Origin of the sequence: Micromonospora sp. DH14 (genome assembly GCF_029809455.1) — a bacterium.
GTDB lineage: Bacteria > Actinomycetota > Actinomycetes > Mycobacteriales > Micromonosporaceae > Micromonospora > Micromonospora parva.
The window spans coordinates 1-111699 of the sequence record NZ_JARVKT010000003.1 but is presented as its reverse complement, the minus strand read 5'-3'; the positions used below and the strand labels follow the sequence as shown (position 1 = coordinate 111699).

Genomic DNA, 111699 nt, shown 5'->3' with positions numbered 1-111699 from the left:
GCCGGGCAACTCACCGCGGCCGGTCATCCACAGCAGCACCTCGGGTGCCGCACCGGCCGGGGCGTCCGGGAAGAGTCGCCGCAGCACCAGCGCGCTCAGTCGCTGCGGTGGCTGCCACGGCACACCGAGGCCGAGGGTGATGTCGTGGGTGTGCAGCACGGTCTCGGCCACGCCCATGGCGGCGAAACCCGCCGGATCGCACGGGCCCCAATGCCAGGCCCGCGTGTCCGGGTCGGCGGCGTCGACGGCGGTGGCGAGCAGACCGGCGCAGGCTCGCACCACGGTGAGCACCTGCGTCGGGCTCGCGTCGGGGGAGACCCGCAGGTCGTACGGCAGATAGCCGTCATCCGGGCGGCCGGCGACCTGGCCCGCGTACCCGATGAGGTCGTGCGCGACGTGCGCCGCGGTGGTCCAGCAGCTCCAGCTCAACGAGCCGGCCGGCACCGACCAGTCGCGGTCGCGGTGTGGTGCCAGCACCCGGGTCATCTCCTCGGCCGCCTCCAGCAGGTCGGCACCGGTCACCACTGCCACTCACCAACCCCCTGGGACGCGCCGCGTGTGGGAATCCCGTCATGGGTGCGACGGATCGAAGCGTGCGAGAATCCATCCTCGCATGCGGGGGAGGCGAGCATCCGCGCCAAACGCCTGGCGCAGTGCCGGCGTGATCTCGCCAACCCGCTGGTGCGGCAGCCGATCCACGCCATCGCCGCCCGATGGGGATTCCGGGACAAGGCCCACTTCAGTCGCCTCTTCCGGGCCCGCTACGGACGTTCACCGCAGGCCTACCGGACGACCGTCGCGCACCAGGACCGGTGACCGGTCACTGTCGCCGGTGGTCGGTCGGATCGTCCTCGACGAAGTCACGGACGGCGACGCGGATGCTCTCGCCGTACGGGTCGTCCGGTAGGACTACCAGGTGTTCCCGGGCCCGGGCGAGGTGCTCCCGCGCCGCAACGACGTTACCCAGCCGCCGGTGACAGTCGGCCAGGTTGAGGTGCAGCGACGGCAGGAACGCCTGAACCTGCAGTGAGGACAGGTATCGCTGGGCGCGTTCGTCGGTCAGCTCGGACACCGCGGCAAGGGCACGCTCGTCCCAGCTCAGCTCCGCCTCGGTGCTGTCCTGCAGGTCGGCGAGGTGGTGCGCCAGGGTGCAGCGGTGCAGGGCGTCCCCGGTCGGGCCGATGTCGTCCCACAGCGCGGTGAGCAGCGCACGGGCCTCGGCGGGCGCGCCGCCGTGGCCGAGGTGCACGGCCTCGATGATGCGGGTCATGGTCGGGTCGGCGGTTGGTTGCTCGGTCATGTCGCCGATGGTCGAGCCTCAACCCGGTCGAGAGTCAACCTCCGCCGACCCGGCCCGTCAACGCTGGGCGACGATGGCCTCCAGTGCTGCGCGAGCGGATGCCGGACGGCGACCGATGAGGGTCTCCAGCGTCGGATCGGTGACGGCGAACTCGCCGCGCCGCGCCGCGCGGTACATGCCGAGGGTGAAGTCGGCGGCCGCCGGGGGCATGCCACCTGCGATGGCGGCCGAGCGCCACTGGTCGTCGGTGACAACCACCCGGGTGACGGTGCGGCCCGTGATGTCGCTCAGGATGGCGGCCACCGCCTCGAGGTCGAGTGCCTGCGCTGCGGTCAGCGCCGGCGTGATGCCGTCGAGCAGGCCCTCCTCGGCCAGGGCGATGGCCGCGGCTTCGGCCAGGTCGGCGTGCGCGGTCCAGGACACCGGACCGTCCGCCGGCGCCACGAGTTGACCGGTCTCCAACGCCGCACCGATGCAGAGGTTGAGCGTGCTCGCGTAGAACCCGTTGCGCAGCGCGGTGAAGGGAACCCCCAGCCCGGCCAGGTGCTCCTCGGCCGCGGCGTGGGTGGGCTGGGGGGCGAACAGCGAGTCCCGGGAGGCGGCCTGGTGGCTGGTGTAGAGGATTCGTTTGGCTCCCGCGGCGCGGGCGGCGCCGATGGCGGCGCGGTTCGCGGCGACCGCGGCGGCCCCACGGATGGCGGCGGACACGACGAGGACCTTGTCGGCGCCCTCGAAGGCGTGCTCCAGCGTGGCCGGGTCGGTGAAGTCGCCGGCACGCACCCGCACACCCCGCTCGGCGAGGCCCACGGCCCGGTCGACGTCGCGCACGCTCACGCCCACCGCCTCGGCTGGTAACCGGTCGAGCAGCCGGTCGACGATCTGGGACCCGAGCTGACCAGTGGCACCGGTGACGACGAACATGTTGCACACTCCCTTGATATCGGCGTTACGCCGCAGACGTTAGCAGCGATAATCCGTGGTTAACAAGTCGCTGTTAGCATTGATTCATGGTGACGACGCAGGACATGGCATCCCGCGACGACGTCCGCGTGGGCATCGTCGCGGCAGCAACCGAACTGCTGCGCGAGAAGGGCGCGAACGCGGTGACGACGCGCGCCGTCGCCCAGGCCGCAGGTGTGCAGGCGCCGACCATCTACCGCCTGTTCGGTGACAAGGACGGCCTCATCGACGCCGTCGCCGAGCACGTCATGGCCAGCTACGTCAGCGGCAAATCGGTCGCCGCGCACGTCGCGACGGGTGATCCGGTCGCGGAGCTGCGCACCGGATGGCGCACGCACGTGGAGTTCGGCCTGACAAACCCCGAGTTGTACGCCCTGATGGCCGCGCGGGGGAGCGGCGCACCCTCACCGGCGACCGTCGCGGGCCTCGACGTGCTCCGTCGTCGCGTCCGGCGACTCGCCGCAGCCGGCCTGCTGCGGGTCGACGAACAACGCGCACTCATGATGATCCACTCAGCGGGTCACGGCACCATCCTCGCGCTGCTCGGAACGCCCCCGGAGCAGCGCGACCCCGGCCTGAGCGAGGCCATGCTCGACGCCGTGCTCACCAGCATCCTGTCGACAGCCCCGGCGACCCCCGACACGACCACGAACACGGTCGCGGTGACCTTCGCGACGGTGCTGCCCCACCTGCCGGGCCTCACCGACGCCGAACGCGCGCTGATGGCCGAGTGGCTCCACCGGTCGCTGACCCACCCGACCGCGTGATCACCCCGGCGGGAAAAGAGCTCGACGCGACCGCGCCGGGGAGATAGCGTGCCGCTGACCGCGACACCACCCGAGGAGGTGAGACCCATGAACGTTGAAGCGATGTGGGTGCTCCCCCTTGCCGTCACGGTCGGGCGACTGACATAGGTGTCGCCGGGAGCGCCCTGCCCACACGGCACTCCCGAGAGGCAACACCTGTGCACCCTGCCCATGTCACCGCCGAAACCCCGTCGACCGCCCCCGTCGAGCCCGACTCCGTCGTCAGCGGCCGCCCCTCATCGCCGACCCGCAGCACCGACAACGCCCCCCGCACGTACGACGTGATCATCGCGGGGTGCGGGCCGACCGGTGCGATGCTCGCCGCCGAACTGCGGCTGCACGACGTCCGGGTACTCGTGGTGGAGAAGGAGACCGAGCCGCCGTCGGCCGTCCGCATCGTCGGCCTGCACATCCGCAGCCTGGAGCTGATGGCGATGCGCGGCCTGCTGGAACGCATCCTCCCGCACGGGAGGCAGCGTCCGGCCAGCGCCTACTTCGCCGCCATCCCCAAGCCCGCGCCCACGGGCCTCGATCCCCGGTACGCCTACCTGCTGGGCATTCCGCAGCCGGTCATCGAACGTCTACTCGAAGAGCACGCCGTCGAACTGGGCGCGCAGGTCCGGCGCGGTCGGGCGGTCGCCGCCGTCGAGCAGGACGACGACTGGGTGACCGTTGAGCTGGCCGACGGGGAACGGCTGCGCTCGCGCTTCCTCGTCGGCTGCGACGGCGGGCGGAGCACCGTTCGCAAACTGCTCGGCGTCGGCTTTCCCGGCGAACCGGCACGGACCGAGAGCCTGATGGGCGAGATGGCAGTAGGCGTCCCACCGGAGGAGATCGCCCGCAGGGTGGCCGAGATCCGCGAGACCCAGCAACGGTTCTGGCTGCGGCCAGCAGGCGTCGGCGTCTACAGCGTCCTGGTCCCCGCCGCCGGCGTCAGTGACCGCGCCGAACCGCCCACCCTCGACGATTTCAAGCGCCAGTTGCGCGCCATAGCCGGAACCGACTTCGGCGTGCACTCCCCGCGCTGGCTGTCCCGCTTCGGGGACGCCATGCGGTTGGCCGACAGTTACCGGGTCGGACGGGTGCTGCTGGCCGGCGACGCGGCGCACATCCATCCCCCCATCGGCGGACAGGGCCTCAACCTCGGCGTTCAGGACGCCGTCAACCTCGGCTGGAAACTGGCCGCGCAGGTCCGCGGCTGGGCGCCGTCGGCCCTGCTCGACACCTACCAGGCCGAACGGCGTCCGGTCGCCGCGGACGTGCTGGACAACACCCGGGCCCAGACGCAGTTGCTGTCCACCGAACCCGGCGCACAGGCCGTGCGCCGGCTGCTCATCGAGCTGATGGACTTCGACGAGGTGAACCTGCACCTGCTCAAAAAGATCACCGCCATCGGCATCCGCTACGACTTCGGCGACGGCCCCGACCTGCTCGGTCGCCGGCTGCCCGACATCGACGTGAAGCACGGGCACCTCTACGGTCTGCTGCACCGCGGTCGTGGCCTGCTGCTGGACCGCACCGAGCGCCTGACCATCGGCGGCTGGTCCGACCGGGTCGACCACCTCGCGGACTCCACCGCGGCCCTGGATGTTCCCGGCGTCCTGCTCCGCCCCGACGGCCACGTCGCCTGGATCGGCGACGACCAGCGGGATCTGGACGACCACCTCGCCCGCTGGTTCGGCCGGCCCGTCCACTGATCCCGCCGCACCAACGGGTGCCGAGCCGTGGCGACGTCCCGGTACGCCGGGACGTCCCCACGACAGCCCACCGGAATCGGCGTCACACCGGCCGGTGGTTCAGCCGGATTCCTGGCACAGCTCGTCGGCGTGCCTGGTGATCCACTCCGCGTCGCGGCGGTAGAGCTCGACGTGACCGCGAACCGTCTCCTGACCCTGGTCGGCGCGGGCCTCGGTGAAGGCGGCGATATCGTGCAGTCGCGCCACGGCGACGGGGAGAATGCTCGCCGGTGCCAGCTGCGAGCCGTAGGCGGCGGCGAGCAACCGCAGGCGTCGGGCCCGCTCGCCCAGGTCACTGTCAATCGCGTCGCCGTTGCTCGGGTCCGCCAACGGCACCAGCCGGTAGGCGAGGTACGCCAAGTCCCACAACCGGGGGCCGGGTGAGGCCGTGTCCCAGTCGATGACACCACTCAGTCGCCGATCGGTGAAGACCATGTTGTACGGCGCGAAGTCGTTGTGACAGATGACCTCGGCCGGCTGCCGTACCGCGGACTGCCAGACGGCACCGGAGACATCGAAGCCCAGGCTGGCCTGGTGAAGGTGCGCGAGGTGGGTGCCGGCGTCGATGAGGATCTCCCGACGCCAGACCCAGGCCGGCAGCGGGTACTGAGGCACGACGCCCGGCAGGTACGAGACGGTGTCACGCCCGTACTCGTCGGTGCCCAGCGGGTGCGGCACCCAGGTGAGGCCGCGGTCATGAAGGTGCCCCAGCAGGCGCTGCACGGTCGGGTTCCATTCGGCGGCAGCACGCCGAACGGTGGTGCCGACGCGTATCGCACCGCCCATGTTGCCGCCGGGCATCGTCTCCTCCACGAGACGATGCTCCTGCTACGCGCCGATCACCGCAATCGCGTTGATCGTCATGGGCTGGCGGCGAGTTCGCCGAGAATCGGGCGCAGTCGGTCGGCCAGGGCCGCGTCCGTGCGAGTGAGTTCTGTGCTCAGGACGGCTACGGCGGCCGACAGCGCGCGACGTAACTCGGCCTCGTCCAGGGAACGGACCAGGGTCGTTTCGAGAGGCCCGGTGATGGTGGTGGGTAGGAGGTGGGCGCCTTTGGCGTAGCTGGTGGCATGGCCCAGGCGCTGGCAGGCGAGTGAGATCGTCTGGGTGCGCATCGCGCTGATCCAGTGCTCCGCCTGCCAGCATCTGCCTCGCTCGATGCTGATCCGCGCGTGCAGGGCGTGGTGCCACGCCAGGCCGGCGATCGTGTCGTAACCGCTCGCCATGACCGGCTGGGGCGGTGCGGCTTGCCCGAAGATGAGACACCAACTCGGGCCTCGCGGCCCGAAGTCGGCTTCCGGGCCGAAGGCCAGGTCGACTTCCAGGCAGTGGGGAAGCAGGAACACCCGGTAGATCACCGACCCGGAAGGGAGGTCCCAGTGATGGACAGCGGCGAAGTCCCGGTACATGCGTTGCGTCCACCGACGCACGACGACGTCGAGCGGGTCGCTGACCGCGAAGGCCAGATCGACATCTGACCAGCGATCCTCGTCGCCGCTGGCATGCGAGCCGGTGATCGCCGCGCCGACCACCGCGGGATCTTGCGCGGCGAGGCGCAACAACCGCTGCCGGATCAGGTCGCGTTCCTCCACTGAGAACATGTGGTCACGCCGCTCTGCCATCGAATTGGCGCGGCCGTCGGAGACGAGCTGGCGGCCCGACGCTGTATCGGTACCAGGCCACCGGCTTCCTCCTCGCACCCGTCACCAGCGGGACGTGAGAATGCTATCCAGGTGCCTCGACGTCGCCGTGGAAGAGTCCGGCCCGAACGTGTCAGCGGCGCACCGGTTCGTAGTGCCACGCCGGTGCTGGCAGACTGATCGAATGACAGGGCTTACCGCCGACCTCGTCGTCGATGGTCGTGAGCCGCAGACCCCGGCACTCGCCCCGAACGGGCGACTGCTCTGCTACGTCCTCGCCCCCATCAGCCGGGCCGGTGACCACCTCGACACCGCGCTCTGGCTCGTCGACACCGATGGCGTCGCGCCGCGCCGGGCGACCGCCGACACCGCAACCGAATCCCGACCACGCTGGTCGGCGGACTCCCAGACGCTGTTCTTCCTGTCCGACCGCGCCGAGCGTGGGACACCGCAACTGCACCGCCTCACCCTCGCCAGGGGCACGGTGACCACGTGCACCAGCTGGAGCGGCGGTGTCATCGACCACCTGCCGCTCAGCGATCCCGACCTGGTCGCGCTGCTCACCGAGGACGAACCCACCGAGCGGGACGTGCGCCGGGCCCGGGACCGTGACGACGCCATCGTGGTCGGCGAGGGCGAACCGCGCGCCCGGTTGCGCCTGCTCGACCTGCGTACCGGCCGGGTGGCCACCCCGCAGGTGTTCGGTGACCGGCACGTCGTGGAGGTGCGGCAACGTCCCGACGGCGGCCCACTCGCCGTGCTGACCTGGGCCAGCGCCGACAACGACCACGGCCCACGCACCGGCCAGCTGCACCTGTTCGACCCCACCACCGAAAAGGCGGAGAACCTCGGACCGGTGGCGGTCGACGCACGATCGCTGGCATGGTGGCCGGGTGAGGACGGTTGGCACCTCGGTTACCTCGCGCTCACCCCACCGCTCCTGCAAGCCGGCACCGCCGTGTTCGACCTTGCAGTCGCGAACCGCGTCCTCCGCAACCGCACCGCCGGCCTCTCGATGTGCCCCACCGAACTCTGCCAGACCGACACCGCCCCGCTGGTGGTGTTCGCCGACGGCCTGAACACCACAGTGGCCCGGCTCGACCACAAAGACCTCACCACCCTGTCGCATCACACCGGACGTCTCGACCACCTCACCACGACCCCCACCGGCGACACCATCGCGGTACGCACCGGCGCCCGCTACGAACCGCCGAATGTGCACATCGGAGCGCCAACGGGGCCGCTGCGACGAGCCACCCACACCCGTCCGGAACTCGACGGGATCACATTCGGCACCCAACAGCCGCTGGCCTACCGTGCCGCCGACGGCCTCGACCTGGACGGCCTGCTCGTTCTCCCGGTCGGAAGAAGCGCGTCCGAAGGCCCGTTCCCGCTGGTCACCATCGTGCATGGCGGCCCGTACGATCGCTACGCCGATCGTTGCCAGTTGTTCTGGTTCCCCAGCGCGCAGTGGCTGGCAGGCGCCGGCTACGCGGTGTTCCTGCCCAACCCGCGCGGCGGCCAGGGCCACGGTCACGAGTTCGCCGCCAGCGTCGCCGGCCGGGTCGGTCAGCAGGAGTGGACCGACATCCTGACCGGCATCGACCTACTCATCGTCGAGGGCATCGCCGACCCCGACCGGCTGGGCATCGCCGGCTGGAGTCACGGCGGCTTCATGTCCGCCTGGGCCATCGGCCAGACCGACCGTTTCCGCGCCGCGCTGGTCGGCGCCGGCATCGTCGACTGGGGCATGCTCGCCGCGACCGGCGACAACGGCCAGTTCGAGGCGGCGCTGGGTGGCAGCACCGGCTGGTCCGGCATCGGACCACACCCGCACGACGCGGTCAGCCCGATCTCCTTCGCCGGTCACATCCGCACTCCGGTGCTCATCGCGCACGGCGCCGAGGACACCAACGTTCCTCTCGGGCAGGCCGTGTATCTGCACCGGGCGTTGCGCCACTTCGACGTCGAGCACGAGTTCGTGACGTACCCGAGAGAGGGCCACTCGATCCGGGAACGCAACCACCAACTCGACCTCCTGCGCCGCACCCGCGCCTGGTTTGACCGCTGGCTCCAGCCGCCGGCATAGGGATCCTGGACGAACCCCTTACGGAACAGCATGCAGGCCCACCGCCGTGTCGAGTAGCGGCTGAAGGGCGTCCAGGAGCGGACCGGGGTGGACTGCGAGGCCATCGGCGCCTTCCCCGGCCTCGAACTCGCCGATCTCCAAGCCGACGAGGTCGGACTCGCCGATGGCGAGCGCGGCGGATCTGAGTTCGCTGAGTGTGAGGCCGCCGGGAACGAGGTAGTCGGTGGGCACGATGCCGGGTTCAAGGACGTCACAGTCGAGGTGCACATAGACCGGACGGCCGGCGATCGCGGCCCGCAACCTTTCCGCCAGGTCCGGTCCTGGCCCGACCAGCGTGATCACGCCATCATCGATCAGAGGCTGCTCGGCCGGGTCGATGTCACGTGCCCCGCAGAGGATCGCGTTCTCTGGCTTCAGCCCCTGTCCCAGACCGGAGTCCCACATACCGAGCGGGCCGCTGAGGGCGAGGCCGCCGAGGTAGCCGGTCGTGCTGCTCTGGGGAGTGTTGAGGTCCGCGTGTGCGTCAAACCAGACGACCACCGCGTCCGGGCGATACCTGGCGACGACCGGAAGCGTCGCCAGAGCGACCGCGCAGCGGCTCAGCGCCGTGACCGGAAAGGCGCCGTCGCGCAACAACGTGTCGAAGTGCTCTGCCATGGCGCGCAGTGCCGGCCGAGCCGCGGCCAACTCTTCTTCCCAGTTGGTACACAGCGCGGGTTCGGGTGACCCGATGACAACCGGTGCTGAACCCAGCCGAGCGGCGAGTTCGGCCGCGATCATTCCCGACGCCTGCATGGCCCGGTCGTTGTGGTCGCCGGCGCGGGCCGCGAAATGCGTGATCACCGGCGATGGGGGGTTGGACGCTGACACGGGTTCTCGCTTTCCCAGGAGTTGACAGGGACGACCTGACCGTAAGCGCTGGAGCGGACGCTTCTCGGCGAAGACGCTCCGGCAGCCGGCGGCGACGAGCACGCACTACAGGCTCAGCGCCGGATCCGGCGCCACTGGTCCGCGCGGGCCATCTATGTTGTTGGCGTCTTCGTCGTTCGCCGAAGGAGATGCCGCGTGGCACTGGCGGTCGCCAGCGCTGTCCGGGTCGAGGAGGTCCTCGTACACCCCGACCTTGAACCTGATCAGGTCCAGGCACTCGGCGAGTCTGCCGATCTGGGTGGTGACGTGGGCTTGGTGCTCGCGCATGAGCGTGAGTCGTTCTTCCTCGTTGCCGGCTCCCTGCCGGACGAGGTCGGCGTATCGGCGTAGCGCGGGTAGGGGCATGCCGGAGGCGCGCAAGATGATGCAGACGGTGAGCCAGTCCACGTCATCCTGGCTGTAGACGCGGCGCCCGCCAGGTCCACGTTGCACAGGGTTGACGAAGAGGCCCTCGTGCTCGTAGAAGCGCAGCGCGTGGACGCTCAAGCCGGTGCGTTCGGCGACCTGCCCGATGCTCAGATTTGTGGTGACCTCAGCCATGCCGCTCAGGGTAACGGCTTGACCTAGAGTCAACTCTAGATCCTAGGGTTCCCGTGCGGTCGACACTTCTGTCGCTCCGCGATCACGGTTGAATCAAGGGAGCATCACCATGCGCTATCGCACCCTCGGTGGAACTGGCATTCACGTCAGTGCCTACTGCCTCGGGACCATGATGTTCCAGGATGGCTGCAACTCCGACCACGACGATTGTGTTCGTATGATCCATACCGCAGTGGATCAGGGGATCAACTTTGTCGATACCGCTGACATGTACGGGCAGGGAGAGTCCGAGGAGATCGTCGGCAAGGCGCTGCGGGGGCGCCGCGATGACGTTGTCCTGGCCACCAAGGTGCACTTCCAGATGGGCGAGGGCCGCAACCGCAGTGGCAACTCGCGGCGTTGGATCCTCAAGGCGGTTGAGGACAGCCTCAGGCGCCTGAACACCGACTGGATCGACCTCTACCAGGTCCACCGCCCCGACGACTCGACCGACGTCGAGGAGACGCTCTCGGTGCTCAGCGACCTCGTGCGTCAGGGGAAGATCCGTGCTTTCGGCTGCTCGACGTTCCCATCTGCGGAGATCGTCGAGGCGCATCACGTCTCCGAGCGTCGTGGCCTCGGACGCTTCCGCACCGAGCAGCCGCCGTATTCGATCCTGGCCCGCGGGATCGAGGCCTCCGTCCTGCCCGTCTGCCAGCGCTACGGGATGGGCGTGCTTGTCTGGAGCCCACTGGCCTTCGGGTTCCTCACCGGCAAGTACCGCAAGAACCAGCCCATCGACCTGTCAACCGGGCGTCCCACAATCCGGCCGGAACGATTCGATCCCACGCTCGCGGAGAACGCCGCGAAGCTCGACGTCGTCGAGCAGCTCGTCGAACTCGCGGAGAACATCGGCTGCACCCTCCCGCAGCTCGCCATTGCGTTCACAGTGGCCCACCCGGCCGTCACCTCGGCGATCATCGGACCGCGGACCATGCCGCAGCTGGAGGACCTCCTCAAGGGCGCCGCGCTGACCCTGGATGATGCGACCCTGGACCGAATCGACGAGATCGTGGCGCCCGGGACCAACCTGTACAACCCCAACGCTCCCATGCCCCCGCGTTCACTGACCGACACCGCACTGCGTCGCCGCCCACTCACCGACCGCGCCGCAGCCTGATCGAGCAGATAGGGCTGGGCCAGAACGTCGAATCGAGGGAGACGGGCATCCCCCCGTCTCCCTCGCGCTTCCGAGGCCCGCCCGCACGCGACGTCGTCCACCCCGCTGTGGCAATTAATGGTTTACCGGTAACAGTAATTCAATAAGTCACCGCTACAAAACGGGCAAACCGTACGTGCATCATAATGACAGTTCTTGTGCGTAATGCGTCAGGATGGTGTCCTTGGGGCAGCGCTTGGCCCGCGAACTGCGGGATCCTGTCGCTGTGATCGCACAACGGCTCAGGGTCGCCGCGTACGCGGTGTGTTTGCGAGACGATCGTCTGCTGCTCGCCCGCTGGGTCTCACCAGACCGGGCGCGGCGGCACTGGACGCTACCTGGCGGAGGGGTCGAGCACGCCGAGGATCCGTTCGACGCCGTCGTGCGGGAGGTGGCCGAGGAGACGGGGTACGAGGCGCAGGTCGAGCTGCTGCTCGGTGTGAACTCGCGGACCCGGACCGTCGAGAGCTACGACGGCGGGGTTGTCGATCTCCACTCGCTGGCTGTCTTCTACCGGGCTCGGATCGCGGGCGGTGAGCTGCGATCCGAGACGGGCGGCACGACCGACCTGGCGCAATGGGTGCCGTTGGATCAGGTCGCCACCCTGGAGCGTTCCGTGGTCGTCGACATCGGGCTTGACCTGCATCGCAACACACCGCCAACGGGGCATGGGGAGCCCATTCGCAGAACGGGGCTGATGCGGCACTGATCAGCTGCCGAAGCCGGCAATGGTGTACGCGGCGAAGCCGAGCAGCGCGAGTGCCGTTGCCGCGGCGAGCGCCTGCAGACGTACCCGGTTGGTCCGAGCGACCACCAGGATCAGAGCGGCGCCGAGCACCGCTTCGATCACCGCGGTCTGCAGGCTGTCGGTGCGGTAGTGCGAGTCGTGGCCGGGTTGTGCGCTGCGGTGGAACAGCATGGCCGCCTCGGCGAGCAGGACCGCACCGGGCATGGCCACGGCGATCGCTCGAACCCACGGTCGCCCGTGGCGGCTCAGCCCACCCGCCACCCCGAAGAGTGCGCCGGCGAGGACCCCGAAGAACAGCCACATCAACGTCGTCGGCGACCACAGGTTCTGCGCGCTGTCGTCCAACAGGACGACAGCAGCGAGGTAGTACGCCTCCACGGCGACGACCAGCAGCACGATCCCGGCGAACGCGGACCGCCACCAGTCGGCGCGGAGCCACCATCCGATGGCGAACGCGCCGACCGCCCAGACGGCGCTGGAATTGGCCAGGTTCGCCCAGGGGTACGGCAGACCGAGCTGTAGCAACAGGTCCACCACGCCGAGAAGAACCCCACCGGCCACCACCGTCAGGACCCGGTGGCGGCGCTGTACTTCACGATCAACTGTCGTCACGGGGCAAAACTGTCACACCGAGCCGCCCGGGACATCTGCCTGAGGATGGGTTCTGCGGCCGGGTCGCATCCGCCGTACGGCCGGCTTCGCTCAGCTCTGCGCGTCGGGTGCGCTACGTGCGGCCGTACGAGGCGCGCGCCTGCGCCACCTCGGCGGCCTCGCGTTCACGCCACCGACGCTGCGCCTCCCGGTTGCAGGCCCGACAGACCCGCCGGTAGCGACCCGTCGCGTCATCGAGCTCACGGTCGTGGCCGTTGCGGCACCGCGCTGACTGTGACCGGGTTCGGCAGGTTTCCGAGCGGCTGACCTGACGTAGGTGGGTTGGTTCGATGCAGTCGGCGGCCCCGCAGGCCTGGTCGACGTCGAGGGCGGGGTCGTAGTCACCGACGAGCACCGCGTACGCGGCGATGTGCGCCCACGCGCGGCCGGCGACCTTCTGGTGCACCCCGCGTCGCGGCCCGTAGCCGTGGACGATGAGGCAGCCGCTCTCGGTGCGCTGCGAGCGCTGCAGCAGGTACGCGCGCAGCGACTCCTCGGTGTGGTAGCGGGACAAACCCTTGACGGCCGAGAGCACGGGGCCACCGTACCCAGTTGTCCCGGCGTCGTCTCAACCCCAGGGAGGCAGCCAGACCTCGGCGTCGAGGGCCGGCGCCCGGCGGGAGTCGAGGTGCTCGCGCAGTGCGCGCAGCGCGGGGTGCGGGTTGTCGTCGCGCCAGATGAGTGACATGGGGTAGATCGGCGCCGGGTCGCGTACCGGTATCCGGCGCAGGTCGTAGCTGTCCGGCCACAGGTACCGGGTGCGTTCCCCGGCGAGCGTCGCCAGTTGCGCGGAGTCGGCGATCTCGGCCAGCAGCGCCTCGTTGCCGAAGACCGGGCCGACCAGGTCGATGGTGAGGCCGAACGCGGCGGCGAGCTCGTCGTAGTAGGTGGCCCATTCGGTGCCGGGGGACATGCCGGGCATCCAGATGCGGTGCTCGGCGAGTTGCGCGGGCGTGACGGAACGGGCGTTGGCGAGCGCGTGGCGTGGCCCCACGAGCAGGTCGTGGTGCTCGTCGATCACGCGGGCGGCCCTGATCGCGGCGGGCAGGTGACGCGCGGCGACGGTGACGGCGTGGAAGGTGGCGTCGACGGTCCCCGCCTCGACGGCGGCCATCGCGGCGTGCACGTCGGCGTCGAGGGTGACCACGTCCAGCTCGATCCGCGGATGCGCGCGGTGGAAATCCTGCAGCAGCACCGCCGGGGCGGTCCGCCGGCTGTGCACGTCGACGCGCAGTGCCCGCCGGCCGGGGCGTACGGAGGCGTCGGCGCGTGCCTCGGCCCGCAGCAGTTCACGGGCGTGCGGCAGGAAGGTCTGACCGTCGACGGTGAGGGCGATGCCGCGAGGCGTGCGGGTGAACAGCCGTACGCCGAGGTCCTTCTCCAGTGCGGCGATGCGCTTGGAGACGGCCTGCTGGGTGATCGACAGCGCGGCGGCGGCGTCCTGGAACTGGCCGGCGTCGACGGCGGCGACGAAGGTGCGGACGGCGTCGAGGTTCACCCGACGAACCCTACCGACACAACGTCTGGTTGTGCTGCTCCGCTCGTCCGGTTGTTTGATCCCCGGTCAGTGGCCTTGCTTTGATCGCGGCGGTCAACGACGAGTTGTCGGGAGCGGGAGGTGCGGGCTTGTCCGCGAGGCGATCCCTGGGTCGGCGGTTCGGGTGGTTGTGGGCGTCGTACGCGGTCAGCGCCTACGGGTCGGGGCTGGGGTTCGGGGCGTTGCCGTTGATCGCCGTGCTGGTGTTGGGGGCCAGCCCGGCTCAGGTGTCGGTGCTGGCCGCGCTGGGGCCGGCGGTGGGCGCGCTGATCGCGTTGCCGCTGGGGCCGTGGGTGGAGTTCCACCGCAAGCGGCCGGTAATGATCGCGATGGACCTGGCCCGGTTCGCGGTCCTGCTGACCATCCCCGTCGCGTACGCGTTGGGCCGGCTCAGCTTCGGGCAGCTGCTGGTCGTCTCGGCCGTGGTCGCCACCGCCAAGATCGCCTTCAACGCGGCCAGCGGCGCCTTCCTCAAGGCCCTCGTCCGGCCGGACGACCTGCTGGTGGCGAACGCGCGGTTCGAGTCGACGACGTGGAGCGCGATCGCGCTCGGGCCACCGCTGGGCGGCGCGGCGGTCGGCCTGTTCGGGCCGGTGGTCGCCATCGTGGCCGACGCGCTCAGCTACCTGCTCTCGGCGCTGGGCATCGCGGCCATTCGCGGCCACGAGGATCACCCTCGGCGCACCGCGGCGGCCCGGGTCCGGGCCGGCGAGCTGCTCGACGGCTGGCGGCACCTGCTCACCCACCCCGGGCTGCGGGCGCTCTACCTCAACCAGTTGCTCGTCAGTGGACTGATCATGGCCACGGAGCCGTTGCTGGCCGTGCTGCTGCTCGGCGAGTTGGGTTTTCCGCCCTGGCAGTACGGTCTCGCGTTCGCCGTGCCCTGTGTCGGCGGACTCATCGGGTCACGCCTGGCTCGTCGGGTGGTGGCGCGCTACGGCCAACACCGGATCATCCGCATCGTGGGCGCGCTGCGCGCGATCTGGCTGATCGGCCTCGCCGTCGTCCAGCCCGGCGTGGTCGGTCTCGCCACGGTGATCGCCGTCGAGTTCGCGATCATCATCTGCATGAGCCTGTACAACCCGGTGCTCGCCACCTACCGCCTGGAACAGACGCCGAAGGATCGCGTCGTCCGTACCCTGTCGGCCTGGTCGATCGGCAGCGGTGCGGCCATCGCCATCCTCAGCGCGCTCGGCGGGCTGCTCGCCGAGGCCACCAGCGCTCGCACGGCGATCACGGTCGCCGGGCTGGCGATCCTCGCCAGCCCGCTGCTGCTGCCCCGACGCCCGGACACCGATCGACCGGCACCCGAGCGCGCCGAGCGGATCTCTACGATCGCGTGATGTTCCAGCCGACCTACCCGATCCGCACCGCCCGCCTCGCCCTGCGCCCGGTCACGATCGACGACCTCGACGACGTGTACGCGTATCAGCGCCGGCCCGACGTCGTGCGGTGGATGCTCGGCGCGGAGCCGCGTACCCGTGAAGAGTCCCGGGCGTCGGTGCTGGCCATGGCGGGCGAGGACGCGTGGCGCGCGGAGGGTGACTGCCTGACGGTCGCCGCGGTCACCGACGCCGGGGTGGTGGTCGGGATCGTGGAGCTGGTGTGGCGCAGCCAGGTGGACCGTACCGCCGAGATCGGGTTCGTCTTCCACCCCGACCACGGCGGTCGCGGATTGGCGACGGAGGCCGCCACCGCGATGCTGGCCTGGGGGTTCGACGAGTTCGGGCTGCACCGGGTCTACGGCAGGTGCCACGGCCGCAACGCCGCGTCGGCCCGGATGATGACGCGACTCGGCATGCGCCAGGAGGCCCGCCATGTCGAGAGTTACCTGTTCAAGGGGGAGTGGGCCGACCAGCTCGTCTTCGCGATCCTGGCGCACGAGTGGCGGGCCGGGACCCGCACGCCGCCGTCGTGATCGGCTGCCACGGCGACGTGCGGATCAGGCCGACACCTCAGGCCCGGCGCGCGAGCCACTCCCGGTAGGCGGTGGGCGCGATGACGGCGTCGCCCTTGGCGATCAGGACGTCGCCGGGCGCGGCGGCGAACATGCCGGCGCTGTCGTCGGTGGTCACGCTGCGCTGGTCGTCGCGGGCGGCGAGGGTGATCCGCCCCAGCTCGTCGAGGGCGAAGACGTCGGGCCCGGCGACGTTGCGGATGCCCTGCAACGGCGCGCCCATGCTGACCTCGGCGACGGCCTGGGCCACGTCGGCGGCGGCCATCGGCTGCACCGGGGTGCTGGGCAGGCGGACGGTGGTGTCGTCGGCCGTCCAGGACAGGATCGCGTCGACGAACTCGAAGAACTGGGTGGCGCGGACGATGGAGTACGGGATCGGACCGGCCGTGAGGATGTCCTCCTGGAGGGTCTTGGCGCGGTAGTAGTCCAGGTCGGGCACCTGGTCGACGCCGACGATGGAGAGGATCACCGCGTGGCCGACGCCCGCGCGGGCGGCGGCGGCCAGCAGGTTGTCCATGGTCGTGCGGAAGAAGGCGGGTGAGGCCTCGTCGAAGGTCGGTGAGTTCGTCAGGTTGACGACGACCTCGGCGCCGGCGAGCCCGTCGGACAGGCCCTGCCCGGTGAGCAGGTCCACCCCGGTGGACGGCGACAGCGGCACCGCCTCGTGCCCTGCGGCCTGCAGGATCTTGACGACCTGTGACCCGATGAGACCGGTCCCACCCAGTACGGCGATCTTCATGCCCATGCACCTTCCAGTGACGTGTGTGGTCCGGTGTCCGGCTGCGGAAACACCGCGGCCGATACTCGGACTCCTTCTGTCCGGGAACTATACTCGGACATACGAGGTCCGAGTAACGGGGTGACTAGGGTGACGTCATGAAGATGTCCGGCGGGGTCGAGTGGGCGCTGCACTGCTGCGTGGTGCTCACGGCCAGCCACACGCCCGTTCCGGCAGCCAAGCTGGCGGAACTGCACGACGTCTCCAGCAGCTACCTCGCCAAGCAGCTCCAGGCGCTGGCCCGCGCCGGTCTGATCCACTCCGTGCAGGGCAAGGCGGGCGGCTACGTGCTGACCCGCGCACCGGAGAGCGTCACTCTGCTCGACGTGGTCCGGGCCGTCGACGGTCCCGGCCCGAGCTTCGTCTGCACCGAGATCCGCCAGCGCGGCCCCTTCGCGACCCCCGCCGACGCCTGCACCACGCCGTGCCCCGTCGCCCGGGCGATGTGGGCGGCCGAGGACGCGTGGCGGCAGGCGCTCGCCGCGGTCACCATCGCCGACCTCGCCCGCGACGTCGACGCCACCTCCGGCCCGGAGGCCCTGGTCGGCATCCAGGCCTGGCTGACCAGCGGCACCGGCTGAACCCGGCTGACCGCGCTCAGCCGGTGTGACGTACCTCGGTGTCCCAGATCTGCGCCCACGGACGCCGCAGCCCTCGGCACACGTGGATCGGGCCGCCGTTCTCGTCGTTGTCCACCTCGACCCGCTGATCCACCCGCCCGGCGAGGGTGCACTGCTCGAACCAGGTGCTCAGCTGGTCGGGGCGCTCCCAGCCGACGGCGATGACCACGTCCGCGTCGGCGGGCGGCCGACCGAAGTCGACCATGCTGTTGTGCCCGGAGTAGGCGCGGGGGAGGGCACGGTCCGGACCGTACCGGGCCACCGCACCGGCCTCGCCGTAGTTGGCGGTGAGGACGACCGCCCGCGACCGCTCCTCGGGCGGCAGTCCGTTGTGGACGGCGGCCAGGGAGTCCGCGAACGCGGGCCAGCCGATCGTCTCACCGGCGTCGTAGTTGACGTCGACGACGAAACCGGGCAACCGGTCGGCCGGCAGCACCGGCAGCAGCAGCACGACGTTGGGCAGCAGGAACGGCACCACACCCAGCGCGAGGAGCCCTCGACGCCACCAGAGCGACCCGCGCGACGCCCAGGCCACGGTGAGCACCGCACCGGCGGCGGTCAGGACCAGCAACAGCGGCGCGTCGTAGTAGCCCTTGCCACCGGCGGCCAGCACGATGCCCACCACCACCAACCACGCCCAGCCCACCGCCCGGTAGGCCCGCCAGACCGGCCGGCGCAGCAACGCGACCAGGCCGGCGATCCAGATCGGTACGGCGTACGGGCTGATGATGACGAACTGGAGGGTGAACGCGTCGAGCCGACCACTGTAGGAGCTGTCCCCGTCGGAGATGGACGCTGCCACGCCGAGCTGCGGAAAGCCGTGCGACGCCTGCCAGATCAGGTTCGGCGCGGCCAACAGCACGGTGACCCCGGCGGCGGCGAGCACCCACCTGTCGCGCAGCAGCCGACGCGGCCCGGCGATGAGCACCCCGACGATCAGGCCCACCGCCAGCAGCGCCGGCAGCAGCTTGCTGAGCATGCCCACACCGAGCGCCAGCCCGATGCCCAGCGCCCAACGGCTGTCACCGGTACGCAGCAACCGCACCGCACACCACGCCGCGAGCAACCAGACCAGCAGGTCGACGGTGGTGGTGCTGAGCAGGTGGCCACTGGCGAGCACGATGCCGGACAGCGCGGCGAGCACCGCCGCGACGAACTGCGCGCCCCGACCGGCGCCCAACTCCCGGGCGATCGCGGCGACCAGCAGCACCGCGCCGCCGGCCAGCAGCGCGGACGGGGTCCGCAGCACCACCAGGTTGCCCGGCGCGATCGTGTCGAGCAGCCGGGCCAGCGCCGGGATCAGCGGACCCTGGTCGACGTAGCCCCAGTCGAGGTGTCGACCGGCGAGCAGGAAGTACAGCTCGTCACGGTGATAGCCGTAGCGCCCGGCGAGCAGCAGCAGTGTCGCGCTGGTGGCGGCGGCCACCAGCCACGGGCCGCGGGTGCGCGCGCCGGGCTCCGGCTGACGCCCCGGCGGTGGTGACTGGGCCGGCCGGTGAGGCCGGTCGATGTCAGTCGCGGGCTCACTCACCCGCTCATGATGACCGGCGAGGTGCCCGCGTGGGTGCCCGTGCCGGGGCCCCGGCGGCCTCCATGTGCAGGTGGCCCAACCGGGTGCGAAGATCGGCTTTGTCACTCGGACCGAAAGGACGATATGCGCTACCGCAATCTGGGCGCCACCGGCACTGTGGTGTCGACCCTCTGTCTGGGCACGATGACCTTCGGCGCGGAGACCGACGAGGCCGGCAGCTTCGCCCAACTGGACCGGTTCGTCGAGGCCGGCGGCACCCTCATCGACACCGCCGACGTCTACTCCACGGGTGTCTCGGAGGACATCATCGGGCGCTGGCTGCGCAGCCGACCCGACATGCGCGACCGCCTGGTGATCGCCACCAAGGGGCGGTTCCCGATGGGACCGGGGACGAACGACGCCGGCCTGTCCCGGGTGCACCTCACCCGCGCCCTGGACGCCAGCCTGCGGCGCCTCGGCGTCGAGGCCGTCGACCTGTACCAGGCGCACGCCTGGGACCCGCTGACCCCGCTGCCGGAGACGCTGCGGTTCTTCGACGACGCGGTACGCGCAGGCAAGATCCGCTATGCGGGCGTCAGCAACTTCACCGGCTGGCAACTGCAGAAGGCCGCCCTGCTCACCCAGCACCTCAACCTGACCCCGATCGTGACCCTGCAACCGCAGTACAACCTGCTGGCCAGGGAGATCGAGTTCGAGGTGGTGCCGGTCTGCGAGAACGAGGGCATCGGCATCCTGCCGTGGTCACCGCTGGGCGGCGGTTGGCTGACCGGCAAGTACCAGCGCGACAGCACGCCCACCGGCGCGACGCGGCTCGGCGAGAACCCGCAGCGCGGCGTCGAGGCGTACGCGGGTCGCAACGCCGAGGAGCGCACCTGGCGGGTGCTCGACGCGGTCCGTCAGATCGCCGGAGACCTGGGGGTGTCCATGTCGGCGGTGTCGCTGGCCTGGCTGGCGGCCCGACCGGCGGTCACCTCGGTGATCCTCGGCGCGCGTACCACCGAGCAGCTCGACGACAACCTGACCGCCGCCGACCTGGTCCTCGACGCCGAACAGATGCGGCTGCTGGACGAGGTGAGCGCCCCGCCGGTGGGCGACTACCCGTACGGCGCCGCAGGTGTGCGCCAGCGCGCCCGCGACCTGCCGGCCGGGTCATGACGTCGTTTCCCGAGCCCACCGCCCCGGCCGACAGCCGCGCCGAGGTTTTCCTGCGCTACCTGGACTACTTCCGGGAGTCGCTGGTGGCCAAGGTGTCGGCGTTGGACGAGTCGGAGCTGCGGCGCAGCCGGCTGCCGTCCGGGTGGACCCCGCTGGAGTTGCTCACGCACCTGCGCCACGTGGAGCTGCGCTGGATCGAGTGGGGCTTCCAGGGTCGGGCTGTCGCCGAGCCGTGGGGCGACCGCCGCGACGACCGTTGGTACGTCGCCCCCGACGAGACCCGCGCGGATCTGGTGGCGGCGCTGCGGGCGCAGGGCGCGCACACCACTGCCGTGGTGACGGCACACGACCTGGCCGAGATCGGTGCGCCGGGCCCGCGGTGGGACGGCGCGGACCCGGCGTCGCTCGAGCGGGTGCTGTTCCACCTGGTGCAGGAGTACGCCCGCCACCTCGGCCACCTCGATGTGGTCGCCGAACTCGCCGGCGGCCCGACCGGGAAATGAGCGGCTGTCGCTGCGGAGTGTGGAGGCCGTTGACGCTGGACGGCCGCCGGTGGATGATCCAGCGATGTCGCTCGGGTTGGCGAGGCGGCACGCTGGTCCTCACTGACACCACGATCGCCGTCATGCGGTGGCTTCAGGAGAGCGGATCCCATGAAGTTCCTCCTCACCTCGTCGGGCATCTGCAACCCGAGCATCTCCGACGCGCTCGTCGACCTGTTGGGCAAGTCGATCGCCGAGTCCACGGCCCTGTTCGTGCCCACCGCTGTCTACCCCTTCCCTGGCGGGGCTGAGAGGGCATGGAAGGCGATTCACGGTCGGGCCGACATCCCGCTGTGCCAGCTCGGTTGGAGATCCCTGGGGTTGCTGGAACTCACCGCGCTGCCGACCATTCGTGAGGAGAACTGGGTCCCGGCGGTCCGGGAGGCCGACGCCCTCCTCGTCTGGGGCGGCGACGTGCTGTACCTGACCTACTGGCTGCGCCGGTCGGGCCTGGCCGACCTGCTGCCGTCGCTGACTGACACGGTGTATGTGGGGGTCAGTGCCGGGAGCATCGCGGTCACCCCGTACAACTGCGACGCCGAGTTCGACCTCGCGTTCGTCCCCGACGGCAGCGACATGGCCAAGGACGCCGACCGGGCGCTGGGGCTGGTGGACTTCACGCTGTACCCCCACCTCAACCATCCGGAGATGGAGGACACCACGCTGTCCGACATCCAGAAGTGGGCGTCCGGAATCCCGGTCCCGACCTACGCCATCGACGACAACACCGCCATCGCAGTGGTCGATGGCAAGGTCGACGTCATCTCCGAAGGCGACTGGAAACTGGTCAACCCCTGACCGGGTCGTCCCTTCAGCCGAGCCAGCCCCTCGACGTGGTCGCCGCGCTCGTCGGTGGCCCGGCCGGAGCGTGCGGCCGCCGGCTCGATAATGGACGGATGCCGCTGCTCGTCGAACCCGCCCTGCCCGCCGGCAGCCTCGCCGCCCGGGAGCAACCCCACCTTCCGGTACGCCCCGGGCTGGCGTTGCGGCCGTGGCGTGACGACGACGCCCCGGCCGTGCGGGCTGCCTTCGACTGTCCGGTGATCCAGCGGTGGCACGTGCGTCGCCTCGACAGCGACGACGAGGCCCGGTCGTGGACAGCGCAGTGGGCCGGCCGTTGGCGCGACGAGAGCGCCGCCAGTTGGGCGCTCGTCGACGCCGACGACCGGCCCGTCGGTCAGGTGGGGTTGCGCGACGTGCTGCTGACCGAGGCGTCGGCGCAGGTGTCGTACTGGCTGGTGCCCGCCGCGCGCGGTCGAGGGCTCGCCACCGAGGCGCTGGTGACACTCACCCGGTGGAGCTTCACCCGAGCCGGACTACACCGGCTCGGGTTGGAGCATTCCACCGCCAACGCGGCTTCGTGCCGGGTAGCCACACGGGCCGGGTTCACCGTCGAGGGCGTGGCCCGAGGATCGGTGCGCCACGCCGACGGATGGCACGACATGCACCTGCACGCACGACTGGCCTAACGGGCCTTCGCCCAGCCGACGAAACGCGGGGTCAGGTCGGGCAGCGCGACGCCCGGGTGGAGCATACGGAGATCGGCCGTCGCCTCCTCCTGGACCTTGGTCAGGTGAGTCAGCAAACCCGGCCGATCCTCGCGGTACTCGGCGAGTAGGCGCAGCTTCGCCGCCGAGCACGGCCACAGGATGCCGCAGACCGGGCAGCGCCACGACGGCCGCGCCGGCAGGTGCTTGCGGCGCGCGGGCATCAGACGGCCCGCGCCGTGGTCCGGCGCCGCGCGGGTGCGGGCCGCCGCGCCTCGCTGGGCGCCTGCCGCCGTACGCCCGTGCGCAGCACGAACAGTTCCCGCCGGGCCACCGCCTCGCCCTTCGGGTCCAGTTGGTACGCGTCGAGCCAGAGCCAACCGTCGTACGTGTGCCGGTCGGGTATCTCGCGGATGACGCGGACGACGATCGGTTCGCGGAACTGCACGCTCGCGGCGACGGTCAGGAGGACGACGTCCCCGGCCCTGAACTCTTTCCTCTCCGGCACCGGTCTTTCCTCTGCTCGGCGTCTGGGAAGGGGCCGCTTCCGGGAGTGCTCGCCCACCGGAAGCGGCCCCGCTACGAACGCGTCCGCCGGTTTCGGGGTCCTGCCGGTCGCGCCGTCTACACCGCACTTTGCCGGTAGTCGCTGGACAAGCACACAGCGTTACGTTATGTCTTCATCGCAGCCGCTTTGCACCAGGAGAGGACGGCATGAACCACGCCTTTGTCGCAACGCTCGCCGCCGCGGGTCACACCGCGGAAAGCCTCGCCGATCGGATCGGCGTGCACCCGAAGACCGTCGCCCGGTGGGCGAACCCGGGGCACATTCCACAGAGCAGGCACCGGGCAACCGTCGCCGGGCTGTTGGCCAAGGAGATCGACACGCTGTGGCCGGACGCCGGCCGGCGTCGTGAGCCGGTGTGGTTCCGGCCGTGGGTCGACCTGGAACGCGAGGCGGTGACACTGCGGTCGTTCCAGTTGGCGTGGGTGCCCGGGCTGTTGCAGACCGAGGCGTACGCGCGGGCGACCCTGGCCGGCGGGATGCTGGCGGCGGAGGAGGTCGACGAGTTCACCGAGGCGCGCATCGCCCGGCAGGCGATCCTCGCCCCGGGAGAGGGCGGCCCTCTGCTGGTGGCCGTGCTGGACGAGGGGGTGCTGCGACGGCGTGTCGGCGACGACCGCGCCCTGATGGCCGCGCAACTCGTGTGCCTGCTCGGGCACGCCGAGGCGGGCGCCGTGCAGTTGCACATCGTCCCGGCGGATGCGCCCAGCTATCCCGGGCTCGACGGGCCGTTCACCATCGCGGACATGCCGGACGGCTCCCGGGTCGCCCACGTCGACAGCGCGGCCCAGGCGCAGATCCTGGACCAGCCATCGGACCTTGTTAATCTGGAGCGACGGTGGGAGCGGATCCGCGGCGAGGCACTGCCGCGCGGGCGTTCCCTGGCACTCCTCAGGGAAGCGGCAGCAGCATGGACATGACCGGCGCGCGGTGGCGGAAGAGCACGAGGAGCGGCGGCAACGGCGGCGACTGCGTCGAGGTGGCCGACAACCTGCCGGGTGTGGTGCTCGTTCGGGACACGAAGGATCGCGACGGCGCGACGCTGGCGTTCCGCCCCGAGTCGTGGCGGCTCTTCGTCGCGCTGGCCCGCCACGCCGGCTGACCTCGCTAGCGCAGGCCGGCGGGTTCGGCCGGTTGCGGCTGCGGGGTCGTCGGCCAGGTGAGCCGGCGTACGCCGGGGACGAGCGCGGTGCCCGCGCAGGAGGCGAGGACCAGCAGGCCGGCGACGGCCAGCGGGACGGGTGCGCCGAACGCGTCGGCGGCCAACGGTGCCAGCGCGTAGCCCAGCGGCATGGCGCCCAGCGACACCAGCCAGTCGTACGAGGTGACCCGGGCCAGCACGTCCGGCGGGAAGTGGTGCTGCACGACGGTCTCCCACACCGGGTTGAGGTAACCGAGGGCGGTCAGCGCCACCGCGTAGGCGGCGATCACCGCGGGGGCGGGCGCGGCGACGGCGAGCAGGAACAGCGGCGCGGCGTAGCAGGCCAGGCCGAGGTTGGCCAGCAGCACCGGCCGGTGCAGCCGTACCCGCCCGGCCAGCAGCGACCCGGTGAGCATGCCGATCGCGCCGGCCTGCAACAGCAGCACCCAGGTCGCCTCGCCGCCGAGTCGGTCGATGGCGACGGCCGGGCCGAGGGTCATCAGCACGGCGGCGGCGCCGTTCCACACGCCGTGCCCGAGCAGGCTGGTCCAGAACCAGTCGCGGGCGCGTACCTCGCCGAAGCCGTGCCGCAGGTCGGCGAGGACGGAACGGCGGGGCACCGGCACGTGGCGGACCCGCACCAGCGCGAGCAGCGCGGCGCTGAGCGCGAACGACGCACCGTCGAGGATGAATGCCCAGCCGGGCCCGGCGGCCCAGATCAGCGCGCCGGCCAGCGCCGGCCCGGCGAGGCGACTGGTGTTGGCGGTGATCCCCATCAGGGCGTTGGCCCGCTGCCGGTCGGCCGGTTCGACGGTGCCGGCGACCAGCGGAGAGGCGGTCGGAATGGCGAAGGCCGAGGCGACGCCGCCCAGCGCCGACGCCACCACGACGGTGCTCAGTGACGGGTCGCCGCCGAGCAGTTCGACGCCGACCGCGATCTGGACCGCGCAGCGGACCAGGTCGGCCAGCAGGGCGACCCGGCGGGCGTCGAACCGGTCGGCCACCACACCACCGAACGGCAGCAGGAGCAGCCGGGGGACAACGGCGGCGGCGAGGACGACTGCCAGCGCGCCGGTGGAGCCGGTGGCGCGCAGCACGGCCAGCGCCAGCGCGGCGGGCACCACCGCGTCGCCGATGGCAGAGACGGTGCGGCCCAGGAACAGCAGCCGGAAGGAGTGGTTGCGCAGCGGGTGAGCCATGACCACGAACATACTTCGACGTCGAACATTTCGCCATTGAATATTTCGGTACTGAGGTAAGCTGGCGCGGTGACCACCACTCCGGACGCCGTGGACCAGCACATCGAGCGCTGGCTGCCCGTGGTGCCCGACCTCGACGCCGACGTCGAGGGGGCGGTGACCAGGATGATCCGGCTGACCCGGCACCTGCGGGCGGTCAAGGAGCGGGTCCTGGTCGACCTCGACCTGCCGGCCCACGAGTACGACACCCTGCACGCCCTGGCCGGTCGTGGTGGCCGGGCGGCTCCCTCGGATCTCGCCGCGGACCTCGCGATGGCCCCGGCCTCGATCACCGCGCGGGTGGACACCCTGCTGCGGCGGGGCTTCGTGCGCCGAATGCCGTCCACCGTGGACCGGCGACGGGTCGACGTGGAGCTCACCGAGGCGGGCCGGGCGGCGTGGCAGGGGGCGATGGAGGTCCAGGGCGCGGAGGAGCACCGCCTGTTCGGCGCGCTCACCGCGACCGAGCGCCGAGACCTCTCCGACCTGCTGCGTCGGGTGCTGCTCGTCGCCGAACAACCGCCGGACGCCGACTGAGCCGGCCAGGCACTGACTGGCCCTGCCGGGCACCGAGCTGCGCCGGTATCTGATCGACGAGCGGTTGCTGACCCGCGAGCACGCCATCTACCAGCGGCTCTGATCACCCGCCGCGCGAACGTCCGGTTGCGGTGGATCTTGCTAGCCTCGGCGCATGACCTCCTGCACGCCCACTGACGGCTCACCGGACCTGTTGTTCCTGCTCTCCTGGGCGAGTCACGCGTTGCAGACCGAGCACGCCGCGGGGCTGGCCGAGCTGGGCATCTCGCCCCGAGCCCACTACGTGCTCGCGCAGGCCCGCACCGGTGACCTGACCCAGCGGGAGATCGGCGAGCGGTGCGGGGTGGACAAGACCACGATGGTCGTGACGCTCGACCAGTTGGAACGAGCCGGGCTGGCCGAGCGCCGCCCGGTGCCCACGGACCGGCGTGCCCGAATGGTCGCGGTGACTCCGGCGGGGGAGCAGGTGCTGCGGCAGGCGCAACAGGTGGTCCGGCGCATCCAGGACGACCTGCTCGCGACCCTGCCGGAGCAGGACCGGGAGGCGTTCCTGCGGGCTCTCCTGGCGTTGGTGAGCGGACCACTGGCCAACACCTCCCCGTACGCGCCGGGGGCCCGCTCCGGCTGTTAGTTCCGATGGAGATAGTTCTGAACAAGACTATCTGCTACGGTCGTACTCGTTCGTTTCCCTGAACGAGGAGCCGTCATGAGTGCTGCCACCGTCACGACCCCCGCCCCCTCGCCACTGCGCCGTCGCGCCCTCGGCATCGTCGCCGCCGTGGTGGCACCCCTGGTCGTCTGGTCGATCGGCGCGCTCGCCGGAGTCGACTACACCGTCGAGAGCCCGGGTCGGCCCGCCACCGTCATCGGGGCGGGCGCGATCGTCATGATCGCCCTGGCGGCCGCCCTGCTCGGCTGGGCGGCGCTGGCGCTGCTGGAGCGGTTCGCCGCACGGATCGCCCGACCGCTCTGGATCGCGCTGGCCATCGTCGTGACGGTGCTGTCCTTCGTTCCCGTGTTCAGCGTCGAGGCCACCGGCGGTGCCAAGCTCGCCCTCGGCGCGACGCACGTGGCCGTGGCGGTCGCGCTGATCGCCCTGCTGCCGGCCCGTCGCCGCTGACCCGGCAAAAGCCGTTGACCGGACGGTGATGATCGACAGGTGACCAGCATCGTCCGACCAGCCTGGATGACCAGCACCGCTCGACCCGACCAGCCCGACGCCGCACTGCTGCTGCGCGAGTACATGACCGAGATGGTCGAGCGCTATCGCCGCCGCCCGGCCCTGCCCGGCGAGGTCGACGCGGCGCTGGCCGAGATGCCCAGCGACGACCTGACCGAGCCGACCGGGCTGCTCCTGCTCGTCCACCACGGCGGCGACCTGGCCGGCTGCGCGGGGCTGCGCTGGGAGCCCGGCTGGGCCGAGCTGACCCGGGTGTTTCTCCGTCGCGAGCATCGCGGCGCCGGAGGGGGCGCCGCGATGCTCGCCGCCGTCGAGGAGCACGCCCGCGCCGTCGGGGCCGACCGGATCCGCCTCGACACCCGCGCCGACCTGGTCGAGGCCCGCACCCTGTACGCGCGACACGGCTACCGGGAGATCCCGGCGTACTCGCGGGGCCCGTACGCCGACCACTGGTTCGAGAAGCGGCTGTCCTGAGCGGTTGACGCGGGTACGCGGACGCGCTAAATAAGAAGAGGAAGTTGAGTCATCCCGGCTCAACTCATCACCTTCGGCCAGGAGAACCGAGGAGGCATGACCATGTTGATGCGTACCGACCCGTTCCGCGAGATCGACCGGCTCGCCGAGCAGTTCTTCGGTACGGCGGCCCGCCCCGCGATGATGCACCTGGACGCCTACCGCGACGGCGACCACTTCTACGCGGCGTTCGACCTGCCCGGCGTCGACCCGGACAGCATCGACTGCACCGTCGAACGTAACGTGCTCACCGTCCGCGCCGAGCGTCGCCGACCCGCCGGTGACGGCGTCGAGCTGGTCGCCGCCGAACGCCCGATGGGCACCTTCACCCGGCAACTGTTCCTCGGCGACACGCTGGACACCGACAAGCTGGAGGCCGGCTACGAGAACGGGGTGCTGACACTGCGCATCCCGGTCGCCGAGCGCGCCAAGCCCCGCCGGGTGACCATCCAGGCCAACGGCAACGCCCGCCGGGAGATCAACGCCTGATCCGCCCCGGTGACGGGTGGGACCGGCGCGCCTGCGCGCCGATCCCACCCGAGGCTGAGAGTCTTTTTCACATGGTGTTCTCCGACGCTCCGTTGCTCGCCCGTCCGTCCGCACCACCGGCGCTGCCGAGCGGACCGGTCGAGGTCACCGAGGCGTGGCTGCGCAACCGGCGGCTGTCCGAACACACCCGCGACGCCTACCGACGTGACGTCACCGGCTGGCTGCGCTGGTGCGCCGAGCGCGACCTCGACCCGCTGCGGGCCACGTTCCTGCACGTCAACGAGTACGCCCGCGCCCTGGAGAACAGCCTCGGCGCCCGCAGCGGCCGCCCACTGACCCCGGCGACCGTCGCACGTCGACTCTCGGCGCTGTCCAGTTGGTACGACTTCCTCGTCAAACTGGGCGGTGTGCCGGCCAACCCGGTCTCCGGCGCCGACCGCCCCCGCGTCGACCGGGACCACTCCGCCACCGTCGGGCTCACCCCCGAGGAGGTGGACGCCCTGCTCAGTGCCGCCGACGCGGACACCGGCGCGACAGCCGTCCGCAACCGGGCAGCGCTCGCGCTCCTGGCCGATCTGGGTCTGCGGGTCGGGGAGCTGATCTCACTGGACCTGACCGACCTCGGCACCGAACGCGGCCACCGCAGCGTGCGCTTCGTCGGCAAGGGCGGCAAACAACGCCGCCGCGCCCTCACCCCCGGCACCGGGCACGCCCTGGACGCCTACCTGGCCCAGCGGGCCGCCGCCACCGGCGTGCCGGTGGCGCAGCTGACCGGCCCACTGCTGGTCACCGCCAGCGGTGCCCGGCTGGACCGGCACTCGGTGTTCCGGATGGTCCGTCGGCTCGCCCGCGCCGCCGGCATCCCGGCCTGGGCGAAGCTGTCCCCACACTCGCTGCGACACGCGTTCGCCACCACCGCCCGCTCCGAGGGCGTGCCGTTGGAGGACGTGCAGGACGCCATGGGGCACGCCGACCCGCGCACCACCCGCCGCTACGACCGGGACCGGCACAACCTCGACCGCGACCCGGCCTACGCGGTGTGGGCCGCCCGGTCGCGCCGCCGCGGCTGAGCAGCGCCCGCCGCGTCGGGCCTAGGACCGGCAGACCTAGGGTGAAACCGGCCGCTTTTCGGCAGCATCGCACGTTGCTGTACTTGTGACATGACCTTCGGATTTCAGTTCGACCACGTCGGCATCACCACCTCTGCAGCGCACCTCGACCAGACCATCGCGTGGTATCGCGACCACCTCGACTTCCGGGTGATCCAGCAATTCGAAGTCGGCGAATCGGTGTTCACCTTCATCGGCACCGACAACACCAAGATCGAGATCATCTCGGCTGGCGCCGCCGCGAACCCGGCCCCGGCCGCCGAAAGCCTACCGGCCAGCCACGACGTCGAGCGTCTGCACCACATCTGCCTCCGGGTTCCCGACCTGGACGCGGCCATCGCCGAACTCGACCGGCGCGGTGTGGCCCTGTTCGCCGGCCCCATGACGGTCGAGAAGAGCGGTCAGCGTTTCGCCTTCATCCGGGACAACATCGGCACCATCATCGAGATCACCGAAGCGGTGCCGATGGCCGGCTGAGCGCATCGGCGACCACGTCTCGCAGCCGCTGCAGGGCCGCCTCGGCGTCGGTACCCGGATCGGCCCAGTAAAGGTAAAGCCAGACGTCGTCGGCCAGTTGCGCGGCCACCTGCCGCAGCGCCAGCAAACCGATCAGCGGATGACGGTACACCTTGACACCGGGCGCCGGGGTCGCGACGTCGTGCTCGTCCCATAGCTCGCGGAACTCGGGACTCCCCGCGTTCAGATTCTCGACCAGGCGGTGGAGACGGCGGTCCTCCGGGAACCGGGTGACGGCGGCCCGGAGGACACCGACGGTCTCGCGGGCGGAATGCTCCCACGTCACCATCACCTCACGAGCACCCGCATCGGCGAACAGCCAGTACGCGTAGTAGCGGCGCTCAAGGGGGAACGTGTCGAAGTCCGTCGTCAGTTCTCGATGCAGTGCGTTCGCGCCGATCACCTCGCTACCGCGCCCCACCACAATCGCCGGAACAGCGACGGCGCGTAGAAGCCCGGTGATATTCGGATGATCGTCCGGAACACGGTCTGCCTCGTGTTTCGAACGGCCCCGAACCAGCAGATACAGCTGTGCCTGTTGCGCCGGCGAAAGGCGCAACGCCGTGGCCAGAGAATCGAGAACTGAATCGGACGGCGACACGTTACGGCCCTGTTCCAGGCGCATGTAGTAGTCGACGCTCACGCCGGCCAGGGCCGCCACCTCTTCGCGCCGCAGCCCGGGCACCCGGCGTCCCGAGCCGTCGATCAAACCGGCTTGCGCCGGGCTTACCTGCGCCCGTCGTGAGCGAAGGAAGTCACGCAGAGCGGTGTTTCGTTCCACCAGACGATCTTGTCAGACACGCATGAGTCAGGAGACGTTGGCGCGGCTGAGCAGGCTGTGCGGCGTCAGCCCTGCGGGCGGGGGCAGATGCAGAACGGCTGACCGATCGGGTCGAGGAGCACGACCCACTTGTCGCCGCCGGGCTGGAAATCCGGCTTGGACGCGCCCGCCGCCACGAACTTCTCCTCCGCCGCCGCCAGGTCGTCGACGTAGAGATCCAGGTGGTAGCGCTTGTCGCCGGTCGGATCCGGCCAGGAGGGCGGTCGGTAACCCTCGACCAGACCAAAGCCGATGGAGACGCCACCGGAGCTGATCATCGCGTACTCCGGTTGGCTGTGGGTGACCTCCCAGCCCAGCGCCTGGTGGTAGAACGCGGCATGGCCGGCAGGATCGGAACTGTCGAGGTTGACCATCGCGAGGTCGGCAGAAACTGTCACGCCGGCAGTATGCCGACGGGGTCCGACAAACTCCGGGGCTGCGACACCCACCGCCCATCAGGGAGCGTCGAGCGGCCAGAACGTCACCCGGGCGGTGCTGTCACGGCAGGTCAGCCCGGCGCCCACCCGTCGGCAGTCGGTCAGACCCTCCGGAAGCACCACCGACACCCGATGACCGTCGCGGCCCACGGTCGCCACCAGCGCACGCCTGCCGTCCGCCGCCAACCCCAGCACCACCAGCGGCTCCGCCGGCACCCGGGGGCCCGCCACCGTGCGCCAGCGCGCGCCGTCCGGCCACGACCACACCCGCGCCCCGGTGCCCGCGTCGATCGCCCAGCGGCCCTGCTCGTCCTGCCCGCAGAGCAGGCCCTGGCAGGGCCGCAGGGTCAACTCGCCCGCCGGCACCGATGCCCGCCAGCGCGGTGCCAGCCCCGGTAGGTCGTACCCGGTCAGCGCCACCGCGCCCGCGATCGGGTGGCGCAGCACCAGGTGCGCGCCGACGACCTGGGGGTTGTCCGGGCCGTAGTCGGCCGGCGGCAGCTGCCCCCGCCCGCGCTCGACGCCGTCGCGGGCGTCGAGAAGCCGGACCAACCCGTTGTCCTGCACCAGCAGCACCCGCCCGGGCAGCGCCCGCAGCACCGCCGTGGAGGGCAGCGGAACCGACCACCGGGTCGCACCGGTGGCCGGGTCGACGCCGTGCACGGTGCCCTCGACCCGCCGCCCCGGATCGGAGGCGCTGCGTACCTCGCTCACCGCGACCGCCGCGTCCCCGGCCGCGTACACCCGCTCGGGTCGCCGCCACACCGGCTGCCCGGTACGCATCGACCGCGCGGTGGTCACCCGCGCCCCGCGCGTCTGATCCCGTTCCACCAGCAGCAGCAGGTCACCGACGACCTCGGCGGACCACCCGGCGGCGGGTGGCACGGTGACCCGCCACCGCGGCGGGCCGCCGGGCGCGGCCGAGTCGTAGGCGCTCAGCATCGGCGGGTTCTGGTCGGGACCGACGACCAGCAGCAGCGGCCCCGCGCCCAGCACCGTCGCCCCGGCGGGCACCACCGGCCCGACCTGCGGCGACAGGCGCCCGGCCGGGGCGGCACCACCGAGCAGGGCACAGATCACCACCAGCGCCGCCACCCGCCACCGCCGCGACACCTGCGGCGGCGGCCGGCGCTCGTCCAGCGGCGCGCCCCGGTCGTCGCCCAGCTCGATCAGCACCGACATGCGGGACCACCCGTCCGCTCGCGCCGGCCGATCAGCAGAGCAGGTCCAGGTGTTGGTGGGCGTCCTCGGCGATCTCCTCGTGGCGCAGCCAGCGGCGCGCCCACAACCGGGCCGCCAGCTCCGCCTGCTCGTCCCCCCACGCGGCGTGCTCGACGAGCAACGCGGTGGTCAGCGCGTACGCCAGGCGCAACGCCAGACCACGGGCCCCCGCGAGCACCGCCGACGCACCCGGGTCGACGGTCACCGCGTTGATGGTCTCCGTCAGCTGCGCGGCCGCGGTGGCCAGCGTGTCGGCCAGCACCGGCGACAACGGCCGCGCCAGGTCGACGGCGGCGGCGAGCCGGCTCAGCAGCGGCGCCCCGGCGTCCTCCCGGGTCAGCGCGCGCAGCACGTCCAGGGCCAGCACATTGGTGGTGCCCTCCCAGATCGGCAGCACCTGGGCGTCGCGCAGCAGCCGGGGCACCCCGGTGTCCTCCACGTAGCCGGCCCCGCCGAAGCTCTCCACGTACTCGCTGGCAGAGCTGACGGCGAGCCGTCCGGTGGCCAGCTTCGCCAGCGGCGCCACGATGCGCAGCTCCGCCGCGGCCTCCGGGTCGGCGCCGACCTCCACCCGCCCCAGCAGGGCGAAGGCATGCCCGGCCAGGGCGAACGCGCCCGCGGCGTCGACCGCGAGGGTGCCCAGCGTGGCCCGGTGCAGCGGCGAGGACACCAGCGGGCCGCCGGCGACGTGCCGCACCTCGGCGTACGCGCGGGCGTAGTCGAGACCACGTCGCATCCCGCCGGCCGCCGCCGCCGCGTTGTGCACCCGGGTCACCACGACCAGGGTCATCGCCCGGACCAGACCGGGCACCGCCGGGTCACCCAGCGGGAGGGCGTACGCGTCGCGCAGACCGATCTCGGCGGTGGGCAGCGCCCGGGTGCCGAGCTTGTCCTTGAGCCGGTGCACCGTGACCCCCGGTGCGGGTGCGCCCGGCGCCGCGCCGTCGGCCAACGGGGAGTCGACCGCGTACCGGGGAACGAGGAACGGGGCGAGCACCCGGCTGCCCCGCCCGGCGCCCTCCGGTCGGGCCAGCGCCACCGCCATCGCCGCGTCGGCCGCGGAGCAGAACCACTTCTCCCCGGTCAGCCGCCACGAACCGTCCGCCGCCGGTCGACCGAGCGTGCTGGAGCGGCCCAGGTCGGAGCCGCCCTGCGACTCGGTCATCCACTGCCCGCTGGTGATGGCCGTGGCCGGGTCCGTCGAGATCAGCCGGGGCAGCCACGCGGCACGGACCGTGGCGTCGACGTCGGGCATGCTGAGCAGCGCCGCCGCCCCGTCGGCCATCGCCACCGGGCACGAGAACGTCGCCGACTCCGGCCCGTACAGGTGCAGCAGGGCGTGTTGCACGACCCGCGCGGCGGCACCCCAGGTGCCCCGGGCGTCCGGCAGGTACGGCAGCGCGACCACGGCGTGGCGGGCGGCGGCGGCGCGCTGCTCCTGCCAGCCGGCGGAGGTGTCGATGCGGTCGACGCGGGCACCCCACGGGTCGTAGCGGACCAGCGTCGGCGGGTGCGCCTCGGCGTCGGCGTGCGCCGCGCGCAGCGGCCCGGTGACGTCGGCGGCCAGGTCCGCGAGGCGGCCCTTCGCGGCGGCGTGCCCACCCGGGCCGAGGTGACGCTCCAGCCAGGAGCGCAGCAGGCCATCGCCGGCGTACGGGTCGACGGGGGGTGGTACCGGCTGCACGAAGCGGCTCATCGATCGGCTCCTGGCACTGCTCGGGGATGTGCGCCGACGGTAGACGATGCGGGGCCGCCGCGAACAGGGTGAGCCCCGGACCCGATTTTTCGGCTTGTCGTACCCCGGTGCGACCGTGTTCTCTACGGTCGGTAGTCGTGGGTGCCGGCCAACAGTGGAGTCGACCAGCCCGGCGCAGCCGCCCGATGCGCACCGGGTTGGCGTTCGCCGGGTTCGGCGTGGCGCTGTGCTGTGTGGGGGTGGCCGGGCTGGGCGCCTGGAACCTGCAGACCGTCCGGCAGGCCGCCGGCCCGATCCGGGAGACCGCCGACGGCTTCCTCACCGAGGTGACCCTGGGCGACAGCGACCGGGCGTACGAGCGGCTCTGCGCGGACGCCCGCAGCCGGTGGAGCGCGATCGGTTTCACCAGTTGGGTGCGGACTCCACCGATGGTCACCGACTACGAGATCACCGATGTGTCCGTCGCCACCCGCAGCGGGCGACCGCAGGGCACGGTGACCGTGAAGGTGACCCGCGACGGCGGGCTCAGCGAGGAACGTCGCCTCCCGGTGGTCCGCGAGGACGGCGGCTGGCGGGTGTGCGGTGACCCGTTCTGAGCCCCCGGTCGCCGCCCCGGTACGCCCGCAACTGCTGCGACCACGTGAGGGGGTGCAGCCGACCACCTCCACGGAACTCTTCTTCGACCTCGTCTTCATCTTCACCATCACCCAGCTGTCGCACTACCTGCTCGCGCACCTGGACTGGCGGGGCGCCGCCCGTACCGGCCTGTTGCTGGCGCTGGTGTGGTTCGTCTGGGTCTACACCACCTGGCTGACCAACTGGTTGCAACCGGACCAGGGGCCGGTGCGGACGATGCTGATCGGGGTGGCGCTGGGCAGCCTGCTGTTGTCGGCGGCGATCCCGGACGCGTTCGGCTCGACCGGTCTGCTATTCGCGCTGGTCTACGTGATCGTGCAGGTGGGCCGCACGCTGTTCGCGTTGTGGGCGGTGCAGGGCAGTCCGTGGCTGGTGGCCGGATTTCAGCAGTCGCTGCCGTGGATCACCGGGACGTCGGTGCTCGTGGTCCTCGGTGGCCTGGTCGGCGGGGCCGCCCGGGACGCGGTGTGGGCGGCGGTGATCGTGATCGAGGTGGTCGGCCTCTCGCTCGGCTATCCGCTGCCGAGGCGGGGACGCAGCCGACCTGAGCGGTGGATGGTGGAGGGTGGGCACCTGGCCGAGCGGTGCGCGGCGTTCGTCCTGATCGCGCTGGGGGAGTCGATCCTGGTCACCGGCAGCACCCTCACGTCACACGTGAACCTGGTGACGTCCGGGGCGTTCCTGTTGGCGTTCGGCGGTTCGGTGGCGCTGTGGTGGGTGTACTTCGCCCGCTCCGCGCCGGCCGCCACGGAGGTCATCGCCCACGCCGGGGAGCGCACCGGCGCGTTGAGCCGGGTCGCGTTCAACTTTCTGCACCCGGTGATCGTCGCCGGTGTCGTCGTGGCGTCGGCGGCCGACGAGCGGTTGCTGCGGGAGCCCGGCGCACCGGCCGCCACGGTCGACGTGCTGCTCACCCTCGGCGGACCGGCCCTGTTCCTGGCCGGGCACGCCGCCTACAAGGCGCTGCTGTGGCGGGCCCTGCCGATCAGCCGGGTCACGGCGGTGGTGGTGCTGTTGGCGCTGATGCCGGTGGGTGTGGCGCTGGGTGCGCCGGTCGCGGGGTGCGCCGCGGCGGCGTTGGTGGTGACGGTGGCGGTGATCCTGACCGACCGGCGCCGTTCCCTGGCGCTCGGGCGGTGACCGCGTTGCGAGCCGGCCGTGGTTCAGTCGCGGGGGCCGAGGTCGCCGCTGCGGTAGTGGCGGCGGCAGAGCACCTGGTAGCGCACCTCGGCGGTGTCGACGGTGTCGCCGATGACGACCTGGGCGCCCTCGCGGACGACCTGCCCGTCGACGACCCGGGCGTTGAGCAGCCCTTCGCGGCCGCACCAGCAGAGCACCTCGACCTGGATGCGGGCCACCTCGTCGGCCAGCTCGAACAGGCGTTGCGCGGCGGGGAACAGGCACGACCGGAAGTCGGTGGCCAGGCCGAACGCGAAGACGTCGACGTCGTAGCTGTCCACCAGTTCGGCCATCTGCTCGACGTGCTCGACGGTGTAGAAGCACGCCTCGTCGCAGATCAGGTAGTCGACGCGTACCCCGTCGGCCCACCGGCCGCGCACCAGGGCCCGCAGGTCCAGGTCGTCGGTGACCTCGATGGCCTCGTGGGCCAGGCCGATACGGGTGGTGACCTGCGGTCCCAGCGACCGGTCGATGCGGGTGGTGACCAGCCCGCGCCGGCCCTGCCGGGCGTGGTTGTAGTTCATCTGCAACGCCATCGTGGACTTGCCGCAATCCATCGGCCCCCAGAAGAACTTCAACGCCGCCGCGTGCACCGGACGCCCGTCGAGTCCGCGCGCGGCCGCGCACCCGGCCGGGGCGTGTGGCTGCCCGGGGAACGGGTGGGCCAGGCAGGTCGGGACGGTGGCGGCGTCGTCAGTCACGGTCGGGCAGCCTAGCCGATCGACCGCCCCTGATCTGCCTGGTCCGGGACGCGTGCTCAGAGCACCCGGGGTGGGGTGTTGCCCACGGCCACGATGGCACGGCGGATCGGCACGGCGGCCAGGAGCAGGAAACCGACCACGAAGAAGATCAGCAGTGAGACCAGGCCCACCCGGTACGAGGCGGTGAGTTGGAACACCAGCCCGAAGGCCAGCGGGCCGAGCCAACTGGTGCCCTTGTCGCTGATCTCGTAGAAGCCGTAGTACTCGCCTTCCTTACCGGCCGGGATGAGCTGGCTGAACAGTGACCGGCTCAGCGCCTGGCTGCCGCCGAGGACCAGGCCGATGGCCGCGCCGAGGATCATGAACGGCACCGGCGCCTCGGCCGGCAGCCGGAACGCGCCGATGATCACACCGATCCAGAGGATCAGGCTGAGCAGCACCGTCTTCCAGGCGCCGACGCGCCGGGCCAACGCGCCGAGGCTCAACGCGCCGCCGAAGGCGAGGAACTGCACCAGCAGGATGGTGATGATCAGGGTGCTCTGCTCCAGGCGCAGCTCCTCGGTGCCGTACTGGCTGGCCAGGGTGATGACGGTCTGGATGCCGTCGTTGTAGACCAGGAACGCCAGCAGGAAGAACAGCGTCAACGGGTACGCCTTGATTTCCCGCAGGGTGCGGCCCAGCTGCCGGAACCCGTCGGTGAGCACGTTGCCCTGCCGGGCCAGCGCCGCCGCGCTGGGGCGTTCCCGCAGCCAGCGCAGCGGCACGAGGGTGAACACCGCCCACCACACCCCGGCGGAGACGATCGACCAGCGGGCCAGGTCCAGGGTGCGCTGCGGGTTGTCGTCCTCGCTGAACAGGGTGACCGCCACCAGGTTGAACGCCAGCAGCAGACCGCCGCCCAGGTAACCCAGCGCCCAACCGCGGCTGGAGATGCCGTCGCGTTCGTCCGGGCCGCCGAGCTGCGGCAGGAACGAGTTGTAGACCACCAGGGCCGCGCCGAAGGAGATGTTCGCGACCAGGAAGAGCGCCCCGCCGAGCAGGTAACGGTCGCCGGTCACGAAGATCATCGCGACGGTGGCGCCGGCGCCGGTGAACGCGGCGCCACCGAGCAGCCGCTTCTTGTGCGCCGACCGGTCGGCGATCGCCCCGATCACCGGCAGCACGAACACGGTGAGAAAGACCGACAGCGAGATCAGGTACGGGTAGTAGGACCCGGCCGCCACCCGGATGCCCAGTGGGTACACGTACCCGTCGCAGGTGTCCGCGCCCAACTCGCAACCGGCGGCCAGCTCGGCGACGGTGGTGATGAACGGGCCCAGGAACACCGTGATGACGGTGGTCTGGAACGCGGAGTTGGCCCAGTCGTAGATGTACCAGCCGCGCCGCTCCCGGCGAGTGCTCGCCGGGGGCGGGGTGTCGTCCACCGTGGGGGTCACGGTCTCGGCCATCGGTGGTCCTTCGACGCTCAGGCGGCCCAGTGGCCGCGGCTGCGGTAGACGTCGCGCAGCACGCCGACGTGATCGGTCATGATGCCATCCACGCCACGATCCAGTAACTCGTGCATCTGGGCTGGTTCGTCGATCGTCCAGACGTGCACCTGCAGGCCGATGCGGTGGCAGTAGTCGAGGAACCGGCGGTCCACCACCGGCACCCGCCCGTAGCGCGGCGGCACCTGCGCGGCGACCACCGACGGGGGCAGCCGCAACGGCCGCCCGTGCAGGGAGGCCAGCCGCAGCCGGGCGACGCCGCGCATGCCCAGGCTGGTGGCGACCCGCCCCTGGGTGAGCGCCCGCAGCCGGATCAACCGGGCGTCGCTGAACGAGGCGAGCAGCACCCGGTCGCCGGCGCCGGCCCGGGACACCGTCGCCACCGTCGGCTCGACGCCGCCGTCGGCCTTCACGTCGATGTTGAAGCGGACCTGCGGCCAGGCGGCCAACACCTCGTCGAGCCGGGGTACGACGGCGGCGCCGCCGACGCGTACCGAGGCGAGGTCCGCCCAGCTCATCTCGGCGATGCGCCCCGGCTCGCCGGTGACCCGTCGCAGCGTCGGGTCGTGGAAGATCACCGCCACCCCGTCGGCGGTGGCGTGCACGTCGGTCTCCACGTACCGGTAACCCAGCCCGATGGCCCGGGCGAACGCCTCGGTGGTGTTCTCGTCGCCCTCGGCGGCCCCGCCACGGTGGGCGAACGCCAGCGGCGCGGGCGCGTCGAGGTAGCCGAATCGGGTCAGCACGCGACGCAGTATGCCCGCCGCCGGTGGCGCGCGGGTGGCCTGCCGGCGAAGATCACGCCCGTTGTCGAGGCCGACCGGGTCAGCGGCGGCGGTGGGCGCGACTGGGGTCGACGGGGCGGCCCGGGTCCACGTGGCGGGGCAGGTCCGGCTCGTCGGGGCGCAGCGGGGCGAGGGTGTCGGTGAGCGCGTCGATGATCCGGTCGGTGGCCCGGCGGGCCGCGCCGGGGCTGGCTGCCGTTGCCTCGCCCAGGTCGACGGGGGTGCCGAAGTGCACCCTGATCACCGGTCGACGGCGCAGGGAGCGGGCGATGCCGCGCAGCATTCCCCGGGGCGCCTGGTAGGGCAGCACCTCGTGCGAGCCCCACTGGGCGACCGGGACGACGGCGGCGCCGCAGGCCAGGGCGAGTCGGGCGGCGCCGGTCTTGCCGCGTTCGGGCCACAGGCCCGGGTCCAGGCCGATGCGCCCCTCGGGGTAGATGAGGATCACCGAGCCGCGGGCCACGGCCGTGGCGGCGTCGTCGAGGGCCTGGTGCACGGCGCTGGTGCCCCGGTCGACCCGGATGTGCCCGGCGTGGCGCATGGCGGCGCCGAACAGCGGGACGCGGAACAGTCCGGCGGTCGCCATGATCCGCGGGGCGATGCCGCGGGTCTGGCAGGCGGCGGCCATGACCAACGGGTCGAACGGGCTGATGTGGTTGGCGGCCAGCACCAGCGGGCCGCGACGCAGGTGCGCCGGGACGTCGCCGGTGACCTCGAGGCGGGCGAGCAGGCCGACCAGGCCCCGGGCCAGCAGCAGGGCGGCGCGCCAGGTCAGCGGCGGCTGCCAGGTGGAGGTGTTCATCAGCGCGACATCGTCGCACGCGGTGGCGGGGCCGCGAGGGCGGGTCGGCGGGTTGCCCGCGTGATCAGGGTCATTGGTCCCGGGCCGTTTCGGGCCGCCTGGCCCTGCTCTTTTCTCTACGACGAGCAGTAGTATTTACTACGTCTCGTAGTACGCATGGCTGGGGGTTTTCAGGTGGACGCGTTGGACGTTGCCCGCTGGCAGTTCGGTGTCACCACCGTCTACCACTTTCTCTTCGTGCCACTGACCATCGGCCTGTCCGTGCTGGTGGCCATCCTGCAGACGATGTGGCACCGCACCGGCAACGAGCGCTACCTGAAGCTCACCAAGTTCTACGGCAAGCTGTTCCTGATCAACTTTGCCATGGGCGTGGTCACCGGCATCGTGCAGGAGTTCCAGTTCGGCATGAACTGGAGTGACTACTCCCGCTTCGTCGGCGACATCTTCGGCGCACCGCTGGCCATCGAGGCGCTCGTCGCGTTCTTCCTCGAATCCACCTTCATCGGCCTCTGGATCTTCGGCTGGGACCGGCTGCCCAAGCGGGCCCACCTGGCCAGCATCTGGGCCGCCGCGATCGGCACCAACCTGTCCGCGTACTTCATCCTCGCGGCGAACTCGTTCATGCAGAACCCGGTGGGCTACCGGATCAACCCCGACAGCGGGCGCGCCGAGCTGACCGACTTCGTGGCGGTGCTGACCAACAAGGTCGCCCTGATCACCTTCCCGCACACCCTGGCCGGCTCGTTTCTGGTCGCCGGGTCGCTGGTCGTCGCGGTCGGCCTCTACCACGTGATCCGCAACCGCGACTCGGCCGACACCGGCGCGTACCGCTTCGCGACCAAGTTCGGCTCCTGGGTGGTCCTGGTCGCCTCCGCCGCGGTGCTGTTCACCGGCGACATCCAGGGCAAGATCATGACGGATGTGCAGCCGATGAAGATGGCCGCCGCCGAGGGCCTCTACACCACCGAGAGCCCCGCCTCGTTCTCCGTGCTCACCATCGGCAGCCTCGACGGCAGCCGCGAGGTGTTCGCCCTCAAGATCCCGTACCTGCTGTCGTACCTGGGCACCGGCGACCCCAACGGCACCGTGCACGGCATCAACGACCTGCAGGCCCAGTACGCCACCCAGTACGGCGCGGGCAGCTACACCCCGATCATCCCGGTCACCTACTGGAGCTTCCGCTTCATGATCGCCTTCGGGATGGCGGCCGGCGCGATCGCCCTGCTGGTCCTCTGGAGCCAGCGCAAGGGCCGCACCCCGAGCAGCAAGTGGCTGCTGCGCGCCGGGCTGGCCATGCCGGTGCTGCCCTTGCTGGCCAACTCCTTCGGCTGGATCTTCACCGAGATGGGCCGCCAGCCGTGGATCGTCTTCGGCGAGATGCTCACCCGCAACGGCGTCTCCCGCAGCGTCTCGCTGACCGAGGTGCTCACCTCGTTCACCGCGTTCACGCTGATCTACGCCACCCTCGCGGTGATCGAGGTCAAGCTGCTGCTGCGCTACGCCAGGGCGGGCGTGCCGGACGTCAGCGAGCAACCACCCACCGACGACACCGACGACGCCGAGCGCCCGCTCGCCTTCGCCTACTGATCACCGGAGCCCGCCGTGGACCTCACCACCATCTGGTTTCTCCTCATCGCCGTGCTCTTCACCGGGTACTTCATCCTGGAGGGCTTCGACTTCGGCGTCGGCATGCTGCTGCCCGTGCTCGGCCGCGACGACCGGGAACGCCGAGTCCTGATCAACACCATCGGCCCGGTCTGGGACGGCAACGAGGTCTGGCTGATCACCGCCGGTGGCGCCATGTTCGCCGCGTTCCCCGAGTGGTACGCGACCCTCTTCTCCGGCTTCTACCTGCCGCTACTGCTGATCCTGCTGGCCCTGATCGCCCGGGGCGTCGCCTTCGAATACCGGCACAAGCGCCCCGAGGCGTCCTGGAAGCGCCGCTGGGACACCGCGATCGTCGTCGGCTCGCTGCTGCCGGCGATCCTGTGGGGCGTCGCCTTCGCCAACATCCTGCGCGGTGTGCCACTGGACGCCGACCACGAGTACGTCGGCGGCCTGCTGGACCTGCTCAACCCGTACGCCCTGCTGGGCGGCGCGACCACCCTCGCGTTGTTCCTCACCCACGGCGCGGTGTTCCTCGCCCTGAAGACCACCGGCGACATCCGCGAGCGCGCCGGCGCGCTCGCCGTGCGCCTGGGCGTCGGCGCCGCCGTGCTCGCGGTCGGCTTCCTCACCTGGACGTTGACAATCCGCTCCAGCGCGGCCGCCGTCGTGCTCGCCGTCGGCGCGGCCCTTGCCCTGCTCGGTGGCCTGGCCGCCGCCAAGGTACGCCGTGAGGGTTGGGCGTTCACCGGTACCGCCGTGGCGATCGGCCTGGCCGTGGCGACCCTGTTCGCGGCGTTGTTCCCGAACGTGCTGCCCTCCACCCTGGACGTGGCCGGCACGCTGACGGCCACCAACGCCGCGTCCACCCCGTACACCCTGAAGATCATGACCTGGGTGGCGGTGATCTTCACCCCGGTGGTGCTGGCCTACCAGGCCTGGACGTACTGGGTGTTCCGCAAGCGCATCGGCGTGGCCAACATCCCGCAGCACTGACCGCCTTCCGGGGCGGGCGTGCCGGCACCGGAGGAACGGCGTTCACACCTCACTCAGCGTCACCGCTCGGTACGATTCGGGGGCCCGGTTCGGACTCGGCATTGGACCCGACGGTCGCACGGGGGGCGTCATGTGCGGCGGGAAACGCGAGCCGGAGACCAACTGCCAGCAGCTCACCGGGCAGACCGTGCCAGCCGATGTCGTGCTGAGCGGGTGCCCCGTGGGCGAGGCCGAAACCGATCGGGTGACGCTGACGCGGGTCACCGTCCGGGGACGGTTGAACCTGTCCCAGCAGTACCTGAAGCACGGGCTGCTGTTCCACGACTGCCACATCGACGACGGCGTGGACCTCAGTTGGGCGGTGTGCGAGGAGCTGATCGAGTTCGTCGGCTGCGAGCTGGGCGACCTGCACGGCGACAACATCATCGCCCGCAAGGGCCTCAGCGTCGTCGACTGCACGCTGCGGAGGGTGACCCTCGCCAAGGCCCAGATCACGGAGGACCTGCGGCTGAGTGGGAGCACCCTCACTCACGAGACCGGCGCTCTGGCGTTGCACGGGTCGGACATGGTGATCGAGAAGTCGCTGCGCCTGGACGACACGAGGCCCAGGGGGAGATCCGGCTCTGCTGGGGGCAGGTGTCCACGGTCTCCTTCCGGGCGGCGCGACTGGAAAACCCGCGGGGAGTGGCGCTGCGCGCCGACTCGATCCATGTGAGCCTCGGTTGCTACCTGGACCAGGGTCTCACCGCCTCCGGCACCGTGCGGCTGGTGGGCGCACAGATCGACGGTGAGCTACCTGCACCGCCAGCACCTTCGCCAGCCACTCCGGCGCGGCCATCGAGGCCGAGCGGTTGGCCGCCAAGGACGTTTACCTGGATCGGGGCTTCCACGCCCACGGCGGCGTCCGGCTGGTCGGCGCACAACTGGCACGCCAGCTCACCTGCACCGGGGGCCACTTCGAGAACCCGGCCGGTGACGCGCTGGACCTGACCGGCATCACCTGCACGGGCAGCGTCTACCTCGACCAGGACCCGCAGCGCGAGCAGTGTTTCCACGCCCACGGTCGGGTGCGGATGTGCGGCGCCAGCATCGGTGAGTCGCTCGTGTGCAGCAGTGGTCTGTTCGAGTTCCCGGGCGGCGTCGCGCTCGACGCCGACGGGCTGAACGCCGTCGGCGACGTCCGCCTCGACCAGGGGTTCCGCGCCGTCGGTCGGGTACGGCTGAGCCGGGCCACGGTCGGACGTCAACTGGACTGCGGCGCGAGTTCGTTCGTCTCGACCGAGAACCCGGCCCTGGACCTGACCGGCCTGGTCGGACACGGCGACGTCCTGCTGACGTCGGGTTTCCGGGCGGCCGCCGAGGTGTCTCTGCGCGACGCCACCGTCGAGCGGGACGTCGAGCTGTCCAACGCGTACCTAAAGGGCACCGGCCCGACCGCGTTCGACGCGTTCGGCCTGCGCGTCGGCGGCACGTTCACGTTCCAGTTGGCGGAGCCGCCGAAGGCGATCGTCGATGTACGGTTCGCAGGCCATCCGTCGCAGGTGACGCCCTGACGCGACCGCTTCACGAGGTCTTACGAACGCGTCAGTCCGGCCGCCCGATAATTCGCGGGCCGCCGCGAACGCTCGTCGCTACGGTGTGCCGATGCACGTACGTGAACTCACCGCCGATGACCTCGACGCCGCCTGGGACCTGGGCCGGTTGGCGTTCGGCAACACCTCGGAACGAGCAGCGAGCACGAGGATCGTGGTACCGGGGATGACGCGCTGGGGCGCGTTCGACGACGCCGGTCGGCTCGTCGGTAAGGCCGTCGACCTGCACCACGACCAGTGGTGGTCGGGCCGGGCGGTGCCGGCCGCCGACGTGGCCGGAGTGGCCGTCGCACCCGAGGCCCGGGGCCGTGGCGTGGCCCGGGCCATGCTCACCGCGTTGCTGCGCGGCGCCCGCGAGCGGGGGGCGGCGGTCAGCGCCCTGTACCCGACCGTGGCCGCCCCGTACCGGGCCTGCGGATGGGAGGCCGCCGGGGTGCTGCGCACGCTCAACCTGGCCACCGCCGCGCTGTCCCGGCACCGGCCCGCCACGCATCTGAGCGTGCGGGCCGGCACACCCGCCGATCTGGCCGCCGTCGCCGACCTCTACGAGCAGGTCGCCCGGCACCGCAACGGCATGCTGACGCGCCGGGGGACGCTGTACGACTTCTTCGCCGCCGACGGGGGCCTGCCCGGCGACGGGCTGACCCTCGTCGAGGCCGACGGCGAGCTGGTCGGCTACGCCACCTGGCAGCGGGGCCGGGGCTACGGGGCCGACTCGGTGCTCACCGTCGACGAGGCGCTGGCCACCACCGCCGAGGCGGCCCGGGAACTCGTCGGGGTGCTCGGCAGTTGGGCCAGCGTCGCGCCGACGGTGCGGCTGTGCCCGCTCGACGGGGACGCGGTCAGCGTTCAGCTGCCGCTGGAGTCGGCCCGCGAGCACGAGCGGGACCTGTGGATGCACCGACCGGTGGAGGTGGCCCGCGCGGTGAGCGTGCGGGGGTGGCCGGTCCACGCCCGAGGCGTTGTCGACTTCCACCTCAGCGACCCCCTCGCCGAGTGGAACACCGGCACCTGGCGGTTGGCTGTCGCCGACGGCACCGCCGAGCTGACCCGCGTCGACACCGAGGCCGACCTGTGGCTTCACGTGCGCGGTTTCGCGCTGTTGTACGCCGGGGCGGCGCACGCCCGGTCGGTGGCGCAGGTCGGGCTGCTGCGTAGCGCCGGTGACGCCGACCCGGCCGCCCTGGACCTGCTGGGGGTGGGCGGCCCGGCGCAGCTGCTCGACTACTTCTGACCGGTTCCGCCCCGGCGCTTTCCGACCGGTGCCGCCGACCGGTCAGCCCACCGTCCCACGCGGCGAGACCGGCGCCTGCCCCCGCCAGCACCACCGTCGCCGCGGGGGCGCGGTCAGGCTGGGGTGCTCGCGTTCCCGGCGCCGGTGTGCTCGGTGGCCGCCAGCTCGGCGTTCGCGCGCTGGGTGACCACTGTGAGCACCTGGGCGGCGGCGCTGGCCTCGGCGGGTGGGATGTCCGCGTACAGGCGGGCGCTGATGCCCGCGACGGCGTCGGCGATGCGGGCCTGCACGGCGCGACCGGCGTCGGTGAGCCGTAGCCGGGTCGCGGTGTCCGGGTCGCTCTGGGCGAGGTCCGCGTCGACGAGGGTGGTGAGCACCCGCCGCACCTCCCGCTCGTCGACCTTGAGGGTGCTGGTGATCCGTTGGGTGAGCTGGGCCTGTTCGACGGGGCCGTTGGCGAGGACGTTGAGGGCGAGCAGCTGGTTGAACTCGACGCCGAGGGGAGCGATGGTCTGTTCGAGCAGGGCCCGGGTGGCGTAGTGGGCCTGGCCGATGACCTGGCCGTTGAGGGTGGGAACGGTGGACATGACGCCTCCTTCAATACGTTGGCAGCGCCAACGTTGGTGCAGCCAACGTAACACTCGATCGTGGGTCGCGCCAACGATTCCTGGTAGGCTGCGGCCCATGGATCACGCGGCCCCGCAGTCACCCGCCGGGCTCCACACCACCCCGAGCTGGCTGCTCAATCAGACCGCCAGCCACGCCGGCCGGCTGCTCAGCGAGGGCTTCGCCGCGCACGACCTGCGCGGCTACCACTACCGGCTGCTCGCCACCCTGACCGAGGAGGGGCCCGCGAGCCAGGCCGACCTCGGCCGGCGCTGCGGCATCGACCGCAGCGACGTGGTCGCCACCATCAACGACCTGGCCGGCCGAGGGCTCGTGGTCCGCGCCCCCGACCCGGCCGATCGCCGCCGCAACGTCATCAGCGTCACCGACGCCGGCGCCGACGAGGCGCGCCGGATGGGCGCGACCATCGAGCGTGTGCAGGCCGACCTGCTCGCCCCACTGTCCACCGACGAGCGTGAACAGCTGACCCGACTGCTCACCCGGCTGCTGCGGCACCACAGCCGGCACTGACCCGCCTCAGCGGGCCTCGCGCAGCTCCGCCAGCCGGGCCTCGATCTCGGCCAGCTCGGCGCGCAGCTTCTCGGCCTGCTGCTCCGCCTCGGCCCGCTCGGTGCCGAGGATCTGCTCCACCGCCTCCTGCACCCCCGGCACGTCGACCAGGGCCACCATCTTCAACGCCTCGGCCGGCTTCACCACGTACGGCTTCGCGAGGGCCTTGCTGCCCTGCTGCGCCGCGACGGTCCACTCACCGTCGGCGTACGCCAGGGTCACGGTGAGACCCGCGGGGCCCTTCGGCTTGACGGCCTTGACCGCCCGCCGCGCCGGCGGCTTCTCCGTCTGCTCCACCTTCGGCTCCTCCTGTCGCTGCGCGGGCACCCGCGGCGTGTCCAACACGAACTCCGGCGCGGCCACCGCGGGCGGCGCCTCCGGCTCGGGCTCCGGCTTCGGCTCCACCACCCGACGGCCGGCCCCCTTGGGAGCCACGGCCAGGTCGGCGGGGGAGAACGGCAACTCGTCGCGGCCGAAGCGCACCACCACGAACTCGTCGGACACCTCCGGGTCGGTCAGCTCGATCACCTGGCCGACCTGACCGGCGATCTGCCCCGCCGCCGCGGTGAACACCACCCGTGGCTTACGCCCGGCCGCCAACGCCTCCCGGATGCTCTGCACCTCGCTAGTGGACAAACCCTGGCCGGCATCCATCACAACCCTCTTCCGTACACCTGTTTGATTGCTGTCTTGATATCAGCCGGCTGCGACACCCGCCGCACGGGGCTCACGCCCGCTCAGCCGCCCAGCGCCCGCAGCGCCCGGTCCGCGTGGTCGTTCATGCTCACCTCACTGTGGATCACCTCGATGACCCGCCGGTCGGTGCCGATCACGAACGTCATCCGCTTCGTGCTCAACGCCCCCAACGGCAGCCGCCGCTTCACCCCAAACTGCTGCGCCACCGTGCCGTCCGCATCCGAGAGCAGCGGATAGTCGAACCCGCGCAGCTTCGAGAACTCGGCCTGCTTCGCCACCGGGTCCCGGCTGATGCCCACCCGCGACGCGCCCACCGCCGTGAACTCCGCCGCGAGGTCGCGGAAGTGGCAGCTTTCCTCAGTACACCCGCGGGTCATCGCGCCCGGGTAGAAGAACAGCACCACCGGTCCGTTCGCCAGGAACTCCGACAGTCGTCGCGGCGTGCCCGTCTCATCCGGCAGCTCGAAATCCCGCACCACGTCGCCGACACCCACAGCCGCCACCGCGCACCTCCATCGTCGGATCGACCGCTGCCCGATCGACCGCGCGGTGAGCGTAAGCGATCACCCCCGGAGCGCCGCCACCTCGTCGGCCTGGGCCCGCCCGGCCCGCGCCACCGACGTCGGCGTGCGGACCGGCGCCCGCTGCGTGTGACCCTCCTCTCGACGACCGATCCGCGCCGGTCACGGTAGCGTCGGCCCGTCCCACCCCGACAGCTCTGGAGGCACCGTGGCACCCGTCACCGTCATCACCGGCGGTGGCCGGGGCATCGGCGCGGCCACCGCCCGCCGTCTCGCCCACGCCGGTCACCACATCGCCCTGTGCTACCGCCGCGACCACAGCGCCGCTGACGCCGTCCTGGCCGACCTGCGGGCCGCCGGCGCGCAGGCCATCGCGGTACCGGCCGACACCACCGACCCCGAGCAGGTACACGCCCTGTTCGACGCAGCCGCCGAGCTGGGCCCGCTCACCGGCCTGGTCAACAACGCCGGCGTCACCAGCCTCATCGGGCCCTTCACCGAGCTGCGCGTCGAGGACCTGCGCCGGGTCGTCGACGTCAACCTCGTCGGCTACGTCCTCTGCGCCCAGCAGGCCGCCCGGCGGCTCACCGACGGTGGGACGATCGTCAACGTCTCCTCGGCGGCGGCGACCCTCGGCAGCCCGGGGGAGTACGTGCACTACGCCGCCGTGAAGGCCGCCACCGACACCCTCACCGTCGGCCTGGCCAAGGAGCTCGCGCCCAGGGGCATCCGCGTCAACGCCGTCGCCCCCGGCATCGTGCGTACCGACATCCACGCCGACTCCGGGGTGCCCGACCGGGCCGACTCGGCAGTCGGTCGTATCCCGCTGGGCCGCGCCGGCGAACCCGACGAGATCGCCGCCGCCATCGCCTGGCTGCTCGGCCCGGACGCCTCGTACACCACCGGGACCGTGCTGCGCGTCTCCGGCGGCCTCTGACCGTGCTGCGGGGTGCCGTCGCACGGCACCCCGCACACATCTCAGTGGGTGAACAGCTTCGCCGCGGTGATGACGGTCTGCGCGACCCCGTAGCCGAGCAGCGCCGCCACCACCAACCAGGAAATCCACAACCGGGCCTGCTGCCCGGGACGGCTGTCCTCACTCATCGCGTACCACTCCTCTGCGTCGTCGCGTCCTCGTCCCGGTGCGCCGTCACGTCGGCGCGCTGATCCGCCGGTGGTTCGTGGTAGCGCTGCGGCACCGGCCGGACCAGCAGGTTCGCCACGAAGCCCACCGCCAGCACCCCGACCATCGTGAACAGCGCCGGGCGGTACGCCGCGGCCGTCAGCGAGCCCGGCTCGCCCTGCGCGTCGAGGAACCCGTTGACGATCAGCGGACCCGCGATTCCCGCTGCCGACCAGGCGGTCAGCAGCCGCCCGTGGATCGCGCCGACCTGGAACGTGCCGAACAGGTCACGCAGGTACGCCGGCACCGTCGCGAACCCACCGCCGTAGAACGACAGGATCACGCACGCCAACAGCACGAACAGCGCCGTCGAGGTCTGCCCGACGAGCGCCAGCAGCGCGTACAGCACCATGCCGACACCCAGGTACACCAGGTAGATCGGCTTGCGGCCGATGACGTCCGAGGTCGACGACCACACGAACCGGCCGGCCATGTTGAACAGCGACAGCAGACCCACGAACCCGCCGGCCGCCGCGACGGTCACCGCCGAGGTGCCGTTGTCGCGGAAGAAGTCCTGGATCATCGGGCTGGCCTGTTCCAGGATGCCGATGCCGGCTGTCACGTTGCAGAACAGCACCACCCACAGCAGCCAGAACGAGCGGGTCTTCACCGCGTTCGCCGCCGACACGTTCGCCGTGGTGACCAGCGGCTTCGCCGCCACGCTCGCCGGATCGAAGCCGGCCGGACGCCAGTCCTGCGCCGGCACCCGCACGTTCGCCACCCCGAACATCATGATCACGAAGTAGCCCAGGCCGAGCGTCACGAACAGCCACACCAGGGCGCTGCCCGAGGCCGTCGACCCGGCGTTGGCCGGGTCGTAGCCGGCGTCGTAGAACGACAACAGTTGCCGCGACAGGGGAGAGGCGACCATCGCCCCACCACCGAACCCCATGATCGCCAGCCCGGTGGCCAGGCCCGGCCGGTCCGGGAACCACTTGATCAGGGTGGAGACGGGGGAGATGTAGCCGATGCCCAGGCCGATGCCGCCGAGCAACCCGTAGCCCAGATACAGCAGCCACAGCTGCTTCGTGGCGATGCCCAGCGAACCCACCAGGAAGCCCGCCGCCCAGAAACAGGCCGAGACGAACATGGCCTTGCGCGGCCCGTTCGCCTCCACCCAGGTCCCGGCGACGGCCGCGGACAACCCGAGCATCACGATCGCGATGCTGAAGATCACCCCGATCGCCGTCTGGCTGGTGTCGAAGTGGGCGATCAGGGAGTTCTTGTAGACGCTGGTGGCGTAGACCTGACCGATGCAGAGGTGGATGGCCAACGCCGCCGGGGGGATGAGCCAGCGGCTGTAGCCGGGCGGCGCGACGGTGTGCCGACGATCGAGTGCGGAAAGCATGCGCTGCTTCCTCTCCGATGAGGACGAGAAACGTCGCCCCCAACGTGCCCAGCGCACTCGTGACCGGCAAACCTCACCGTCGCCGGACGGTCGCTCCGCTGAGCTGAGCGGTCAGTCAGCCCCCGGCCGCCGCGGCGTCGACAGCTAACGCAGGTCCGGGACATGCCAGCCGCCGGCCAGCGCGTCCGCGTCCGCCGGACCCCAACTGCCCTTCTCGTACGACTGCACGGGCGACGGCAGATCCAGGATCGGCTCGACGATGCGCCACTCCTGCTCGATCGTCTCGGCCCGCGCGAAGCGCAGGTGCTGCCCGTCCATCGCGTCGTCGAGCAGCCGCTCGTACGCCTCCTGGCGGCGACCGAAGGCCGCACCGAAGTCGACGGACAGGTCCACCGGTCGGCTCGCCACCTCGGCGCCCGGGCTCTTGGCCTGGATCGACATGGTGATGCCGTCACCGCGCCCCAGACGGAAGCGCAGCAGGTTCGCCGCGGTCGCCGTGCCCCGCTCGGCCGGAATCAGCGAACGCTGCGGCTGCTTGAACTCGACCACGACCTCCGTCGCCGTCCCCGGCAGGGACTTGCCGGTACGCAGGTAGAACGGCACACCCGCCCAGCGGGAGGAGTCGACGGTCAACCGGGTCGCCACGAACGTCTCGGTGTTCGAATCCGCCGCCACGCCCGGCTCGTCGCGGTAGCCGGCGTACTGCCCCCGGATGGTGGACCGCGGCGACAGCGGCGCGATCTGCCGCAGCACCGCGGCCTCCGCCTTCCGGAACGCCACGGTGTCCTCGCTGGCCGGCGCCTCCATCGCGATGAGCGCGACGACCTGCAGGATGTGGTTCTGCAGCACGTCCCGGGTCGCGCCCACCGTGTCATAGAAGCCGGCCCGGCCCTGCGTGCCGAAGCCCTCGGCGAGGGTGACCTGGATGTTGTCGATGTGCTCGTTGTTCCACAACGGCTCGAACAGCCGGTTGGCGAACCGGAAGGCGTAGAGCCCCTCGACGGCTTCCTTGCCGAGGTAGTGGTCGATGCGGAACACCCGCTCCGGCGCGAAGGCCGCGCCCAGCGTGCGATCCAGCTCGCGGGAGGACTCCAGGTCACGCCCGAACGGCTTCTCCACGATCACCCGACCCCGGTCGGCCAGACCCACGGCCGCCAGGCCCTCGACGACGGAGCCGAACACCGCCGGAGGGATCGCCAGGTAGAAGACCGGCCGCTCGGCGTCGCGCAGCCGCTCAGCCAGCCGCTGGTACGTTGCCGGGTCCGCGTAGTTGCCGGAGAGCATCGAGAGGTTGTCCGCGAGCCGGTCGAAGGTCTCGTCGTCGATCTCGTCGTTGGCCTCGGTGACCGACTTGCGCGCCATGGTGACCAGTTGCTGATCATCCCAGGGGGAGCGGGCCACGCCGATCACCGGGACGTCGAGGCGGTCGCGCCGGGTCAACTCGTACAGCGCCGGGAACAGCTTCTTCGAGACGAGATCTCCCGTGACGCCGAACAGCACTACCGCGTCTGAGCGCATGTGCATGGCACTTCCATTCGATCATGTGCTTCTGATCTTCCGAACGGACAACGGCACGACCCGCCGCGGGAATTCCCCCGCGAGCGGCACACGTGAGGTGGGCGACAACGCTGTCTCGACACGCCCTTATGTTAAGGAAGGTTTACAGTACAGGCAGGGCGCCGGTAGCCTGCGACTCTAATCGACCAAGGTCGATCATGACGAGGCCTGGAGGTACCGTGCGCCGCCGACACACCACACGGCTGCTGGCCATAGCCGCACTCGCGCTACCACTCACCCTGCCCGCCACACCCGCCCCCGCCGCCGCACCCACCACACCAACCCGGCAGCTCACCGACGTCATCCCCGCACCCGTCGAAACCCGACCCGACGCACACAACACCTTCCGGATCACCCCGCTGACCGTCATCCGCACCACCCCCGGCTCCACCGCCGCCCGGCAGATCGGCCACCAACTCGCCACCACCCTGCGCCCCGCCACCGGCCACCCCCTGCCCGTCCTGCCCGTACGCTCCACCCCGCTACCCGAGATCGCCCTGCTCATCGAGGGCACCGACGACCGCATCGGCCAGCAGGGCTACCAACTCGACGTCACCCGCCGCGGCATCACCATCCGCGCCACCACCCCCGCCGGCCTGTTCGCCGGCACCCAGACACTGCGCCAACTGCTCCCCGCCCAGATCGAGGCACCCGACCGGCAGCGCATCACCTGGACCGTCCCCGGCGGACGAATCATCGACTACCCACGCTTCGCCTACCGGGGCGCGATGCTCGACCTCGCCCGGCACTTCCACACAGTGGACGACATCACCGCCTACGTGGACCTGCTCAGCCAGTACAAAATCAACTACCTGCACCTGCACCTGACCGACGACCAGGGCTGGCGCATCCAGATCGACTCCTGGCCCCGCCTCACCACCGTCGGCGGCGGACCCGGCACCGGAGTCGACGGCGCCGGCCCCGGATACCTCACCAAGGCCGACTACCAGGCCGTCGTCGCCTACGCCGCCGCGCGACACATCACGATCATCCCCGAGATCGACATGCCCGGGCACACCAACGCCGCCCAGTCGACATACCCCGAACTCAACTGCGACGGCGTCGCACCGCCCCCGCGCACCGACATGGCGGTCGGCTACAGCTCCCTGTGCATCAACGACGAACTCACCTACCGGTTCGTCGAGGACGTCATCCGCGAAGTCGCCGCCATCACCCCCGGACCGTTCCTGCACATCGGCGGCGACGAAGCCCACGCGACCACCGACGAGGACTACCGCACCTTCATGAACCGGGTCCTGCCCCTGGTCGCCAAGTACGGCAAACGCGCCTCCGGATGGAACGAGATCACCCAGGCCGACCCGCCCACCGACGCGGTCGCCCAGTTCTGGGGCACCGGCACCACCAACGCCAGCCTCGCCGCGGCCGCCGCCCGTGGCAACAAAATCATCATGTCCCCGGCCAACAAGGCCTACCTGGACATGAAGTACGACGCCAACACCCGCCTCGGCCTCCGCTGGGCCGGCCTGATCGAGGTGTCCGACGCGTACGGCTGGGACCCCGTCACCCGGGTCACCGGCGTCGGCGAGAACGCCATCCTCGGCGTCGAGGCCCCCCTGTGGTCCGAGACCCTGCGCACCCTCGACGACATCGAATACATGGCCTTCCCCCGCCTGCCCGCCATCGCCGAACTCGGCTGGTCCACCTCCGCCAGCCACGACTGGGAATCGTTCCGCACCCGGCTGGGGGAGCAGGCACCCCGCTGGCGACTGCAACAGGTCGACTTCTACCCGTCCCCACAGGTGCCCTGGCTCTGAGCCGTACCGTCGCACGATGTTCGTGGGCACCGGCCAACCCGGCCGGTGCCCATGCACGATCGCGGGCCGGTAACCGCCCATGAGACGGTGGAGCACACAGCCGTCTCCAGCAAGGACCCACCATGCACCTGGCGTACGACCAGTCAGCGGACACCGGAGCAGCGGTGGTGTGCCTACCCATGTTCAGCACCAGCCGCGCCGCCACCGCCACCGCGTTGCGCCCCGCCCTCGCCGGCACGGGCCTCCGCGAGATCTACCTGGACCTGCCCGGCCACGGAGACACCCCCGCGCACTGCCCACCCACCTCCCAGGCGGTCCTGACACCGTCTGCGCCTGGCTCGACCACCACGTCGACACGCCGGTCCTGCTCGACGCCGCCCCCACCGCCCTGCACGCACACCTCGACGCCGCCCTGGGCCACCGCACCCCGGCCGTCGTCGCGACGGTGCTCGCCGCACTGGACCCCGGCGGCCCCGGCGATCCGACCTTCCAACAGGAACTCCAGACCGGGCCCGACTACGCGCTACCCGACGAGGACGCCGACGTCGTCTTCGACGGCCCGGTCAGCGTGATCACCGGCCGACAGGACCGAATCGTCGGCTACGCCGACCAGGTCCGCGCCATGCGCCGCTACCCGCGCGGCACCTACACGGTGATCGGCGCGGCCGGGCACTACCTGCCGTACGAACAACCCGCCCTGCTGCGATCGCTCACCCAGGACTGGCTACACCGCACCCGAGACTGAGACGCGTCAGTGGGGGAGCGGACCCCGCCCACGAGGTCACAGGGTTCGCTCAGCCTCCAGTCACTCACCCGAAGCGTTTGATGCGCACCCCTTCCGGGCGCGGAGTGTCGGCCAGCTCAACGCCTTGCGAGAGATGCACAGTCATTCGTTTTCCGTGTAGCGGTGTCAGGTCGAGTCCCGGCACCGACTCCCAGATCCAGAGATGTTTCAGCTCCGTCAGGCCGGCGAGCGGAGTGAGATCAAACAAGTGGTAGCTGTCGCGGAGAGTCAGCCAGTTAAGCCGGGACAGCCCGGCCAACGGACTCAAGTCGGTGACAAGCGCATCTTCGATCACAAGGCTGGTCAGAGTGTCGATCGAGGCCAGCGCGGACAGGTCCGTAAGCCATGCGCAGGAGCTGATCAACAGGTACGTAACCTTGTTCAGGCTACGGAGTTGATCAGCCAGTCCGCGGATACCTCCGGACGGCTCATCGTCGGCGTACAGCGCGAGCTGTGTCAGGTTGCGCAGAGGATCGAGCATCGCCGGATCCCACCCCGGGGCAGGTCTGATATTGAGTGATGTCAGCTCGGTGAGGTTGGCCAGGAGATTTCCGCTGACCGTCACACCACTCAGGATGAGCACCTCCAGTTGCGTCATCCGGGTGAGGGCGGTGAGGTCCTGGTCGGGGGCAATGCCCCACAAGACCACGTCAGTAAGGTCGGGCAGCGCTTGCAGCGCGGCTAGGTCCACCCGTTGCCCGTCGACGTCCAGATCGAGGGCGCGCAGACCGAGGTGCCTGGCCAGATGCTCCAAGCCCCCATCGAACCCGCTTCTGAGACGCACCTCGGTCAGGTGCGGCACGTCCGACAGTTGGCCTAGTTCAACCTTCTCGTCGCTGCGGATGACCGTCCTGGCGAGGTGGCGCAGCCGGGGCAGCGCGGGGAGCAGGGCTGCGCTGCGGATCGTCACCTCGCCACCCTCAAGAGGGGCGTCGGCGAGGACCCGGTCGGCGTAGTCGGTGGGGTCGAAGTACTCCCACGCCGTGATGAGCTGCTGCTGCACGCGAGGTCGCGGGTCGGTGCCGTAGCGGGCGAGGGTGGCAAGCGCATCGGGACCATTGACCAGCGCCACAGCCCTGACCGTCGCGGCGGCCTGGGCCTCACTCAACGTGCTGAGATCGGCCGGCAGCTCGGCGAGCAGCGGTTCTCCGACGGCCGCCAGGGACCGGGCTTCGGCGACGGACCGGGGCAGCAGCTCACGCAGGTGGGAACGGATCCGGCCGAGGACTTCCGGCTCGACCGCTGGCGCGGTTTCCAGGCACGCCGCAGCGAGCAGCCGCAACCTGCGGGCCTGCTTCGGTCGCTCGGCGGCGAGCGTGAGCAGACCGGCGAGGAGCTGCCTGCGGACCGGCGCGTTGGCGTGACCGGCGGCCAGAATGATGGTTTCGCGCCAGGTGTCGAGGTGGGCGTGCTCAAGCAGGGCACCGGTGTGCCCCTGGTCGGCGGCCTCCCGGGCAGCCAGGTATTCCTGAAAGGTGCGATGGACGAAGTCGATGCGGTCGGGCACCGGCTCACGCAAAACCCCACTGCGTTGGATCATGTGCTCGAGCACTGCGGCGACGGGAGCGGTGATGTGCCGGATCCCGGCCAACCGATGCGCGAAGCGCTGCGTCGCTTCGGCGCGGGTGAGTTCGGTGCGGCTGTTCTGGGTCATCCACCAGGCGACCTCCTGCAACAGCTGCGCCTGGTCGCGGCTGGTCAGTTCCGGCAGCGCGGTGGGGACGCCACGTTGCGAGTCGCGGCGGTGCAGCAGCATGTCGATGGCAGCCTGGTAGATGTCCATCCGGTTGCGGGGCAGGTTGCTGTCCCGGTCCAGGTTCAGTGCGCACAGCATCGCGCAGAGCAGCGGGCTGCCGGCGAGGTTCTGCAGGTGGGCGCTGCCGTCGAGTTGGGCGAGCAGCCGTTGTTCGTAACCGGGCAGCAGATGGGGTTCGCAGGGCAGGTCGGCGGCCCGCCGGACGGCCTCGTGCCAGTGCCGGATCAGCGCCTTGACGTCGGCCGGCCCCATCCGCTCCAGAAACACCGAGGTGAACCCTTCGGTGTCCAGCCAGCGGGCGGACGCCGCAGCCGGCCGGGAGGTGACCACGACCCGCAGGTCGGGGTACGCGGACAGCAGGCCGTGCAGCCAGTCGCGGACCGTCCGCCGTTGGCCCTCGGGCACCTCGTCGACGCCGTCGACCAACAGGATCGCCCCGGTGCCGAGTTGGCGGTGCACCCAGCCGGGAGGCATCAGCCCGGCGATCGTGGCCGCGATCAGGTCGAGGAACCGTTCCGGGGGAGGCAACGGCTGCGCGACGTGGTCACGCAGCCGGATCAGGAACGGGGTACGCCCGTTCCAGGTGTCGAGTTCTCCGGTGAACCCGTGCCGGGCCGCGGTGACCGCGATCCACTGCATGAGAGTGGTCTTGCCGGAGCCGGCGTCACCACGCAGCAGGACCCGTGCCGCGTCGCCAAGGGCCTGCTCGGCCCGCACCGAAGCGCTGTCACCACCACCGCCGTCGGAGCGCAGCAGGCCGGGACCCCAGCGGAACCCACCGCGGCGCAGGCCACGGGTGGTGCCGCCGGTGACGGCCAGGCTGATGTACGCGATGCTCAACGGCGTACGCAACCGGTAGCGGTGCACGTCGACGCCGAACAGTTCCAGATGATCCAGCACGGTGAGCAGGTGGGCCAGGTACCGGGTCCGGAACTGGGCGTCATGACTGGTCCCGGTCGGGGCGTCCAGACTGGTCACCGGCAGCCGGGCCAGGACCTGGGTCAGGCTGTCGGCCACCGCGGACAGCCGTTCCAGGGTCTGCACGGTGGCGCGACCCTGGAACGGGGGGAGTTGCACCACCAACTGGGTCAGGCAGGTGCAGCACTCGTCGAGGACCCGCCCGTACAGGTGTGCTGCCGCCTCGCTCAGACCCGCCCGCGCGGGAACGTCGGGCAGTTGCCGGCGCAGTCGGGTGGCCATCAGCGCGGGGTCGACGTCGTCGGCGAACACTGCGGCGTCGGACAGGTCCGCGTCGCGCAGCGTGTCGGCCACCGCGTTCAGGGCGGCGGCGATCTCGTTGTCGGGAAGCGCCGGCTCCCGGCGACGAACCAGCGGCTGCAGGCGTTCGTAGACGGTGTCGACGATGTCGTCCAACCGCCGGCCCGCCCGGCGCAGGCCGAGGTCATCGGTGATCCCGGAACCGATCAGCTCGATCAGCGGCGTCTCACGTTCCCGGTGTTCGCGGCGGCGTCCCAGCCACCGTTTCACCGCCGGTGTCACCACCGAGCCGGCCAGGCGCAGCAACGCCGTCTCGACCATCCCCACGCCGCGTCTCCTCCTGGTCTGCTGTGAGGTCTGACTGGTGCGCGTGCCAACAGTTCCCGAGACAGCGACCACTGATGAAGCTACGTCGTGCGGAGATTCACGGCTGTCCCCTGTCCAGCCGTTTCCGCAGCGATTCGATAATGCACATTATGTAAAGTAAGCCGTTCCGGCGGTCCCCTGGACAGGGGGGCAGTCGCGCGTCAGCCCGGGCGGGCACGCGTCCTCGTCGGGGTCCACGAGGCGGGCGTTGACCAGCGGATCACTCAGCAGTCCCGCGAGCATGTCGGCGCTGGCGCCGATGTCGGTCCAGGTGTCGTCCCACAGTGCGGAGACGAGCCAGGAGCGGTCCGCCGGGAAGAACAGGTCGGGCAACGCCCCGTCGCCGCGCAGGTGCCCGGTACGCCAGGTGAGAGCCTGCTCGGGTCCCGCCTCGACCAGCAGGTAGGACCACCCCCAGTAGAGGGTCACCGTCGCCGCGCCCGGGAAGACGATGTCGTGCGCCCCGGTGTCGAGGTAGCCCAGCCACCACTGTTGTTCCGGGGTACGCGCTGCCAGCTCGGCGACGACGGCACGTTCGTGGACGTCGACACCGACGCCGTCCGGCGGGTGGAAGGTGGCGTACGCCTCGAAGACCGGCGGGATGGCGGCGGTGACCGACGGGCCGTGTGTGGTGTGGCCGGCGATCCAGGCGACGTCGTCGGCTGTCCCGATCCGCCAGCTCCGGCCGTCCCTGTGCACCCGGCCGGGGTGCGCCCGGGCTGGCGGCTCGCTCGCGCTCAGCCGTCCGGGAACGGCGGCGGGCGACGGGTACGGCGTCCAGCCGGGTCGGCCGGTGCTCGACCACCGGTGCCCCGCCGGGCATCCCCAGGCGGTGGGCTCGGCGGAATCCTCGTACCAGACGGGGCTGCCTCGTCGCCCGCACCGCGGGCAGGTGGCGGCCGGCCTCATGCCCGGCACGATACGGCCTCATGCCCCCTCTCCCCCCGCTTCCCGGGAACGCGAAAATGCTGCATAATATCCCTTATGCATGACAAAAAGGACGAATCGCTCGGGGTGCTGATCGAGGAGTTCCTGACCGCTCGCGCCACCGGCAAGCCCTCCCCCCACACCCTGGCTGCCTACCGTCGGGACCTGTACGCGGTGGCCGCCCTGATTGCCGACGGTGACGCCACTCCCCTCCCCCTCGACGAGCTGTCGATCACCGACCTCTCCCCCCGCGTCATGCGGGCGGCCTTCGCCCGGTTCGCCGCCCCCCGGGCACCCGCGTCGGTGCACCGGGCCTGGTCCACCTGGAACAGTTTCTTCACCTTCCTGGTCGCCGACGGGGTGGTGGCGGGCAACCCGATGCCGGCGGTCGGGCGACCCCGGGCGCTCCTCCCCCAGCCGAAGCCGCTGCGCGGCGCGGACACCCCCGAGGTGCTGCTCGCGGCGGTCGCCCGCGACGACGGTCGGCAGCGTGACCCGTGGCCGGAACGGGACGTGGCGGTGCTGGCGGTGGCGCTGTGCGCGGGGCTGCGGCTGTCGGAGCTGCTGGCGTTGCGGGTCGGCTCGTTGGCGGGTCGGCCTGGTGAGCGGCGCATCGAGGTGCTCGGCAAGGGTGGGCGGCCCCGGGTGGTGCCGATCGAGGCGGACCTGGACCGGGTGCTGCGGGACTACCTGGACAGTCGGGTGCGGCGCTTCGGTTCGCGGTCGGTGCGGCCGGACTCGGCGTTGCTGGTGGATCGGCGTGGTGAGCCGCTGCGCCGGGGTGGGTTGCAGTATCTGGTGGAGTCGTGTTTTCGGCGGGCGGGCGTCGGTGACCGGGTGCCGCGGGGAGCGCGGTTGCACGCGTTGCGGCACACCTTCGCGACCCGGTTGGCCGAGGACGGGGCGAGCGCGGCGGAGATCATGCGGTTGTTGGGGCACGCGTCGTTGGCGTCGTCGCAGACGTACATCGAGGTGACGGCCGTTCAGCAGCGCGACGCGGTGCGGGCCAACCGCACCAACCGGGCGTTGGCCGCGCTGGTGCCGGTGCGGGAGGAGCGGTGAGCGCGGTCAGTGGGCCCGCTCGTCGGTGTCGCCGGCGGTTTTGGGCAGTGCGCCGAGGACCGCGTTGATGATGTGGATGCGGGCGTTGGTGGCCCGGTAGTCGGCGCACACGGCGTCGGCCCGGTCGGCGAGGCGGGCGGTGGGTCCGGTGCGGGTGACGGTGACGGTGGTGCCGTCGAGGGTGGTGGTGGTGCCGGCGTTCACCAGGTCGTCGATGGTGTGGGTTCCGGTGATCAGGTGTGCCTTGAGCAGGGTGCGTAGCTGGTCGGTGTGGCGGGTCATCAGGTCGTCCCAGTTGTCCTCGGAGAACATGGCGGCGAAGGCGTCGTCGGAGGGCGCGAGGATGGTGACGTCGGTGCCGGTGGGCAGGGCGGCGAGGGCGCCGCTGGTGCGCAGGGCCGCTTCGAACGTGGTGAGGGTGGGGATCCACCGCAGTGCCTGGTCGACGGGTTGGCCGGCGAGGAAGCTCGGGTTGCCGGGGTCGGTGCCGGTGGGCAGGGCGGCGCAGAGCGGCCCGGTGACCTGGGCGGCGCTGGTGTTGTCGCGCGGTGGCTTCGGGTCTGTTGTGGCGGTGCAGGCGACCGGGGTCAGCAGCAGGGCCACGGCAACCAGGTGCAGAGCGCGGGACGGGTGCGACACGGCGGGCTCCACGGGTCGGGGTTGGGGGGTGGGGTGTGCCGGCGGTGCGGGGCGTGGTGGCCTCGCACCGCCGGCACGCCGGCTCGGCTAGCTGGTGGTCACAGTGCCGCGCACTGGTTGGTGCGCGGGCCGTTCACGGTGTTGGCGACGCCGAGGTTGGTCGGGGCGGTGCTGTTCGCGGTGCAGGTGAGCGGGCCGCGGATGGTGTTGCCGGCGAGCAGTGCTGCGGTGGTGCCGGTGGTGTTGCCGGTGAGGCTGGCCGGGCCGGCGATGGTGACGTCGATGATGGAGATCGCGTCGGTGGTGGTGATCTGCAGCGGGCCGTTGACGGTGCTGTCGGCGAGGACGACGCCGGCGGCGCGGTTGGCGCTGACGGGTCCGCTGATTGTCGTTGCGGTCGCGACGAGTGCCGCGCCGGGCTGGACGGTGATGGGGCCGTTGATGGTGGCGTCGGCGGCGCAGGTGAAGCCGGTGACGGTCAGTGGTCCGTTGCGTCGGCCGGTGAGGGTGGGGTAGACGCGTTCGCCGTCGGTCAGCTTCTCGACGCCCTGGGTGTCGAGAAGCAGCGGGATGAGGCCGCGTTCGGGCTGGTTGAGAGGGACGTACCAGCCGTCGTTGGTCTTGATGACCTGCCAGCCGTGTGCGGCGATGCGCTGGGCGACGGTGGTGCCGATGCCGCCTGGTCCGTCGGTGCGTGCGCCGTTGTACTGCTCGTCGGTGAGCTTGTAGGCGCAGGGGGCGTTGTCGAGGATGAGGTCGGCGCGGGGGGCGTCGAGCGGCGGCGGGCTGTCGCCGGGGTGCGGGGCGGGGTGGGCGGGGATGGGTCGGGAGCCGCGGAAGACCAGGCGGCCGGTGTTGGCGGCCTGGATTTCGATGGACTCGGCGCGGGAGGTGAGGATGTCGTTGCGGTCGGCGCGGTGGTAGTCCAGGAACTGGTGGAAGGTCCACAGGGCCGAGTAGGTCTTGCGGCGTCGGTTGTTGGCGGTGTTGCCCTCGTCGGGTCGGGTCTGTCCGCCGGAGCTGCGCAGTTCCAGCAGGGAGTTGGCGACGTTCTTGAGGCCGAGGGTGTTGCGCAGGATGGTTTCCTCGCTGAGGCCGACGTTGCCGCCGCCTTCGCAGCCGTAGGGGCAGGCCCACCAGCCGGCTTCGGCGCCCTTGGTGTACATGTGGCCTTCGATCATGTCCTGGGACTGGTCGAAGATGGGTTGGGCGACGTTCTGGTGTCGGGGTGGCAGCATCGGCAGGTCGCCGGCGCGGGAGTTGCCGTACTCGTGGCCGTCGTAGCCGGCGACGGGTCGGTAGTCGCGGACCATCTTGATGTACGCGGCGGTCTCCGGCTGACGGATGAGCGAGTAGTCGCGGTTGAGGTCCTGGCCGGTGGAGTTGCCGCGGGTGTTGGCGGCGCGGCCGTCGCCGTTGATGGTGGGGACGATCAGGACGGTGGTGTGGCTGAGCAGGTCGGTGATGCGGGGGTCGGTGCTGAAGGCGAGTTGCCGGGCCATGATGAGGCAGGCTTCGCGGTCGCCCGGTTCGTTGCCGTGCACGTTGCAGTTGATGGCCACTGGTGCGGTGGCGGCGACGGCCTCCGGGGTGGTCGCGGGGGTGGGGTAACCGATGACCAGCATGTTGATCGGTCGGTTCTGGACGGTGCGGCCGAGTTCGACGACGCGGACGCGGTCGCTGAGGGCGTCGATGGCGGCGGTGTAGGCGTACTCGTCGGTGTCGCTGGTGTACTGGGCGGCGTGGGCGGTTTCCCACTGGGTGCGCAGTTGCTCGCCGGGGGTGTCGGGGTTGCCCCAGGGTGCGGTGGTGGTGGCGACGACCGGGTCGGAGTAGGGCTGTTCGGTGGTGCCGGTGCGGGCGCGTACCCGCCACTGGAAGGTGTCGCCGGGGTTGAATCCGGCGTCGGCGAAGGTGGGTGCCTGTTGGTTGATCTGGCGGTTGGGGCGCCAGATGCCGACGATGGTGGGTGCGCCGGTGGGGGTGCCGGTGGCGTCGACGGCGGTGCGTTCGATCTGGTAGTCGGTTGCCCCGTCGACGGGTTGCCAGGCGAGGGTGGCGTACCCGTCGGCCTGGCGGATGGTGAGGTTGGTGACCTGGTTGGGTGCTGCCGCGCTCTGGGCGTTGGCGGGGGTGGGTGCGGTGGTCAGGGTGAGGGTGAGGAGTGTGGCTACGGCGATCGCTAGGGGTCGCTGGTGTCGCATGTGGCCTCCGACTAGTTGATCGTGGCGCGATTCGATCAGCATGGTCGTCGGAGATCGTCTATGCAATGATCTTGAGGGAATCTTGCGGCTGGGCGGGCTGCTCCCCCGGTGGCCGCCGCTGGCGGGTGTCGGTGGTGGTCAGGGTTCGATGAGGCCCGCGCGGATGGCGTATCGGGTGAGGTCGAGCCGGTCGCGGAGGCCCAGTTTCTGCAGCAGGTTGCTGCGGTGCCGCTCGACGGTCTTGATGCTGATGAACAGCAGTTCGGCGATCTCCTTCGAGGAGTGCCCTTCGGCGACGAGTTTGAGGATCTCCTCCTCGCGGCCGGTGATGGCGCGTTCGGGTACGGGTTCGCCGTTGCGGACGCGGTCGAGGTAGTTGCGGATCAGGGCGGTGACGGCGCCGGGGTAGAGGAATGGTTCGTCGCGCATGGCGGCCCGGCACGCCTCGACGAGGTCGCGGTCGGCGACGGATTTGAGGACGTATCCGTTGGCGCCGGCTCGGAGGCCTTCGAAGAAGAACTGTTCGTTGTCGTACATGGTCAGGATCAGTACCCGCAGGCCCGGTTGCTGTCTGACGAGTTCACGGGTGGCTTGCAGGCCGGTGAGCCGGGGCATGGCGATGTCGAGGATGGCCAGGTCCGGTTGGTGCAGCCGGGCTTGTTCGAGGGCTTCGGCGCCGTCGCTGGCCTCGGCGACGACGGTCAGGTCGGGTTCGCCGTCGAGGATGAGGCGCACGCCGCGGCGTACCAGTGCGTGGTCGTCGGCGAGCAGGATGCGGATGGGCGCGCTCATGCCAGGCCTGCCGGGTCGGGTACGTCGAGGGTGACCTCGGTGCCGCCGTCGGGGCTGGCCCCGATGCTGAGGTGGGCGCCGACGAGCAGCGCCCGTTCGCGCATGCCGCGGATGCCGGCGCCTTCCGGTTGGCCGGCGATGCCGCGTCCGTCGTCGCGGATGCGGAGCCGCACGCCGTCGCCGTGTGGGATGAGGGTGATGTCGACGCGGGTGGCGTTGGCGTGCCGGGCGACGTTGGTGAGGCCTTCCTGGGCCACGCGGTAGAGCACCAATTCGACTTCCTCGGTGAGTGCGGGTAGATCGGATGCGAAGTCTCGGCGGATCTGCAGGCCGCTGTGGTGGGAGATCTCCGCGAACAGGGAGCGCAGTGCGGCGATCAGTCCGAGTTCTTCTAGGACGCCGGGTCGCAGGCGGCGGGCGATGCGGCGGATCTCGTCGAGGCTATCGCGGGTGGTTTCCTGCACCTGGTGCAGTTCGGGTCGTAGCTCGGGTGGGGCGTTGTCGGCGACCCGGCTGATCTGCAGCAGGACGGCGGTGAGCGTCTGGCCGATCTCGTCGTGCAGTTCCTGGGCGATACGCCGCCGCTCGTTCTCCTGGGCGGACAGCGCGCGGGCGTTGCTGGCGGCGCGGTCGGCTTCGAGGCGGTCGAGCATGGCGTTGAACGTGCTGATCAGGGCGGCGATGCCGGCGTGTCCGGTGACCGCGGGGCGGGGGCCGGGGCGCAGCAGGTCGATGGTGGTCATCGCCCGGGTGAGGCGTTGCAGGGGTGCCAGGCCGACGCGCAGCAGCAGCGCGTTCGCGACGAGCATGACGACCAGCCCGCCGCTGAGGATGAGTGCCTCGGTGAGGACGAACGGGGTCGACACCGTCACGGGGCCCAGCAGGACCAGGACGGTCGCCGCGGTGAGGACCGCGGCGTTGATCAGGAAGATCCGCCAGAACAGCGACACCGTGTCGAACCTCCCCCTGTCGTCTCCGCCCTTTCCATCGTCGCGGGCGCGGCTGCCCCGGGTGGGTCGACGCTCCGGTACCTCAGGATCTCGTGGGCGTCGAGTGGGTGTCCATGGGGGCTGGCTCCCATGTTGTCCCCTGCTGACCGGCCTGGAATGAGTGTTGGCCCCGATGTCGGCAGTGCCCCCGGTTGGCAACGGTAAAGGGACAGACGGCGGGCGGGCCTTCGGGGTCCGTGGGGAGGGGGGCGGTGGATGACCACGGCGGGCTGGTTGGCGGTGGCGGTGTTCACTGTCGTGTACGCGTTGATCGCCACGGACCGGGTGGATCGGGTGGCCGCGTCGGTGGGCGGTGCGGTGTTGATGCTCGCGGTCGGGTTGACCGGTACGCAGGAGGCGTTCTTCTCCACTGACACGGGCATCGACTGGCGGGTGATTTTCCTGCTCATCGGCATGATGATCATCGTGTCGGTGCTCGGTCGTACCGGCGTGTTCGAGTATCTGGCGATCTGGGCGGCGAAGCGGGCCCGCGGGCGACCGTACCGGCTCATGGTCATCCTGGTGCTGATCACGGCTGCCGCGTCGGCGCTGTTGGACAACGTCACCACGGTCCTGCTCGTTGCCCCGGTGACCATCTCCGTGTGTCGGCAGCTGGGTGTGCCGGTGGTGCCGTTCCTGCTGGCGGAGGTGTTCGCGGCGAACATCGGCGGCACGGCGACGCTGATCGGTGATCCGCCGAACATCATCATCGCGGCGCGGGCCGGGCTGTCGTTCAACGCGTTCGTGGTGCACCTGACGCCGTTGGTCATCGTGCTGCTGGGTGTTCTGTTGCTGTTCTGCCGGGTGATCTTCCGGTCGGCGTTGACGTACCGCCCGGAGCGGGTCGGGCCGGTGCTGGCGATGCGGGAACGCGACGCGATCCGTGAACCGCGCCTGCTGCTGTACAGCGGCATCGTTCTCGCCTTCGTCCTCGCCGGGTTCGGTCTGCACACCGTCCTGCATCTGGAACCGGCGGTGATCGCGCTGACCGGCGGTGTCGTTCTGCTGGGGGTGTCACGGCTGGATACGGCCAGTGTCGTCCGGGACGTGGAGTGGCCCACCCTGGCGTTCTTCGCCGGCCTGTTCATCATGGTCGGGGCCCTGGTCGACACCGGCGTGATCCAGGTGGTCGGCACCTTCGCCACCGACGCGGTCGGCGACAACCTGCTCGGCGCGTCGTTGACCCTGATCGGCGGCGGGGCGCTCATGTCGGCGTTGGTGGACAACATCCCGTCGGTGACCGCCATCAGCCCGATCATCGAGCAGCTCGTCGCGGCGAACGGCGGCATGGAACAGGCGGGCATGCTGTGGTGGTCGCTCGCGCTCGGCGCGGGCCTCGGCAGCAACGCCACGGTCGTCGCCGCCGCCTCCAACGTGGTGATGGTGGGTCTGGCGCAGCGGGCCGGGGAGCCGATCTCGTTCTGGCGGTTCACCCGCGACGGTCTGCTGCTGACCGTCGTCACGGTCGTACTGGCCGGTGTGTACGTGTGGCTGCGCTACTTCGTCCTGGGTGGTGCTCCGTGACGCTGCCGTCGCTGTATCTGCTGCTGGCAGCCGGGACGCTGGTGGCGCTGGTCAGCGTGGGCGCCGCGAAGATCGCCGCGAAGGCCGGGATGCCGGTGCTGCTGGCGTACCTGGGTGTCGGGCTGCTGCTCGGCGAGGGTGGGCTCGGGCTGCCATTCGACGACGCCGCGCTGGCGCAGGCGCTCGGGTTGGCCGCCCTCGCGGTGATCCTCGTCGAGGGCGGCCTGACCACCCGGGTCAGCGACGTGCGGCGGGTGTTGCGCCCGGCGACCGCGCTCGCCACCCTTGCGGTGTTCATCAGTGTCGCCGTCACCGCCGCGGCGGCGCACTACCTGCTCGGCCTGGGATGGCAGCTGTCGCTGCTGCTCGGCGCGATCGTCTCGTCCACCGACGCGGCCGCCGTCTTCTCGGTGCTGCGCGCCGTGCCGCTGCCGCGTCGGCTGAGCAACCTGCTGGAGGCGGAGTCGGGGCTCAACGACGCGCCCACGTTCATTCTGGTGCTGGCGTTCAGCGCGACGAGTCTGAGCACGCTGTCCCCGGGCGGGATGCTCGCCCAGATGGGCTACCAACTGGTGGTCGGCGCGCTCGCCGGCGTCGGGGTGGGCATGGCGGCGGTGTGGCTGCTGCGCCGGCTCACCCTGCCCACCTCGGGGCTGTACCCGATCGCCACGTTCGCGTGCGGGGTGCTCGCGTTCGCCGGCTCCGGCCTGTTGCAGGCCAGCGGGTTCATCGCCGCCTACCTGGCGGGTCTGGTGCTCGGCAACGCCGGCCTGCCGCACCGGCGCGCCACCGAGTCGCTGGCCGAAGGGCTCGGCTGGATCGCGCAGATCGGCCTGTTCGTCATGCTGGGTCTGCTGGTGTCGCCGGCCGACCTGCCGGCGGCGATCGTGCCGGCGTTGGTGGTCGGCGCCGCCCTGCTGCTCATCGCCCGCCCCGTCTCGGTGCTGCTGACCCTGTTGCCGTTCCGCATCCCGCTACGCGAGCAGGTGTTCCTGTCCTGGGCGGGGCTGCGCGGCGCCGTGCCGATCGTGCTGGCCACGGTGCCGGTGGTGGCCGGCACCCCCGGCGCCATGGTCGTGTTCAACATCGTCTTCGTGCTCGTCGTGGTGTTCACCGCGATCCAGGCGCCGTCGCTGCCGTGGCTCGCGCAACGCCTCGGGCTGGCCCCGCACCGTGTCGGCCCGGACCTGCAGGTCGAGATCGCCCCGCTGGACAACATCGACGCCGACCTCATCAACGTCACCATCACCGCGGGTTCGAAGCTGCACGGCACGTACCTGGACGAGCTGCGGCTGCCGCCGCCCGCGGTGGCCCCGCTGGTGGTGCGCGACGGCGTCGCGTTCGTTCCCGCGACGGACACCCGGTTACGCACCGGCGACGATCTGCTCGTCCTCACCACCCCGACGGTGCGTGAGGCCACCGAACGCCGACTGCGGGCGGTCAGTCGGGCCGGGCGGCTGGCCCACTGGCACGGCGAGTACGGCGACCCCGAGCGACGTGCGGAACCATCAAGGAGGAGTCCGTCATGGAAATCGAACGAATCGCCCTCCCCGGCGTCGGCGTCTCGTACTCGTTCGTCACCGGCGATGGCACCCGACTCGGCGTGATCTGCCACCCCAACGGCGCCCGTGACATCGCCCTGTACGACCGCGACGACCCGGGCGACGTCCGTGCCGCGGCGACGCTGTCGCCGGTGGCGGCGCACCACCTGGCCAACCTGCTCGCGGCGACCGCGGTCATCGACCTGGTGCCCGACGGCGGCGCGGACGTGGACGCCGTCACGGTGGCCCGGGTGCCGGTTCCCGCCGGCAGCGACTACGACGGTCGCCCCCTGGGCAGTCTGCGCACCGACGCCGTCGTGGTGGCGATCCTGCGCGACGGCCACCACGACCTCAGGCCCGACGCCCGGCGGGCCCTGCGCTACGGCGACACCCTGGTCGCCGTCGGCACCCGCGACGCGATCGACCACCTCGGACGCGCCGTCGCCGGCTACGTCAGCGGCGGTGTGACCACCCGGCAGGGATGACGACAGGTGACAGCCGTGGGGTCAGCCCAGGTCGACCAGGAGCGGCCGGTGGTCGGAGATGGTGGACTGCGGGGTGGTGACCGCGCGTACCGGCGGCAGCTGGTCGAGGGCGTGCCGGTCGGCGAGGATGTGGTCGAGTTGGACCCGGGGCTGCCCGGAGGGGTAGGTGGGACGTCGACCCAGGGGGTGCCAGCCGGAGATGAGCCGGGCCGCCGCGGCGGGCAGGTTGAGGTCGCCGAGCAGGACGCGGGGGGCCGGTAGCGCGCGCAGGGCGCGCACGGTCTGGCGCAGTTGGCGGGCGTTCCAGCCGGGCACGAACGACAGGTGGGTCGCGGCGACGGTGAGGGGGCCGTGGGGGGTGTCCAGGACGGCGGCGAGGACCACGCGGGGTTCGTCGTGCAGGAGGATGAGGCCGCCGCGGGGGCCGGGCACGTAGACCGGTGAGCGCACCGGCGCCGGTTTGAGCCGGGTGACCTGCCAGCTGCGCACGGGATGTCGGCTGATCAGGCCGATGCCGTAGCAGGGTTCGCCGTGCCCGTCGTCGTCGTGGCGCAGCGGGCGGAACTGTTCGCCGGGGGTGCCGACGACGGCGGCGGCGAAGCGGTGGTGGGGTGCGTCGAGGGCGCGGGCGGCGATGGCGGTGAGGTCGAGGTTGCCGCTGCGGTGCTGGTCGCGGTCGACCTCCTGCAGGGCGAGCACGTCGGCGTCGAGGGCGCCGACGGCGGCGGCGAGTCGGTCGGAGTCGACGAGCCCGTCGGTGAGGGACCGTCCGTGCAGCACGTTGAAGGTGGCCAGGCGCACTCCTGCACCTTACGTGCCCGTGGCATGGTTGCCGGGTGGTGAAGGTGTTGCTGTGTTCGGCGCTGGTGTTCGTGGCGGTCGGGGCGTTGGGGGTGTTTCTGCGTCGTACGCGAGGTCGTTGACGTGAGTCTGACCACGTCAGGCCCGGTCTGGCCGTCCGCTGTGGGAAGAATTGCCGCCCGTGGACGCCGTATCGCTGAGTACCCTGCTGGCCGCCGCGGCGCTGGCCGGGTGGGTCGATGCCGTGGTCGGCGGCGGCGGGTTGTTGCTGCTGCCGGCGTTGCTGGTGGCCGCCCCGGGGTTGCCGGTGGCCACCGCGCTGGGCACGAACAAGTTGGCCGCGATCTTCGGTACGGCCACGGCGGCGACGACGTACGCCCGGCGGACCACGCTCGACTGGCGGGTGGTGGGGCCGGCGGCGGGGTTGGCGGTGCTCAGCTCCGGCGTGGGCGCCGTGCTCGCCGGGGCGGTGCCGGCGGCGGCGTACCGGCCGGTGGTGTTGGTCGTGTTGGTGGCGGTGGCGGCGTTCGTGCTGCTGCGACCCCGGTTGGGGGTGCTACCGGCGCCGCACCGGCGCACCCCGGCGAGGGCGGCGGCGGCGATCGCGGTGGCCGGGGTGGGCATCGCCCTGTACGACGGGTTGATCGGCCCGGGCACCGGCACGTTCCTGGTGTTGGCGTTCACCGCCCTGCTGGGCTCGGATTTCGTGCACGGCTCGGCGATGGCGAAGGTCGTCAACGCGGGCACGAACCTGGGCGCGCTCGTGGTGTTCGCGGTGACCGGGCACGTGTGGTGGCTGCTGGGCGCGGGCATGGCGGTGTGCAACATCGCCGGCGCGGTCCTCGGTGCGCGGATGGCGTTGCGCCGCGGCTCCGGGTTCGTGCGGGTGGTGCTGGTGGTGGTGGTGGCCGCGTTGATCGCGAAGCTGGGCCACGACCAGTGGGTGGCCTAGCGGCCACGACCACCGGCCTAGCCGCGGCGGCTGGGTGAGTCGAACCGGCCGGCGCGGATCTCGCGCAGCGCCCGGCGGCGGGTGTCGCCGCGCAGGGTGTCGACGTAGAGCCGCCCGCCCAGGTGGTCGGTCTCGTGTTGCAGGGCGCGGGCCAGGAACCCGCTGCCGGCGATGGTCAACGGCTCGCCGTGCTGGTCGACACCGTGGGCGGTGGCGTGCATGGCCCGCACGGTCGGGAAGTACAGGCCGGGGATGGACAGGCAGCCCTCCTCGTCGTCCTGGAGCTCGTCGGACAGCTCCAGGGTCGGGTTGATGAGGTGGCCACGGTGCCCGTCGGCGTCGTAGACGAACACCTGGGCGCTGACGCCGATCTGCGGTGCCGCGACGCCGGCGCGGCCGGGTGCGCCGAGCAGGGTGTCCATCAGGTCGGTGACGAGCGCACGCAGCTCCGCGTCGAAGGTGGTGACCGGTTCACATCCGGTGCGCAGGACAGGGTCGCCGATGATCCGGATGGGCCGCATGGTCATGCGGGTCAGCGTATCGCCGTCCGGCGCTGCCGTCAGCGCCCGGCCAGGGTGGCGCGGATCGGGGCGGTCTTCGCGGCGGCCTCGGCGACCTCGGCGTACGGGTCGCTGTCCCAGGTGATGCCGCCGCCGGCCCAGGTGTGCAGCCGTTGGCCGTCGGCGGCGGCGGTGCGGATGGTCAGACCCAGGTCGACACGACCGGGCGCGACCCAGCCGAGCGCGCCCATGCTGGCGCCGCGGCCGACGGGTTCGAGGGCGCTGATCTGGGTCAGGGCGGCGAGTTTCGGCGCGCCGGTGACCGAGCCGCCGGGGCAGGTGGCGCGCAGCAGGTCGGCCAGGCCGAGGCCGTCGGCGGCGGTGGCGCGGACGGTGGATTCGGCCTGCCACAGGTCACACCAGCGGCGGACGGCGAACAGGTCGTCGACGGTGACGCTGCCGGTGCGGGCGATGCGCGCCAGGTCGTTGCGTTCCAGGTCGACGATCATGATGTGTTCGGCGCGTTCCTTGGCGCTGGCGAGCAGTTCGGCGCGCCCGGCGGCGGTGGCCGGGCGGGTGCCCTTGATCGGTCGGGTGATCACCTGCCCGCCGGTGACCTCGACGAGGGTTTCCGGGGAGGCGCAGCCGATGGCCCAGCCGTCGCCGGTGAGCACACCGCCGTAGCGGGCGCCGGGGAGCGCGCCGAGGCGGCGCAGGGCGGGCAGCGGGTCGCCGGTGTAGGGGGCGGCGGCGTGGCCGACGATGTTGCTCTGGTAGACGTCGCCGCGGCCGATGGCGGCGCGGACCGCGTCGACGGCGGCGGCGTGTTCGCGGGGGGTCCAACTCTCGGTCCACTCGCCGAGCCACCACCGCCCCGGCGGGCCGGGCGGCGTGATCCGGGCGCGGCCGTGCTGGTAGACGACGACAACGAGGTCGGGCAGGGTCGGCGCGGGTTCGGGCGCCCCGGTGGGCGCGCCGGTCAGCAGCGCCCCGGCGGCGGCGGACAGGTACAGCGCCGCGCCGCAGGCCCCGTCGCCGTGGCGGCCGGTGACGGGTCGGGTCAGGTCGTGCAGGGGCAGGCCGTGCGCGGCGAGGAACTCCTCGGCCAGGGCCGCCGGGTCGCCGCCGTCAGCGCGGGACCAGTGCAGGCGGGCGCGTTCGGTGAGCCCGCTCCGGCATCCGGCCGGCGCGGCGGGCACATCGACGTACGTCGCCGGACCGAGGTCCGCGTCGCACACCTGTGGGAGCGTTTCCACGCCGTACGGTCCAACCTTCCTCATCCGTTCAGTGGATTTCCCGCGCACCAGGCGGGCACCTGGTCGATGCTGGACACTTTCGCTTGGTACTGTGCGTCACTGGTCATGTGAACCATGACACAGTGCCCCCACAGTCCGGAGAACCCGATGTGCCAGCACCAACCGACCTGCCCTTCCGCTGAAGCCACCGACCGGGAAGCCGCGCGGGTCCTCGCCTGCTTCCGTGAGCAGGGCTGGAGCCTGCTCTGCAACGGTGTCATCGTCTTCGACGACACCGGCGAGCTGCTCCCCGACGGCAGCAGCATCGCACCGCACCGCGGCCCCGCCCGCCACGCCCTCGTGGCCTGACCGACCACTCTGCGTCACCGAATAGCCGCCGTCGACCCAGGCTAGTCCCCCGGTAAGGGACGTCCCCGCCCAGGTCGCAGCGACTGCCGGGGCAGGCCGTTTCCGCCCGCCCCGGCGCGCCGTCGTCGGTCCTTCGACGCCCGGCGGCGCTGTCAGCCCTTGAGCGCCCGCGGGCGCTGTCAGTCTTCGAACGCCTCGGGTGACGGGCACGAGCAGACCAGGTTCCGGTCGCCGTACGCGCCGTCGATGCGCCGCACCGGCGGCCAGTACTTCCCGGCCCGGTCCACCCCGGCCGGGTACGCGCCCACCGACCGCGGGTACGCGTGCGACCACTCGTCACCGCTGACCATCGCCGCGGTGTGCGGCGCGTTCGCCAGGGGGTTGTCCCCTAGCGGCCACGCCCCGGAACCCACCTGCTCGATCTCCGCCCGGATCGCGATCATCGCGTCGCAGAACCGGTCCAGCTCGGCCAGGTCCTCGCTCTCGGTCGGCTCCACCATCAGCGTCCCCGCCACCGGGAACGACATCGTGGGCGCGTGGAAGCCGTAGTCGATCAACCGCTTCGCCACGTCGTCGACGCTCACCCCGGTCGCCTTCGTCAACGGCCGCAGGTCGAGGATGCACTCGTGCGCCACCAGGCCCTTGTTGCCGGCGTACAGCACCGGGAAGTGCCCGCGCAGCCGCGCCGCCACGTAGTTCGCGGCGAGGACCGCCACACCGGTGGCCCGGGTCAGCCCCTCGGCGCCCATCATCCGCAGGTACGCCCACGGGATCGGCAGGATGCCCGCCGACCCGTACTTCGCCGCCGAGATCGCCGGGGTGGCGTCGGCGTGCGCACCGAGCGGGTCACCCGGCAGGAACGGCGCCAGGTGCGCGCGGACCGCCACCGGGCCCACGCCGGGGCCGCCGCCGCCGTGCGGGATGCAGAACGTCTTGTGCAGGTTCAGGTGCGACACGTCCGCGCCGAACTTGCCGGGCTTGGCGAAACCGACCAGGGCGTTGAGGTTCGCCCCGTCGACGTACACCTGACCGCCGGCGTCGTGGACCTTCGCGCACAGCGACGCGATGCCGGTCTCGTACACGCCGTGCGTCGACGGGTACGTCACCATGATCGCGGCGAGCGCGTCGCGGTGCTTGTCGATCTTCGCGTCCAGGTCGACCAGGTCGACGTTGCCGTTGTCGTCGCAGGCCACCACGACGACCCGCATGCCGGCCATCACCGCCGACGCCGCATTGGTGCCGTGCGCCGACGAGGGGATCAGACACACGTCGCGGTGGGTCTCCCCCCGCGACGCGTGGTAGGAGCGGATCGCCAGCAGGCCGGCCAGCTCACCCTGCGAACCGGCGTTGGGTTGCACGCTGACCGCGTCGTAGCCGGTCACCTCGGCCAGCCACGACTCCAACTGGCCGATCATCTCCCGGTACCCGGTGGTCTGCGCGTCCGGCGCGAACGGGTGGATGTTCGCGAACTCCGCCCAGCTGATCGGCTCCATCTCGGTGGTCGCGTTCAGCTTCATCGTGCACGAGCCGAGCGGGATCATGCCCCGGTCCAGGGCGTAGTCGAAGTCCGACAGCCGCCGCAGGTAACGCAGCATCGCCGTCTCCGAGTGGTGGCTGCGGAACACCGGGTGGGTGAGGAAGTCGGTGCTGCGGGTCAGGTCGGCCGGCAGTGCCGCGTCGACGGCCCCGTCGAACGCGGCCACCCCGAACGCCGCCCACACCGCCTGAAGGTGCGCGTCGGTGGTCGTCTCGTCGCAGGACATCCCCACCTGGTCGGCGTCGACCAGCCGCAGGTTCACCCCCCGCTCGCCGGCCGCCGCGACGACCTCGGCGGCCCGGCCCGGCACCCGGGCGGTGACGGTGTCGAAGAACGCGACGTCCGCGACCTCCACGCCGCCGGCACGCAGTCCGGCCGCGAGCCGCGCCGCCATCCGGTGGGTACGCGTCGCGATGTCCCGCAGCCCGTCCGGGCCGTGGTAGACGGCGTACATGCCGGCCATCACCGCGAGCAGCACCTGCGCGGTGCAGATGTTGCTGGTCGCCTTCTCCCGCCGGATGTGCTGCTCGCGGGTCTGCAACGCCAACCGGTACGCCGGGTTGCCGTCCGCGTCACGTGACACCCCGACCAGGCGCCCGGGCAGCATCCGCTCCAGGCCGGAGCGCACCGCCAGGTAACCGGCGTGCGGCCCACCGAAGCCCATGGGTACGCCGAAGCGCTGGGTGGTGCCGGCGGCGATGTCCGCGCCGATCTGCCCCGGCGCCCGCAGCAGCGTCAACGCCAGCAGGTCCGCCGCGACGGTGACCAGCGCGCCGACGGCGTGCGCCGCCTCGACCAGAGGCTGGTGGTCGCGGACCGCACCGGACGCCCCCGGGTACTGCAGGTGCAGGCCGAAGAACTCCGCCGGCAACTCGTCGCGCTCGACGTCGAGGACCCGCACGTCGATGCCGAGCGGCTCGGCCCGACTGGTGATCACCGCGATGGTCTGCGGCAACGCGTCGGCGTCGACCACGTACACACCGCTCTTGCTCTTGGACGCGCGGCGCGCGAGGGTCATCGCCTCCGCCGCCGCGGTGCCCTCGTCGAGCATGGAGGCGTTCGCGGTGGCCAGCCCGGTCAGGTCGGTGACCATGGTCTGGAAGTTCAGCAGCGCCTCCAGGCGGCCCTGACTGATCTCCGGCTGGTACGGGGTGTACGCCGTGTACCAGGCCGGGTCCTCGAGGACGTTGCGGCGGATCACCGCCGGGGTGTGCGTGCCGTGATACCCCAACCCGATCATGGAGACGGCGACGGTGTTGCGGGCCGCGAGGGCCCGCAACTCGGCGATCGTCTCGGCCTCGGTGGCCGCCTCCGGCAGGTCGAGGGTGCCGTGCCAGCGGATCACCTCGGGGATCGCGGCGTCCATCAGCTCGTCGATCGAGTCGTGCCCGACGACCTCCAACATCCGACGCTCGTCGTCGGGGCCGGGACCGATGTGACGGGTGGCGAACTGCTCTACGGTCATCAGGGGCACTCCCGGGGCGAGGTCGACGTGTCGGCCTCCCCCTCTGTCGCGCCCACAGGGGCACTCCACAGTGCCTGCCCACGAGGTCCTTTTGCCTGAGAGGTTCCGGGGAGGATTTGCCCCTTCGGCGCCGCCCTGCGTGCTGTCGGGCGGTCTCTCCCACGTGGGTGTTACCGGCGTGGTCAACGCTACCAGCGCCGGTGTTTCGCGCAGATGTCCTACCCCCGGGCCGGGCACCGCGCCCAGTGACCCACGATCACACCGTGAGCGGCACTCCAGCGGCGACCCGCTCGGCCAGCTGCGGCAACACCACACCCAGCGGCGCGTCGACGCACACGGTGGCGTGGCCGTCACCTCGCGTGGGCCCCTGGTTGACGATCGCGACCGGGATGCCCCGTTTCGCCGCCCGAATCACGAAACGGCGCCCCGACATCACCGTCAACGACGACCCGAGAACCAGCAACGAGCGGGCCTGCTCCACGGCCGCGAAACACCGCGCCACCCGCTGCGGCGGCACCGTCTCACCGAAGAACACCACGTCCGGCTTCACCATCCCGGTGCCGCAGATCCCGCAGTCAACCGGCCGGAACGCCGCCACCTGATCATCGGGGAGATCAACATCACCGTCCGGGTTGACCCCGGCGACGCGGGCCACGAAATCCGGGTTGGCCTCCCGCAACCGCCGGTCCAGCTCCTCCCGCGAGGTCAGGTTGCCGCAGTCCAGGCAGGTCACCTCGTCGAGCCGACCATGCAACTCGATCACCGACGGGCTGCCGGCCGCACCGTGCAGACCGTCGACGTTCTGGGTGATCACGGTGTCGACCAGACCGGCGCGTTGCAGCTGCGCCACCGCCCGATGCCCGGCGTTGGGCGCCGCGCCCGCGATCAACCGCCACCCCAGGTGGCTACGCGCCCAGTAGCGCCGCCGGGCGAGCGGATCCCCGGTGAACGCCTGGAAGGTCATCGGCGTGTGCCGCCGCGCCACCCCGCTGGGCCCCCGGTAGTCCGGAATCCCCGACTCGGTGGACAGGCCGGCGCCGCTGAGCACCACCACCCCACCGCCGGCCACCAGCGAGGTCAACACGTCGAGGCTCTCCGTCACCTCTCTATGCTGCCTCAACCCGTGCGCCACCGCCGAACCCCGCGCCGGGTGGGCAACCCCACCCGGCGCGGGTCACCGGGACGTCTACACCGCCACGATGTCGGCCACCACGCAGGCGATGTTGTCCGGCGCCCCCTCGGCCCGCGCCAGAGCCGTCAGCGCACGCACCGTGGCATCCGGATCGCCGGCCCCGGTCAACGCCGAACGCAGCTCGGCCCGGTCCACGACCGCCGACAACCCGTCCGAGCAGAGCAGGTACCGGTCACCGGGCCGCACGGTGCGCACCGCGAGGTCCGCCTCGACCTGCCGACCGCCACCGAGGGCGCGCACCAGCGCCGCCCGCCGCGGATGCGACGCGGCCTGCTCCCGGTCGAGCCGACCCTGATCCACCTGGGCCTGCACCCAGGTGTGGTCCTGCGTGAGCAGCGACAGCTCACCGTCGCGCAACAGGTACGCCCGGGTGTCACCGACGTGCACCAACGCCAGCCGGGAACCGCGCAGCAGCAGCCCGGTCAGCGTGGTGACCGGCTGACCGGCGTCGGACGCCAACCCGCGCACGGCACGGTCGGCGTCGGCGACCGCCCCGGCCAGCACCGTCAACACCTCGGCGGACGGCAGGTCGGCGAACTCCAACGGCTTCAGGGCGTCGACGGCGGCCGCGCTGGCAGCCGCACCGCCCGGCCCCCGCATACCGTCGGCCACGGCCAGCAACCGTCCGCCGGCGTACGCGACGTCCTCGTTGCTGTCGCGCACCAGCCCGGTGTCACAACCGGCCGCGCAGCGCACGGCAACCGTGCCATTCGGGTCGGACATCGTGGTACCCCCTTCAGAAAGGTGATCCACGAGGAGGGTGGCGAGCCGGGCGCGAGCCGCGGTGTCGGCGCTGACCCGCCGCCAGTACGCGCTGATCGCCTCAGCGGCCGCCGCGGGCTCCAGGGCGCACACCACCCGGATCGTCGCCAGCGGCATCCCGAGCCGACGCAACTGGGCGACCAGCCGCGCCACCGGCAGCTGGACCGGGTCGTAGAACCGGTAGCCGGACTCGGGATCCACCGCCGCCGGAACCAGCAACCCCACCTGGTCGTACAGGCGCAACGCCTTCGGCGTCAGCCTCGCCGCCCGAGCGAACGCCCCGATGGTCATCAGCCCCACGTGAACATCCTCCTCGCGCCGGTCACCGCGACCGGCACCGACCAGGCTCAGGGTTACCCGAAGGTCAAGGTCAAGCCGGTGCGGCCGGTACGTTGGGCGCATGCGCGTCGTCATCGCCGGAGGCCACGGCAAGATCGCCCTGCTGCTGCAACGTCACCTCGTCGGGCGCGGCGACACCGCCGTCGGCCTCATCCGCAACCCCGAGCAGGCCGCGACGCTGCGCGCCGCCGGCGCCACCCCCGTGGTCAGCGACCTGGAACACACCGACGTCGCGCAACTCGCCGCGCATCTCGACGGCGCCGACGCGGTGATCTTCGCCGCCGGCGCCGGGCCCGGCAGCGGCGCCGCCCGCAAGGACACCGTCGACCGGGCCGCCGCCGCGCTGCTCGCCGACGCCGCCACCCGCGCCGGCGTGCAGCGCTACCTGCTCGTCTCCTCCATGGGCGTGGACAAGCCACCCGCCCCCGGCACCGACGACGTGTGGGCGGCGTACCTGCGCGCCAAACGCGCCGCCGAGGACGACCTGCGCGGCCGCGACCTGGCCTGGACGGTGCTGCGACCCGGCCGGCTCACCGACGACCCACCCACCGGGCGGGTCACCCTCACCCCACACGTCGGCGGTGGCGCGATCAGCCGCACCGACGTCGCCCACGTCCTCGCCGCGCTGCTCGACGAACCACGCACCGCCGGCGCGACACTGGAACTCGTCGACGGACCCACCCCGATCGCCGACGCCGTCCGCGCCGCCGCCACCTGACCGACTACGCCGGCCCGCGCCGCGTCCTACGGTGGTGGGCGTCAGCCGCCCGGGCGGTGCGCGGCGACCAGCACCGGCCCACCGGGGACGGTCGGGAAACGGCGGACATCGACCAACCCCGTCGGCGCCAGCACCTGCGCCATCCGGTCCGCGTCGAAGGCGTTACCGCCGTGCAGCCGCCACCAACGCGCCGAGCACGGTCCACGATCAGCGCTGCTGGTGCCGCGGCAACGCCGACTGACCCACCACACCACCCACGAACGGCGCCCCCGGCGTCTCCGCCGCGATCCGATCCATCGTGCGCGCCAACTGCTCACTGCCGTCATCAAGATGCCGCGCCGCCGCCTGCATGTGCGACACCATCATCTCGCCGAAAATCCGCAACGCCTCCCGGGTCGCCACCGTGTCGTCGAAGCTCGGCCCGGCCGCACTGCGGTACTCCGCCACCGCCCGCTCCGCCTCCTGCTTCGCCTCCGCCTCCGCCGCCTGCAGGTAACTCTCGTACTGCACCCGGGCGTACTCGGCGACCCGACGCGCGTAGTCATGCGCCTGCGCGATGATCTGCTCCGCCTCCCGCTGCGCCGCCGACAGCAGATTCACCTCCCGCGCCGCCGGAACCTTCGCCGCCGCCCCCGTACTCGGAATCACCCCGTGCCGGTGCAACTCCACCCGGTCGTTCAGCCGCTCGTTCTCCGCCCGCAACGTCGCGATCTGCGTCGCCAACAGATCCAACTCGTCAGCGACCTGCACCCGGAACCGGTCCACATCAGCGTTGTCATAACCCCGCCGGGCGAACGACGCGGCACCGAACTCCCACCGCCGAACCCGATCGGCGGTCATCCGCACCTGCACACCGCCGGAAACCTGCACACCGTCATACCGGCTGATCGGCGTCGCGCTCACCTGTGCAGACCTCCGTTCGCGACTGCGGGGCTCGCAAGCTCACTCCTCGCGCTCACCGCACCCGCCCTTTCGTTCGCGACTGCGGGGCTCGCAAGCTCACTCCTCGCGCTCACCTGTGCCCACCTTCCGAAGTGTCACCCGCAGCCGTCCGCCACGCCGGGCCGTACCACTGCGCACCCAGGCCCTCATGGTGCACCTGACCCGCGTGGTAACCCGCCTGCGCCAACGTTTGCGCCGCGTGCGACACCATCTCGTCCGACCCACACACGAACACGTGCCGGGAACGCCAGTCACCGTCGGCCAGCGCCCGATCCACCGCCTGCACGAACTCCCCCGGCCGGTGCACGTCGGTGCCCACCACGTACGTCACCGTCAACCACGGATACGACGACGCCAACTTGTCGATCGCGTCGCTGTCGTAGAACTCGCTACGCGACCGGGCCCCCACGTACAGATCAACTCGGCGGCGGGAACCCTCCGCGGCGACCTGCTCCACCAACGCCTTCACCGGCGCCCAGCCCGTACCCGCCACCAGCAGCAACAGGTCACTGGAGCCCGCCGACCACAACCCCAGCCGATCCCCCACCGGCGCCGCCAGGTGGATCCGATCCCCCACCGCCGACCCGTACACCAGCCGCGACGACACCGCGCCCCCCGGCGCGGCCCGCACATGCAACTCCAGGGTGCCGTCCGCCCGCGGCGCGTTCGCCGGCGAGTAGTACCGCCACGACCGCACCGACGGGTGCGACACCCCGATCGACTGCCCCGGGGTGAACGGCAACAGGTACTGCGGGCGCACCGTCAACACCGCCACGTCGAACGCCCGCCGCTCATGCGCCACGATCTCCGCCACCCACCACGGCGGATTGACCGCCTCAGCGGCCTGCGCGGCCTCCATCATCACCTGGGCGACCAACCCGTACGCGGCCGTCCAGTCCGCTGCCAACTCCTCGGTCCACTGCTCGGCGAGGAAATGCTGCAACGTCGCCACCAGCGCCTCACCGACCGCCGGATAGTGCTCCGCGCGCACCGCGAACTTGCGGTGATCCGCGCCGAGATCCTGCAGGAAACCCACCAGCCGATCCACCTGGTCCACGTTGGACACGATGTGGCCCAACGCGGTCACCAGGCGATCCCGCTGACCGGCCATGTTCGTGGGGAACATCTGCCGCGTCTCAGGATGAGCGAGGAACAACGTCGAATAGAAATAGAGCGGCACCTGGTCGCCGTGACCGGCGACCACCGACCAGCTCTGCTTGAGGCGAGCCGCGTCCACGCTCAGACGCCCGACCTGTTTCCGGCAGCCACCACCTGGCCCTGCACCTGCCCCAGCACTGTCTGCACGTCAGCGAGGATGTCCGCCGGCACCCCCAACTCGGTCAGCGTCGCCGTCAGGTGCTCGCCCACCTTCGCGTAGTGCGCCACCGTGATGTTCAACGGCTGGTGCGCCTCAGCCAACCCACGACCCGTGTACTCGTTCGGGCCACCCAGCACCACGGTCAACATCAACGCCAGGTGCCGCCGCTGACCCGCCATCTCCACATCAGTGAAGTAACCCGCCAACTCCGGGTCCGCGAGCACCTTGTCGTAGAACAGCTCAACCGCCGCCTTGACCGAACTGGCACCGCCAATGCGGTCGTAGTGCGAAGCGGGAGCCGTCTCTTCCGTAACCGTCACGGTCGTTCCTTCCGGGGATGAAGGGTGCAGAACCGTGAGGGACCATAGCGTGTCAAACGCCTCCGGTCAGCGCCCCCTTATCGGATTCCCGACATACGAACGACACGGTGTGTCATCACTACCGATCGGTATCTCCACAATCGGCCACCAACACCACACCGAACGTATCCACAAAGGACCGGCGTGGTCGATCATCCCCGGCCGCCGTCACCGACGGTCGCGAGAAAACCCGACCGGAAAAAATTGGAAGCCGAACCGGGTCAGCCGGCCCGCCGCCGCGCCCGCCGCGCCGCCAGCTCGTCACCCACCGGATCCGCCCCGGACACCGCCGCCGGCTCCACCGGGCCGCTCGTCGCCGGCTCCGCCGGCAGATGCGACAACGACCCCTGGATCTCCTTGAAAGCCCCACCGATCGCGATGCCGAAGACCCCCTGGCCACCCTGCAACAGGTCGACCACCTCCTCCGGAGACCGGCACTCGTACACCGTCGTCCCATCAGAGATCAGCGTGATCCCCGCCAGATCCTCCACACCACGCGACCGCAACGCCTCGATCGCCTTACGGATGTTCTGCAGGGACACCCCCGCATCCAACAACCGCTTCACGACCTTCAACACCACCAGGTCCCGGAACGAGTACAACCGCTGCGTCCCCGACCCCGAAGCATCCCGAACGCTCGGCACCACGAGCGTCGTCCGCGCCCAGTAGTCCAACTGCCGGTAACTGATGCCCACCGCGTGACACGCCGTCACACCCCGGTAGCCAACCGAACCGTCCCCCTCAGCCGCCACACCTGGCGATGAGGCACCCGGCTCGTCGAACTCTGCACCCGGATCGGAATCCCGCGGCTCGTGCATCCGGACAACCTCCCCGTCAGTGTGGCGACGCATCGTTTCCTCCGACGCGCACCCCTCGACATGGAAACCCTATCGCCACCGTCAGGGGTTACCACGGAGGAACCGACGCGACACGCCGCGCAGCCACCGAGAAAGATCACCAACCGGGCACGAGCACACCTCAGCCCGCGAAGTCCTCCGGACGCACCTGCTCCAGGAACTCGCGGAACTTCTCCACCTCGTCCTCCTGCTCATCAGGGATAACGATCCCCGCCTCGCTGAGGACCTGCTCCGCACAACGAATCGGCGCACCGACACGCAACGCCAACGCGATCGAATCGCTCGGCCGCGCCGACACCCGCACCCCATCGCCGATCAACAGATCCGCGTAGAAGACGTTCTCCTTCAGCTCGGTGATCTCCACCGCCTGCAAGGGCGCCTTCAACGCCGCCAACACATCCCGCAGAAGATCATGGGTCAACGGCCGGGCCGGCTTGACCCCCTGCTGCTCATAAGCGATAGCCGTCGCCTCGACCGCGCCGATCCAGATCGGCAGATAGCGGTCCCCCTCGACCTCCCTGAGCAGGACGATCGGTTGGTTGCTGGGCAGCTCCACCCGAACTCCGACCACGCTCAGCTCGCGCACCGCCGCCTCCGTGTCGTCGTCAACCTACGCACCGCGCCCTTCCCTGCACGGTACACGGACCGCAACACGGCCGTCCCATGCGCTACAGCACCACGCCCGCGCCGAAAAGGGGTTACCCCGGCAAGCCTACGGCACGCTTCCCCGAAGAGATCTTTCCGCTCAGCCGCCACCCGCCGGGCACCCTCACCGACCCAACGTCGACCGCAGACCCACCCGCACCAACGCCGCGTGCAACTGCTCCGACAACGCCACCAACTCCCGCGCCGTCTCCGCCGCCCGCGCCCGCGCCGCCGGATCACTCTGCCGCGCCAACGGCGCCACCAACTGCGCGAACAAACCGACCTCCCGGTCCGCCGCCGTCCGATAACCCCGCAGATGCCGCGGCTCCAACCCGTACGACGCCAACCCCGCCACCGCCGAAGCGATGATCAGGGCATCCGCGTCATACCAACCCGGCGGATCCGACACCAGCACACCGAGCCGCTCCAACTCCGCCAGCGTCGACTCGTCGATCCCACTGCGCGCCACCAGATCCGACCGGCCGAGCCGCACCTGCGACGACTCGGCCGGCTCCGGAACCTCACGACCCGGCACCGCACCATCGGGACCGACCGCCACCAACGCCGGCCGCGACCGCTCCGGCTGCTCACCAGACGAATCCCACTGGGCCAACTGCTCCCGGATCACCCGCAACGGCAGGTACCTGTCCCGCTGCGCGGTCAACACGAACCGCAACCGCGCCACATCGTCCCAGCTGTACTTCCGGTAACCCGCCGCCGTCCGCTGCGGCTCGACCAAACCCTCAGCCTCAAGAAACCGCAGCTTCGAAATCGTGGTATCCGGAAAATCCACCCGCAACTGCCCAAGCACCTCACCGATGCTCATCAGCGGCTGAGACCGAGCCGCCCCGGGTGACGTGGAGGCCGCAGGCTCGTTCACCCCCGGCCGGCCTCCTCCTCCGGGCGCGGACCGGCGATGAACACCACCCGGAACTTACCGATCTGGACCTCGTCACCGTTGCTCAACGTGGCCGCCTCAACCCGCTCACGATTGACGTACGTGCCATTCAGGCTGCCCACGTCGCGCACCGTGAACGTCCCACCGTCACGGTGGAACTCCGCATGCCGACGCGACACCGTCACGTCATCCAGGAAGATGTCACTGTCCGGGTGCCGGCCACTGGTCGTCACATCGTGGTCCAACAGGAACCGGGCACCCGCATTCGGGCCTCGACGAACCACCAGCAGCGCCATACCCGGCGGCAACGAACCGGACATCCGGCTCGGCACCACATCGGTGTCCGGCCCCTCCAGCACTTCGTCGAGCGAACCGAGATTGAGCGTCGAAGTGACGTCGAGTGGGGGGAACTCGTCGTCTGGCCGCGTCATGGGACCACCTCACGGATCTGTTCGGTCGGCGTCGGGTAATGGCGGGTCTGGCCGCCGGGCACATGCACACCCGGCGGCTGGCTCCCCGTGCCCGGGAAGGCAATTCCACAACGCTCAACTATTGGGTTCTCGGTCGACTGGGCGAGCCTAGCCAGCGCCGAAATGCAGGGCAACCGGACGCGCGCAGACATCGCACGCACCGGATCACGCACACTCAGCCTTCGGTGATCTTCTGATACGCGGCCGCCGTCAGCAACCCATCCGTCGCCGTCGGATCATCCGGCGTGATCTCCACCAACCAACCCTCGCCGTACGGATCAGTGTTGATCAGCTCAGGCGTGTCAGCCAACGCGTCGTTGCGCGCCGCCACCGTACCGGCCACCGGCGCGTAGATCTCCGACACACTCTTGGTCGACTCGATCTCACCCAACGAGTCACCGGCCGCGACCACCGCACCCGCCTCGGGCAACTGCACGTACACGATGTCACCGAGCGCGTCCTGCGCGAAGTGGGTGATGCCGACCCGGACCGAAGCCGTGCCGTCACCCGCCACCCACTCATGCTCGGCGGTGTATCGCAGATCCTCGGGAATCACCAGACGCGTCCTTCATCCATCGGTGCCCCGGACCACCCGGATCCGGCGCGGCCGCGCCGGTCAGGAGACCGGACGGGCGTGTTCCAACTTGATCGGCACGTGCAGCGCCGAAACCTCGGCAACCTCACGCTCCCCAAACGTCACGTTACCGCCGTCACCCCGAACCGACGCCACCACCCCACCAGGAATGTTCAACGCCGTACGCATCGTCGCCGGATCACCGATCACCGTGATCGTGTACGGCCCCGTCAACCGGCGCCCCTCCACCATCAACGACCCGTTGTCCCCGTCGAGGAAGTACGTCGACGCGATGATCCGAACCGTCGCCCGATCCCCACCGGAAATCTGCATCGCCTCGGCACCCGCACCCCGCAGCTCCTGCACCGCGTCCAACACCCGGTTCGCCGAGATCGGCTTCACCCCGGAGTCGAACTGCACCGTCAACCCCGGGCCCACCGCCGGCAACGTCCCCGCCAGGATGCCCAACTCGTCCGCCCGCCGCGTCGCCTCGTCCAACGCCGCCTGACGACCCTGCTCACCCGAGCGCAACTGACGCTGACTGTCCTCCAGGGCACGGATGTCCTGCTGCAGGCGGTTCTCCCGCGCATCCAGATCCGACAGGATCCGAACCAGGTCCTCCTGCCGCGTGGCCCCCAACGTCGGGTCCGTCGAGGTCGTCTTCAACTGCACCACCAACGTGAACCCCAACAACGCCAACAACGCGGCGATCATCACACCGGCCGTACTCCACCGGGACCGACCAGCCACCACCGGCTCCACCGACGACTCGGAACCCGCCACCGGCTCCCCCGACCGCGACACCGCGTTCAGGTCCACCGTCGCACCGTCGTCGACCGGCTCCACACCCGGCTCCGCCACCGGCTCATCGTCCGACGGCCGCGCGGGCCCCTGCGGCGCCAACGGGCTCAGCTCGTCCGGATCCGGCGCATCAGGCCGCGGATCAGGCTCACCCGCCGGCCCACCCGGGCGCGCCGGGCCCGCCGGCTGCGGCCACCCGGTCCCCGTGTCGGTCTGCTCGTCACTCATCGCAACCCAACCTACGCCCGGAACAGGTGCCGACGGATCGCCGCCACGTTGCCGAAGATACGCACACCCAGCACAACCACCACACCGGTGGACAACTGCCCGCCCACACCCAGCTGGTCACCCAGATACACGATCAGACCAGCGACCAGCACGTTCGAAATGAACGACACCACGAACTGCTTGTCGTCGAAGATGCGGTCCAACCGGGCCCGCACCCCACCGAACACCGCGTCCAACGCGGCCACCACCGCGATCGGCAGGTACGGCTGCAACGCCGCCGGCACCGTGGGATCAAGCCACACGCCCAGCACCACACCGGCGAGCAACGCCAGCACCGCGATCATCGGCCACCTCCGGAGGGGCTAACAGTCGTCGCCGGACCGGACGACCCGGGACTGCCGGACCGGACACCCGACGCGGAAGGGCTCGGACTGACCGACGGCTTGGCGTAGCGTAGCTGCGGCTCCGGAGCCGCCGGCAGGGTGAGGTCATCCGACTCCCGAACACCGAACGACAACCCGGTCCCCTGCGCCACCTTCCGCATCAGCGCCGCGTTCCGACTGTCCTCGAACTTGCGCCGCATCGAATCCGGCCCGATCGCCGACACCTCGTACGGCCCGGTCACCGGCCGGAAATCCACCAGCATGGCCTCACCCGCCGACCGGATCGTCGACGTCGACGTCAACCTCTGCCCGTTGATGGCGATCGCCTCCGCGCCGGCACTCCACAACGCGTTCGCCACCCCCTGCAGGTCGCTGTAGAGCACCCGCGGCGGCCCGGCACCGGCACCGGTCACCGCGTCCGCCTTGTCCGGCGCGTCCGCCAACCGCACCACCACACCATCACCACGCACCCGGCCCAGCCCGGTGCTGGCCTCCAGGTTGCGCAACCGGGCGGCGGCCGACCCGCTCAACGCCGCGTCCCGCTGCCGACCGACCTCCTCGCGCAGCTGGTCGGCCCGGGTGGACAACCGGTCGGTCTGGCTCTCCCGCTCCCGGATCTGCGCCACCAGACCAGAGCGGGCCTGGCTGCGGCCCGGCTCGTCGGCCATCGTCTGCCGGTAGGCGACCGCGAACAGGAAACCGAGCATCACCACCACGACCAGGCTCACCGACCGCGCCGGCCAGGCCCGCCATCCGCGCGCAGCGGACTGTGTCGAGCTGCGACGGGCGGCGGCCGCGTCCGCGTACCCCGGATCCAACGGGTTGCGAAACAGTTCGGTGAGGAAATCCGGCGCGTACACCCGGTCCTGGCCGGGTTTGCCCAGCCGCGGCGCGCTCACGCCGCCGCTCCCGGGCTGCGTACCGCGCGCACCAGCCGGGCCGCCTGCACGACGTACATCCCGCCGGCCACCCAGTAGAGCACCAGACCCCACCAGGCCAGCGCCCAACCGATGGCGCTTGCCGCCGTCGCCACGTCGGTCGCCGCGGTGGCCAACAGCAGCACCGGGAACGCCGCGAGCAGCAGGAACGTGGCGGTCTTGCCGACGTAGTGCACCGGCGGCGGCCCGTACCCGTGGCGACGCAGCACCGCCAGCGAACCGAGCAGGAGCACCTCACGGGCCAGCAGCGCCGCGGTGAACTGCCACGGCACCACCTCCCGCGCGGTGAACGCGACCAGGGTGGCGAGGATGTAGAGCCGGTCGGCGAGCGGGTCGAGCAGTTCGCCCAGGCGGCTCACCTGACGCAGCCGGCGGGCGATCCAGCCGTCGACCCAGTCGGTGGTGCCGCCGATGGCCAGGACGACGACCGCCGCCACGTCGGCCCGCGCCACCAGGAAGAGGTAGAGGAACAGCGGCACGCCCAGCAGCCGCCCGAAGCTGATCAGGTTGGGCAGGGTGAGCACCTGGTTGCCGGGAGTCTCGTCACCGGTGTCCCGCGGGTGCTCTGCCCGAGCCGGCCGACGCGACACCGATCCTCCTCCACGGCACGCGGGCCCCCGCCGACGCCGGGCGCGGCTGAGGGTCGTACGTGCTGTCGGGCCGACCACCGCCGGCTCTCCCCGATGGCCCCGCATGGGGCCCGTTCCTCTGCTGCGGCCCGCGGTCATCGAGATCGCGGGCCGGGTAGATGCGCTGCCACTATATCGGGCTTTCTCTCGCCGACCGGGCGCCGCCGTCGGGCTGTCGGTGCGGCTGTGCCGCACTATGGCGTGGATCACCACGCCTAAGGCATCCTAGGATACTAGTGAAGAACGGGGCGACGCTCAGGCCGTCTGCACCGCGGAGTCGCTCTGCTGCTCGGGCACCGAGTTCGCCGCCCGCGCGAACCCGACCAGCGCCAACAACAGTTCGTGCTGCATCCGCGTCGGCATCCGGTCCAACACCGCCTGCACCGCACGCTGGCGCCGCTCGGCCAACTCCCGCAACAGGGTCAGCGCGGCGGCGGTCGGCACCAACCGCACCTCCCGCCGGTCGCGCGGATCGGCCACCCGGCGCAACAGACCGGTCGCTTCCAACCGGTCGCACAGGCGGCTCGCCGACGACGGCACCACGTCCAGCAACTCCGCCAACCCGTTGACGTTGGTCTCCGGTCGACCGCAGATCAGCGTGAGCACCCGCAGCTGGGTGGACGGCACCTGATGCCGCGCCGCAGCCGAGTCCAGCACAGCGATCAGCGTACCGGCGGCCGCGTCGATCGCCGCGGCGAGATCCGCAGGTCGCTCCACCTGATGTCCCCTGCCGTCGTCGCGCTGGTGCCCGCCCGACAACGCGGCCGCGACTCTCACCCCGTGCCCTGTTCGCGTGGACCATGCCAGTCCAGACAGACCACGACGGCGTCGTCGCGCAGGTCGGAATCCGCGTGATAGGCGTGCAGTTCGCGCATCACCGTACCAACCGCCTCGGCCGGCGGCTGCAGCCGAGTGGCGCGCAGGGAACGCGCCATCATCCGCTGCCCGTACGGCTCCTGCCCCGGCGGCTCCGCGGCCCACACCCCGTCGCTGACCACGAAGAGACGGTCGCCCGGCGCGAGTTGCACCTCCTGCAGCTCGTAGCGCGTCTCGGCGAACATGCCCAGCGGCAGCTGCTGATCCAGCTTCATCGGCTCGACCGTGGACCCGCGCATCCGCAGCAGATGGGGCGAACCCGCGTCGACCGCCCGCACCCGGCCGCAGCGAGTGTCCACCTCGAGCAGCAGGGTGGCCACGTACCGAGCACCCCGGTGCTGGTAGAAGACCGTGTCCGAGGCCAGCTCGGCCTGTTCCACCAGGCCACCACCGGAACGCCGCGCGTTGCGCATCGCGTTGACCGTGACGGCGGTCAACAGCGACGCGGCCAGCCCGGTGCCCTCACCGTTGAGCACCGTCACGGTGAGACGGTCGCCGTCCAGCGACCAGTCGAAGTGGTCACCGCCCACCGTGTACGCCGGTTCGAGCTGACCGGCCAGATCGAACGCGTGGTGCGCCACACCGCGTCCGGGCAGCAGATCCCACTGCATCTCGGCGGCCATCGTCAGTCGCTCGCGCCGACGGGCCCGCCGGTAACGGTCGGTCTCCCGGTCCGCCGCGCGCATCGCCACCGCCAGGGCGTCGGCGATGTCCGTGGCCTGACCGGTGACCGCCGGATTCGGCACGGCCGGCAGCTCGATCAGCAGCACCCCCAGCCGCTCCCCCCACACCGTCAACGGCAGGTAGAGCCGGCACGGGCCCTCGCCGTCACGGACCGGCTGCTGGCTGCTGAAACAGCGCTGCGCGACGGTGTGGCATTCCAGGAACCCGGCCGCCGGCAGGTCCGGGTCCAGCACCGGCCAGAGGCCGCTGATCCGGTAGTCGGCGACGAAGACGTCGGTGCGCAACGCGCCCATCGCCGACCGGATCGCCCGGTCCGCCGCCTCGGCCAACTGGTCGGGCGGGGCCTCGCGCAACGCGCGCGACACCACGTCCGGCGCGTCTACCATCGTCGTCCTCCCCAGAAGCTTGCTATAGGGCAAGCATCATACGGACGCCCTCGGACGGCTGATCGGCGCGGTCAGTCAGCCGCGCGGGTCGCGAGCACACCGTGGAACGCGTCGGGCACCCGGGCCGGCGGACCCTGCGCCCGCCACTGGGCGACCGGGACGATCCCGTCCGCCGTCGGCGCCCACCGACCGAGCAGGGGCGCGAAGGCCGCCGGCGGGCGCATCCGAAACTGCGGGCCCATCATGGCCAGCGCCTCCGGGTGGCCCGCCAGCTCCTCGGTGTCGAAGTCCACCGCCAGCAGGCTGCCCGGCGCCGCGGCAGCGTACAACTCGTCGAGGGTGCGGGTCAGCGTGGCGTCGTCGAGGAACGCCGCCAGGCCGAGGAAGACCACCCCGACCGGCCGCCGACCCCAGCCCGGCACGAAGCGGTGCAGCTGCGCCGGATCGATGGTGCCGATGTCGGTCGCGTCGCCGAAGCCGTAGCCGGCCCGGTCGCTGCCGGCGAGGATGCTCTGTCCCAACCGGATGGTGACCGGGTCGACGTCGGTGTAGAGCACTGTCGCGTCGGTGGCGACCTCGTGCACGTTGCCCATCGTCGGCACCCCGGCGCCGAACACCAGGAAACCGTCCACGCCCTGGCCGGCCATCGCCCGCACCGCCCGGCCGAGGAACGCCCGCAGCTCCCGGAACACCGGCGCGCACGGCCCGTACGCCTGCTCGAACGCGTGAGCGGCAGCCACGTCCACCGGGAAGTGATGCTGCCCGCCGAGCCAGAAGTCGATCATGCGAGCGGTGCTCGGCTGGTCTGGTTCACCCATCGGCGACGCTCCCTCCCCGGCCGGTCCTCGTCAGCGTACCGACCGGGGAGCGCTCACCGGTATCGCGGCGCGAAGGCGTCCGGGCCCGCGATACTGGGCCGCGGGCGGAGGTGGGCGGTGAACTCGGCGAACAACGCGGCGGTGGTGGTCGGCGTCGACGGCTCGGAGTCGGCGCTGCGCGCCGTCCGCCTCGCCGCCACCGAGGCGGCACGCCGGCACCGACCACTGCGGGTCGTGCACGGCTTCATCTGGCCACTGCTGCACGTACCGGTCTCCCCCGCCCCGGACGCGCCACCCGGCGGCGGACTGCGCCACCGGGCGGAGGAACTCGTCGAGGCCGCGGTGAACGAGGCCGAGGCCACCGTGCCCGGCCTGTCGATCTCCGGCGAGATCATCGACGGGGAGGCCGCCGCGGTGCTGGTGGGTGAGTCCCCCACCGCCGCGCTCATCGTGCTCGGCGACCGCGGGCTCGGTGGGTTCTCCGCGCTGGTGGTCGGCTCGGTCGCGGTGCAGGTCGCCGCGTACGCCGACTGCCCGGTGCTGGTCGCCCGCGGCACGCGACGACCCGACCAGCCGGTGCTGGTAGCTGTCGACGGTTCGGACGCCTCCCGGCGGGCGGCGGACGTCGCCGCCGAGACGGCCGTGTCGCTCGGCGTGCCGCTGGTGGCGGTGCACGCCTACCGGCACCCCGGCAGCAGCGGACCGGGCGACATGCAACCCCTGGTGTACGACGAGGCGAAGCTGCACCGCGAGCAGGAGCGGATGCTCGCCGGGTGGCTGACCGGCCTCACCGAGGACCATCGGGGTCTGCGGTTGACGTGCCAGGCGACACGTGGTCGACCCGGCACCGTGCTCGCCGAGGCGTCCCGCTCCGCCCAACTGGCGGTGGTCGGCGGGCGCGGGCGCGGCGAGGTGACCGGGTTGCTGCTGGGGTCGGTGAGCCAGTCGATGCTGCACCACGCGCAGTGCCCGGTCATGGTGGTCCGCGCCCCCCACTAGCCCGCCGGGGTTCGTCCGCCGCCAGGCGGGTAGACGGCCGCGGTACGCCCAGCGGACGGTGGGCAGCACCAGGTGCCCAGACCGACGAAGGAGGCACAGATGCCAGGACCACGGCCGGGCAGTAACGCGTACGACAAGCAGCGGGCACGGTTGCGCAACGCGATCGACGACTCCGGACGCCGAGTGCCCGACGGAAAGGCCAACCAGGTCGCCAACCGGATCCTCCAGGAGGATCGCGGCCAACGCGGCGTGGTGCGCGGTGACCGCGCGTACGGCCCGAAGAGCGAGCGTGAACCGGGCGACCCGAAGTGAGCAGGGTCGACGTGGCCGACGGCGCCATCGCGGGCGCCGTCGGCAGCACCGCGCTGAACGTGGTCAGCTACCTCGACATGGCACTGCGGGGACGGCCCGAGAGCGACGTCCCGCAGGAGACCGTCGACCGGCTGGCCGGGATCGCGCACGTGGACCTGGGCAACGGGGCCCGGGCGGCCAACCGCCGCTCGGGCCTCGGGCCGCTCATCGGTTACGCGCTGGGGGTCGCCGCGGGCGTCGGGTTCGCGTTCTACGCCGGTGGTCGGCGTCAGCCGTTGCCGGTGGCCACCGGGCTGCTCGGCGCCGGCGTCATGACCATGACCGACGGGTCGATCACGGTGCTCGGGATCAGCGACCCGCGCACCTGGCGGCGCTCCGACTGGATCTCCGACATCATTCCGCACCTCGCGTACGGGCTGGCGGCCGCCGCCACCTGGAACAGGTTGCGGCGGCCGCCAGGTCGCGGTCGCTGATCGGGTCAGCGGGTGTCGCTGTCGTCCTCGGCCACCGGCTCACCGGCCGGGCCGTACGGCGACACCTGCCCCTTGGGCACCGGTCGACCCTGGTCGCCACGCGACGTACCACGGTTGGCCGGATGCCCGCCCGGGGCCGGGCCCTTGTTGTCCTGGCTGGTCGCGCCCAGTGCGTTGCGGCGCAGTTCCTGCTGCTGCGGGTTCGTCAGGGGGTGTCTCCCTCCGGTACGGCAGGCGGCATCGACCGCCTCCACCGCCGGCATACCCGCCCGCCGCGGTGGCATTCCGAGCGCGGTCACCGGTACGACGGCTAGCGCGCCCCCAAGTGGGTACCCGACGGGTGTGCGCAATGATCGAACTGTGGTGCGGGTCCTGCTCGACCGGCGTGGCCGCACGTACGCCGAGGAGGCCGGCATCCGGCTCGCCGACCGGCCCGGCCCGCTCTACCAGCTGTTGGTGCTGACCACGCTGCTGAGCACCCGGATCCGGGCGTGTGTGGCGGTGGACGCCGCCCGGGAGCTGTTCGCCGCCGGTTACCGCACCCCACAGGCCATGGAGGCGGCCAGTTGGCAGGAGCGCGTCGACGCGCTGGGGCGGGGCCACTACCGCCGCTACGACGAGCGGACCGCCACCATGCTCGGCACCGGCGCCCGGCTGTGCCTGGACCGCTGGCACGGTGACCTGCGACGGCTGCACCGGGAAGCCCAGGGTGATCCCGCCGGGCTGCGTCGGCGACTCACCGAGTTCCCCGGCATCGGCCCCACCGGGGCGGACATCTACCTGCGCGAGGCGCAGTCGGTCTGGTCCGACGTGCGCCCGTACGCCGACCGTCGGGCCCTGGCCGGGGCGAAGCGGCTGGGTCTGCCGGGGTCCCCGGACCGGCTCGCCGGTCTCGTCGCCGAACCGGACTTCGGTCGGCTCGCCTCAGCGTTGGTGCGGGTGGCGCTGGGCGAGGAGTCCGCCGGTGAGGTCACCCGCGTCGCCGCCCGGTGAGGCGCTCACTTGACCGTCTTGTCCCCCGGGCGGGTCAGGTGCCACACCAGCAACGCGGCGAGCAACGCCAGGACCACCACCCCGCCGGAGATGCCCCGGCCCTCCTCCGGACTGCGCCCGGCGCTGCCGAAGTAGATCACCGCGAGACCGGCCAGCACCGTGACGAACGTCCGCAACCCTCGGTCCTTCACGTCTGGCACCGTAAGCGGCCCACCCGCACCGGCGTACCTTTTCAGACCTTCTGTCATTCTTCTGAGTGATGCTCAGCGTTCGGTGACGAACCCGCAGAGCCGCACCCGGCGCACCGCCCGGTCGGCGACCTCCACCACCTGCAGGGTCAGCCCGGGCAGCCGCACCGCCTCACCAGGGGAGTCCGGCAGGTGCCGCAGCCGGGCCAGCACCAGACCGGCGACCGTCGTGTAGTCCCGGGACAGCGGGAAGCTCAGCCGCACCCCCAGGTCCGGCAGGTCGTGCAGCGGAAAGTCACCGGGCACCAGCAAAGACCCGTCCGGTTCCCGGACCACCCCCCGCACGTCACGGTCGGTCTCGTCGTACAACTCGCCGACCACCTCGGCCAGCAGGTCCTCCATGGTGACCATGCCGTCGATGCCCCCGTGCTCGTCGACTACCAGGGCCAGTTGCTGATGTTCCTGCCGCAGCTGACGCATCGCGTCGGCGACCGGCAGGGTCACCGGCAGCAGCAGTGGCGCGCGGACCCGCTCGCCCACCGGCGCGGTGCCGGCCCGCACCAGGTCACGGATGTGCACCACCCCGAGCACCTCGTCCAGGCCGCCGGGGCCGGTGACGGGTGCGCGGGACCGCCCGGCGGCGGCCAGCCGTCGGACCCCCTCGTCGGCGGCCAGGCTCGCCGGCAGCGTGGTGACCTCCCGCCGGGCCACCAGGATCTCGCGTAGCGTCCGGCCGGCGATGTCGAACGCGCCGGTCAGGATCTCCCGCTGCTGGGCCGACAGGCCGCGCTGGCTGGCCAGCATCTCCCGTAGCTCCTCCTCGGTCATCTCCTCCCGATTGGCCCTCGGATCGCCACCGGCGAGCCGCACGACCGCGTCGGTGGCCCGGCTGAGCAACCACACCGCCGGCCGGGACACCCGGGCGAGCAGGTCGAGCGGACCGGCACTCAGCAGCGCCCACCGCTCGGCCCGCTGCATGGCCAGCCGCTTCGGCGCCAACTCGCCCAGCACCAGCGTGACGAACGTCAACGCCACGGTCACCAGCAGCACCGCGGCGGGACGCGCCGCCGCACCGAGGAAGCCCAACGGGCCGACCAGCGGACCGGCCAACGACACCGCGGCCGCCGCCGACGCGAGGAACCCGGCCAGGGTGATCCCGAGCTGAATCGTGGCCAGGTAGCGGTTCGGGTCACGGGACAACCGCACCAACCGGTCGCCGGCCCGGCTGCGCCGACCCAGCCGCCGCAACTGCCCCTCGCGCAGGGTCACCAACGCCATCTCACTGCCGGAGAGCGCGGCGTTGACGAGCACCAGCACGGCCACCAACGCCAACTGCCCGAGCTGACCGCCCATCGCGTACCCCCGTCCGCCGCCTGAGGTCACTCAACCGCAGCGGACGGCGGCGCGGGCCCGGTTTGCGACCGCGCCCGGCTCAGTCGACCTCCAGGTCGTCCAGCGAGATGGCGTGGGTCATCAGCCACCGGGCCAGCGCCGACATCCCGAACAGCCACAGCGGCACCGACTCGGTGGGGCCGTTGGTGGCGTAGATGGCGAAACGCAGGTCCGGAGCGCGGTACGCCTCGATCCGCCACCGGTGCTGCCGGTCCCGCCAGACCGCCGAAGGGTCCATGGCGTCACCGTAGGTGACCACCGCCGACCTCGGGGTCGGTTGGCCGGCACCGCCGGCTCAGCCCGGCACCACCGTCGTTCCGAACACGATGCGGGCGACGGACACCAGCAGGCTGATCCCGACTCCGGCGAGGATCAACCAGCCGACGCCACGCCACCCCGAGCCCCGCCCGGGCACCGGCGCCGGCGGTGGTCTCCACAACTCCCGGTAGGTCCACGCCAGCACACCCACCCCGAACGGCAGGAGCCCCACCCAGAACCAGAACCACCTGGTGCCGGCCAGCGGCGGCGTGCCACCGATCAGCCGACCCAGCCACAGCACTGTCAGCACGCCAGCGAGCAGACCCGCGGCGTTACCGATCCGGTGTGCGGGGCCACCGTCCGGGCTGCCCGTGGCGGACACAGCGGCGAGTTGGGCGTCCCGCCAACTCAGCCCGACGCCCGCCGACAGGTCCGGCTCGACGAGGTACGGATCCGAGGCCGGCGGCGCGCCGAAGGTGTACCGGCGCTGGCCGTTGGGCACGGTCCAGACGAGCATCCCGCCGTTCGTCGCATACTGCGGCCGGGGCCGGTTCCCCCAGAAAGCGCCATCGTCGGCCCAGCCGGACGCCCGCTGGAAGGCCACCACCTGGCCGGTCGCAAGATCCCGGTCGAGCTGGGCCTCGGTCGACTCGCGGGGCTCCACCCACCACGCCAGCGGCACCCACAGCACCCAGAACAGCGGAAGCACCCAGCGCAGCGCCACCGGGACGGCCTCCCGCCACCGGCCGCCGACTGGCCGCGACGGGGACGGCGACACCTCAACCACCAGACCACAGTCGCACCCCGAAGCGATCCTGTCAGCCCCGGCGAATGCTCGGCGCTCAGGTGACGACGACGCGGGCGTCGTCGGGCAGCCGGCGGGTCGCGCCCCGCCGGTCCAGCAACTCCAACAGGGGGACCGCCACCCGGCGGGTGGTGTCCAACGCCTGCCGCGCCGCGGAGAGGGTGAACGGCTGCGGCAGCCCGGCCAACACCCGCACCGCGTCGTCGAGCACGTCGGGCAGCAACACCACGTTGTCGGCCAACCGCAGCAGGGCACCGGCGCGCACCGCGGCACCGATCTCCCGGGGACCCAGACCGAGGTCGACGAGGCGATCCGCTTCGGGGGCGCGGAACGGCCGGTCGCCGTACTCGGCGCGGACCCGCTGCACGGCCCGGGCCACCGGTTCGGGCAGCGCGTCGGTGCTCGCCGCCCCGACCCGGCCGGAGTGGATCCGCAGCGGCGGTCGGACCAGCGCCTCGACCAGCACCCGGTCGGGCAGGGCGAGACGCTGCCGCAACGCCTCCACCGGCATCCCGGGCTCCAACGGGTGCTCGCGCGCGTGGCGGGCGACCTCCTCGGTCAGCCGCTCGGCGAGCATCCGCCAGTACCCGGGGTCGGCCAACCAGTCACCGGCCACCGGCTGGGCGAACGCCGGCCGGTCCCGACCCGGCGCGGTGGGCACCGGCACGCCCATCCGGATCAACGCGCCGGCCCGGACCAGCCGGCGGCGGCGCAGCTCCCCCGCCAGGTCGGGTCGACCGTCCAGCTCGGCGAGGACCTGGGCGCGGGCGGCCGCCGCGCCGCGTCGGGCCAGCGGTGGGGGTGCCACGTCCAGCACCCGCACCCCTCCGCTGACGTGGTGGCGGCCCGGGTCCCGCAGCAGCGCCCGGTCGCCCACCAGCAACGGCAGCGGTCGGGCCAGCCGCAGCCGGACGGTGTCCGGGCCGAGCGGGCGCACCCGTACCGGCACCGCCGCCGACCCGACGTGCAGGGTGAGGGTGGCCGGCAGGTCGGCGGCCGGGTCGCCGGCGAGCCGGACGTCGACCAGGTCGGTGTGGTGAAACCGGCCCGGGGTGAGCAGCGCGTCGCCCCGGCCGAGCCGGTCGCGGGGCGTACCGCGCAGGTTCACCGCGACCCGGGCGATCGCCGCCGCCTCGGGTCGGGCCTCGCCCAGCGAGTGCAGGCCACGGACCCGGACCGGTTCGTCGGCGCCGGCCAGCTCCAGTTCGTCGCCCACCCGCAGTCGACCGGCGCCGAGGGTGCCGGTGACGACGGTGCCGCTGCCCCGCACCGTGAAGCTGCGGTCCACCCAGAGTCGGACCGGATCGTCCAGCACCGGCGCGGGCAGGTCGGCGGCGAGCCGGTCCAGGGCGGCCCGCAGCTCCGGCAGGCCCGCGCCGGTCAGGCCGCTGACCGCCACCGCCGGCACCGCGCCGAGGCTGGTCGCGGCGATCTCGGCGCGGGCGCGGGCCGTCGCCGGACCCGGGTCGGCCAGGTCCGCGCGGGTCACCGCCAGCAGGCCGTACGCGACACCGAGCGCGTCGAGGGCGGCCAGGTGCTCGGCGGACTGCGGCATCCACCCCTCGTCGGCGGCCACCACGATCAGCGCCGCCGGGACCGGGCCGACCCCGGCGAGCATGTTCGGCACGAACCGTTCGTGCCCGGGTACGTCGACGAACGCGACGGTGCCGCCGGACGACAGTGTCGTCCAGGCGAAACCCAGGTCGATGGTCATCCCCCGGCGGCGTTCCTCCGCCCACCGGTCGGGTTCCATCCCGGTCAACGCCCGCACCAGCGTCGACTTGCCGTGGTCGACGTGCCCGGCGGTCGCGACGACGAACACGCCTCAGTCGTCCCCGGGTACGCGCAGCACCGCCTGGCGGACGGCCTCGTCGGCGTCGGCGGGCACACAGCGCAGGTCGAGCAGCAGCCGGCCGCGTACCACCCGGCCCAGGACCGGCGGCTCTCCGGTGCGCAGCGGCGCCGCGTACCGCTCGGGCAGGCTCAACGCCCACGAGTCCAGCTCCACCCCGGGGGCGCCGCCCCCGCCGACCACCGCGACGGCCGGCACCACCTCCGCCTTGCGGCCGTCCGCGCCGAGCCGGTCCCGCAGCCGCTCCACCCGTTCGCGCAGCGCACCCGGGTCGGCGTGCAGCGCCGCCCGGGTCGGGGTGCCGGGTTGGTGCACTGTGGCGGCCAGCGCGGCCAGGGTGAGCTTGTCCACCCGCAGCGCCCGGGCCAGCGGGTGGCGACGCAGCCGGTCGATCAGCTCGGCGTCACCCAGCAGCAGCCCCGCCTGCGGCCCACCGAGCAGCTTGTCGCCGCTGGCGGTGACCAGTGCGGCGCCCGCGCGCAGGGTGCTGGCCGCGTCCGGTTCGTCGGGCAGCAGCGGGTCCGCGCCGAGCAGCCCGGAGCCGATGTCGGCGACCACCGGCACCCCGAGGGTGGCCAGTTGCCGCACCCCGACGGCGGAGGTGAAGCCGGTGACCCGGAAGTTCGACGGGTGCACCTTGAGCACGAAACCGGTCTGCGGGCCAAGGACGGCGGCGTAGTCCGCGACCGTGGTGCGGTTGGTGGTGCCCACCTCGCGCAGCCGCGCACCGGTGCTCTCCAGCAGGTCAGGCAGGCGGAAACCGTCGCCGATCTCGACCAGCTCACCTCGGCTGACCACGATCTCCCGGCCGGCGGCCAACGCGGTGGCGGCCAGCACCAGCGCCGCGGCGCCGTTGTTGACCACGTGCACGGCGCCGGCGTCCGGCACGGCGGCGGCCAGCGCGTCGAGCGCGCCCCGGCCGCGGCGGGCCCGCCGGCCGGTGGCCAGGTCCAACTCGACGTCGGTGTGCCCGGCGGCGGCCACCACCGCGGCGACGGCGGCGGACGACAACGGGGCCCGGCCCAGATTGGTGTGCAGCACGACGCCGGTGGCGTTGAGCACCACCCGGGGGCCGGACGTGGGCAACGCGACTACCGCGGCGTCGCGTACCTCGTCGGGGTGCAGCTCGCCGCGACGGGCGCGGTCCTGCGCGCGGGAGACGATCGCCTTGACCTGCTCCCGGCCGAGGGTCACCGTGGCGGCGGCCAGCACCGGGTCGGCCAGCAGCGTGTCCGTACGGGGCACCCGGCGTCGCGGGTCCACCGGGCCGTCGCCCATCACGTCATCTCCTGCAAGCGGTGTGGCGGAGACGGACGGGAATCGAACCCGCCTGGCCCGGGTCCCGGACCACTCCGGTTTTGAAGACCGGGAGGGGCACCAGCCGCCTGAACGCCTCCACCGGACATTCGATCACACCGCGGGCGGGGCCGCCCGATCAGATGGAAGATCCATGCCGCTTCGCCGCGCTTCGACCCGTTCGCGTTGCGGCACCACCGTGTACCGGGGGTCACGGGCCGAGGCGACACCACCGTAGAAGATCCCGAACCGGGTCAGCACCGACGCGGCCAGCAGCGCGGTCCCGGAGAGCGCCCCGACCACCCGGCTGCGCCGGCCCAGCAGCGCGCCGGCCACCCCACCGGCGGTCAGCAACCGCCCGGCGCGCAGCAACCGACCCGGCCGACCCAACCGGTAGGGCTCGCTGAGCAGACCGAGACGGGTCTCCACCCGGTGCGCGCCGTACAGCTCCAGGGCCGCGCCGGCCACCGCCATCCGGCGGGCCGGCCCGGCCTGGGCCGGCGGCGCGGCGAGCAGACCCACGCCGGCGCCGCTGGCCAACGCGCTGCCCGCGAAGATCACCGGCAGCTCGGGGTACGCCTCATGCCACGACGGCACCGCCGTGTCGGCCAGCAACACCCCGGTGTACGTGGCCAGCGCGGGCGCGGTGCCGGCGGCGAGCAGCCCGGCGGTATGCCCGACCGGCGGCAACACCCGGCCGGCCAGCCCGAGCAGACCGTGCCGGGGCAGCACACCGGCCGCCTCGGCGATCGCGGCGACGCCCGCCGCCGGCCCGTACGCGGTGAGGATCCAGGTGCCCATCGACATCGGCGAGGTCGGCTTGGCCACCCGCAGCATGTGGTGGAACCGCGCCGGCCGGCCCAGGTCCTTGACCAGGAAGACGGCGCTGGCGCTGACGGCGGCCAACGCGGTGACCCGGCCGGCGCGCCGCAACGCGGGCCGCCCGGTGAGCTGCCCTCCCGCGGCGAGCAACGACGAGCCGGCGGCCAACCCGCCGGTGAACAGGTACGCGGCGATGTCCCACTTCCAGACCGGCGGCTTCAGAACGGGCCGACCGTAGTAGGAGGTGAACTCGGCCTCCGGCACCCGCAGTTCCTCGCCGCCACCGCCACGTCGCCCGCGCCGCCGGCCGGCGGTGCGGTTGCCGTCGGCGGTGTTCCTGTCGTTCGGGTGGTCGGCACCGGCCGCAAGCTCCGCGCCCCGCACTGCGTCGGGTCGCTCGTCGCTCCCCGGTGGTCGGTCGCCGCCCGTTGCGGCGAGCCGCTCCCGGAAGCGGCGGAACCGGTCGCCGACCGGGCCCGGTGGCGTCATGAGGAACCTCCGACGAACGCGGCGACGGTCGCCGCCGCCATGGCGAGCGCGGCGAGGCCGGCGCGTTTCCACATGGCCGGTAGGTCGCGGGTGGTCACCACCGGGTCCGGTGGCAGCCCGTACACCTCAGGCTCATCGAGGAGCAGGAAGAACGCACCGTCCCCACCCACACCGTCGTTCGGGTCGTGCCCGTACAACCGCGCCTCGGGCACCCCACGCTCGTGCAGCGTCGCCACCCGCGCGGCAGCCCGCTCCCGCAACTCGTCCAGTTCCCCGTACTGGATCGACTCGGTCGGACACGCCTGCGCACACGCCGGCATCATCCCCACACCCAACCGGTCGTAGCACAACGTGCACTTCCACGCCCGACCATCACCCTTACGCTGGTCGATCACCCCGTACGGACACGCCGAAATGCAGTAACCACACCCGTTGCAGATGTCCTCCTGCACCACCACCGTCCCGAACTCCGTCCGGAACAACGAACCCGTCGGACACACATCCAGACACGCCGCATGCGTGCAGTGCTTACAGACATCCGACATCATCAACCACCGGAAATCCGTACGACCCTCCACACCCGTGCCCCGCCCCGGCGGCTGCGCCCCCGGCATCCCCAAAAACTCCGGACCCCCCGACATCCGCGCCGCCGCCCCCGGGGAACCGGTGGGCAGGCCCGGATCCGTGCCGGTGTCGGTCTCGGTACGCGCGCCGACCGCCGCCGTCGCCGGGCTGACCGGGTTGTCGTCGAACGCCTGGGTCGCCGCACCAGGCCGGCGGGGTTGCTCGATGAACGCGACATGACGCCACGAGTTCGCCGTCAGCGCGCCGGTGTTGTCGTACGACATGCCCAGCAGATCCAGGCCACTCTCCGGCACACCGTTCCACTCCTTGCAGGCCACCTCACACGCCTTACAACCGATACAGACGCTGGTATCGGTGAAGAACCCCATCCGCGGCGGCGCGTCCTCATAGCCCGCGTCCGGTGCGGGGTCCAGCGGCCCGTACAGGCTGTTCGGGTCAGGAAGCACCGTGCTCCTTCCCCTCATCGTCGGTGGTCACGGCCGGGGCGTGCTGACCCGGGTTGATCCCGGCGCGCCGCTGGTAGTCGGCCACCAGGTCGAGCAACGCCGGCCCGGTGGGACGCCGGCCCGGCCGCACGTCGCAGGTGCCCACCTTGCTCTCCTGAATCAGCACGTTCGGATCCAGGCTGATCCCGAACAGGTCGTTGGCCGAGTCGCCGGTCACCAGGCCCTCGAAACCGAAGTGGTACGGCAACCAGACCTGGTGGATGACCCGGTCGTCCACCCGCAGCGGCCTGAGCCGATCCGTGACCAGCACCTTCGCCTCGATCACCGCCCGACCGCTGACCAGGTGCGCCCAGCCCAGATGCGCCAACCCGACCTCGCCGGCCAACTCCGGGGACACCTCGACGAACATCTCCGGTTGGAGCTCGGCCAACGGTGACACGGTCCGGCTCATCGCGCCGGCGGTGTGGTGCTCGGTGAGCCGGCTGACCGTGAACACGTACGGGAACACCTGACCGTGCTCCTGCGGCGGGCTCGGGTTCACCGAGTTCACCGGGTGCGCGTACATCTTGCGGGTCGGGTTCGCCTGCTGACCGTAGAGCGGGTTACGCACCGGCGACTCCACCGGCTCGTAGTGGGTGGGCAGCGGTCCGTCCAGCACACCACTGGGCGCGTACAGCCAGCCCTTGCCGTCGCCCTGCATGACGAACGGGTCGTCGCCGGCGATGCCCTCGGTCCCGGACGCACCGGGGGGCGGCCGGTACGACGGTGGCTTGGTCTTCTCGAAGTCCGGCACGTCGTAACCGGTCCACTCGCCCTTGTCCGCGTCCCACCACACGTAGCGTTTGCGCTCACTCCACGGGTTGCCGTCCGGGTCGGCCGACGCCCGGTTGTAGAGGATCCGCCGGTTCGCCGGCCACGCCCAGCCCCACTCGGCGGCCACCCAGTCCTGCTCGTGTCGGGACTTGCGGCGGGCGGCCTGGTTGACGCCGTCCGCGTACACGCCGGTGTAGATCCAGCAGCCGATCGCGGTCGAGCCGTCCGCACGGGCCTCGGCGAAACCGGACAGCGGGCGGCCGGTGGCCACGTCGTACCCGTTGATCTCGCGCAGCACCGCCTCGGCGCTCGGCTCCGCGTGCGGACCGTGCGTGGGGTAGTCCCAGGTCAGGTCGAGCAGCGCCCGGTCGCGCGGCAGCGGCGACCCGGCCAGCTTCTCCCGCAGCTTGCGGCCCAGGTGGTAGAAGAACCACAGCTCGGAGCGGGCGTCGCCCGGCGGCTCCACGGCCTTCTCCCGCCACTGCAACAACCGCTGCGTCTGCGTGAACGTGCCCTCCTTCTCCACATGCGACGCCGCGGGCAGGAAGAACACCTCGGTGCGGCACTCCTCGGGCACGATCTCCCCGGTGGCCACCTCGGGGCCGTTCTGCCAGAACGTGGCGCTCTCGATCATGAAGAGGTCCCGGACCACCAACCAGTCGAGGTTGGCCATGCCGAGGCGCTGCGCCCGGCCGTGCGCCGACCCGACGGCCGGGTTCTGCCCGAGCAGGAAGTACCCCTTGATCTTCCCGTCGATCATGTTCAGCACCTGCTGGTACGTGCCGTGATCACCGGTCAGCCGCGGCAGATAGCCGTAACAGAAGTCGTTCTCCGGCGTCGCCGCGTCCCCCCAGTACGCCTTGAGCAGGCTCGCGGCGAACGACCGCGCGTTGCCCCAGAACCCCTTCTGCCCCGGGTGGCGGATGCTGTCCACCCAATTGTCGAAGCTCGGGTGCTCGGCGTGGTGCGGCATCGGCAGGTAACCGGGCAACAGGTTGAACAGTGTCGGGATGTCGGTCGAACCCTGGATGCTGGCGTGGCCACGAAGCGCCATCACCCCGCCACCGGGGCGGCCCATGTTGCCCAGCAACAGTTGGATGATCGCGCCGGTGCGGATGTACTGCACACCCACGCTGTGCTGCGTCCACCCCACCGAGTAGACGAGCATGCCGGTCCGGTCCCGGCCGGAGTTCTGCGTCCACGCCCGCGCCAACTCCAGGAACTGCGCCTGGGAAATGCCGCAGACCCGCTCCACCATCTCCGGCGTGTAGCGGGAGAAGTGTCGCTTGAGGATCTGGTAGACGCAGCGCGGATGCTGCAACGTCTCGTCGCGTCGCGTCTGCCCACCCACCTGCGCGCCGTGCGACTCGTGCGTCAACCCCGCGGCGCTGTCCCGCTCCTGGGCGGTGTGCCCACTGCCCGACGAGTCCTCGTGTCCCTCGTACTGCCAACTGTCCTGCACGTACGCGCCGGTCTCCGGGTCGAAACCAGAGAAGAAACCGTCGCCGTCCTCGGTGTCGGTGAACTCCTCGCTGACGATCGTCGCCGCGTTGGTGTACGCCAGCACGTACTCCCGGAAGTCCAACTCGTTGTCCAGGATGTAACGCACCACCCCACCGAGCAACGCGATGTCCGTGCCCGCCCGGATCGGCAGGTACGCGTCCGCTACCGCGCTCGTCCGGGTGAACCGTGGGTCGACGTGGAAGACCTTCGCCCCCCGACGCTTGGCCTCCATCACCCACTGGAAACCCACCGGGTGCGCCTCAGCCATGTTCGAACCCTGAATGACGATCACGTCAGCGTTGGCGATGTCCTGCTGGAAGTCCGTCGCACCGCCACGACCGAAGCTGGTCCCCAGACCGGGGACGGTGGCGGAGTGTCAAATACGGGCCTGGTTCTCGATCTGAAGCGCCCCCATCGCGGTGAACAACTTCTTGATCAGGTAGTTCTCCTCGTTGTCGAGCGTCGCCCCGCCCAGACTGGAGATACCCAGCGTCCGGTTGAGCGGCCGGCCCTGCGTGTCGACGTCCTCCCAGGTCTGCTCCCGGGCGGCGAGGATCCGATCAGCGATCATTTCGAGCGCCGTGTCGAGGTCCAGGTCTTCCCACTCCGTGCTGTACGGGCGGCGGTAGCGCACGGTGGTCTGCCGCAACGGGCTGGTCACCAGGCTCTTGCTCGCCGAACCCTTCGGGCAGAGCCGACCCCGCGAGATCGGACTGTCCGGATCACCCTCGATCTGACTGACCTGCCCGTCCTTGACGAACACCCGCTGACCACAACCCACCGCACAGTACGGGCACACCGACCGCGCCACACTGTCAGCGGTATCGGTACGAGCAGTCAGCGCGCGGGACCCATCCGACTTCGCAGCGGCGCCCCGACCCAGCGGGTCCGTGCCGGTGAGCTGCCGGTACACCGGCCAACCCTCGATAAAGGTCCGCAGGCCCAACCCCGACACCCCCCTCCCACGCGAGCGACCCCCTGAACATAGGTCACCTGAGACAGGTTCGCGAACCGGGAGAACAGACAGTGCCGCCCCCGGCCGGTGAGCCGGGGGCGGCACTGGTGTCGGTGTGCAGGTCGCCTCTCGGCGAGTGGCACGACGCGGCTCCAGCCGAACGGTATTCCGCGAAGGCGATATTAGGTGAGGCCCGGGGACACTGAGTCACACCGACACTGTCCACAACCAGCCCGACCCCTACCTTGTTCCCACACCCGCCGCGTCCATGCACGCACCACCCGACCGTCCCGCGACCCCGTCCGACGCCGCCGCCGATCACCCCGCCGCACCAGCGGCCAGCCGATCATGCGGACAGCGGCCTCCTACGGCCAGCGGCCAGCGACCAGCGGCCAGCGGCCAGCGGCCAGCGGCCAGCGGCCAGCGGATCGTGCGGCCAGCGGAGCACGCCGCGAGATCTTGGACAGTTTCCGTCTTCAGTGCTAACGGAAACTGTCCAAGATCTGGAAATGAACGCCGCTTTGATGACGCCATCCGCCTCCGCCGAGGATCCCTTCAGCGCGGCATCTCCCGTTGCGGCCCGCTGCGGCGGTCGATGGTCGGCGTCCCCGCGTCCCCGCGTCCCCGCGTCCCGGCGGGCCGGCAGGCCGGCGGGCCGGCGGGCCGGCAGGCCGGCGTCCCCGCGTCCCGGCAGGCCGGCGTCCCCGCGTCCCGGCAGGCCGGCGTCCCCGCGTCCCGGCGTCCCGGCGGGCCGGCGTCCCCGCGTCCCGGCGTCCCGGCGGGCCGGCGTCCCCGCGTCCCGGCGTCCCGGCGGGCCGGCGTCCCCGCGTCCCGGCGGGCCGGCGTCCCCGCGTCCCGGCGGTCGATGGCAACGCGAAGGCCGCTGGCCGGCACCCCGGGTTGCGGGTGCCGGCCAGCGGTCGGTGTTCTTGGGTCTTACCGTGCGGTGCTGATGGTGGTGCGGTGGTGCGGTGGTGCTGGTGGTCAGCTGTTCCAGTGCTGGGCGACGAGGTCGGTGGCCTGCTGCTCCCACTGGGCGTAGGCGTCCGGGTAGGCCGAGACCTGCACGGTCTGCGCGGCGTCGGTCAGGGGCATGTCCTGCCACCCGTCGACCTGCTTGAGGCCCTTGAGGAACGCGGTGGTGGAGTACTCGGGGTCGGTGATCTGCTCCGGGGTACCCCAACCCGAGCTCGGGCGCTGCTGGAACAGGCCCAGCGAGTCATGGTCGTTCATATCGCCGAGGTGGCCGAGGTTCTCCAGCTTGGACTCCTGCAGGCTCGTCGCGATGGAGATGACCGCGGCGCGCTCGGGCAGGCCGGCCTTCTTCGTGGCGGCGATGATCGCCTTGACGTTGGCGGTCTGCTCGTTGTTCAGGGTGATCCGGGACTGGTCGCCCTGCGGCTTCGCCGCCTGCACGGCCACGGCGGTGGGCTTGGCGTCCACGGCCGGGTTGGCGTGGGCGGCGATCGGGCCGGCGAACACACCACCGGCGAACGCGAGACCAGCAACGGACAGCATGCTCTTACGGATGATCGTGTTCATGGGGGTAGCTCCTTCGGGGGTAGGAACACCCGCACCGCCAAGGGGGGAACGGCGGCAAGGGGTGTGAGCACCTCGTCCGGCGCTGCACTTGCAGGGGAAAGTTTGGGGGGTGACGCCTAGGGCGTCGGTCGGCGACTTCACGGGCGGGGGCTCGTGGCGCCGGGGTCCAGGTGTAACGACCGGGGGGCCGGGGTCATTCCCCGGTGGCCCAGTCCGTCGGCACTCACCCGGAGGCGGTGCCTGCGGTCGTTTCGTGGGGATCACAACGACCCGGGGCCCGGGGTCATTCCGGGCTGGCCCAACCTGTCGACACCCTCATCGCGGCGGTGCCTGCGGTCAGTCGTGGGGATCACAACGACCGAGCGACGGCGGGCATTCCAACCTGCCGGACCTCGAATCCCGCACCCGTGAAGACCGGACGGCGGGAGGTGCTGCTGCGATCGTCAGGGTGTGCAACGACCTCGGCCCGGCCACGATTCCCGCCTGCGGGTGCGCCCGGCCACCACCCACAAACACCCCACGACCCGACACACCATCCACACAACCACGAACCCGCGGCACCGAACCGGGCCCGCACACGCGTGATCCACTCGGGTTTCAGGAAGTCGGGGCATCCCGGACGGCCGGACACCCCGACTTCCTGAAACCCGAGTCGATCATGGCGGTACGACCCACGCGCCGGCCAGCCATGGCCCGGCGTGCATGCCAGCGGGCCGGCCACGGCCCGGCGCAAAGCGCTGGCCACCCGGTCCCGTGCGGGTGGCGTTCGGTGCGGGGTGGGTCAGGTGTCCAGGTAGCGCAGGATGGCGAGGATCCGCCGGCTGTAGCCGGTTGTGTGGGCCAGGTCGAGCTTGTCGAAGATGGCGTTGACGTGCTTCTCGACCGCGCTCTGCGACACGTGCAGCCGTTGGGCGATGGCGAGGTTCGTGTGCCCCTGGGCCATCTCGTGCAGCACATCCCGTTCCCGCGGGGTGAGCCGACCGAGCGGTTCGGGCCGCTCCGAGCCGGCCACCACCTGACGGACCACCTCCGGGTCGAGGGCGGTGCCGCCGGCGGCGACCCGGTCGAGTGCGTCGAGGAAGTCGTCCACCTGGGCGACCCGGTCCTTGAGCAGGTAGCCGACCCCCTCGGGGCGATCCGCGAGAAGCCGCCCGGCGTACCGACGCTCCACGTACTGGGAGAGCACGAGGACGCCGGTGTCGGGCCACCGGCGACGGATCTCCAGTGCTGCCCGCAGCCCGTCATCGGTGTGGGTGGGTGGCATCCGGACATCGGTGACGACCACGTCGGGACGGGACCGTTCGACCGCCTCGACCAGGTGGGCGGCGGTCCCGACCGCCGCGAGCACCTCGTGGTCCTCGTCGGCGAGCAGCCGGGTCAGACCCTCGCGGAGCAGCGTCGAGTCTTCGGCGAGGACTAGTCGCACGGCAACTCCGTCAGCACTGTTGTCGGACCGCCGGCCGGGCTGGTAACCGTCAGCCGGCCGTCCAACGCGGCGACCCGCCGCACCAGCCCGGACAGTCCGCGCCCGGTCGGGTCGGCGCCGCCGACGCCGTCGTCGTGCACGCGCATCCGGATCCACCCATCCTGTACGCCGATCTCGACGGTGACCAGGTTAGCGGCGGCGTGTTTAGCGGCGTTGGTGAGCGCCTCGCAGGCCACGAAGTACAGCACCGTCTCGGTCTGCCGCCGCGGGCGGACGGGTAGCTCGTACCGGATCCGCACCGGCACCTCTGAGCCGCGGGTGACGATGGTCAGCACCTCGCCCAGGTCGCCGCCGTCGAGCGCCGACGGGTAGACCCGCCACGCCACCTGGCGCAACTCCTCGATGGCGCGCTGTACGTCCTCGTGCGCCTGTAGGAGCAGTGCGTGTGTGCGGTCGGTGTCGCGGGTACGCCGGGCGCGGCCGAGCAGCATGCCGAGGGCGACCAGCCGCTGTTGGAGGCCGTCGTGCAGGTCGCGTTCGATGCGCTGCCGTTCGGCGTCGACGGCGGCGATGACCCCGGCCCGGCTGGTGGTCAGCTCGTGGACCCGCCGGGTCAGCTCCGCTCGGCTTCCCGGGCCGAGCAGTCGGTGGGCCAGCCGGACATCCAGTGCGGCGATGCTGGCGACGGCCTGACCGTTGAGCAGTAGCAGCACCGCCCCGACGGCGATCTGGGACACGGCGTCGAGGACTGTCAACTCTGCGCGCACCGCCGCCCTCAGCACGATGGCGGCGAGCACCACGCCGACGCCGAGCACGGCGTACGCCAGCAGGCCGAGTGTGCCGGGTAGCAGTCGGGCGGCCAGGTAGCCGACCTGGCGACGGGTCGCCACGGCGTTCGGCGCGGGCAGATCCGCCGTGGCGAGCAGCCCGACGAGGCGGCGATGTTCCATCCGCACCAGCCACCCCGCGTACCTGCTGGTCAGGCCGGTGACCCGACGGCCGGCGGCCGGCGCGAACGCGGACCCGGTGAACGCGACGGCCGCGACGACGAGGAAGACGAACTCGACGGCGGCCGTCGCGGTTCCGGCGGCGACGCCGATCGGCAGTCGAAGCCACCACCTGCCGGTTCGCTGTTGCGCCGCCAACTCATCCGCCTTTCGTGCCGAGCCGGTTCCGCACGGTCCGCGTCACCTGCCGCGCCCGCGTGCTGCCCGGGTGGCGCATCAGGGCAGCAGAGCGAAGGCAAGGAGCAGAGCCCACCAGTTGCGCTGACTAGCGCTCGTCGGAGGCCCACGATCCGCTGCGGTAGAGGGTGCCGCGACCACCCGGGTCGGGCACCCCGTTCAGTGCGCTCTGCTCGGGTTCGGTCGGCTCGGGGTTGCGGGCGGCGCGGCGGGCGCGCAGCACGCGGGACCCGACGAACCAGGCCGCCGCCGCCACGCAGACCACGATCACCACTTTCTGGAGCGTGCCGACGTAACCCTCGACGAGGTGCCAGTTGTCGCCGAGCAGGTAGCCGGCGAGCACGAAGGTGGTGTTCCAGATCAGGCTGCCCAGCGTGGTGTAGAGCAGGAATGTGCTCACCGGCATCCGCTCCACGCCGGCCGGGATGGAGATCAGGCTCCGGAAGATCGGGATCATCCGGCCGAAGAAGACGGCCTTCACACCGTGCCGCAGGAACCACGCCTCGGTCCGGTCCACGTCGCTGAGCTTCACCAGGGGAAGCCGGGCCACGATGGCGCGCATGCGGTCGCGTCCCAGCGCCGCGCCGATCAGGTAGAGCGCGAGCGCGCCCAGCACCGAGCCCAGCGTGGTCCAGAAAATCGCACCGAAGAGACTCATCCGGCCCTGCGCGGCGACGAACCCGGCCAGCGGCAGGATCACCTCACTGGGGATCGGCGGGAAGAGGTTCTCCAACGCCACCGCCAGGCCGGCACCCGGCCCGCCGAGTCGTTCCACCAGGTCAGTGACGTAGCCAACGATCCCGTCCTGCGGTGGTTCCGCTGCGGCGGCGGGGGTTCCGGTGGCGAACACGGCGTGGGACGTTCGAATCATGCGCCCACGTTACGAAGTCATCCTGAGAACCGACCATGAGGCCGACCGCCCGGCTGTGCGGGGCGACCACACCGGTGGGGGTGTGGAAAGCCGCACCCCGTTACGGCTCGCGGTGGTGCAGCCGCTGTGCGTACCCCTGGATGTCGCGGCGAACGCGCGGGCGCACGCCGCCGCGGTCCGCGCGGCGGGTGCCCGGTTGGTGATCTTTCCGGAGCTGTCCCTGACCGGGTACGAGTTGGACGCGCCGGTCGTGTCGGTCGACGACCCGCTGTTGACGCCACTGGTCGAGGCGTGCGCCGAGACGAACGCGCTGGCCCTGGTCGGTGCGCCGGTCGCGGGCGAGCACATCGCGATGCTGGCGGTGACCGGCGGCGGTGCGACGGTGGTGTACCGGAAGATGTGGCTGGGGGACGCGGAAGCCCGCCGGTTCCGGCCCGGCGGTGCCCCGGCCGTGCTCGATGTGGACGGTTGGCGGGTGGGGTTGGCGATCTGCAAGGACACCGGCGTGGTCGCGCACGCGGCGCGGACCGCGGCGCTCGGGATCGACGTGTACGCGGCGGGCGTCCTGGAGTCGGCGCGCGACGCCACCGTGGTGGACCGGCGGGCGCACCGCGTCGCCACCACGCACCGGGCCTGGGTGGCGGTGGCGAGTTTCGCCGGGTCGACCGGTGGTGGCTACACCGAGGCGGCGGGGCGCTCGGGTGTCTGGACGCCGGACGGGGAGGTGTACGCCCGCGCGGGCGCCGACCCGGGCGAGGCGGTCGGCGTCAGCATCGGTTGACCGCGACGTCGTAGGCAGCCGGCAGGATCAGGTCATGGAAACATTTCCTCCTCGGCTCTCAGTGGTGACGCTGGGAGCACGCGACGTCGCCGCGCTGCGGTCCTTCTACCGGTCGTTGGGGTGGCCCGAGCTGCCGGCCAGTGACGACGGCTGGTCGGCGTTCCTGCTCGGTGGCGTGCTGTTGGCGCTCTACCCGTTGCCGGAGTTGGCCGCCGAGGCGGCGCCGGGCGTACCCGCGCCGGCCGGTGGCTGGTCGGGGGTCACCCTGGCCTGCAACGTCGACAACCGCGAGCAGGTCGACGTGGCGTTCGCCGCGGCCGTCGCGGCGGGCGCCATGGTGGTGGCGGAGCCGACCGACCGGTCGTGGGGTGGGCGGTCCGGCTACATCGCCGACCCGGAGGGTAACCGTTGGGAGATCGCCTGGGCGGGCACGGCCCGCTTCGACGAGCGCGGCGCTCTGATCTCCTTCGGATGAGCAATGGTGTTTGCGCGGCGGCGATGACCTTGGAATGCTTCGGGAATGACCTCCTTTCCTCCGACCTTCGCCGATGATGTCGTCGGCCAGTCGGCTCAGGCGCAGTTCGAGGCGTTCATCGACGAGCATCGTACGGCGCTCAACGGCTACCTGGACGGGCTGACCGAAGAGCAGGCGCGCCGGTCATTGGTGCCGTCGCGGACCACGCTGCTGGGTCTGGTGAAGCACGCCGCGTTCGTGGAGAAGGTCTGGTTCGACGAGGCCGTCACGTGCCGGTCCCGCGCCGAGATCGGCATCCCTCCGACGCCGGACGACTCGTTCATCCTCGACGACGGCGACACGATCGCCACTATCCAGCGGGCACACCGAGAGGCGTGCGAAGCCTCCCGCCGCGCCACGTCCACCCTGGGCCTCGACGACCTGCTCCGCGGCAACCGGCGAGGCCCGCTGCCGCTGCGCTGGGTCTACCTGCACGTGCTGCGCGAGCTTGCCCAGCACTGCGGGCACGCCGAGATCCTGCGTGAGCAGATCCTGGCCGCCGAATAGCACCGCCTAATGCCCGAGTTGGTCGCGCCCACCGTTCGCCTGCATGCCGCCTGGTTGGAGGCGCACGACGAGTGGGGTCCTGGCCTCCACGAGGACGGTTTCGGTCTCCAGTCGACCGACGAGGTGCGCTCGTCCGACGGGTTCGCGGCCTGGGTGACCCGGCTGGCCGACCGGTCCGATCCGGAAGATCCGCAGGACGCTGGTCGGGTGCGGTGCACGTACCGGTGGATCGTCGAGGACGACCGGGTGCTCGGCGGGATCGCGCTTCGCCACCGGCCGGACGACCACCTGTTGCGGGTCGCCGGCCACATCGGCTACGGCATCCGGCCGTCCGCGCGTCGGCGTGGGCTGGCGACGTGGGCACTGGGCCGGATGCTCGGTACGGCCCGGACCCTCGGGCTGGGCCGGGTGCTGCTGGTCTGCGCGGCGGACAACGTCGCGTCGGCGGCGACGATCGAGCGCCTCGGCGGTGTCCTGGAAGGCGTTCGAGACACCGAACTCGGCCCGGCACGCCGGTACTGGATCACGCTCTAGCCCAGCCGCCGGTGTCGGCGAAGCGCCGCAGCGTCCAGCGGGCTGGCGGCCAACCGCCGGGGTCGTGGTCGGTGGTCCATTCGGTGATCGAGGCCGGGGGCACGTCCAGGTCGAACGCCCGGAAGACCGGCTGCGCGCCGAGCGCGTGGAAAGCGCCCTCGACGGTCTCGCTGTGGCCGACCAGAACCACCGTGGAGCCCCGGTGCCGGTGGGCGATCTCCATGATCGCGCGGCTGACGCGGACCACCAGTTCGGCCCAGCTCTCGTTGCCCTCCTCGAACGGACGGAACACGCCGCCGCCCGCCACCGCGTGGTCGGTGCGGAAGAGGGCGGTCGGCAGGCCGTCGGCGTACGGGGGTGTGTGCCAGGTGCAGAGACCACAGTCGGCCACGGGCCGGACGCCGAACGCCGCACCGATCGGTTGCGCGGTCTCGACGGCCCTGCGCAGCACCGACGAGTAGACCGCCACCGGCCCGTCGGCGGCGACCTCTCCGGTGAGCCGGTTGGCCAGGTGGTGTGCCTGCTCGTGGCCGAGGGCGGTGAGGCCCCGACAACCACGCGGCCCACCGACGATTCCTTCGAGCTGGTGGACCGACTCGCCGTGTCGCACGAAGATCAGACGTGTCCGCATCGGGACATCATGCCAGCGGTATCGACGGAGGTATCAGTCGTCCGTACGGCCGAAGGAGGAGCCGCCGGCCTGGGTGAGCAGAGCGTCCAGCTTCGCGCCCGTCTGCGCTGGTAGGCGGTCTCGTCGTACCAACTCGGCGATGCGGTCGCGCAGGTCGTCGACGCGCTTGGCGCGGTCCCTGGTACGGCGGTTGAGGTCGGCCAGGTCGTCGCGCAGGTCTTCGGCGGTCTTCCGGTCGACGTCGCCGCGGGCGACGGCGGTGGCGAGGACGGCGGCGAACTCGCTGGTCACCTCCCGGAAGCTGACCGGTATCTGCTGCCCGCCCGTCGGTGGCGCGGTGCTGGCGGAGGGCACGGGTGGCGTGGACGGTGCGGCCGGCGTCGGCGACTGCGTCGTGGGCGCGTAGGCCGGCGCGGAGGTCGAGGGCGCCTCGGCGATCTCGGCCGGGTCGGGTGCGCCGGGGTTGTCGAACGGATTCTGCGCGAACAGGGCGCCGACGCCGATCAGCACGGCCAGCACGGCCGCGACGAGCGCGGCGACGGGCCGACGCTGTCGACGTCGGGCCGGCGCGGCGGGAGCCGGGACGGGCCGCGCCAGAACCGACCGGTCGATCAGGGTGGGCGGG

General features: G+C 71.5%; 119 protein-coding genes, 1 tRNA gene, 1 pseudogene and 1 riboswitch (1 of these 122 only partly in view). Of the genes and pseudogenes, 48 read left to right on the top strand and 73 right to left on the bottom strand.

The features are described 5' to 3' along the window. Window positions 1-522 carry the 5' portion of a maleylpyruvate isomerase N-terminal domain-containing protein gene (locus QCZ28_RS06425; protein WP_279515852.1) on the bottom strand. It extends 51 nt beyond the left edge of the window, so only the first 522 of its 573 coding nucleotides appear in the window; its start codon is at window positions 520-522; the stop codon falls past the left edge of the window. A gap of 54 nt (window positions 523-576) precedes the next feature. On the opposite strand from QCZ28_RS06425, the gene QCZ28_RS06420 reads away from it, so the two are divergent. Beyond that, window positions 577-816, top strand: a complete 240-nt coding sequence (locus QCZ28_RS06420; protein ID WP_279515670.1) for a helix-turn-helix domain-containing protein — start codon at window positions 577-579, stop codon at window positions 814-816. A gap of 4 nt (window positions 817-820) precedes the next feature. Here QCZ28_RS06420 and QCZ28_RS06415 read toward each other — a convergent pair whose 3' ends face one another. Continuing rightward, window positions 821-1300 (bottom strand): hypothetical protein, encoded by a 480-nt coding sequence (locus QCZ28_RS06415; RefSeq protein WP_279515669.1) that lies wholly within the window; start codon window positions 1298-1300, stop codon window positions 821-823. A 57-nt stretch (window positions 1301-1357) separates the two neighbouring features. Next, on the bottom strand, window positions 1358-2221 hold the full coding sequence (locus tag QCZ28_RS06410) for an NAD(P)H-binding protein (RefSeq protein ID WP_279515668.1): 864 nt from the start codon (window positions 2219-2221) through the stop codon (window positions 1358-1360). An 86-nt stretch (window positions 2222-2307) separates the two neighbouring features. Here QCZ28_RS06410 and QCZ28_RS06405 point away from each other — a divergent pair, with 86 nt between their 5' ends. After that, on the top strand, window positions 2308-3027 hold the full coding sequence (locus tag QCZ28_RS06405) for a TetR/AcrR family transcriptional regulator (protein WP_279515667.1): 720 nt from the start codon (window positions 2308-2310) through the stop codon (window positions 3025-3027). Between the two features lie 320 nt (window positions 3028-3347). After that, window positions 3348-4763, top strand: coding sequence for an FAD-dependent monooxygenase (locus QCZ28_RS06400; protein ID WP_279515851.1), 1416 nt, complete (start codon window positions 3348-3350; stop codon window positions 4761-4763). Window positions 4764-4862: 99 nt separating this feature from the next. Here the strand turns inward: QCZ28_RS06400 and QCZ28_RS06395 are convergent, their stop codons facing one another. Both QCZ28_RS06395 and QCZ28_RS06390 read right to left on the bottom strand, forming a co-directional pair. Further along, window positions 4863-5615 (bottom strand): aminoglycoside phosphotransferase family protein, encoded by a 753-nt coding sequence (locus QCZ28_RS06395; protein ID WP_279515666.1) that lies wholly within the window; start codon window positions 5613-5615, stop codon window positions 4863-4865. Window positions 5616-5662: 47 nt separating this feature from the next. After that, window positions 5663-6403 carry a nucleotidyltransferase domain-containing protein gene (locus QCZ28_RS06390; RefSeq protein ID WP_279515850.1) on the bottom strand — a complete coding sequence of 247 codons (741 nt, stop codon included), beginning with the start codon at window positions 6401-6403 and terminating at the stop codon, window positions 5663-5665. A gap of 223 nt (window positions 6404-6626) precedes the next feature. Between QCZ28_RS06390 and QCZ28_RS06385 the strand changes: the two genes are divergently transcribed. Beyond that, window positions 6627-8531: a prolyl oligopeptidase family serine peptidase gene (locus tag QCZ28_RS06385; protein WP_279515665.1), complete on the top strand. Its 1905-nt coding sequence runs from the start codon at window positions 6627-6629 to the stop codon at window positions 8529-8531. Between the two features lie 18 nt (window positions 8532-8549). Here QCZ28_RS06385 and QCZ28_RS06380 read toward each other — a convergent pair whose 3' ends face one another. Beyond that, window positions 8550-9374, bottom strand: coding sequence for an arginase family protein (locus QCZ28_RS06380; protein WP_279515664.1), 825 nt, complete (start codon window positions 9372-9374; stop codon window positions 8550-8552). 132 nt (window positions 9375-9506) lie between these two features. Beyond that, complete coding sequence (locus QCZ28_RS06375; protein ID WP_279515663.1) at window positions 9507-10001, bottom strand: MerR family transcriptional regulator; 495 nt, start codon at window positions 9999-10001, stop codon at window positions 9507-9509. A gap of 109 nt (window positions 10002-10110) precedes the next feature. Here QCZ28_RS06375 and QCZ28_RS06370 point away from each other — a divergent pair, with 109 nt between their 5' ends. After that, window positions 10111-11160, top strand: a complete 1050-nt coding sequence (locus tag QCZ28_RS06370) for an aldo/keto reductase (RefSeq protein ID WP_279515662.1) — start codon at window positions 10111-10113, stop codon at window positions 11158-11160. A 265-nt stretch (window positions 11161-11425) separates the two neighbouring features. Next, window positions 11426-11908 (top strand): NUDIX hydrolase, encoded by a 483-nt coding sequence (locus tag QCZ28_RS06365; RefSeq protein WP_279515661.1) that lies wholly within the window; start codon window positions 11426-11428, stop codon window positions 11906-11908. Here the strand turns inward: QCZ28_RS06365 and QCZ28_RS06360 are convergent, their stop codons facing one another. The 3 genes from QCZ28_RS06360 to QCZ28_RS06350 form a co-directional block, all read right to left on the bottom strand. After that, complete coding sequence (locus QCZ28_RS06360; protein WP_279515660.1) at window positions 11909-12559, bottom strand: DUF6518 family protein; 651 nt, start codon at window positions 12557-12559, stop codon at window positions 11909-11911. A 112-nt stretch (window positions 12560-12671) separates the two neighbouring features. Continuing rightward, window positions 12672-13133, bottom strand: coding sequence for an HNH endonuclease (locus QCZ28_RS06355; protein ID WP_279515659.1), 462 nt, complete (start codon window positions 13131-13133; stop codon window positions 12672-12674). A 33-nt stretch (window positions 13134-13166) separates the two neighbouring features. Further along, the gene (locus QCZ28_RS06350; RefSeq protein ID WP_279515658.1) at window positions 13167-14096 is read right to left on the bottom strand and encodes a LysR family transcriptional regulator; all 930 of its coding nucleotides are present in this window, start codon (window positions 14094-14096) and stop codon (window positions 13167-13169) included. 128 nt (window positions 14097-14224) lie between these two features. On the opposite strand from QCZ28_RS06350, the gene QCZ28_RS06345 reads away from it, so the two are divergent. Both QCZ28_RS06345 and QCZ28_RS06340 read left to right on the top strand, forming a co-directional pair. Then, complete coding sequence (locus tag QCZ28_RS06345) at window positions 14225-15478, top strand: MFS transporter (RefSeq protein WP_279515657.1); 1254 nt, start codon at window positions 14225-14227, stop codon at window positions 15476-15478. Further along, window positions 15478-16053 (top strand): GNAT family N-acetyltransferase, encoded by a 576-nt coding sequence (locus QCZ28_RS06340; protein ID WP_279515656.1) that lies wholly within the window; start codon window positions 15478-15480, stop codon window positions 16051-16053. Before QCZ28_RS06345 ends, QCZ28_RS06340 begins: the two co-directional genes overlap by 1 nt. A gap of 37 nt (window positions 16054-16090) precedes the next feature. Here the strand turns inward: QCZ28_RS06340 and QCZ28_RS06335 are convergent, their stop codons facing one another. Then, window positions 16091-16831 (bottom strand): NAD(P)H-binding protein, encoded by a 741-nt coding sequence (locus QCZ28_RS06335; RefSeq protein WP_279515655.1) that lies wholly within the window; start codon window positions 16829-16831, stop codon window positions 16091-16093. Between the two features lie 137 nt (window positions 16832-16968). Here QCZ28_RS06335 and QCZ28_RS06330 point away from each other — a divergent pair, with 137 nt between their 5' ends. After that, window positions 16969-17451 carry an Rrf2 family transcriptional regulator gene (locus QCZ28_RS06330; RefSeq protein ID WP_279515654.1) on the top strand — a complete coding sequence of 161 codons (483 nt, stop codon included), beginning with the start codon at window positions 16969-16971 and terminating at the stop codon, window positions 17449-17451. A gap of 16 nt (window positions 17452-17467) precedes the next feature. Here the strand turns inward: QCZ28_RS06330 and QCZ28_RS06325 are convergent, their stop codons facing one another. Continuing rightward, window positions 17468-19021 carry a glycosyltransferase family 39 protein gene (locus tag QCZ28_RS06325; protein WP_279515653.1) on the bottom strand — a complete coding sequence of 518 codons (1554 nt, stop codon included), beginning with the start codon at window positions 19019-19021 and terminating at the stop codon, window positions 17468-17470. Window positions 19022-19144: 123 nt separating this feature from the next. Here QCZ28_RS06325 and QCZ28_RS06320 point away from each other — a divergent pair, with 123 nt between their 5' ends. The 4 genes from QCZ28_RS06320 (at window position 19145) to QCZ28_RS06305 (ending at window position 22187) form a co-directional block, all read left to right on the top strand. Then, on the top strand, window positions 19145-20176 hold the full coding sequence (locus tag QCZ28_RS06320) for an aldo/keto reductase (protein WP_279515652.1): 1032 nt from the start codon (window positions 19145-19147) through the stop codon (window positions 20174-20176). Next, on the top strand, window positions 20173-20679 hold the full coding sequence (locus QCZ28_RS06315; RefSeq protein ID WP_279515651.1) for a DinB family protein: 507 nt from the start codon (window positions 20173-20175) through the stop codon (window positions 20677-20679). The genes QCZ28_RS06320 and QCZ28_RS06315 overlap by 4 nt, the downstream gene beginning before the upstream one ends. 150 nt (window positions 20680-20829) lie before the next feature. Further along, entirely contained in the window at window positions 20830-21516 is a 687-nt protein-coding gene (locus tag QCZ28_RS06310; protein WP_279515650.1) for a Type 1 glutamine amidotransferase-like domain-containing protein, read from the top strand. Between the two features lie 98 nt (window positions 21517-21614). Next, entirely contained in the window at window positions 21615-22187 is a 573-nt protein-coding gene (locus QCZ28_RS06305) for a GNAT family N-acetyltransferase (RefSeq protein WP_279515649.1), read from the top strand. Here QCZ28_RS06305 and QCZ28_RS06300 read toward each other — a convergent pair. Continuing rightward, on the bottom strand, window positions 22184-22429 hold the full coding sequence (locus tag QCZ28_RS06300) for a flavin reductase (RefSeq protein WP_279515648.1): 246 nt from the start codon (window positions 22427-22429) through the stop codon (window positions 22184-22186). The two genes, QCZ28_RS06305 and QCZ28_RS06300, sit on opposite strands and share 4 nt — an antisense overlap. Continuing rightward, window positions 22429-22713: a hypothetical protein gene (locus QCZ28_RS06295; protein ID WP_279515647.1), complete on the bottom strand. Its 285-nt coding sequence runs from the start codon at window positions 22711-22713 to the stop codon at window positions 22429-22431. Before QCZ28_RS06295 ends, QCZ28_RS06300 begins: the two co-directional genes overlap by 1 nt. A gap of 206 nt (window positions 22714-22919) precedes the next feature. On the opposite strand from QCZ28_RS06295, the gene QCZ28_RS06290 reads away from it, so the two are divergent. Continuing rightward, a complete protein-coding gene (locus QCZ28_RS06290) occupies window positions 22920-23690 on the top strand; it encodes a DUF5753 domain-containing protein (protein WP_279515646.1) in 771 nt (256 codons plus the stop codon). Continuing rightward, a complete protein-coding gene (locus QCZ28_RS06285; RefSeq protein WP_279515645.1) occupies window positions 23681-23872 on the top strand; it encodes a DUF397 domain-containing protein in 192 nt (63 codons plus the stop codon). Before QCZ28_RS06290 ends, QCZ28_RS06285 begins: the two co-directional genes overlap by 10 nt. Before the next feature lie 5 nt (window positions 23873-23877). Here QCZ28_RS06285 and QCZ28_RS06280 read toward each other — a convergent pair whose 3' ends face one another. Next, window positions 23878-25110: an MFS transporter gene (locus QCZ28_RS06280; protein ID WP_279515644.1), complete on the bottom strand. Its 1233-nt coding sequence runs from the start codon at window positions 25108-25110 to the stop codon at window positions 23878-23880. Between the two features lie 69 nt (window positions 25111-25179). Here QCZ28_RS06280 and QCZ28_RS06275 point away from each other — a divergent pair, with 69 nt between their 5' ends. The 7 genes from QCZ28_RS06275 (at window position 25180) to QCZ28_RS06245 (ending at window position 29454) form a co-directional block, all read left to right on the top strand. Continuing rightward, window positions 25180-25686, top strand: coding sequence for a MarR family transcriptional regulator (locus QCZ28_RS06275; protein WP_279515643.1), 507 nt, complete (start codon window positions 25180-25182; stop codon window positions 25684-25686). Between the two features lie 154 nt (window positions 25687-25840). Continuing rightward, a complete protein-coding gene (locus QCZ28_RS06270; protein ID WP_279515642.1) occupies window positions 25841-26317 on the top strand; it encodes a MarR family winged helix-turn-helix transcriptional regulator in 477 nt (158 codons plus the stop codon). Window positions 26318-26392: 75 nt separating this feature from the next. Beyond that, window positions 26393-26806, top strand: a complete 414-nt coding sequence (locus QCZ28_RS06265; protein WP_279515641.1) for a DUF6069 family protein — start codon at window positions 26393-26395, stop codon at window positions 26804-26806. Between the two features lie 39 nt (window positions 26807-26845). Then, on the top strand, window positions 26846-27340 hold the full coding sequence (locus QCZ28_RS06260; RefSeq protein WP_279515640.1) for a GNAT family N-acetyltransferase: 495 nt from the start codon (window positions 26846-26848) through the stop codon (window positions 27338-27340). A gap of 102 nt (window positions 27341-27442) precedes the next feature. Further along, window positions 27443-27868, top strand: coding sequence for an Hsp20/alpha crystallin family protein (locus QCZ28_RS06255; protein WP_030327658.1), 426 nt, complete (start codon window positions 27443-27445; stop codon window positions 27866-27868). Between the two features lie 71 nt (window positions 27869-27939). Next, window positions 27940-28938 carry a tyrosine-type recombinase/integrase gene (locus QCZ28_RS06250; protein ID WP_279515639.1) on the top strand — a complete coding sequence of 333 codons (999 nt, stop codon included), beginning with the start codon at window positions 27940-27942 and terminating at the stop codon, window positions 28936-28938. Between the two features lie 90 nt (window positions 28939-29028). Continuing rightward, entirely contained in the window at window positions 29029-29454 is a 426-nt protein-coding gene (locus QCZ28_RS06245) for a VOC family protein (protein WP_279515638.1), read from the top strand. On the opposite strand, the gene QCZ28_RS06240 is transcribed toward QCZ28_RS06245, so the two are convergent. From QCZ28_RS06240 to QCZ28_RS06225, 4 genes are all read right to left on the bottom strand, one after another. After that, window positions 29426-30274, bottom strand: coding sequence for a helix-turn-helix transcriptional regulator (locus QCZ28_RS06240; protein WP_279515637.1), 849 nt, complete (start codon window positions 30272-30274; stop codon window positions 29426-29428). The two genes, QCZ28_RS06245 and QCZ28_RS06240, sit on opposite strands and share 29 nt — an antisense overlap. Before the next feature lie 65 nt (window positions 30275-30339). Then, on the bottom strand, window positions 30340-30711 hold the full coding sequence (locus tag QCZ28_RS06235) for a VOC family protein (RefSeq protein ID WP_036410475.1): 372 nt from the start codon (window positions 30709-30711) through the stop codon (window positions 30340-30342). Window positions 30712-30768: 57 nt separating this feature from the next. After that, a complete protein-coding gene (locus QCZ28_RS06230; RefSeq protein WP_279515636.1) occupies window positions 30769-31932 on the bottom strand; it encodes a PQQ-binding-like beta-propeller repeat protein in 1164 nt (387 codons plus the stop codon). Between the two features lie 31 nt (window positions 31933-31963). Beyond that, window positions 31964-33667, bottom strand: a complete 1704-nt coding sequence (locus QCZ28_RS06225) for an acyl-CoA dehydrogenase family protein (RefSeq protein ID WP_279515635.1) — start codon at window positions 33665-33667, stop codon at window positions 31964-31966. Window positions 33668-33852: 185 nt separating this feature from the next. Between QCZ28_RS06225 and QCZ28_RS06220 the strand changes: the two genes are divergently transcribed. Beyond that, entirely contained in the window at window positions 33853-34263 is a 411-nt protein-coding gene (locus QCZ28_RS06220; protein WP_279515849.1) for a hypothetical protein, read from the top strand. Further along, window positions 34250-35443, top strand: a complete 1194-nt coding sequence (locus QCZ28_RS06215) for a low temperature requirement protein A (RefSeq protein ID WP_279515634.1) — start codon at window positions 34250-34252, stop codon at window positions 35441-35443. Before QCZ28_RS06220 ends, QCZ28_RS06215 begins: the two co-directional genes overlap by 14 nt. A gap of 23 nt (window positions 35444-35466) precedes the next feature. Here the strand turns inward: QCZ28_RS06215 and QCZ28_RS06210 are convergent, their stop codons facing one another. The 4 genes from QCZ28_RS06210 to QCZ28_RS06195 all read right to left on the bottom strand — a co-directional run bounded on the left by QCZ28_RS06210 (window position 35467) and on the right by QCZ28_RS06195 (window position 39257). After that, window positions 35467-36075, bottom strand: a complete 609-nt coding sequence (locus QCZ28_RS06210; protein WP_245233484.1) for a thymidine kinase — start codon at window positions 36073-36075, stop codon at window positions 35467-35469. A 164-nt stretch (window positions 36076-36239) separates the two neighbouring features. Then, window positions 36240-37631: an MFS transporter gene (locus tag QCZ28_RS06205; RefSeq protein WP_279515633.1), complete on the bottom strand. Its 1392-nt coding sequence runs from the start codon at window positions 37629-37631 to the stop codon at window positions 36240-36242. Between the two features lie 17 nt (window positions 37632-37648). Further along, window positions 37649-38416 carry a glycerophosphodiester phosphodiesterase gene (locus QCZ28_RS06200; RefSeq protein WP_279515632.1) on the bottom strand — a complete coding sequence of 256 codons (768 nt, stop codon included), beginning with the start codon at window positions 38414-38416 and terminating at the stop codon, window positions 37649-37651. A 79-nt stretch (window positions 38417-38495) separates the two neighbouring features. Next, entirely contained in the window at window positions 38496-39257 is a 762-nt protein-coding gene (locus QCZ28_RS06195) for a lysophospholipid acyltransferase family protein (protein ID WP_279515631.1), read from the bottom strand. A gap of 174 nt (window positions 39258-39431) precedes the next feature. On the opposite strand from QCZ28_RS06195, the gene QCZ28_RS06190 reads away from it, so the two are divergent. The 5 genes from QCZ28_RS06190 to QCZ28_RS06170 all read left to right on the top strand — a co-directional run bounded on the left by QCZ28_RS06190 (window position 39432) and on the right by QCZ28_RS06170 (window position 44684). Further along, complete coding sequence (locus tag QCZ28_RS06190; RefSeq protein ID WP_279515848.1) at window positions 39432-40844, top strand: cytochrome ubiquinol oxidase subunit I; 1413 nt, start codon at window positions 39432-39434, stop codon at window positions 40842-40844. Between the two features lie 15 nt (window positions 40845-40859). Further along, complete coding sequence (gene cydB, locus QCZ28_RS06185; RefSeq protein ID WP_279515630.1) at window positions 40860-41858, top strand: cytochrome d ubiquinol oxidase subunit II; 999 nt, start codon at window positions 40860-40862, stop codon at window positions 41856-41858. A 130-nt stretch (window positions 41859-41988) separates the two neighbouring features. Next, window positions 41989-42573, top strand: a complete 585-nt coding sequence (locus QCZ28_RS06180; RefSeq protein ID WP_279515629.1) for a hypothetical protein — start codon at window positions 41989-41991, stop codon at window positions 42571-42573. Window positions 42574-42709: 136 nt separating this feature from the next. Beyond that, complete coding sequence (locus QCZ28_RS06175; RefSeq protein ID WP_279515628.1) at window positions 42710-43411, top strand: hypothetical protein; 702 nt, start codon at window positions 42710-42712, stop codon at window positions 43409-43411. Window positions 43412-43502: 91 nt separating this feature from the next. Continuing rightward, on the top strand, window positions 43503-44684 hold the full coding sequence (locus tag QCZ28_RS06170) for a GNAT family N-acetyltransferase (protein ID WP_279515627.1): 1182 nt from the start codon (window positions 43503-43505) through the stop codon (window positions 44682-44684). 113 nt (window positions 44685-44797) lie between these two features. Here the strand turns inward: QCZ28_RS06170 and QCZ28_RS06165 are convergent, their stop codons facing one another. Continuing rightward, window positions 44798-45271 (bottom strand): hypothetical protein, encoded by a 474-nt coding sequence (locus QCZ28_RS06165; protein ID WP_279515626.1) that lies wholly within the window; start codon window positions 45269-45271, stop codon window positions 44798-44800. 97 nt (window positions 45272-45368) lie between these two features. On the opposite strand from QCZ28_RS06165, the gene QCZ28_RS06160 reads away from it, so the two are divergent. Then, window positions 45369-45821 (top strand): MarR family transcriptional regulator, encoded by a 453-nt coding sequence (locus QCZ28_RS06160; protein ID WP_279515625.1) that lies wholly within the window; start codon window positions 45369-45371, stop codon window positions 45819-45821. 6 nt (window positions 45822-45827) lie between these two features. Here QCZ28_RS06160 and QCZ28_RS06155 read toward each other — a convergent pair whose 3' ends face one another. After that, window positions 45828-46514: a hypothetical protein gene (locus QCZ28_RS06155; RefSeq protein ID WP_279515624.1), complete on the bottom strand. Its 687-nt coding sequence runs from the start codon at window positions 46512-46514 to the stop codon at window positions 45828-45830. Window positions 46515-46597: 83 nt separating this feature from the next. Further along, window positions 46598-47059 carry a peroxiredoxin gene (locus QCZ28_RS06150; protein WP_279515623.1) on the bottom strand — a complete coding sequence of 154 codons (462 nt, stop codon included), beginning with the start codon at window positions 47057-47059 and terminating at the stop codon, window positions 46598-46600. 226 nt (window positions 47060-47285) lie between these two features. On the opposite strand from QCZ28_RS06150, the gene QCZ28_RS06145 reads away from it, so the two are divergent. Next, window positions 47286-48014: an SDR family oxidoreductase gene (locus QCZ28_RS06145; protein ID WP_279515622.1), complete on the top strand. Its 729-nt coding sequence runs from the start codon at window positions 47286-47288 to the stop codon at window positions 48012-48014. A gap of 41 nt (window positions 48015-48055) precedes the next feature. Here QCZ28_RS06145 and QCZ28_RS06140 read toward each other — a convergent pair whose 3' ends face one another. The 3 genes from QCZ28_RS06140 to zwf form a co-directional block, all read right to left on the bottom strand. Then, a complete protein-coding gene (locus tag QCZ28_RS06140; RefSeq protein ID WP_256443348.1) occupies window positions 48056-48181 on the bottom strand; it encodes a hypothetical protein in 126 nt (41 codons plus the stop codon). Then, window positions 48178-49608 (bottom strand): OFA family MFS transporter, encoded by a 1431-nt coding sequence (locus QCZ28_RS06135; protein ID WP_279515621.1) that lies wholly within the window; start codon window positions 49606-49608, stop codon window positions 48178-48180. The genes QCZ28_RS06140 and QCZ28_RS06135 overlap by 4 nt, the downstream gene beginning before the upstream one ends. Before the next feature lie 144 nt (window positions 49609-49752). Next, on the bottom strand, window positions 49753-51132 hold the full coding sequence (gene zwf / locus QCZ28_RS06130; RefSeq protein ID WP_279515620.1) for a glucose-6-phosphate dehydrogenase: 1380 nt from the start codon (window positions 51130-51132) through the stop codon (window positions 49753-49755). A gap of 191 nt (window positions 51133-51323) precedes the next feature. On the opposite strand from zwf, the gene QCZ28_RS06125 reads away from it, so the two are divergent. Beyond that, a complete protein-coding gene (locus QCZ28_RS06125) occupies window positions 51324-52940 on the top strand; it encodes a beta-N-acetylhexosaminidase (RefSeq protein WP_279515619.1) in 1617 nt (538 codons plus the stop codon). A 445-nt stretch (window positions 52941-53385) separates the two neighbouring features. Then, complete coding sequence (locus QCZ28_RS06120) at window positions 53386-53685, top strand: alpha/beta hydrolase (RefSeq protein WP_279515618.1); 300 nt, start codon at window positions 53386-53388, stop codon at window positions 53683-53685. 64 nt (window positions 53686-53749) lie between these two features. Here the strand turns inward: QCZ28_RS06120 and QCZ28_RS06115 are convergent, their stop codons facing one another. Next, window positions 53750-57019 carry an NACHT domain-containing protein gene (locus tag QCZ28_RS06115; RefSeq protein ID WP_279515847.1) on the bottom strand — a complete coding sequence of 1090 codons (3270 nt, stop codon included), beginning with the start codon at window positions 57017-57019 and terminating at the stop codon, window positions 53750-53752. 153 nt (window positions 57020-57172) lie between these two features. Next, window positions 57173-57973 (bottom strand): hypothetical protein, encoded by an 801-nt coding sequence (locus tag QCZ28_RS06110; protein WP_279515617.1) that lies wholly within the window; start codon window positions 57971-57973, stop codon window positions 57173-57175. A gap of 75 nt (window positions 57974-58048) precedes the next feature. Between QCZ28_RS06110 and QCZ28_RS06105 the strand changes: the two genes are divergently transcribed. Then, window positions 58049-59053 carry a tyrosine-type recombinase/integrase gene (locus QCZ28_RS06105; protein ID WP_279515616.1) on the top strand — a complete coding sequence of 335 codons (1005 nt, stop codon included), beginning with the start codon at window positions 58049-58051 and terminating at the stop codon, window positions 59051-59053. Window positions 59054-59059: 6 nt separating this feature from the next. On the opposite strand, the gene QCZ28_RS06100 is transcribed toward QCZ28_RS06105, so the two are convergent. The 4 genes from QCZ28_RS06100 to QCZ28_RS06085 form a co-directional block, all read right to left on the bottom strand. Then, window positions 59060-59692 (bottom strand): fasciclin domain-containing protein, encoded by a 633-nt coding sequence (locus QCZ28_RS06100; RefSeq protein ID WP_279515615.1) that lies wholly within the window; start codon window positions 59690-59692, stop codon window positions 59060-59062. A gap of 98 nt (window positions 59693-59790) precedes the next feature. Continuing rightward, a complete protein-coding gene (locus QCZ28_RS06095) occupies window positions 59791-61896 on the bottom strand; it encodes a M14 family zinc carboxypeptidase (RefSeq protein ID WP_279515614.1) in 2106 nt (701 codons plus the stop codon). A 138-nt stretch (window positions 61897-62034) separates the two neighbouring features. Further along, on the bottom strand, window positions 62035-62688 hold the full coding sequence (locus tag QCZ28_RS06090; RefSeq protein ID WP_030327686.1) for a response regulator transcription factor: 654 nt from the start codon (window positions 62686-62688) through the stop codon (window positions 62035-62037). Next, on the bottom strand, window positions 62685-63638 hold the full coding sequence (locus QCZ28_RS06085) for a HAMP domain-containing sensor histidine kinase (RefSeq protein WP_279515613.1): 954 nt from the start codon (window positions 63636-63638) through the stop codon (window positions 62685-62687). The genes QCZ28_RS06090 and QCZ28_RS06085 overlap by 4 nt, the downstream gene beginning before the upstream one ends. Before the next feature lie 255 nt (window positions 63639-63893). Between QCZ28_RS06085 and QCZ28_RS06080 the strand changes: the two genes are divergently transcribed. Genes QCZ28_RS06080 through QCZ28_RS06070 form a run of 3 tightly spaced genes read left to right on the top strand, consistent with a single transcriptional unit; the run spans window position 63894 to window position 67227 of the window. Beyond that, the gene (locus QCZ28_RS06080; RefSeq protein ID WP_279515612.1) at window positions 63894-65201 is read left to right on the top strand and encodes an ArsB/NhaD family transporter; all 1308 of its coding nucleotides are present in this window, start codon (window positions 63894-63896) and stop codon (window positions 65199-65201) included. Beyond that, window positions 65198-66808, top strand: coding sequence for a potassium/proton antiporter (locus tag QCZ28_RS06075; RefSeq protein WP_279515611.1), 1611 nt, complete (start codon window positions 65198-65200; stop codon window positions 66806-66808). The genes QCZ28_RS06080 and QCZ28_RS06075 overlap by 4 nt, the downstream gene beginning before the upstream one ends. Beyond that, window positions 66727-67227, top strand: coding sequence for a TrkA C-terminal domain-containing protein (locus tag QCZ28_RS06070; RefSeq protein ID WP_279515610.1), 501 nt, complete (start codon window positions 66727-66729; stop codon window positions 67225-67227). Before QCZ28_RS06075 ends, QCZ28_RS06070 begins: the two co-directional genes overlap by 82 nt. 21 nt (window positions 67228-67248) lie before the next feature. On the opposite strand, the gene QCZ28_RS06065 is transcribed toward QCZ28_RS06070, so the two are convergent. Continuing rightward, a complete protein-coding gene (locus QCZ28_RS06065) occupies window positions 67249-68028 on the bottom strand; it encodes an endonuclease/exonuclease/phosphatase family protein (protein ID WP_279515609.1) in 780 nt (259 codons plus the stop codon). Window positions 68029-68209: 181 nt separating this feature from the next. Between QCZ28_RS06065 and QCZ28_RS06060 the strand changes: the two genes are divergently transcribed. Further along, window positions 68210-68980, top strand: coding sequence for a TSUP family transporter (locus QCZ28_RS06060; RefSeq protein ID WP_279515608.1), 771 nt, complete (start codon window positions 68210-68212; stop codon window positions 68978-68980). A 17-nt stretch (window positions 68981-68997) separates the two neighbouring features. On the opposite strand, the gene def is transcribed toward QCZ28_RS06060, so the two are convergent. Beyond that, complete coding sequence (def, locus tag QCZ28_RS06055) at window positions 68998-69507, bottom strand: peptide deformylase (RefSeq protein ID WP_030327693.1); 510 nt, start codon at window positions 69505-69507, stop codon at window positions 68998-69000. Between the two features lie 32 nt (window positions 69508-69539). Continuing rightward, window positions 69540-70787, bottom strand: a complete 1248-nt coding sequence (locus QCZ28_RS06050; protein WP_279515846.1) for a chorismate-binding protein — start codon at window positions 70785-70787, stop codon at window positions 69540-69542. 96 nt (window positions 70788-70883) lie between these two features. Here QCZ28_RS06050 and QCZ28_RS06045 point away from each other — a divergent pair, with 96 nt between their 5' ends. Beyond that, entirely contained in the window at window positions 70884-71084 is a 201-nt protein-coding gene (locus tag QCZ28_RS06045) for a DUF5999 family protein (protein ID WP_030327695.1), read from the top strand. Between the two features lie 179 nt (window positions 71085-71263). On the opposite strand, the gene gcvP is transcribed toward QCZ28_RS06045, so the two are convergent. The 3 genes from gcvP to QCZ28_RS06030 form a co-directional block, all read right to left on the bottom strand. After that, on the bottom strand, window positions 71264-74086 hold the full coding sequence (gene gcvP, locus QCZ28_RS06040) for an aminomethyl-transferring glycine dehydrogenase (RefSeq protein WP_279515607.1): 2823 nt from the start codon (window positions 74084-74086) through the stop codon (window positions 71264-71266). 73 nt (window positions 74087-74159) lie between these two features. Then, window positions 74160-74258, bottom strand: a riboswitch (glycine riboswitch). An 84-nt stretch (window positions 74259-74342) separates the two neighbouring features. After that, entirely contained in the window at window positions 74343-75188 is an 846-nt protein-coding gene (locus tag QCZ28_RS06035) for an NAD-dependent protein deacetylase (protein WP_279515606.1), read from the bottom strand. An 84-nt stretch (window positions 75189-75272) separates the two neighbouring features. Next, the gene (locus tag QCZ28_RS06030) at window positions 75273-76340 is read right to left on the bottom strand and encodes a MerR family transcriptional regulator (RefSeq protein WP_279515605.1); all 1068 of its coding nucleotides are present in this window, start codon (window positions 76338-76340) and stop codon (window positions 75273-75275) included. A 100-nt stretch (window positions 76341-76440) separates the two neighbouring features. Between QCZ28_RS06030 and QCZ28_RS06025 the strand changes: the two genes are divergently transcribed. Continuing rightward, a complete protein-coding gene (locus QCZ28_RS06025) occupies window positions 76441-77097 on the top strand; it encodes an SDR family oxidoreductase (protein ID WP_279515604.1) in 657 nt (218 codons plus the stop codon). A 207-nt stretch (window positions 77098-77304) separates the two neighbouring features. Here QCZ28_RS06025 and QCZ28_RS06020 read toward each other — a convergent pair whose 3' ends face one another. The 15 genes from QCZ28_RS06020 to QCZ28_RS05950 form a co-directional block, all read right to left on the bottom strand. Then, entirely contained in the window at window positions 77305-78000 is a 696-nt protein-coding gene (locus QCZ28_RS06020; protein ID WP_030327702.1) for a cell division protein DivIVA, read from the bottom strand. 109 nt (window positions 78001-78109) lie between these two features. Beyond that, window positions 78110-79276 carry a globin domain-containing protein gene (locus tag QCZ28_RS06015; protein WP_279515603.1) on the bottom strand — a complete coding sequence of 389 codons (1167 nt, stop codon included), beginning with the start codon at window positions 79274-79276 and terminating at the stop codon, window positions 78110-78112. A gap of 2 nt (window positions 79277-79278) precedes the next feature. Further along, the gene (locus QCZ28_RS06010; RefSeq protein WP_279515602.1) at window positions 79279-79677 is read right to left on the bottom strand and encodes a group 1 truncated hemoglobin; all 399 of its coding nucleotides are present in this window, start codon (window positions 79675-79677) and stop codon (window positions 79279-79281) included. A 260-nt stretch (window positions 79678-79937) separates the two neighbouring features. Beyond that, window positions 79938-80534: a MerR family transcriptional regulator gene (locus QCZ28_RS06005; protein ID WP_081883657.1), complete on the bottom strand. Its 597-nt coding sequence runs from the start codon at window positions 80532-80534 to the stop codon at window positions 79938-79940. Between the two features lie 160 nt (window positions 80535-80694). Beyond that, the gene (locus QCZ28_RS06000) at window positions 80695-81159 is read right to left on the bottom strand and encodes a bifunctional nuclease family protein (protein WP_030327706.1); all 465 of its coding nucleotides are present in this window, start codon (window positions 81157-81159) and stop codon (window positions 80695-80697) included. A gap of 183 nt (window positions 81160-81342) precedes the next feature. Beyond that, a complete protein-coding gene (locus tag QCZ28_RS05995; RefSeq protein WP_279515601.1) occupies window positions 81343-82044 on the bottom strand; it encodes a MerR family transcriptional regulator in 702 nt (233 codons plus the stop codon). Window positions 82045-82094: 50 nt separating this feature from the next. Beyond that, window positions 82095-82547, bottom strand: a complete 453-nt coding sequence (locus tag QCZ28_RS05990; protein ID WP_007071101.1) for an FHA domain-containing protein — start codon at window positions 82545-82547, stop codon at window positions 82095-82097. A 214-nt stretch (window positions 82548-82761) separates the two neighbouring features. Further along, window positions 82762-83142 carry a glycine cleavage system protein GcvH gene (gene gcvH, locus QCZ28_RS05985; RefSeq protein ID WP_030327708.1) on the bottom strand — a complete coding sequence of 127 codons (381 nt, stop codon included), beginning with the start codon at window positions 83140-83142 and terminating at the stop codon, window positions 82762-82764. Between the two features lie 60 nt (window positions 83143-83202). Further along, on the bottom strand, window positions 83203-84189 hold the full coding sequence (locus QCZ28_RS05980; protein WP_279515600.1) for a DUF881 domain-containing protein: 987 nt from the start codon (window positions 84187-84189) through the stop codon (window positions 83203-83205). Window positions 84190-84200: 11 nt separating this feature from the next. After that, complete coding sequence (locus tag QCZ28_RS05975; RefSeq protein ID WP_030327710.1) at window positions 84201-84533, bottom strand: small basic family protein; 333 nt, start codon at window positions 84531-84533, stop codon at window positions 84201-84203. After that, on the bottom strand, window positions 84530-85471 hold the full coding sequence (locus QCZ28_RS05970) for a DUF881 domain-containing protein (protein WP_279515599.1): 942 nt from the start codon (window positions 85469-85471) through the stop codon (window positions 84530-84532). Before QCZ28_RS05970 ends, QCZ28_RS05975 begins: the two co-directional genes overlap by 4 nt. Continuing rightward, the gene (locus QCZ28_RS05965) at window positions 85468-86100 is read right to left on the bottom strand and encodes a CDP-alcohol phosphatidyltransferase family protein (RefSeq protein ID WP_279515598.1); all 633 of its coding nucleotides are present in this window, start codon (window positions 86098-86100) and stop codon (window positions 85468-85470) included. Before QCZ28_RS05965 ends, QCZ28_RS05970 begins: the two co-directional genes overlap by 4 nt. A gap of 294 nt (window positions 86101-86394) precedes the next feature. Beyond that, the gene (locus QCZ28_RS05960; RefSeq protein WP_279515597.1) at window positions 86395-86856 is read right to left on the bottom strand and encodes a MarR family transcriptional regulator; all 462 of its coding nucleotides are present in this window, start codon (window positions 86854-86856) and stop codon (window positions 86395-86397) included. Between the two features lie 56 nt (window positions 86857-86912). Further along, window positions 86913-88085, bottom strand: coding sequence for a PP2C family protein-serine/threonine phosphatase (locus QCZ28_RS05955; protein WP_030327714.1), 1173 nt, complete (start codon window positions 88083-88085; stop codon window positions 86913-86915). Between the two features lie 71 nt (window positions 88086-88156). Continuing rightward, window positions 88157-88903 (bottom strand): SAM-dependent methyltransferase, encoded by a 747-nt coding sequence (locus tag QCZ28_RS05950; protein ID WP_279515596.1) that lies wholly within the window; start codon window positions 88901-88903, stop codon window positions 88157-88159. A gap of 117 nt (window positions 88904-89020) precedes the next feature. Between QCZ28_RS05950 and QCZ28_RS05945 the strand changes: the two genes are divergently transcribed. The 3 genes from QCZ28_RS05945 to QCZ28_RS05935 all read left to right on the top strand — a co-directional run bounded on the left by QCZ28_RS05945 (window position 89021) and on the right by QCZ28_RS05935 (window position 90687). After that, a complete protein-coding gene (locus tag QCZ28_RS05945) occupies window positions 89021-89902 on the top strand; it encodes a universal stress protein (RefSeq protein ID WP_279515595.1) in 882 nt (293 codons plus the stop codon). Between the two features lie 99 nt (window positions 89903-90001). Further along, window positions 90002-90214, top strand: a complete 213-nt coding sequence (locus tag QCZ28_RS05940; RefSeq protein WP_030327717.1) for a hypothetical protein — start codon at window positions 90002-90004, stop codon at window positions 90212-90214. Continuing rightward, entirely contained in the window at window positions 90211-90687 is a 477-nt protein-coding gene (locus QCZ28_RS05935; protein WP_030327718.1) for a hypothetical protein, read from the top strand. The genes QCZ28_RS05940 and QCZ28_RS05935 overlap by 4 nt, the downstream gene beginning before the upstream one ends. Before the next feature lie 5 nt (window positions 90688-90692). Here QCZ28_RS05935 and QCZ28_RS05930 read toward each other — a convergent pair whose 3' ends face one another. Beyond that, on the bottom strand, window positions 90693-90986 hold the full coding sequence (locus QCZ28_RS05930) for a hypothetical protein (RefSeq protein WP_279515594.1): 294 nt from the start codon (window positions 90984-90986) through the stop codon (window positions 90693-90695). A 43-nt stretch (window positions 90987-91029) separates the two neighbouring features. Here QCZ28_RS05930 and QCZ28_RS05925 point away from each other — a divergent pair, with 43 nt between their 5' ends. Then, the gene (locus tag QCZ28_RS05925) at window positions 91030-91680 is read left to right on the top strand and encodes a hypothetical protein (RefSeq protein WP_279515593.1); all 651 of its coding nucleotides are present in this window, start codon (window positions 91030-91032) and stop codon (window positions 91678-91680) included. Between the two features lie 5 nt (window positions 91681-91685). Here the strand turns inward: QCZ28_RS05925 and QCZ28_RS05920 are convergent, their stop codons facing one another. The 14 genes from QCZ28_RS05920 to QCZ28_RS05855 all read right to left on the bottom strand — a co-directional run bounded on the left by QCZ28_RS05920 (window position 91686) and on the right by QCZ28_RS05855 (window position 108107). Beyond that, complete coding sequence (locus QCZ28_RS05920) at window positions 91686-91871, bottom strand: hypothetical protein (protein WP_036410487.1); 186 nt, start codon at window positions 91869-91871, stop codon at window positions 91686-91688. A gap of 72 nt (window positions 91872-91943) precedes the next feature. Continuing rightward, window positions 91944-93221, bottom strand: a complete 1278-nt coding sequence (locus tag QCZ28_RS05915; protein ID WP_279515592.1) for a hemolysin family protein — start codon at window positions 93219-93221, stop codon at window positions 91944-91946. A 79-nt stretch (window positions 93222-93300) separates the two neighbouring features. Further along, a complete protein-coding gene (locus tag QCZ28_RS05910) occupies window positions 93301-93498 on the bottom strand; it encodes a hypothetical protein (protein ID WP_030327722.1) in 198 nt (65 codons plus the stop codon). A 57-nt stretch (window positions 93499-93555) separates the two neighbouring features. Beyond that, window positions 93556-94305, bottom strand: a complete 750-nt coding sequence (locus QCZ28_RS05905) for a hypothetical protein (RefSeq protein WP_279515591.1) — start codon at window positions 94303-94305, stop codon at window positions 93556-93558. Between the two features lie 55 nt (window positions 94306-94360). Next, complete coding sequence (gene selB / locus QCZ28_RS05900) at window positions 94361-96145, bottom strand: selenocysteine-specific translation elongation factor (protein WP_279515590.1); 1785 nt, start codon at window positions 96143-96145, stop codon at window positions 94361-94363. 3 nt (window positions 96146-96148) lie between these two features. After that, on the bottom strand, window positions 96149-97453 hold the full coding sequence (gene selA, locus QCZ28_RS05895; RefSeq protein ID WP_279515589.1) for an L-seryl-tRNA(Sec) selenium transferase: 1305 nt from the start codon (window positions 97451-97453) through the stop codon (window positions 96149-96151). Between the two features lie 23 nt (window positions 97454-97476). Further along, window positions 97477-97572, bottom strand: a tRNA-Sec gene (locus QCZ28_RS05890). A 13-nt stretch (window positions 97573-97585) separates the two neighbouring features. After that, a complete protein-coding gene (gene nrfD / locus QCZ28_RS05885) occupies window positions 97586-98782 on the bottom strand; it encodes an NrfD/PsrC family molybdoenzyme membrane anchor subunit (RefSeq protein WP_279515588.1) in 1197 nt (398 codons plus the stop codon). Further along, window positions 98779-99831 carry a 4Fe-4S dicluster domain-containing protein gene (locus QCZ28_RS05880; protein WP_279515587.1) on the bottom strand — a complete coding sequence of 351 codons (1053 nt, stop codon included), beginning with the start codon at window positions 99829-99831 and terminating at the stop codon, window positions 98779-98781. Before QCZ28_RS05880 ends, nrfD begins: the two co-directional genes overlap by 4 nt. Then, window positions 99803-103075, bottom strand: coding sequence for a formate dehydrogenase (gene fdh / locus QCZ28_RS05875; RefSeq protein WP_279515845.1), 3273 nt, complete (start codon window positions 103073-103075; stop codon window positions 99803-99805). The genes QCZ28_RS05880 and fdh overlap by 29 nt, the downstream gene beginning before the upstream one ends. Window positions 103076-104068: 993 nt before the next feature. Beyond that, window positions 104069-104626: a hypothetical protein gene (locus QCZ28_RS05870; protein WP_279515586.1), complete on the bottom strand. Its 558-nt coding sequence runs from the start codon at window positions 104624-104626 to the stop codon at window positions 104069-104071. A gap of 781 nt (window positions 104627-105407) precedes the next feature. Next, entirely contained in the window at window positions 105408-106052 is a 645-nt protein-coding gene (locus tag QCZ28_RS05865) for a response regulator transcription factor (RefSeq protein ID WP_030336424.1), read from the bottom strand. Further along, window positions 106043-107197, bottom strand: coding sequence for a histidine kinase (locus QCZ28_RS05860; RefSeq protein ID WP_279515585.1), 1155 nt, complete (start codon window positions 107195-107197; stop codon window positions 106043-106045). The genes QCZ28_RS05865 and QCZ28_RS05860 overlap by 10 nt, the downstream gene beginning before the upstream one ends. Window positions 107198-107324: 127 nt before the next feature. Beyond that, the gene (locus tag QCZ28_RS05855) at window positions 107325-108107 is read right to left on the bottom strand and encodes a DedA family protein (protein ID WP_030336420.1); all 783 of its coding nucleotides are present in this window, start codon (window positions 108105-108107) and stop codon (window positions 107325-107327) included. A gap of 82 nt (window positions 108108-108189) precedes the next feature. Here QCZ28_RS05855 and QCZ28_RS05850 point away from each other — a divergent pair, with 82 nt between their 5' ends. From QCZ28_RS05850 to QCZ28_RS05835, 4 genes are read left to right on the top strand one after another with little or no spacing between them, the layout of a single operon-like run. Further along, the gene (locus tag QCZ28_RS05850; RefSeq protein WP_279515584.1) at window positions 108190-108888 is read left to right on the top strand and encodes a carbon-nitrogen hydrolase family protein; all 699 of its coding nucleotides are present in this window, start codon (window positions 108190-108192) and stop codon (window positions 108886-108888) included. A 34-nt stretch (window positions 108889-108922) separates the two neighbouring features. Next, a complete protein-coding gene (locus QCZ28_RS05845) occupies window positions 108923-109363 on the top strand; it encodes a VOC family protein (protein ID WP_279515583.1) in 441 nt (146 codons plus the stop codon). A 45-nt stretch (window positions 109364-109408) separates the two neighbouring features. After that, entirely contained in the window at window positions 109409-109909 is a 501-nt protein-coding gene (locus QCZ28_RS05840) for a DinB family protein (protein WP_279515582.1), read from the top strand. A gap of 9 nt (window positions 109910-109918) precedes the next feature. Then, window positions 109919-110443 (top strand): GNAT family N-acetyltransferase, encoded by a 525-nt coding sequence (locus QCZ28_RS05835; RefSeq protein ID WP_279515581.1) that lies wholly within the window; start codon window positions 109919-109921, stop codon window positions 110441-110443. On the opposite strand, the gene QCZ28_RS05830 is transcribed toward QCZ28_RS05835, so the two are convergent. Next, window positions 110433-111074 carry a histidine phosphatase family protein gene (locus QCZ28_RS05830; RefSeq protein WP_279515580.1) on the bottom strand — a complete coding sequence of 214 codons (642 nt, stop codon included), beginning with the start codon at window positions 111072-111074 and terminating at the stop codon, window positions 110433-110435. The genes QCZ28_RS05835 and QCZ28_RS05830 overlap by 11 nt on opposite strands. Before the next feature lie 33 nt (window positions 111075-111107). Next, window positions 111108-111699 (bottom strand): annotated as a pseudogene (locus QCZ28_RS05825) (serine/threonine protein kinase); the annotation flags it as partial.

Bases quoted from the DNA above. Each gene is read 5' to 3' on its own strand.
- QCZ28_RS06415 (WP_279515669.1), bottom strand. From the start codon at position 1,300: ATGACCGAGCAACCAACCGCCGACCCGACCATGACCCGCATCATCGAG.
- QCZ28_RS06410 (WP_279515668.1), bottom strand. From the start codon at position 2,221: ATGTTCGTCGTCACCGGTGCCACTGGTCAGCTCGGGTCCCAGATCGTC.
- QCZ28_RS06405 (WP_279515667.1), top strand. From the start codon at position 2,308: ATGGTGACGACGCAGGACATGGCATCCCGCGACGACGTCCGCGTGGGC.
- QCZ28_RS06390 (WP_279515850.1), bottom strand. From the start codon at position 6,403: ATGTTCTCAGTGGAGGAACGCGACCTGATCCGGCAGCGGTTGTTGCGC.
- QCZ28_RS06385 (WP_279515665.1), top strand. From the start codon at position 6,627: ATGACAGGGCTTACCGCCGACCTCGTCGTCGATGGTCGTGAGCCGCAG.
- QCZ28_RS06375 (WP_279515663.1), bottom strand. From the start codon at position 10,001: ATGGCTGAGGTCACCACAAATCTGAGCATCGGGCAGGTCGCCGAACGC.
- QCZ28_RS06370 (WP_279515662.1), top strand. From the start codon at position 10,111: ATGCGCTATCGCACCCTCGGTGGAACTGGCATTCACGTCAGTGCCTAC.
- QCZ28_RS06340 (WP_279515656.1), top strand. From the start codon at position 15,478: ATGTTCCAGCCGACCTACCCGATCCGCACCGCCCGCCTCGCCCTGCGC.
- QCZ28_RS06335 (WP_279515655.1), bottom strand. From the start codon at position 16,831: ATGAAGATCGCCGTACTGGGTGGGACCGGTCTCATCGGGTCACAGGTC.
- QCZ28_RS06330 (WP_279515654.1), top strand. From the start codon at position 16,969: ATGAAGATGTCCGGCGGGGTCGAGTGGGCGCTGCACTGCTGCGTGGTG.
- QCZ28_RS06320 (WP_279515652.1), top strand. From the start codon at position 19,145: ATGCGCTACCGCAATCTGGGCGCCACCGGCACTGTGGTGTCGACCCTC.
- QCZ28_RS06315 (WP_279515651.1), top strand. From the start codon at position 20,173: ATGACGTCGTTTCCCGAGCCCACCGCCCCGGCCGACAGCCGCGCCGAG.
- QCZ28_RS06310 (WP_279515650.1), top strand. From the start codon at position 20,830: ATGAAGTTCCTCCTCACCTCGTCGGGCATCTGCAACCCGAGCATCTCC.
- QCZ28_RS06305 (WP_279515649.1), top strand. From the start codon at position 21,615: ATGCCGCTGCTCGTCGAACCCGCCCTGCCCGCCGGCAGCCTCGCCGCC.
- QCZ28_RS06300 (WP_279515648.1), bottom strand. From the start codon at position 22,429: ATGCCCGCGCGCCGCAAGCACCTGCCGGCGCGGCCGTCGTGGCGCTGC.
- QCZ28_RS06290 (WP_279515646.1), top strand. From the start codon at position 22,920: ATGAACCACGCCTTTGTCGCAACGCTCGCCGCCGCGGGTCACACCGCG.
- QCZ28_RS06285 (WP_279515645.1), top strand. From the start codon at position 23,681: ATGGACATGACCGGCGCGCGGTGGCGGAAGAGCACGAGGAGCGGCGGC.
- QCZ28_RS06280 (WP_279515644.1), bottom strand. From the start codon at position 25,110: ATGGCTCACCCGCTGCGCAACCACTCCTTCCGGCTGCTGTTCCTGGGC.
- QCZ28_RS06270 (WP_279515642.1), top strand. From the start codon at position 25,841: ATGACCTCCTGCACGCCCACTGACGGCTCACCGGACCTGTTGTTCCTG.
- QCZ28_RS06265 (WP_279515641.1), top strand. From the start codon at position 26,393: ATGAGTGCTGCCACCGTCACGACCCCCGCCCCCTCGCCACTGCGCCGT.
- QCZ28_RS06255 (WP_030327658.1), top strand. From the start codon at position 27,443: ATGTTGATGCGTACCGACCCGTTCCGCGAGATCGACCGGCTCGCCGAG.
- QCZ28_RS06250 (WP_279515639.1), top strand. From the start codon at position 27,940: ATGGTGTTCTCCGACGCTCCGTTGCTCGCCCGTCCGTCCGCACCACCG.
- QCZ28_RS06245 (WP_279515638.1), top strand. From the start codon at position 29,029: ATGACCTTCGGATTTCAGTTCGACCACGTCGGCATCACCACCTCTGCA.
- QCZ28_RS06230 (WP_279515636.1), bottom strand. From the start codon at position 31,932: ATGTCGGTGCTGATCGAGCTGGGCGACGACCGGGGCGCGCCGCTGGAC.
- QCZ28_RS06225 (WP_279515635.1), bottom strand. From the start codon at position 33,667: ATGAGCCGCTTCGTGCAGCCGGTACCACCCCCCGTCGACCCGTACGCC.
- QCZ28_RS06220 (WP_279515849.1), top strand. From the start codon at position 33,853: ATGCGCACCGGGTTGGCGTTCGCCGGGTTCGGCGTGGCGCTGTGCTGT.
- QCZ28_RS06205 (WP_279515633.1), bottom strand. From the start codon at position 37,631: ATGGCCGAGACCGTGACCCCCACGGTGGACGACACCCCGCCCCCGGCG.
- QCZ28_RS06195 (WP_279515631.1), bottom strand. From the start codon at position 39,257: ATGAACACCTCCACCTGGCAGCCGCCGCTGACCTGGCGCGCCGCCCTG.
- QCZ28_RS06180 (WP_279515629.1), top strand. From the start codon at position 41,989: ATGTGCGGCGGGAAACGCGAGCCGGAGACCAACTGCCAGCAGCTCACC.
- QCZ28_RS06170 (WP_279515627.1), top strand. From the start codon at position 43,503: ATGCACGTACGTGAACTCACCGCCGATGACCTCGACGCCGCCTGGGAC.
- QCZ28_RS06165 (WP_279515626.1), bottom strand. From the start codon at position 45,271: ATGTCCACCGTTCCCACCCTCAACGGCCAGGTCATCGGCCAGGCCCAC.
- QCZ28_RS06160 (WP_279515625.1), top strand. From the start codon at position 45,369: ATGGATCACGCGGCCCCGCAGTCACCCGCCGGGCTCCACACCACCCCG.
- QCZ28_RS06155 (WP_279515624.1), bottom strand. From the start codon at position 46,514: ATGGATGCCGGCCAGGGTTTGTCCACTAGCGAGGTGCAGAGCATCCGG.
- QCZ28_RS06140 (WP_256443348.1), bottom strand. From the start codon at position 48,181: ATGAGTGAGGACAGCCGTCCCGGGCAGCAGGCCCGGTTGTGGATTTCC.
- QCZ28_RS06135 (WP_279515621.1), bottom strand. From the start codon at position 49,608: ATGCTTTCCGCACTCGATCGTCGGCACACCGTCGCGCCGCCCGGCTAC.
- zwf (WP_279515620.1), bottom strand. From the start codon at position 51,132: ATGCACATGCGCTCAGACGCGGTAGTGCTGTTCGGCGTCACGGGAGAT.
- QCZ28_RS06125 (WP_279515619.1), top strand. From the start codon at position 51,324: ATGACGAGGCCTGGAGGTACCGTGCGCCGCCGACACACCACACGGCTG.
- QCZ28_RS06115 (WP_279515847.1), bottom strand. From the start codon at position 57,019: ATGGTCGAGACGGCGTTGCTGCGCCTGGCCGGCTCGGTGGTGACACCG.
- QCZ28_RS06110 (WP_279515617.1), bottom strand. From the start codon at position 57,973: ATGAGGCCGGCCGCCACCTGCCCGCGGTGCGGGCGACGAGGCAGCCCC.
- QCZ28_RS06105 (WP_279515616.1), top strand. From the start codon at position 58,049: ATGCATGACAAAAAGGACGAATCGCTCGGGGTGCTGATCGAGGAGTTC.
- QCZ28_RS06095 (WP_279515614.1), bottom strand. From the start codon at position 61,896: ATGCGACACCAGCGACCCCTAGCGATCGCCGTAGCCACACTCCTCACC.
- QCZ28_RS06090 (WP_030327686.1), bottom strand. From the start codon at position 62,688: ATGAGCGCGCCCATCCGCATCCTGCTCGCCGACGACCACGCACTGGTA.
- QCZ28_RS06080 (WP_279515612.1), top strand. From the start codon at position 63,894: ATGACCACGGCGGGCTGGTTGGCGGTGGCGGTGTTCACTGTCGTGTAC.
- QCZ28_RS06070 (WP_279515610.1), top strand. From the start codon at position 66,727: ATGGAAATCGAACGAATCGCCCTCCCCGGCGTCGGCGTCTCGTACTCG.
- def (WP_030327693.1), bottom strand. From the start codon at position 69,507: ATGACCATGCGGCCCATCCGGATCATCGGCGACCCTGTCCTGCGCACC.
- QCZ28_RS06045 (WP_030327695.1), top strand. From the start codon at position 70,884: ATGTGCCAGCACCAACCGACCTGCCCTTCCGCTGAAGCCACCGACCGG.
- gcvP (WP_279515607.1), bottom strand. From the start codon at position 74,086: ATGACCGTAGAGCAGTTCGCCACCCGTCACATCGGTCCCGGCCCCGAC.
- QCZ28_RS06025 (WP_279515604.1), top strand. From the start codon at position 76,441: ATGCGCGTCGTCATCGCCGGAGGCCACGGCAAGATCGCCCTGCTGCTG.
- QCZ28_RS06005 (WP_081883657.1), bottom strand. From the start codon at position 80,534: ATGCACGAGCCGCGGGATTCCGATCCGGGTGCAGAGTTCGACGAGCCG.
- QCZ28_RS05995 (WP_279515601.1), bottom strand. From the start codon at position 82,044: ATGAGCATCGGTGAGGTGCTTGGGCAGTTGCGGGTGGATTTTCCGGAT.
- QCZ28_RS05990 (WP_007071101.1), bottom strand. From the start codon at position 82,547: ATGACGCGGCCAGACGACGAGTTCCCCCCACTCGACGTCACTTCGACG.
- QCZ28_RS05980 (WP_279515600.1), bottom strand. From the start codon at position 84,189: ATGAGTGACGAGCAGACCGACACGGGGACCGGGTGGCCGCAGCCGGCG.
- QCZ28_RS05975 (WP_030327710.1), bottom strand. From the start codon at position 84,533: ATGATCGCGGTGCTGGCGTTGCTCGCCGGTGTGGTGCTGGGCGTGTGG.
- QCZ28_RS05955 (WP_030327714.1), bottom strand. From the start codon at position 88,085: ATGGTAGACGCGCCGGACGTGGTGTCGCGCGCGTTGCGCGAGGCCCCG.
- QCZ28_RS05950 (WP_279515596.1), bottom strand. From the start codon at position 88,903: ATGGGTGAACCAGACCAGCCGAGCACCGCTCGCATGATCGACTTCTGG.
- QCZ28_RS05940 (WP_030327717.1), top strand. From the start codon at position 90,002: ATGCCAGGACCACGGCCGGGCAGTAACGCGTACGACAAGCAGCGGGCA.
- QCZ28_RS05915 (WP_279515592.1), bottom strand. From the start codon at position 93,221: ATGGGCGGTCAGCTCGGGCAGTTGGCGTTGGTGGCCGTGCTGGTGCTC.
- QCZ28_RS05910 (WP_030327722.1), bottom strand. From the start codon at position 93,498: ATGGACCCTTCGGCGGTCTGGCGGGACCGGCAGCACCGGTGGCGGATC.
- selA (WP_279515589.1), bottom strand. From the start codon at position 97,453: ATGGGCGACGGCCCGGTGGACCCGCGACGCCGGGTGCCCCGTACGGAC.
- nrfD (WP_279515588.1), bottom strand. From the start codon at position 98,782: ATGACGCCACCGGGCCCGGTCGGCGACCGGTTCCGCCGCTTCCGGGAG.
- QCZ28_RS05880 (WP_279515587.1), bottom strand. From the start codon at position 99,831: ATGAGGGGAAGGAGCACGGTGCTTCCTGACCCGAACAGCCTGTACGGG.
- QCZ28_RS05870 (WP_279515586.1), bottom strand. From the start codon at position 104,626: ATGAACACGATCATCCGTAAGAGCATGCTGTCCGTTGCTGGTCTCGCG.
- QCZ28_RS05855 (WP_030336420.1), bottom strand. From the start codon at position 108,107: ATGATTCGAACGTCCCACGCCGTGTTCGCCACCGGAACCCCCGCCGCC.
- QCZ28_RS05845 (WP_279515583.1), top strand. From the start codon at position 108,923: ATGGAAACATTTCCTCCTCGGCTCTCAGTGGTGACGCTGGGAGCACGC.
- QCZ28_RS05840 (WP_279515582.1), top strand. From the start codon at position 109,409: ATGACCTCCTTTCCTCCGACCTTCGCCGATGATGTCGTCGGCCAGTCG.
- QCZ28_RS05835 (WP_279515581.1), top strand. From the start codon at position 109,919: ATGCCCGAGTTGGTCGCGCCCACCGTTCGCCTGCATGCCGCCTGGTTG.
- QCZ28_RS05830 (WP_279515580.1), bottom strand. From the start codon at position 111,074: ATGCGGACACGTCTGATCTTCGTGCGACACGGCGAGTCGGTCCACCAG.